General features: G+C 68.8%; 97 protein-coding genes and 1 pseudogene (1 of these 98 running past the window's edge). 39 read left to right on the plus strand and 59 right to left on the minus strand.

Annotated features, from left to right (window positions below; genetic code table 11):
* The first annotated feature begins 180 nt into the window (after positions 1-180).
* Positions 181-756, plus strand: a complete 576-nt coding sequence (locus B7R21_RS01805; protein ID WP_116281551.1) for a hypothetical protein — start codon at positions 181-183, stop codon at positions 754-756.
* Between the two features lie 214 nt (positions 757-970).
* Here the strand turns inward: B7R21_RS01805 and B7R21_RS01810 are convergent, their stop codons facing one another.
* Both B7R21_RS01810 and B7R21_RS01815 read right to left on the minus strand, forming a co-directional pair.
* Entirely contained in the window at positions 971-3571 is a 2601-nt protein-coding gene (locus B7R21_RS01810) for an ATP-dependent Clp protease ATP-binding subunit (protein WP_116281552.1), read from the minus strand.
* Positions 3572-3668: 97 nt separating this feature from the next.
* On the minus strand, positions 3669-4292 hold the full coding sequence (locus B7R21_RS01815; protein ID WP_116281553.1) for a hypothetical protein: 624 nt from the start codon (positions 4290-4292) through the stop codon (positions 3669-3671).
* 107 nt (positions 4293-4399) lie between these two features.
* Between B7R21_RS01815 and B7R21_RS01820 the strand changes: the two genes are divergently transcribed.
* Positions 4400-4987 carry a GNAT family N-acetyltransferase gene (locus B7R21_RS01820; RefSeq protein ID WP_116281554.1) on the plus strand — a complete coding sequence of 196 codons (588 nt, stop codon included), beginning with the start codon at positions 4400-4402 and terminating at the stop codon, positions 4985-4987.
* A 159-nt stretch (positions 4988-5146) separates the two neighbouring features.
* On the opposite strand, the gene B7R21_RS01825 is transcribed toward B7R21_RS01820, so the two are convergent.
* Positions 5147-5932 (minus strand): putative protein N(5)-glutamine methyltransferase, encoded by a 786-nt coding sequence (locus B7R21_RS01825; RefSeq protein WP_116281555.1) that lies wholly within the window; start codon positions 5930-5932, stop codon positions 5147-5149.
* Between the two features lie 278 nt (positions 5933-6210).
* Here B7R21_RS01825 and B7R21_RS01830 point away from each other — a divergent pair, with 278 nt between their 5' ends.
* Positions 6211-6807 carry a histidine phosphatase family protein gene (locus tag B7R21_RS01830; RefSeq protein ID WP_116281556.1) on the plus strand — a complete coding sequence of 199 codons (597 nt, stop codon included), beginning with the start codon at positions 6211-6213 and terminating at the stop codon, positions 6805-6807.
* 15 nt (positions 6808-6822) lie between these two features.
* Here the strand turns inward: B7R21_RS01830 and B7R21_RS01835 are convergent, their stop codons facing one another.
* Entirely contained in the window at positions 6823-7545 is a 723-nt protein-coding gene (locus B7R21_RS01835) for an anti-sigma factor (protein WP_116281557.1), read from the minus strand.
* Positions 7542-8042, minus strand: coding sequence for a sigma-70 family RNA polymerase sigma factor (locus B7R21_RS01840; RefSeq protein ID WP_116281558.1), 501 nt, complete (start codon positions 8040-8042; stop codon positions 7542-7544). Before B7R21_RS01840 ends, B7R21_RS01835 begins: the two co-directional genes overlap by 4 nt.
* Positions 8043-8202: 160 nt before the next feature.
* Between B7R21_RS01840 and B7R21_RS01845 the strand changes: the two genes are divergently transcribed.
* On the plus strand, positions 8203-8700 hold the full coding sequence (locus B7R21_RS01845) for a Rieske (2Fe-2S) protein (protein ID WP_216364078.1): 498 nt from the start codon (positions 8203-8205) through the stop codon (positions 8698-8700).
* A gap of 52 nt (positions 8701-8752) precedes the next feature.
* Positions 8753-9415 (plus strand): DUF2231 domain-containing protein, encoded by a 663-nt coding sequence (locus B7R21_RS01850; protein ID WP_116281559.1) that lies wholly within the window; start codon positions 8753-8755, stop codon positions 9413-9415.
* A gap of 53 nt (positions 9416-9468) precedes the next feature.
* On the opposite strand, the gene B7R21_RS01855 is transcribed toward B7R21_RS01850, so the two are convergent.
* The 5 genes from B7R21_RS01855 to galT form a co-directional block, all read right to left on the minus strand.
* Complete coding sequence (locus B7R21_RS01855) at positions 9469-9939, minus strand: hypothetical protein (protein ID WP_116281560.1); 471 nt, start codon at positions 9937-9939, stop codon at positions 9469-9471.
* A gap of 61 nt (positions 9940-10000) precedes the next feature.
* Entirely contained in the window at positions 10001-10978 is a 978-nt protein-coding gene (galE, locus tag B7R21_RS01860; protein WP_116281561.1) for a UDP-glucose 4-epimerase GalE, read from the minus strand.
* Positions 10975-11973 (minus strand): aldose 1-epimerase family protein, encoded by a 999-nt coding sequence (locus tag B7R21_RS01865; RefSeq protein ID WP_116281562.1) that lies wholly within the window; start codon positions 11971-11973, stop codon positions 10975-10977. The genes galE and B7R21_RS01865 overlap by 4 nt, the downstream gene beginning before the upstream one ends.
* Positions 11966-13174, minus strand: coding sequence for a galactokinase (galK, locus tag B7R21_RS01870; protein WP_116281563.1), 1209 nt, complete (start codon positions 13172-13174; stop codon positions 11966-11968). Before galK ends, B7R21_RS01865 begins: the two co-directional genes overlap by 8 nt.
* Positions 13167-14318: a galactose-1-phosphate uridylyltransferase gene (gene galT / locus B7R21_RS01875; RefSeq protein ID WP_116281564.1), complete on the minus strand. Its 1152-nt coding sequence runs from the start codon at positions 14316-14318 to the stop codon at positions 13167-13169. The genes galK and galT overlap by 8 nt, the downstream gene beginning before the upstream one ends.
* Before the next feature lie 134 nt (positions 14319-14452).
* On the opposite strand from galT, the gene B7R21_RS01880 reads away from it, so the two are divergent.
* A complete protein-coding gene (locus B7R21_RS01880; RefSeq protein ID WP_253259588.1) occupies positions 14453-15325 on the plus strand; it encodes a DeoR/GlpR family DNA-binding transcription regulator in 873 nt (290 codons plus the stop codon).
* Between the two features lie 190 nt (positions 15326-15515).
* Here the strand turns inward: B7R21_RS01880 and B7R21_RS01885 are convergent, their stop codons facing one another.
* Genes B7R21_RS01885 through B7R21_RS01900 form a run of 4 tightly spaced genes read right to left on the minus strand, consistent with a single transcriptional unit; the run spans position 15516 to position 19856 of the window.
* A complete protein-coding gene (locus B7R21_RS01885; protein WP_116281565.1) occupies positions 15516-16859 on the minus strand; it encodes an aminotransferase class III-fold pyridoxal phosphate-dependent enzyme in 1344 nt (447 codons plus the stop codon).
* A gap of 19 nt (positions 16860-16878) precedes the next feature.
* Positions 16879-17577, minus strand: coding sequence for a DedA family protein (locus B7R21_RS01890; RefSeq protein ID WP_253259589.1), 699 nt, complete (start codon positions 17575-17577; stop codon positions 16879-16881).
* On the minus strand, positions 17574-19169 hold the full coding sequence (locus B7R21_RS01895; protein ID WP_116281566.1) for a sensor histidine kinase: 1596 nt from the start codon (positions 19167-19169) through the stop codon (positions 17574-17576). The genes B7R21_RS01890 and B7R21_RS01895 overlap by 4 nt, the downstream gene beginning before the upstream one ends.
* Before the next feature lie 9 nt (positions 19170-19178).
* Positions 19179-19856: a response regulator transcription factor gene (locus B7R21_RS01900; protein ID WP_116281567.1), complete on the minus strand. Its 678-nt coding sequence runs from the start codon at positions 19854-19856 to the stop codon at positions 19179-19181.
* Between the two features lie 148 nt (positions 19857-20004).
* Here B7R21_RS01900 and B7R21_RS01905 point away from each other — a divergent pair, with 148 nt between their 5' ends.
* Positions 20005-22356 (plus strand): heavy metal translocating P-type ATPase, encoded by a 2352-nt coding sequence (locus B7R21_RS01905; protein ID WP_116281568.1) that lies wholly within the window; start codon positions 20005-20007, stop codon positions 22354-22356.
* Positions 22357-22501: 145 nt separating this feature from the next.
* On the opposite strand, the gene B7R21_RS01910 is transcribed toward B7R21_RS01905, so the two are convergent.
* Positions 22502-23062 (minus strand): hypothetical protein, encoded by a 561-nt coding sequence (locus tag B7R21_RS01910; protein ID WP_147305772.1) that lies wholly within the window; start codon positions 23060-23062, stop codon positions 22502-22504.
* 78 nt (positions 23063-23140) lie between these two features.
* Positions 23141-23362, minus strand: coding sequence for a hypothetical protein (locus tag B7R21_RS01915; RefSeq protein WP_116281570.1), 222 nt, complete (start codon positions 23360-23362; stop codon positions 23141-23143).
* A 77-nt stretch (positions 23363-23439) separates the two neighbouring features.
* Between B7R21_RS01915 and B7R21_RS01920 the strand changes: the two genes are divergently transcribed.
* The 4 genes from B7R21_RS01920 (at position 23440) to B7R21_RS01935 (ending at position 28407) form a co-directional block, all read left to right on the plus strand.
* Complete coding sequence (locus B7R21_RS01920; protein ID WP_116281571.1) at positions 23440-24285, plus strand: tryptophan-rich sensory protein; 846 nt, start codon at positions 23440-23442, stop codon at positions 24283-24285.
* 80 nt (positions 24286-24365) lie between these two features.
* Positions 24366-25397 carry a DMT family transporter gene (locus B7R21_RS01925; protein WP_253259590.1) on the plus strand — a complete coding sequence of 344 codons (1032 nt, stop codon included), beginning with the start codon at positions 24366-24368 and terminating at the stop codon, positions 25395-25397.
* Between the two features lie 82 nt (positions 25398-25479).
* The gene (locus B7R21_RS01930; protein ID WP_147305773.1) at positions 25480-26934 is read left to right on the plus strand and encodes a choice-of-anchor G family protein; all 1455 of its coding nucleotides are present in this window, start codon (positions 25480-25482) and stop codon (positions 26932-26934) included.
* Positions 26935-27546: 612 nt separating this feature from the next.
* The gene (locus B7R21_RS01935; protein WP_116281573.1) at positions 27547-28407 is read left to right on the plus strand and encodes a hypothetical protein; all 861 of its coding nucleotides are present in this window, start codon (positions 27547-27549) and stop codon (positions 28405-28407) included.
* A gap of 212 nt (positions 28408-28619) precedes the next feature.
* Here B7R21_RS01935 and pip read toward each other — a convergent pair whose 3' ends face one another.
* The 10 genes from pip to B7R21_RS01985 form a co-directional block, all read right to left on the minus strand.
* Complete coding sequence (gene pip / locus B7R21_RS01940; RefSeq protein WP_116281574.1) at positions 28620-29600, minus strand: prolyl aminopeptidase; 981 nt, start codon at positions 29598-29600, stop codon at positions 28620-28622.
* A 49-nt stretch (positions 29601-29649) separates the two neighbouring features.
* A complete protein-coding gene (locus B7R21_RS01945; RefSeq protein WP_116281575.1) occupies positions 29650-30642 on the minus strand; it encodes a bacteriorhodopsin in 993 nt (330 codons plus the stop codon).
* A 2-nt stretch (positions 30643-30644) separates the two neighbouring features.
* Positions 30645-30956 carry a DUF7882 family protein gene (locus B7R21_RS01950; RefSeq protein ID WP_116281751.1) on the minus strand — a complete coding sequence of 104 codons (312 nt, stop codon included), beginning with the start codon at positions 30954-30956 and terminating at the stop codon, positions 30645-30647.
* Between the two features lie 77 nt (positions 30957-31033).
* Positions 31034-31762, minus strand: a complete 729-nt coding sequence (locus B7R21_RS01955; RefSeq protein ID WP_116281576.1) for a response regulator — start codon at positions 31760-31762, stop codon at positions 31034-31036.
* Positions 31759-33264: a sensor histidine kinase gene (locus B7R21_RS01960; protein ID WP_116281577.1), complete on the minus strand. Its 1506-nt coding sequence runs from the start codon at positions 33262-33264 to the stop codon at positions 31759-31761. The genes B7R21_RS01955 and B7R21_RS01960 overlap by 4 nt, the downstream gene beginning before the upstream one ends.
* A gap of 2 nt (positions 33265-33266) precedes the next feature.
* Positions 33267-34091 carry an ABC transporter permease gene (locus tag B7R21_RS01965; RefSeq protein WP_116281578.1) on the minus strand — a complete coding sequence of 275 codons (825 nt, stop codon included), beginning with the start codon at positions 34089-34091 and terminating at the stop codon, positions 33267-33269.
* Entirely contained in the window at positions 34088-35128 is a 1041-nt protein-coding gene (locus B7R21_RS01970) for an ABC transporter ATP-binding protein (protein ID WP_116281579.1), read from the minus strand. Before B7R21_RS01970 ends, B7R21_RS01965 begins: the two co-directional genes overlap by 4 nt.
* Positions 35129-35271: 143 nt before the next feature.
* Positions 35272-37431: an acyl-CoA dehydrogenase family protein gene (locus tag B7R21_RS01975; protein WP_116281580.1), complete on the minus strand. Its 2160-nt coding sequence runs from the start codon at positions 37429-37431 to the stop codon at positions 35272-35274.
* Between the two features lie 153 nt (positions 37432-37584).
* Positions 37585-39657: a DNA helicase RecQ gene (gene recQ, locus B7R21_RS01980; protein WP_253259591.1), complete on the minus strand. Its 2073-nt coding sequence runs from the start codon at positions 39655-39657 to the stop codon at positions 37585-37587.
* A 100-nt stretch (positions 39658-39757) separates the two neighbouring features.
* Complete coding sequence (locus tag B7R21_RS01985) at positions 39758-41923, minus strand: bifunctional metallophosphatase/5'-nucleotidase (protein ID WP_253259592.1); 2166 nt, start codon at positions 41921-41923, stop codon at positions 39758-39760.
* 181 nt (positions 41924-42104) lie between these two features.
* On the opposite strand from B7R21_RS01985, the gene B7R21_RS01990 reads away from it, so the two are divergent.
* From B7R21_RS01990 to B7R21_RS19640, 3 genes are all read left to right on the plus strand, one after another.
* On the plus strand, positions 42105-43379 hold the full coding sequence (locus B7R21_RS01990; protein ID WP_116281582.1) for an MFS transporter: 1275 nt from the start codon (positions 42105-42107) through the stop codon (positions 43377-43379).
* Positions 43380-43414: 35 nt separating this feature from the next.
* Complete coding sequence (locus B7R21_RS01995) at positions 43415-44038, plus strand: TMEM175 family protein (protein WP_116281583.1); 624 nt, start codon at positions 43415-43417, stop codon at positions 44036-44038.
* 119 nt (positions 44039-44157) lie between these two features.
* A complete protein-coding gene (locus B7R21_RS19640) occupies positions 44158-44382 on the plus strand; it encodes a hypothetical protein (RefSeq protein ID WP_147305774.1) in 225 nt (74 codons plus the stop codon).
* A 17-nt stretch (positions 44383-44399) separates the two neighbouring features.
* Here B7R21_RS19640 and B7R21_RS02000 read toward each other — a convergent pair whose 3' ends face one another.
* The 7 genes from B7R21_RS02000 to B7R21_RS02030 form a co-directional block, all read right to left on the minus strand.
* Complete coding sequence (locus B7R21_RS02000; RefSeq protein WP_172592008.1) at positions 44400-44723, minus strand: hypothetical protein; 324 nt, start codon at positions 44721-44723, stop codon at positions 44400-44402.
* Between the two features lie 461 nt (positions 44724-45184).
* A complete protein-coding gene (locus tag B7R21_RS02005) occupies positions 45185-47677 on the minus strand; it encodes a DEAD/DEAH box helicase (RefSeq protein WP_116281585.1) in 2493 nt (830 codons plus the stop codon).
* A gap of 356 nt (positions 47678-48033) precedes the next feature.
* Entirely contained in the window at positions 48034-50049 is a 2016-nt protein-coding gene (locus B7R21_RS02010; RefSeq protein ID WP_116281586.1) for a YhgE/Pip family protein, read from the minus strand.
* Positions 50046-53120, minus strand: a complete 3075-nt coding sequence (locus tag B7R21_RS02015) for an MMPL family transporter (RefSeq protein ID WP_116281587.1) — start codon at positions 53118-53120, stop codon at positions 50046-50048. The genes B7R21_RS02010 and B7R21_RS02015 overlap by 4 nt, the downstream gene beginning before the upstream one ends.
* An 11-nt stretch (positions 53121-53131) precedes the next feature.
* Positions 53132-53725, minus strand: a complete 594-nt coding sequence (locus B7R21_RS02020) for a TetR/AcrR family transcriptional regulator (protein WP_172592009.1) — start codon at positions 53723-53725, stop codon at positions 53132-53134.
* 45 nt (positions 53726-53770) lie between these two features.
* Complete coding sequence (locus tag B7R21_RS02025; RefSeq protein ID WP_116281589.1) at positions 53771-57064, minus strand: efflux RND transporter permease subunit; 3294 nt, start codon at positions 57062-57064, stop codon at positions 53771-53773.
* A gap of 18 nt (positions 57065-57082) precedes the next feature.
* A complete protein-coding gene (locus B7R21_RS02030; protein WP_116281590.1) occupies positions 57083-59161 on the minus strand; it encodes an MMPL family transporter in 2079 nt (692 codons plus the stop codon).
* Positions 59162-59233: 72 nt separating this feature from the next.
* Between B7R21_RS02030 and B7R21_RS02035 the strand changes: the two genes are divergently transcribed.
* Positions 59234-59854 (plus strand): MarR family winged helix-turn-helix transcriptional regulator, encoded by a 621-nt coding sequence (locus B7R21_RS02035; protein WP_253259593.1) that lies wholly within the window; start codon positions 59234-59236, stop codon positions 59852-59854.
* Positions 59855-59999: 145 nt separating this feature from the next.
* On the opposite strand, the gene B7R21_RS02040 is transcribed toward B7R21_RS02035, so the two are convergent.
* Entirely contained in the window at positions 60000-62279 is a 2280-nt protein-coding gene (locus tag B7R21_RS02040) for a transglycosylase domain-containing protein (RefSeq protein ID WP_116281591.1), read from the minus strand.
* Between the two features lie 217 nt (positions 62280-62496).
* On the opposite strand from B7R21_RS02040, the gene B7R21_RS02045 reads away from it, so the two are divergent.
* Entirely contained in the window at positions 62497-63441 is a 945-nt protein-coding gene (locus tag B7R21_RS02045) for an aldo/keto reductase (protein WP_116281754.1), read from the plus strand.
* A gap of 41 nt (positions 63442-63482) precedes the next feature.
* Here the strand turns inward: B7R21_RS02045 and B7R21_RS02050 are convergent, their stop codons facing one another.
* Positions 63483-64460: a sugar-binding transcriptional regulator gene (locus B7R21_RS02050; protein WP_116281592.1), complete on the minus strand. Its 978-nt coding sequence runs from the start codon at positions 64458-64460 to the stop codon at positions 63483-63485.
* Between the two features lie 128 nt (positions 64461-64588).
* Here B7R21_RS02050 and B7R21_RS02055 point away from each other — a divergent pair, with 128 nt between their 5' ends.
* From B7R21_RS02055 to glpK, 3 genes are all read left to right on the plus strand, one after another.
* Entirely contained in the window at positions 64589-66364 is a 1776-nt protein-coding gene (locus tag B7R21_RS02055; RefSeq protein ID WP_116281593.1) for a glycerol-3-phosphate dehydrogenase/oxidase, read from the plus strand.
* A gap of 175 nt (positions 66365-66539) precedes the next feature.
* A complete protein-coding gene (locus B7R21_RS02060; RefSeq protein WP_116281594.1) occupies positions 66540-67307 on the plus strand; it encodes an MIP/aquaporin family protein in 768 nt (255 codons plus the stop codon).
* Positions 67308-67344: 37 nt separating this feature from the next.
* The gene (gene glpK / locus B7R21_RS02065; protein ID WP_116281595.1) at positions 67345-68865 is read left to right on the plus strand and encodes a glycerol kinase GlpK; all 1521 of its coding nucleotides are present in this window, start codon (positions 67345-67347) and stop codon (positions 68863-68865) included.
* A gap of 150 nt (positions 68866-69015) precedes the next feature.
* On the opposite strand, the gene B7R21_RS02070 is transcribed toward glpK, so the two are convergent.
* The gene (locus B7R21_RS02070; protein WP_172592010.1) at positions 69016-70539 is read right to left on the minus strand and encodes a putative Ig domain-containing protein; all 1524 of its coding nucleotides are present in this window, start codon (positions 70537-70539) and stop codon (positions 69016-69018) included.
* 286 nt (positions 70540-70825) lie between these two features.
* Between B7R21_RS02070 and B7R21_RS02075 the strand changes: the two genes are divergently transcribed.
* From B7R21_RS02075 to B7R21_RS02085, 3 genes are all read left to right on the plus strand, one after another.
* A complete protein-coding gene (locus B7R21_RS02075) occupies positions 70826-71971 on the plus strand; it encodes a hypothetical protein (protein WP_147305775.1) in 1146 nt (381 codons plus the stop codon).
* A gap of 54 nt (positions 71972-72025) precedes the next feature.
* The gene (locus B7R21_RS02080) at positions 72026-74209 is read left to right on the plus strand and encodes an APC family permease (RefSeq protein ID WP_116281755.1); all 2184 of its coding nucleotides are present in this window, start codon (positions 72026-72028) and stop codon (positions 74207-74209) included.
* Positions 74210-74322: 113 nt separating this feature from the next.
* Entirely contained in the window at positions 74323-74565 is a 243-nt protein-coding gene (locus tag B7R21_RS02085) for a DUF3073 domain-containing protein (protein WP_116281598.1), read from the plus strand.
* 76 nt (positions 74566-74641) lie between these two features.
* On the opposite strand, the gene B7R21_RS02090 is transcribed toward B7R21_RS02085, so the two are convergent.
* Positions 74642-75040: a hypothetical protein gene (locus B7R21_RS02090; protein ID WP_116281599.1), complete on the minus strand. Its 399-nt coding sequence runs from the start codon at positions 75038-75040 to the stop codon at positions 74642-74644.
* A gap of 65 nt (positions 75041-75105) precedes the next feature.
* The gene (locus tag B7R21_RS02095; protein ID WP_116281600.1) at positions 75106-75501 is read right to left on the minus strand and encodes a sterol carrier family protein; all 396 of its coding nucleotides are present in this window, start codon (positions 75499-75501) and stop codon (positions 75106-75108) included.
* 435 nt (positions 75502-75936) lie between these two features.
* Between B7R21_RS02095 and purD the strand changes: the two genes are divergently transcribed.
* Entirely contained in the window at positions 75937-78192 is a 2256-nt protein-coding gene (gene purD / locus B7R21_RS02100; RefSeq protein WP_116281601.1) for a phosphoribosylamine--glycine ligase, read from the plus strand.
* Positions 78193-78358: 166 nt separating this feature from the next.
* Here the strand turns inward: purD and purM are convergent, their stop codons facing one another.
* From purM to B7R21_RS02125, 5 genes are all read right to left on the minus strand, one after another.
* Entirely contained in the window at positions 78359-79465 is a 1107-nt protein-coding gene (gene purM / locus B7R21_RS02105; protein WP_116281602.1) for a phosphoribosylformylglycinamidine cyclo-ligase, read from the minus strand.
* A 58-nt stretch (positions 79466-79523) separates the two neighbouring features.
* Complete coding sequence (locus B7R21_RS02110; protein ID WP_116281603.1) at positions 79524-80336, minus strand: anti-sigma factor; 813 nt, start codon at positions 80334-80336, stop codon at positions 79524-79526.
* The gene (locus tag B7R21_RS02115; protein WP_253259594.1) at positions 80326-80961 is read right to left on the minus strand and encodes an RNA polymerase sigma factor; all 636 of its coding nucleotides are present in this window, start codon (positions 80959-80961) and stop codon (positions 80326-80328) included. Before B7R21_RS02115 ends, B7R21_RS02110 begins: the two co-directional genes overlap by 11 nt.
* Positions 80958-81668 (minus strand): class F sortase, encoded by a 711-nt coding sequence (locus B7R21_RS02120; RefSeq protein WP_116281604.1) that lies wholly within the window; start codon positions 81666-81668, stop codon positions 80958-80960. Before B7R21_RS02120 ends, B7R21_RS02115 begins: the two co-directional genes overlap by 4 nt.
* Before the next feature lie 62 nt (positions 81669-81730).
* A complete protein-coding gene (locus B7R21_RS02125) occupies positions 81731-82555 on the minus strand; it encodes a DUF4397 domain-containing protein (RefSeq protein ID WP_172592026.1) in 825 nt (274 codons plus the stop codon).
* A gap of 241 nt (positions 82556-82796) precedes the next feature.
* On the opposite strand from B7R21_RS02125, the gene purF reads away from it, so the two are divergent.
* Together purF and B7R21_RS02135 are read left to right on the plus strand one after the other, a co-directional pair.
* On the plus strand, positions 82797-84254 hold the full coding sequence (gene purF, locus B7R21_RS02130) for an amidophosphoribosyltransferase (protein WP_116281605.1): 1458 nt from the start codon (positions 82797-82799) through the stop codon (positions 84252-84254).
* A gap of 103 nt (positions 84255-84357) precedes the next feature.
* Entirely contained in the window at positions 84358-84894 is a 537-nt protein-coding gene (locus B7R21_RS02135; protein WP_116281606.1) for a YdcF family protein, read from the plus strand.
* Between the two features lie 139 nt (positions 84895-85033).
* Here B7R21_RS02135 and B7R21_RS02140 read toward each other — a convergent pair whose 3' ends face one another.
* Positions 85034-86080, minus strand: coding sequence for an LLM class flavin-dependent oxidoreductase (locus B7R21_RS02140; RefSeq protein ID WP_116281607.1), 1047 nt, complete (start codon positions 86078-86080; stop codon positions 85034-85036).
* Positions 86081-86368: 288 nt separating this feature from the next.
* Between B7R21_RS02140 and B7R21_RS02150 the strand changes: the two genes are divergently transcribed.
* Positions 86369-87259: a VOC family protein gene (locus tag B7R21_RS02150; protein ID WP_116281609.1), complete on the plus strand. Its 891-nt coding sequence runs from the start codon at positions 86369-86371 to the stop codon at positions 87257-87259.
* Between the two features lie 47 nt (positions 87260-87306).
* On the opposite strand, the gene B7R21_RS02155 is transcribed toward B7R21_RS02150, so the two are convergent.
* A complete protein-coding gene (locus B7R21_RS02155; protein ID WP_116281610.1) occupies positions 87307-88065 on the minus strand; it encodes an alpha/beta hydrolase in 759 nt (252 codons plus the stop codon).
* 149 nt (positions 88066-88214) lie between these two features.
* Positions 88215-89468 carry a mechanosensitive ion channel family protein gene (locus tag B7R21_RS02160; RefSeq protein WP_116281611.1) on the minus strand — a complete coding sequence of 418 codons (1254 nt, stop codon included), beginning with the start codon at positions 89466-89468 and terminating at the stop codon, positions 88215-88217.
* Between the two features lie 129 nt (positions 89469-89597).
* On the opposite strand from B7R21_RS02160, the gene B7R21_RS02165 reads away from it, so the two are divergent.
* Positions 89598-89804, plus strand: a complete 207-nt coding sequence (locus tag B7R21_RS02165) for a hypothetical protein (protein ID WP_116281612.1) — start codon at positions 89598-89600, stop codon at positions 89802-89804.
* Between the two features lie 30 nt (positions 89805-89834).
* Here the strand turns inward: B7R21_RS02165 and B7R21_RS02170 are convergent, their stop codons facing one another.
* The 3 genes from B7R21_RS02170 to B7R21_RS02180 all read right to left on the minus strand — a co-directional run bounded on the left by B7R21_RS02170 (position 89835) and on the right by B7R21_RS02180 (position 93270).
* Positions 89835-91055 (minus strand): MFS transporter, encoded by a 1221-nt coding sequence (locus B7R21_RS02170; protein ID WP_116281613.1) that lies wholly within the window; start codon positions 91053-91055, stop codon positions 89835-89837.
* A 153-nt stretch (positions 91056-91208) separates the two neighbouring features.
* Positions 91209-92753 carry a catalase gene (locus B7R21_RS02175; RefSeq protein WP_116281614.1) on the minus strand — a complete coding sequence of 515 codons (1545 nt, stop codon included), beginning with the start codon at positions 92751-92753 and terminating at the stop codon, positions 91209-91211.
* A 10-nt stretch (positions 92754-92763) separates the two neighbouring features.
* Positions 92764-93270 carry a Fur family transcriptional regulator gene (locus tag B7R21_RS02180; protein WP_253259595.1) on the minus strand — a complete coding sequence of 169 codons (507 nt, stop codon included), beginning with the start codon at positions 93268-93270 and terminating at the stop codon, positions 92764-92766.
* A 189-nt stretch (positions 93271-93459) separates the two neighbouring features.
* Here B7R21_RS02180 and purS point away from each other — a divergent pair.
* From purS to B7R21_RS02200, 3 genes and pseudogenes are all read left to right on the plus strand, one after another.
* Positions 93460-93699: pseudogene (purS, locus tag B7R21_RS20545) on the plus strand (phosphoribosylformylglycinamidine synthase subunit PurS); the annotation flags it as partial.
* Positions 93700-93827: 128 nt separating this feature from the next.
* The gene (locus tag B7R21_RS20550; protein ID WP_253259596.1) at positions 93828-94691 is read left to right on the plus strand and encodes a phosphoribosylformylglycinamidine synthase subunit PurQ; all 864 of its coding nucleotides are present in this window, start codon (positions 93828-93830) and stop codon (positions 94689-94691) included.
* A gap of 162 nt (positions 94692-94853) precedes the next feature.
* Positions 94854-95798, plus strand: a complete 945-nt coding sequence (locus B7R21_RS02200) for a DUF559 domain-containing protein (RefSeq protein WP_116281617.1) — start codon at positions 94854-94856, stop codon at positions 95796-95798.
* 146 nt (positions 95799-95944) lie between these two features.
* On the opposite strand, the gene B7R21_RS02205 is transcribed toward B7R21_RS02200, so the two are convergent.
* Positions 95945-96562 carry a hypothetical protein gene (locus B7R21_RS02205; RefSeq protein ID WP_253259597.1) on the minus strand — a complete coding sequence of 206 codons (618 nt, stop codon included), beginning with the start codon at positions 96560-96562 and terminating at the stop codon, positions 95945-95947.
* A 225-nt stretch (positions 96563-96787) separates the two neighbouring features.
* Here B7R21_RS02205 and purL point away from each other — a divergent pair, with 225 nt between their 5' ends.
* Positions 96788-99058, plus strand: coding sequence for a phosphoribosylformylglycinamidine synthase subunit PurL (purL, locus tag B7R21_RS02210; RefSeq protein WP_116281759.1), 2271 nt, complete (start codon positions 96788-96790; stop codon positions 99056-99058).
* A 144-nt stretch (positions 99059-99202) separates the two neighbouring features.
* Here the strand turns inward: purL and B7R21_RS02215 are convergent, their stop codons facing one another.
* The 3 genes from B7R21_RS02215 to B7R21_RS02225 form a co-directional block, all read right to left on the minus strand.
* Positions 99203-99571 (minus strand): chorismate mutase, encoded by a 369-nt coding sequence (locus B7R21_RS02215; protein WP_116281618.1) that lies wholly within the window; start codon positions 99569-99571, stop codon positions 99203-99205.
* A gap of 10 nt (positions 99572-99581) precedes the next feature.
* Positions 99582-100517, minus strand: coding sequence for a DMT family transporter (locus tag B7R21_RS02220; RefSeq protein ID WP_116281619.1), 936 nt, complete (start codon positions 100515-100517; stop codon positions 99582-99584).
* Positions 100518-100656: 139 nt separating this feature from the next.
* On the minus strand, positions 100657-101076 hold the full coding sequence (locus B7R21_RS02225) for an organic hydroperoxide resistance protein (protein WP_116281620.1): 420 nt from the start codon (positions 101074-101076) through the stop codon (positions 100657-100659).
* A 58-nt stretch (positions 101077-101134) separates the two neighbouring features.
* Between B7R21_RS02225 and B7R21_RS02230 the strand changes: the two genes are divergently transcribed.
* The 3 genes from B7R21_RS02230 (at position 101135) to B7R21_RS02240 (ending at position 103509) form a co-directional block, all read left to right on the plus strand.
* Positions 101135-101743 carry a maleylpyruvate isomerase family mycothiol-dependent enzyme gene (locus B7R21_RS02230; protein ID WP_172592011.1) on the plus strand — a complete coding sequence of 203 codons (609 nt, stop codon included), beginning with the start codon at positions 101135-101137 and terminating at the stop codon, positions 101741-101743.
* A 60-nt stretch (positions 101744-101803) separates the two neighbouring features.
* Positions 101804-102268: a GNAT family N-acetyltransferase gene (locus B7R21_RS02235; RefSeq protein WP_116281622.1), complete on the plus strand. Its 465-nt coding sequence runs from the start codon at positions 101804-101806 to the stop codon at positions 102266-102268.
* A 65-nt stretch (positions 102269-102333) separates the two neighbouring features.
* The gene (locus B7R21_RS02240; RefSeq protein WP_116281623.1) at positions 102334-103509 is read left to right on the plus strand and encodes an alcohol dehydrogenase catalytic domain-containing protein; all 1176 of its coding nucleotides are present in this window, start codon (positions 102334-102336) and stop codon (positions 103507-103509) included.
* Positions 103510-103516: 7 nt separating this feature from the next.
* Here B7R21_RS02240 and B7R21_RS02245 read toward each other — a convergent pair whose 3' ends face one another.
* The 4 genes from B7R21_RS02245 to B7R21_RS02260 form a co-directional block, all read right to left on the minus strand.
* The gene (locus tag B7R21_RS02245; RefSeq protein ID WP_116281624.1) at positions 103517-104455 is read right to left on the minus strand and encodes a linear amide C-N hydrolase; all 939 of its coding nucleotides are present in this window, start codon (positions 104453-104455) and stop codon (positions 103517-103519) included.
* 51 nt (positions 104456-104506) lie between these two features.
* Positions 104507-104713: a DUF2945 domain-containing protein gene (locus B7R21_RS02250; protein WP_116281625.1), complete on the minus strand. Its 207-nt coding sequence runs from the start codon at positions 104711-104713 to the stop codon at positions 104507-104509.
* Between the two features lie 107 nt (positions 104714-104820).
* Positions 104821-106110, minus strand: coding sequence for an adenylosuccinate synthase (locus tag B7R21_RS02255; RefSeq protein WP_116281626.1), 1290 nt, complete (start codon positions 106108-106110; stop codon positions 104821-104823).
* 3 nt (positions 106111-106113) lie between these two features.
* Positions 106114-106575 carry a DUF3151 domain-containing protein gene (locus B7R21_RS02260; RefSeq protein WP_116281627.1) on the minus strand — a complete coding sequence of 154 codons (462 nt, stop codon included), beginning with the start codon at positions 106573-106575 and terminating at the stop codon, positions 106114-106116.
* A 162-nt stretch (positions 106576-106737) separates the two neighbouring features.
* On the opposite strand from B7R21_RS02260, the gene B7R21_RS20365 reads away from it, so the two are divergent.
* The 5 genes from B7R21_RS20365 to B7R21_RS02285 all read left to right on the plus strand — a co-directional run bounded on the left by B7R21_RS20365 (position 106738) and on the right by B7R21_RS02285 (position 112688).
* A complete protein-coding gene (locus B7R21_RS20365) occupies positions 106738-108120 on the plus strand; it encodes a hypothetical protein (RefSeq protein WP_216364080.1) in 1383 nt (460 codons plus the stop codon).
* A gap of 82 nt (positions 108121-108202) precedes the next feature.
* Positions 108203-108910 carry an AfsR/SARP family transcriptional regulator gene (locus tag B7R21_RS02270; RefSeq protein ID WP_116281628.1) on the plus strand — a complete coding sequence of 236 codons (708 nt, stop codon included), beginning with the start codon at positions 108203-108205 and terminating at the stop codon, positions 108908-108910.
* A gap of 36 nt (positions 108911-108946) precedes the next feature.
* Positions 108947-109642 carry a TetR/AcrR family transcriptional regulator gene (locus B7R21_RS02275; RefSeq protein ID WP_116281629.1) on the plus strand — a complete coding sequence of 232 codons (696 nt, stop codon included), beginning with the start codon at positions 108947-108949 and terminating at the stop codon, positions 109640-109642.
* Positions 109639-110376, plus strand: a complete 738-nt coding sequence (locus B7R21_RS02280; RefSeq protein WP_116281630.1) for a hypothetical protein — start codon at positions 109639-109641, stop codon at positions 110374-110376. Before B7R21_RS02275 ends, B7R21_RS02280 begins: the two co-directional genes overlap by 4 nt.
* Positions 110373-112688 carry a YhgE/Pip domain-containing protein gene (locus B7R21_RS02285; RefSeq protein WP_116281631.1) on the plus strand — a complete coding sequence of 772 codons (2316 nt, stop codon included), beginning with the start codon at positions 110373-110375 and terminating at the stop codon, positions 112686-112688. Before B7R21_RS02280 ends, B7R21_RS02285 begins: the two co-directional genes overlap by 4 nt.
* 133 nt (positions 112689-112821) lie before the next feature.
* Here the strand turns inward: B7R21_RS02285 and B7R21_RS02290 are convergent, their stop codons facing one another.
* Positions 112822-114402 carry a molybdopterin-dependent oxidoreductase gene (locus B7R21_RS02290; protein WP_116281632.1) on the minus strand — a complete coding sequence of 527 codons (1581 nt, stop codon included), beginning with the start codon at positions 114400-114402 and terminating at the stop codon, positions 112822-112824.
* Positions 114403-114432: 30 nt separating this feature from the next.
* A protein-coding gene (locus B7R21_RS02295; RefSeq protein WP_116281633.1) for an MFS transporter crosses the window boundary here: on the minus strand, positions 114433-115343 show its 3' portion. It continues 367 nt past the right edge of the window; 911 of the gene's 1278 nt are visible here — the last part of the coding sequence; its start codon lies off the right edge, out of view; the stop codon is at positions 114433-114435.

A 115343-nucleotide genomic window follows, 5' to 3' on the forward strand; every position in this document is an offset into this window, starting at 1 on the left:
CACCCCGCGCCGCCGCCGCCACCCCGCGCCGCCGCGCCCCTGCCGCCGCCACCGCGCCGCCCGGCTCCGCGCGCGCCCGGTTCCGCGCGCGTTCGTCGCTTCCGCGCCTGCGCGCGCACACGCCGAAGCGACAATCGGTGGCAGAACCGATGCGGGCGACGCGCCGCTAGACTCTGGCGCATGAAGGCACCGACACCCCGCGACGTCAGGCGGCGCACCGTGCTGGCCACCGCGGCGTGGGGCGTGCCCGTGCTGGCGCTGGCCGTCGCCGCCCCGGCGGCCGTCGCGAGCGGCGGGCCTGCCGACCTCACGCTCGTGGAATCCGGCCCGATCCAAGGCGCAGACCCAGCGGTGCTGTCCTTCGTGCTGACGTTGACCGGCCTTCCGGCGCTGCCCGCGAGCTCGCCGGGCGATTACATCGGCATACTGCTCGACTTCTGTCTGCCCGACGGACTCGCCGTGGAGTCGGTGTCGTCGACGAGCAACGGATGGTCGTTCGAGCCCACCACGGATCCGTATGAGGCCGGGGAGACCTTCGTCTACAACTCGGTTGCCTTCGACGCCGACTCCGCGGACACCCTGCTGGTCCAGGTACGCCAGTCCCCTGACGCGAGCGGGCTCCACGGCACTCTCGGGGCGGATGCCACCATCGCGACGACCGGGTACGCCCAGGATCTCGAGTGGGCTTACAGCTTCGGCACGCCCTCCGGCTCGGCGCTGCCCAACTGCGCCCGGGCAGACCCCGCCCCCGCCTGACGCCGCTCCCCGCACCCCCGCACCCCCGCACCCCCGCTTCCGCGCACCTTTGTCGCTTCCGCGCCGGGGCGCGCACCCGCGGAAGCGACATACCGTGGCGTAGCCGTTCTCCCGGGCGGCGGGAGTGGCGGCGCGGAGAAGCCCGGGCTCCCGTCAGGGGGCCCGGGCTTCGGAGAGCGCAGGTACGGGCCGGGGCGGGCGGCGCCGGGCGCGGCTACGCCGCCAGCGGCACCGCAGGGGCGACGAACCCGGCCGTCACGACGAGCGACCCGGCCACGCCATCCACCGTCACCGTGCCGCCATCGGCGAGCGAACCCGTCACCAGCAGGTCAGCGATCTGGTCGTCGACCTCGCGCTGGATGACCCGGCGGAGCGGCCGCGCGCCGTATTCGGGCTCGTAGCCGTGTTCCGCAATGACATCGACTGCCGTCTCCGTCACCGTCACGCTGATCGACCGTGACGCCAGACGCGCACGCGTCGCACCCAGCAGCACCTGCACGATGGAGCGCAACTGTGGCTGCTCGAGCTTTCTGAACAGCACGATCTCGTCGATCCGGTTCAGGAACTCGGGCCGCATCGCCTCACGGAGCTTGCCCATGACACGGTCCCGCAGCGCCTTGTCACTGCCGAACCCGCCGCCGGCCGTCGGGTCGGCCACAAAGCCGATCGCGCCACCCCGGCTCGCCAGGAACTCCGAACCGAGGTTCGACGTCATGATGATCACGGTGTTGCGGAAGTCGACAGTGCGACCCTGGCCGTCGGTCAGACGCCCGTCGTCGAGAACCTGCAGCAGCAGGTTGAACACGTCGGGGTGGGCCTTCTCGATCTCGTCGAACAGGATGACCGAGTAGGGGTTCCGGCGAACACGCTCGGTGAGCTGGCCCGCCTCGTCGTACCCGATGTATCCGGGAGGGGCACCGACGAGCCGCGACACCGTGTGCCGCTCGCCGAACTCGCTCATATCGAAACGCAGCATGGACTTCTCGTCACCGAACAGCGACCCCGCGAGGGTCTTCGCCAGCTCGGTCTTGCCGACACCGGTCGGCCCGAGGAACAGGAAACTGCCGACCGGGCGGTTGCGGTCGCCCATTCCCGTGCGGTTGCGCCGAACAGCCTGGGCGACGACGGTCACTGCATCGTCTTGGCCGATCACGCGCTCATGCAGCTCCGACTCGAGAGCAGCGAGCCGCACGCGGTCGACCTCGGTGAGCCGGGAGGCAGGGATGCCCGTGGCCCGCGAGATCACGTCAGCAATCTCCTGCTCGTCGACGATGGCCGCACCATCCGAAGCCGAACTGTCGGCTGCGGCCCGGGAGCCGAGCGCACGCAGCGTCTCGTGCACGCCCTCGATCTCGTCGCGGAAGCGAGACGCCTCCTCGTAGTGTTCAGCCGCGACCGCCGCATTCTTCGACGCTTCGAGCTCAGCCAGCTGCGACAGGAGGGCCGACGCATCCACCTTCTTGCCGAGGCGCAGCCGCAGCCGCGCACCGGCCTGGTCGATCAGGTCGATCGCCTTGTCGGGCAGGAACCGGTCGGTCACATAGCGGGCCGACAGCTCGACGGATGCCCGGATCGCCTCATCCGTGTAGGTGACGCCATGGTGCTCCTCGTACGCACCGCGGAGACCGGAGAGGATCAGCACGGCGTCCTCGACGGAGGGCTCGGGCACCTGCACCGGCTGGAACCGGCGCTCGAGCGCGGCGTCCTTCTCGATGCCGCGGTACTCCTTGAGGGTGGTCGCACCCACCAGATGCAGGTCGCCTCGCGCGAGCCGCGGCTTCAGGATGTTCCCGGCATCCATTCCGCCTTCGCCCGCGCCACCGGCGCCCACCACGGTGTGCAGCTCGTCGATGAACACGATGACCGAGTCGCGGTGTGCGGCGATCTCGTCCATCGTCTTCGTCAGGCGCTCCTCGAAGTCTCCGCGGTAGCGCGTTCCGGCGAGCATCGCGGGAAGGTCGAGCGAGACGACGCGCTTCTCCCGGAGGGCGTCGGGCACGCCACCGTCCACGATGGCCTGGGCGAGGCCCTCGACGATCGCGGTCTTGCCGACGCCGGCCTCGCCGATCAGAACGGGGTTGTTCTTGGTGCGCCGCGACAGGATCTCGATGGTCTGCTCGATCTCGTCGGCGCGCCCGATCACGGGGTCGAGACGACCATCGCGGGCGAGCGCGGTGAGGTCGGTGCCGTACTGGTCGAGCATCGGGGTCTCGGATGTCGCGGCGGCACCGTCTGCGGAAGGAGATGCGGCCGCGCCGCCGGCTGAACCGGCCTGCCCGACACCGTCCCGCATCCCGGCCTGCAGCGCGTCGGGCGTGACGCCCGCGGCCGCGAGAACCTGCCCGGCGGGCGAGTCCTGGCTGATCATGAGGGCGAAGAACACGTGCTCGGGATCGATGTAGGTGCTGCCGGATGCCCGGGCCACCTGGTAGGCGTGAAAGAGTGCCCGCTGCGCCGACTGGGTCAGCACGGGTGCGGTCTCGATGCGTCCGGCCGACTGCGGCAGGCGCTGCTCGGCGGCGTCCGCGATAGCCGACGGCGACGCACCGACGCGCGTGATGGCGTCGGCCGCGGGATCCTGGTACGCGATGACGCGGAGGATGTGCAGGGCATCCAACTCGCTGTGGCCGTGTTCGAGCGCAAAACGGCCCGCCTCGGCAAGCACCTCGTGCGTGCGCCGGCTCATCAGCCGGCTGATGTCGATGGAGCGCCCGGCCTCGGCCCGGCGTTCGCCCTGAAGGTAGCGGGCAAGGAACTCGTCGAACGAGTTGCCCTCGTTCTGGTTCTCTGCGGTGAAGTCTGGGGTGTTAGGCATGTGTCCTCCTGAAGAAACGTGAGTGCCCTCGACTCATGTCAACGCCGGACCCCCCAGCCGCATTCCCCGGGTTGTAAAAAAGTTGAGTCGGGTCGACTCAACGCAGTTTCGGGGCCGCCCTGCCCGGAGTGTTGCGCCCCAGCGCCTGCAGGTCGATGTGCCGGAGGGCCATCATCCGCCCCGCCCGCTTCTGGGCGTAGTCGGACTCGGTCGCCGAGCCGGCCACCCGGTCGAGACGGTTCTCCACGTTGGCACGCACCTCGCTCCAAGCACTCTTCCGCGCCGTCTCGACGACCTCGTCGACGACGCTCGGCACGCCGCGCAGCCGGGTCAGCTCGCTCGCGAGGGCAGAGTACGTGACGCGGCGCTGGGTGAACAGCCTCAGCTCCTCCCCCGCCTCCTCTGTCTGCGTGCCCGACTTGCGCTTCTTCGCGACGAGCGCCGCCGATTCCGCGCGCATGCGGCCGGCGTAGCTCACCTGCTCGAGGGCGAGGTCGATGAGCTCGGAGCGCACGAAGACCCGGGCGCTCTCGATGTCGAACGGCCGGTCCTCCCGGATCGAGCCCACGATGATGAAGTTCTTGGTGGCCATCGTGAGCGCCAGCCGCGTGATGAGAACACCCTCGTCGACCGCGCGCGCCACGACGGTCGAGTCGATCGGCAGAAGCGGGAGCCTGCTTCGCCGAAAGAGCCCGCCGAGACGTGAACGCTTCGCTGCCACTTTTCGACCTCCTCGCTCGACGCTGTGCGGCGCACACGCGCGCGCCCCTCAAATGTACGGCGTTCCGCCACCTCGCCGCCGCTCTAGAGTTGCTGTCGGGAGGCAGCATGCAGATTCGAGACGCGATTCCGGATGATCTTCCGGCCATCCTCGCGATCCACAACGATGCCATTGCGAACTCGTTGGCGATCTGGACCGACGAGCCCGTCGACCTGGCCGAGCGGGCAGCGTGGCTCGAGTCGCACCGGCGGCAGGGCTTCGCCGTGCTGGTGGCTGTGGACGATGACGACGATGACGCGGACGCGGACGACGCAGATGACGCGGGCGACGCGGATTGCGGCGCGCGCGAAAGCGCGACCGGCGAGGTGGCGGCGGATGCGCGCGGGCACGTGCTCGGCTACGCCAGCCTCGGCGCGTGGCACGCGAAGAGCGGCTTCCGCCACACCGTCGAGGACTCCATCTACCTCCGCCCCGAGGCCACCGGCCGCGGCATCGGCCGCGCCCTCCTCGGAGCCCTGCTCGAGCGCGCCCGCGCCGGCGGCTACCACGTGGTCGTCGCCGACATCGAGGCCGGCAACGCCGCATCGATCCGCCTGCATGCCTCCTTCGGATTCGAACTCACCGGAACCGTGCGCGAGGTCGGCACCAAGTTCGGCCGCTGGCTCGACCTCACCACCATGCGCCTCCCCCTCTGACCCGCGCCCCCGCCCCGCCCCGCGCCCCCGCCCCGCGCCCCAGACGCGATCGAGTGGGCAGTTCGGGCCCTCGAATCGGAGATTCGGGGCCGAAACTGCCCACTCGATTGCGGCGGGCGGGCGGCGACGACGGGGCGGGGGGGGGGCCGCGGCGGACCGCTAGACGTTGGCCGGACGTTGGCCGATGACGACGGTGACCTCGTATTCGTCGGAACTCTCCGCGTGCGCTTCGAGCCCGGCCGCTCGGAAGATGCGGATGACCGCCGGCGCCTGCGCCTCGTTCACCTCGACCAGCAGTCGGCCATCCGGCGCCAGCCAGTCTGCGGCGGACGCCGCAACACGCCGCTGCACGTCGAGCCCGTCGTCGCCGCCATCGAGGGCGACCCGCGCCTCGTGCAGCCGCGCCTCCGGAGGCATCAGCGCGAGCGCCTCAGTGGGCACGTAGGGGGTGTTCGCCACGATGACGTCGAACGAGCCGTGAAGATCGGTGGGCAGGGGCGCGAAGAGGTCGCCCTCGAAGACACGGTCGCGGCGCGCGAGGTTCCGGCCGGCGGTCCGCACCGCGGCGGGGTCGATGTCGGCCGCGAAGACCCGGGCCCCCGGAATGCCCGTCTCGACGACGAGCGCGATGGCGCCGGATCCGCAGCAGAGGTCGAGCACCGTCGGCTCTGCGCCGCGGGCCGTCCGAGCGAACGCCAGGGCCAAGCTGGCCAGGAACTCGGTGCGCCGGCGCGGCACGAACACCGCGGCATCCAGCCCCACCCGGATCCCCGCGAACCCGGCCCAGCCGAGGATGTACTCGAGCGGAATGCCCTCGATCCGCCGCAGAACCATGGCCTCGAGCTCGGCGTCACCTCCCGCCTGCGCCACGAGAAGAGCGGCCTCCTCCTCAGCGAACACGCAGCCCGCGGCCCGCAGGCGCAGGACGGTTGCCGGCTCGCTCAGTGTCGGTACGGCGACTTGAACATCGCGATGCCGGCCGCGATACCGGTGATGGCTGTTCCCACGGTGATGAAGGCGAGCAGTCCGATCAGCAGTTCCGGCATGTCTTCTCCTGTAGCAGTTGGTGGATCGCGCCAGCGCACCTGCGTCCGGAGCCGAGCCCAGCCTAGCCTCGGAGTACTCGTGCGGGAAAGCGGGCCCACGTCGTCCATCACGGCGTCACGCTCTGATCCACCACGGGGGCCCGGTGCGAGCCGCCCGGGAAGTGGGACAATGAAGACGTGAATGCCACCACCCTTGCGCTCGTCCGTCACGGTGAGACCGACTGGAACGCCGAACGCCGCATCCAGGGCCGGTCGGATGTTCCCCTGAACGACACCGGCCGCGCCCAGGTCCGGGCGACCGCACGGCTGCTCCAGGACGAGGAGTGGGACTTCGTGGTCTGCTCACCGCTCTCCCGCGCCCGGGAGAGCGCCGAGATCATCGCCGGCGAACTCGGGCTCACGGTCACCAGCCAGATTCCCGAGTTGGTCGAACGGCACTACGGGCGGGCCGAGGGCATGCAGGACGGCGACGAACTGCGGGCGCTCCGCATCCCGGGCGGCTTCCTCGAGGCTGAGACCGAGGAGGAGGTCGCCGCCCGGGCATCCCTCGCCCTCCGCGGGGTCGTGAACGCCAACCCCGGATCCCGCATCATCGTCGTCGCGCACGGAACGCTCATCCGGCTCACCCTCTCCGCCCTCAGCGGCGGCCCGGTCGGCAGCATCTCCAATGCCGGGCACTGCGTCATCCACCACGTGCTGGGCGACGACGACGGGGTGGAGTGGTCGCTCTCCGTCGTGAACGGTGCGGCCTGGCCGGTACCCGAGCCCGCCTGAGCGACCTCCCGCGGATCAGCCCGCGTCGTGCAGCACGGAACGAAGCAGCACCACACCGGTCTCGCCGGACACGATCGACACAGCCGTGATGTCGGACCGCTGGATGCTCGTGGTGGCGGTCGGCGTCGCCGTCGTACCGGGCCCCGACGTCCAGGAGGCGACCTGCGTCGCCTCACCCCTCCGGTCGGTGACCAGCATCGCGTAGCTCATCGCCGCGCCGCTGCCGGCCTGCCCCTCGTAGGTGCAGGTCCAGTCGATACGGGTGCCCCAGGGCTCCTCGCCGAGCACCGCGACGGCGCTCAGCGGGCTCTGCACCTCGGCCGTGAAGGTGATCCGGTCGTCTGTCGAGGCCGTGACGGGTGCGACCATCACCGGCGAGAGCGAGACCACGAGCGTGACGGTCACAGCCGCAGCCACGGCGAGGATGCCCGCAGAGGCAAACACGCGACGACGAAGCCTGGCCCGCCGCGCACGCGCCAGCAGCCGCGGGAGCATCTCGGCAGACACGGTGACCTCGACCGGACCCTGAACCAGCCCGAACGCTTCGACAGGCGCGACGGATGCGAGCAGGCCCGGCATCCCGGCGAGGTCGGCGAGCGCCGCACGACAGTCCGGGCATCCGGAGACGTGCTGCTCGTACTCGTGTCGCTCGGCCGGGGCCAGCGAGCCGAGCACGTAGGCGGCATCCCAGTCACGGAAGCGGTCGTTCGGCTCGCTGGCCTCTTCGCGCACGTTCATCTCGTCACCCCCTTCTCCTGCAGGGAGAGCCTGACCGCCCGGAGGGCATAGTGCAACCGGGACTTGACCGTGCCCTCGGGGATGTCGAGCAGTTCGCTGAGTTCGGCGATCGACTTCTGGCCGTAGAACGAGTGCACCAGAACCTCCCGGTGCGGCTGGGAGAGTCCGCTGATCGCCTCCGAGACGAGCCAAACCTCCAGGACGGCGTCTGTGTGGTCGGCGGATGCCCGTTCCGGCAGGGTGTCGGTGCCGATCTCGTTGCGCGACCGCGCACTCCGCCAGTCGTCGATCACCAGGTTGCGCGCCACCGTGAACAGCCACGACTGCGGGGACTTCTCGTTCTGCAGCACCCGGGGGTTCCGCCAGGCCCGGAACAGCGTCTCCTGCACAACATCTTCGGCGAGCTGGCGGTCGTTCGTCAGGCGCACGACGAAGCGCAGCAGAGCGGGGGCGTGCTGGTCGTGGAGTTCGCGGAGGAGCAGAGCCTGATCATCCATGGCCGCACCTCCCCTCTCACTCTGGCACTGTTGTATACGAGACGCCGGAGCGAAAAGTTCATTCTGGGGTGAACTTCCTGCGGGGCGTTCTCGTAGGTACGGGTAGCAGTATCTCAAGTCAGCCTTGTCGGGCAGATCCGGCAGTACCAGAAGGAGCATCATGACCGAGAACCAGACCGTCACCCGCCGCGTCATCCTCACCGCCGGAACCACCGGGCTGGTCGGCGCCAGCACCCTTCTGCTCGCCGCCTGCAGCACCGGCGGGGCAGACACTGCCGCGCCCGCGGCCAGCAGCGCTGCGACAGGATCGGCGACCGGTTCTGCGACGGCACCGAGTGGTGCGTCATCCGGTGCCGCTGCGGCGAGCGGAGCGGAGATCGCGAAACTCGCCGACGTGCCCGTGGGCCAGGCGACCAGCGTCACGTTCGATGGGCAGGAACTCCTGGTGGCCCAGCCGACCGCAGGCACTGTGGTCGCCTTCAGCTCGGTCTGTCCGCACCAGGGCTGCGCCGTGGCGTTCGCGAAGACCGACTTCGCATGCCCCTGCCACGGCTCCACCTTCGAGCTCGCCACCGGCGATGTCACGCACGGGCCTGCCCAGAAGGGCCTCACCGCGGTGAAGGTCGCCGTGTCGGGAGACACCATCGTGGCGGCCTGACGCCTCTCGCTCCCCCCTTTAGCCCCCTCGCACGTCGACAGAAAGCTGCCGCATGTTCAACGGACTCCCCCTCCACATCCTGCTGGTGCACGTGGTTGTCATCGTGCTGCCCGCCGCCGCCCTCCTGACCGTGCTCGGAGCACTCTGGCCGGCGTTCCGCCGGAAACTCGGCGTGCTCACGCCGATCGTCGCCCTCGTCGGACTCATCAGCGTGCCACTGGCGACCAACGCCGGCGAGTGGCTCGAGGAGCGGCTGAACTCGACGCCGCTCATCCAGGCCCACGTCGCGCTCGGTGACACCCTGCTGCCGTGGGCGGTCGGCCAGTTCGTGCTGGCCACCGCCATCTGGGTCTGGTACCGCTGGTTCGCGTCGGCAGGTGCCGCGGGCAACCTTGTTCCGGCGGGCTTCGGCGCGCCGGGTCCGGTGGCTGGCGGCGCCAGCGATCAACGCGCCACCGACGGCTCCGTGCTGCTGCACGGCGATGATCCTTTCGACCCTGCGACCGGCGCCGGACGCGCCACCCCGGGCATCCGCCCCACCGCACCCCCGCGCGCACGGGCAGGCCGCAGGGCATCGATCGTCGTCTCGATCGTCTTCATCGTGCTCGCCCTCGGCGTCTCGACGGGCACCGTGTTCAAGGTCGTGCAGATCGGTGAGTCCGGCTCGAACGCTGTCTGGCAGGGTTCGTTCAGCCCCGACCCCGTCGAGGGCTGACCCCGTTCCGCCTCCCCTCGTTCGCACCCGACTGCGCCGAGTTGCAGGCGCGCCTAGGGGATGCGCCAGAAGTCGCGCGCGCCCGTGAGGCGGTTGCGTTCGTTGATCGTCGGGGCGGACGGCGTGCCGAGAAGCACCAGGTCCCAGGTGCCTGACGGAATCGAGCGATTCACGCCCGCCGACCACAGGGGCGTGTTATCGGCGCGGTAGATCACCACATTGCCATCGCTCTGCAGGCTGATCTTCGAGGCACCGCGACCGTAGGTGCGTGACTGCCAGATCGCCCTGCCTGCGTCTGTGTAGAGCACGAGATTGCCGTCCGCCTGGAAGACGAGCTTCGAGTTGTCGGTGCGGGACTCGATCCAGAAAGCGCCGACAGGGAACTCGACGAAGCCGCTGTCGGAGCTCCACTTGTATTCGGCAAGCGTGCCGTCAGCGTGGGCAGCCTGGGGCACGAGTATGCCGGTGAGCAGTACAAGGCAGGCAAGGGACGGCGCCAGAGCGGCGCGCAGTTGTGATCTCATGCCAATAGACTACTGAGAATTCCTCAGACGACAAGAGCACGAATGCGTGGAAGAGGAGGCGTCAGGCGGAGTGCTGGGCCGCCGCCCAGCCGGAGGCGATCATGTCGGTGAGGGTGTGGGCGGGCATCCACCCGACATCGCGGGCGGCGCGCTCGCCCGAGGCGACGATGCGCGCGGGGTCGCCGGGGCGGGCCGGCAGCACTTCGGGCGTGAACGGGATGCCCGTGACCGCGGCCATCGACGTCATGATCTCGCGCACCGAGACGCCCGATCCGCTGCCGAGGTTGTACGCAGCGTCGAGCGGCACGTCGGCGTCGAGCTTGCGGGCTGCCTCCACGTGCGCCGCCGCGACATCCGCCACGTGCACGTAGTCGCGCACACAGGTTCCGTCGGGGGTCGGGTACCGGTCGCCGAAGATCTTGGGCGTCTTGCCTGCCTGTAACGCCCGGAACACCAGCGGGAACAGGTTGTGCGGGCTGGTGTCGCTCACCTCGGGCGTGGCCGAGCCGACGACGTTGAAGTAGCGCAGGGCAGTGTGACGGAGCCCGGTGGCGACCGCCTGGTCGGCGATCAGCCACTCACCGATGAGCTTCGTCTCGCCGTAGGGCGACTCGGGCGACGTGGCGGTCTCCTCGGTGACGAACTCGGCCGGAGTGTTGCCATAGACGGCCGCACTCGACGAGAACACGATCGAGGGCACGCCGGTCGCGTGCATCGCCTCGAGCAGGTTGACCGTCGCGGTGACGTTCTGCGTGTAGGTGTGCAGTGGGCGCTCCACCGAGACGCCTGCGTACTTGTAGCCCGCGAGGTGCACGACCCCGGTCAGGGGATGCTCGGACGCGGCCCAGCGCGCGAACACACCATCGACGAAGGCTCTGTCGACGAGCGAACCCTGCTCGAGAACCGCCCCGTCGGGCACGAATACGGCCTGGCCGCTGGAGAGGTCGTCGATCACGACCACGTCGATTCCCGCCGCCAGGAAGGCTCGGGCGACGTGCGATCCGATGTAGCCGGCGCCGCCGGTCACGAGCCAGGTCATGCGATCTCCTCAGGGGTGCGGGTCGAGCGGGGTGCGGTTGCCGATTCCGGGGCGGGTGCGGGCACGAACGTGATGCCCCACGAGGCGGTCCAGCTCGCGCCGGGCTCGATCACGTGCAGGTCGATGCCGCTGTTGAACGCGTCGGGCGGTGCCGTGGTCGGTTCGACCGTGACGGCCCAGCCGGGTCCGGAGCCGAGTGGGAAGATCTGCGTCGTGAAGACCTGGGCGTGGCTGTAGTTCTCGTCGCCCCAGAGCTCGATGCGGCGAGCATCCGGAGCCTCGATCGTGTGCACGTACCGTCCGTCAGCCTCCGCTCTGAGGTCGAAGTAGGCGGTGTCGAGGTCGAGGTCGCCCACGACCGCACCCTGCGAGAGGTCGAACCGTGTGCCGGCGACCGGCTCGGCGCCGAGGGGGTTGAGCCGGTCATCCACCAGCACGCGTGTCGCGGCGCGCACCGTCACGGTGAGTTCCGGGATCGGCACGTCTCCGATGCGGAAGTACGGGTGCGCCCCGAGCGCGGCCGGCGCGGGGCGGTCGCCCGTGTTGACCAGCGTGTGCGTGATGCTGAGCGCGTTCTCGCCGAGCACGAACGTCGTGTCGACGGTCAGGGCGAACGGGTAGCCGTCGGTCGGGTGGATGTTCGCCCGGAGGGTGATCGACGATTCCGTTCGGCGCACCACCGTGTGATGCTGCTCGAAGAGGAAGCCGTGCAGCGCGTTGCCGCGGCCGGGCTCGGTGAGGGGCAACTGTCGAAGCGTCCCCGCATCGTTCCACCGACCGTCGCGCACGCGGTTCGGCCAGGGTGCGAGCATCCAGCCGGCGCAGAAGAGCGGCACCGCCGTCTCGTCGAAGCCCTGGATGACCGGGACCCCGCCGAACTCGAGCACCCGCAGCATCGCTCCGACCGACGTCACGACAGCGTGCGCGCTCTGCACTCCGTGCTCGGGCCAGACCAACTCGAACTGCTCACCGGTCGGGTATTCGTTCTCAGTCATCGAGGTCACCTTTCATCGTGGCTCCGGCCGACGGTTGTACGACGAAGAGGTCGGGCCGCCGGTAACCCCGGGCGACGAACGCCTCCAGAACAGCCGCCTCGAGGGCTGGCCTCTGCGGACGACGAATGAGCGCCAGCGCCGACCCGCCGAAACCACCGCCGGTCATCCGGGCACCGACAGCACCGCCCTCCTGGGCGACCTCGACGGCGAGGTCGAGTTCGGGCACCGAGATCTCGAAGTCGTCGCGCATCGACACGTGGGAGGCGTCGAGCAGGGCACCGATCGCGAGAGGGCCCTCCGTCTCGAGCAGCCGCACGGCCTGTTCGACCCGGTCGTTCTCGGTGATGACGTGCCGGGCCCGGCGGAAGGTCTCGTCGTCGAGCCTCTGCTGCAGCCGCGGCAGGTCGGCGACGCTGAGCTCGCGAAGCGACCCCACGCCCATCTCGGCCGCGGCCCGCTCGCAGGATGCCCGCCGTTCGGCGTACCCGCCCGTGGCGTGATCGTGGCTGACCCGGGTGTCGATCACCAGGATCTCGAGGTCTTCGGCGTCGAGCCCCAGCGGGACACTCTCGGCGTTCATGCTGCGGCAGTCCAGGAAGACAGCCGCGTCGATGCGGCCGAGCATGCTGGCGGACTGGTCCATGATGCCGGTGGGAGCCCCGACCGCCTGGTTCTCGGCGATCTGGCCGACGCGCGCGAGCTCAGCCGGGGTGAGTCCGAGCTGCCAGAACTCGTTCAGGGCGACGGCGGCCGCGCACTCGATCGCCGCCGACGACGAGAGCCCTGCGCCGATCGGCACGTCGGAGTGGATGTGCAGGGCGAAGCCGGGGAGCGCACGCCGCGCTTCGGTTCCGGATGTCGCGGAGACATGCTCGGCCAGCGCCCACGCCACGCCGAGGGGATAGGCCGACCAGTCGGCGAGGGCGTCCGGCGCGAGGTCGGCGAGGGCGAGCTCGACGATCTGGTCGCTGAAGGTCGACGAGACGCGGGCGAAGGCCGGAGCATCCGGAGCCGCGCCGGCGAGCGCGACCACCGCGCGCCGGTCGATCGCGAACGGCAGCACGAAGCCCTCGTTGTAGTCGGTGTGCTCGCCGATGAGGTTCACGCGCCCCGGTGCCGACCAGAAACCGGCCGGCCGTGAGCCGTGGCGCGCCTCGAACTCGGCGGCGAGGGTCTCGAAGAGGGGGTTCAGTTCAGTCATGGGTCTCGAAGCTCTCTCGCAGGTTGCGGGCCGTGGTCTCGGGCGGAACGTCGCCGATGAACGCCCCCATCGCCGATTCCGAGCCGGCCAGGAACTTCAGCCGGTCGACCGCCCGGCGGGGCGACGTGATCTGCATCATCAGGCGGATGTCGCCCCGGTGCGAGTTCACCGGCGCCTGGTGCCAGCCCGCGATGTACGGGGTCGGCGTCTCGTACAGCCCGTCGATCGCCCGGAGCACCCGCGGGTAGAGCACCGCGAGTTCGTCCCTCTCCGCGGAGGTCGTCGCGGCGAGGTCGGGCAGCTGCCGGTGCGGCAGGATGTGCACTTCGACGGGCCAGCGGGCGGCGAACGGAACGAAGGCACTCCAGTGTTCGCCCTGCACGATCATCCGCTCGCCCGCCTGCTCGCTGGCGAGGATGTCGGCGAACAGCGTTGGCCCGTAACTCTCGAGCGAGGCGACGAGGCGCTGGGTGCGGGGGCTGACGAACGGATAGGAGTAGATCTGCCCGTGCGGGTGGTGGAGCGTCACGCCGACCTGCTCGCCGCGGTTCTCGAACGGGAAGACCTGCTCGATACCCGGCATCGCGCTCAGAACCGCAGTGCGGTCGGCCCAGGCCTCGATCACGGTGCGGGCGCGGGAGGTCGGCAGCGACCCGAACGACCCCTCGCGCTCGGGGCTGAAGCAGACCACTTCGCAGCGGCCGATGGATGCGCGGGAGCGCCCGAGGGCGATTCCGGAATCCTCGGGCACCGGCACAGCGCCGGCCTCGAGCAGCTCGGGCCCGAAGGAAGGGGAACGGTTCTCGAAGACCGCGACGTCGTAGAGGCTCGGCACCTCGGAGGGGTTGTCGGGCGCCTGCGGGGCAAGCGGATCGAGGTTCGCCGGCGGCAGGAACACGCGGTTGTTGCGGGCGGCGGCGATTGAGATCCACTCGCCGGTGAGCACATCCTGGCGCATCCGGGCGGTGGGCGGGCGAGGGTCGAGGGGCCGCTCATCGGGCAGGCGTTCCGGCGCCAGCGTGGTGTCGGCGTCGTCGTAGTAGATCAGCTCGCGGCCGTCGGCGAGCACGTGCGAGCGCTTGACGATGGGCCGCCCAGCGACGAGGGAGAGGTCTTCGACGGTTCCGGTCGGGGAGGGGGGCATGTCGCCTCTTTCGAATACGCAAGCTGATTCGGCAGTTTCGCCAAGCACAATGGTAGGGCATGAGGCTATGAGTTGTCTTTGGTTCTGTTTGGTTTCTTATTGACAAATTCGCGGGCGCTCAGCACGATGGAGGCGTGGCCGAACCTGAGAACGACCAGCAATTGCCCGCGGCGCTCCGGCGGGAACGGATGCTCGCGGTCATCGATGAGCGGGGATTCGCCCGCGTGGGCGAACTGGGCGAGACCTTCGGGGTCTCCGACGTCACCGTTCGGGCCGACCTCGACGAGCTCGACCGCCTGAAGGCGATCCGCCGCGTGCACGGCGGGGCGGTCATCCGCAGCCGTCACCTGCAGGCGGAGCCCACGTTCGAGCAGGCTATGGGGGCGTCGGCGGCCGAGAAGAGAAGGATCGGCGAGTTGTGCGCGTCGCTCGTCGAACCCGGCCAGAGCGTTCTGCTCGACGTGGGTTCCACGGCTCTCGCCGTGGCCGAGGCGCTTGTCGCCCGCGAGGATCTCAGCGACGTCGTGGTGATCACGAACGGACTCAGCATTGCCCTCGCCCTCGAGCCGGGCGTGGTGGTCGGTCGGCTGACGGTGATCGTGACAGGCGGAACCCTCCGCCCGCAGCAGCATTCGCTCGTCGAACCGCTGGCGTCGCCGCTCCTGCGGGGCCTGCACGCCGACCTCGCCTTCATCGGCTGCAACGGCGTCGACGGCGCCCTCGGAGTGACGAACGTGAACCTGCCGGAAGCCCAGGTCAAACGCCTGATGCTCGAGTCGGCGAGCCGCGCCGTGGTCATCGCCGACCGCAGCAAGCTCGGGCAGGTGCACCTCGGCACGGTCGGGGCGCTCGGCGAGTTCGATGCGCTGGTGACCGGGGCGGCGGGCGGCGGGCCCGCTGGAGCGGCGGGCGCGGTGGGCGGCGGGGCTCCGGATGCCCTGGCCGAGGCCTTCGAGCAGGCGGGCCTGCTCGTGATCACCGACCCGGCCACCGCCGCCCGCTTCTAGCAGGCGCCACGGGCGTCCCCTGCCACGCCTGCCCGCCCTCCCTCCGCACGGGCTGTCGTTCCGCGGTCGTCTGTCGCTTCCGCGCCTGCGCGCGCACCCGCTCAAGCGACAGACCGCGGCGGAACCCGCCTGCGGCTGGCGGGGCGGGGCGGCGGCGGTGCGGGGCGGGCGGGGCGGCGGGCCGGCCGGGTCAGGGCTCGAGCGCCTGCAGGGCCTGCTCGATGACCGTCGCGGCGTCGTCGATGAGGGCCTCGCTGATGACGACGCTCGGCAGGAAGCGCAGCACGCTGTCCCAGCTGCCCGCATCCAGAACGATCACGCCGTTCGAGGTCGCGTGCTTGATGACCGCGGAGAGCGCCTCGGGGTTGGACTTCCGGGTACCCGGATGCACGAGCTCGACGCCGAACATGGCGCCCTTCCCGCGCACCTCGCCGACGACCGAGAACTTCTCGGCCCAGTCGCCGATGCGGGAGAAGAAGGCCCGCTCGACGCGCTTCGCCTCCTCGATGAGGTTCTCACTCTCGATGAGATCGAACACCGCGAGGGCGGCTGCGGTCGAGACCGGGTTGCCGCCGAAGGTGCCGCCGATGCCGCCGGGCTGCACGGCATCCATGATCTCGGCCCGGCCGGTGACCGCGGCGAGCGGGAAGCCGCCGGCGATCCCCTTCGCGCTCGTCACCAGGTCGGGCACGACGTTGTGGTGCTCGATCGCATACCAGGCTCCCGATCGCGCGATGCCGGCCTGGATCTCGTCGGACACGAAGACGATGCCGTTCTCGGTGCAGAAGGCGCTGAGCGTCTCGAAGAAACCCTCCGCCGGGATCACGATGCCGCCGTCACCCTGGATGGGTTCGACGAAGAGCGCTGCCAGTTCGGTCGCGCCGATGTGGGTCGTGATGTAGTCGATCGTGCGCTCGGCCGCCTCGACTCCCGTCATGCCATCGGGGTCGCGGAACGGGTAGCTCGTCGGAACACTGTAGATCTCGCCCGGGAACGGCCCCATTCCCGCGCGCTCCGGCCACGGCCGGTAGGTCATCGCCATGGTGAGGTTCGTGCGACCGTGGAAGGCGTGGTCGAGTGCGGCGATGGCGCGGCGTCCGGTGTACTTGCGAGCGATCTTGACCGCGTTCTCGACGGCCTCCGCGCCTGAGTTCACGAGGATGGAGCGCTTCTCGAAGTCACCCGGTGTGATCTCGGCGAGCTTCTCGGCCACGAGCAGGTAGTTCTCGTAGGGCGTCACCGTGAACAGCGTGTGGGTGAGCTTGCTCGCCTGCGCGGCCGCAGCGGCCGCGATGGCCGGGTGCGCGTGGCCGATGGTGGTGACGCCGATCCCGCAACCCAGGTCGATGATCTGGTTGCCGTCGACGTCGACCAGGATCGCGCCCGACCCGTGGTCCATGTAGATGTCGGCGAGCGTTCCGGCGCCGCGCGACACCGTCTTCAGGCGGCGGGCGTGGAGCTCTTTCGATTTCGGACCGGGGAGCTCGGTGACGATCTTGCGTTCCTGGGACACAGTGAAGGGAGAGGAGACCATGCTTCGAGCTTAGATCGTGTCAGGCCTCCGACCGGTTCGCCCTGCGGGCGCGGAGGACCGACACCAGCACCGAGAGGAGGGTGATCACGAGGATGCCGCCGATGACCACGTCGATGTACCGGGTGACGACATCGGCGACGCCGGGGATGTGCCCGAGGAAGAAGCCCAGCAGCACGATCAGCAGAGTCCAGCCCACCCCGCCGATCGCGTTGAAGAGGAGGAACGTGCGGTAGTGCATCCGGCCGACCCCCGCGGCGACCGGCGCGAAGGTGCGCACGACCGCGATGAACCGGGCGAGGATGACGGCGGCACCGCCGTACTTCGTGAAGAACGCCTGGGTGCGTTCGACGCTCTTCGTGCTGAAGATCCCCGAGCTCTTGCGCTCGAAGATGCGCGGCCCCGTCCGATACCCGATGAGGTAGCCGAGCTGGTCGCCCAGCACGGCCGCGATCGAGATGACGATCACCACGAGCCAGATCGGGACCGGGATCACGCCCGTGAACGTCAGCAGCCCCGTGAAGAAGAGCAGCGTGTCGCCGGGCAGCACGAACCCGATCAGCAGACCGGTCTCGGCGAAGATGATCGCACAGACCACCACGAGCGCCCAGGGGCCGGTGCTCTGGATGACGGTGTTGGGGTCGATCGGGTTCACCCCGGTGAACGGGGTGGAGCCGGCGAGAGCATGGAGAGCGCCGGTCACGAAGGAGGTGGAGGTCACGCGGTGTCTTCCTGACTGGACGCTGCTGCTGCGGGGGATGGGTTGGGGAAGGCCGGGTTGGTGGAGGCCGGGTTGCTGGAGGCCGGGTTGGGGGAGGCCACGTTGCTGGAGGCCGTCTTGCTGGAGACGGTGACGGAGGACACCGCGCTCGAGGACGCAGGAATCGTGGCGACGACGCTGAGCCCCCGCGGCTGACGGTTCGTTATGGTGACAGCTCCGCCCGCGGAGGTGACCAGTGCCTGCACGATCGACAGCCCGAGCCCGGCGCCGACGGAGCCCGGGCGCGTGCCGCCACGCGATTCGTCCTCGCGCGCGAAGCGGTCGAAGGCGAGCGGCAGGAAATCCGGTGCCATCCCCGGCCCGGTGTCCGTGATCTCGAGGGTCAGCGCCCGGGCGGAGCACGAGAGGCTCGCCCGGACGGTTCCCGGCCGCCCGGTCTCCGACGGGCCCTGCGGCTGCCCGCCTGCCGCCTGCTTCACCGCCGCCTCGCTCACTGTCGCCTCATTCATGGCCACGATCGCGTTGCCGAGCAGGTTGTCGACGATGCGTCCGAAGTTGCGCCGGGAGAGTTCGAACGGGGCCACCTCTTCGTGGTCGCCGACGTCGTAGTCCACGAGGATGCCCGATCCGATGCTCACCAGCCTCGCCCGGTCGATCGCGTCAGCGAGTTCATCGGCAAGATCGTCGAACGTGGTGGTCTCCCGGGCTGTCATCCCCTCGATGCGCGTGAGCTCCAGCAGGCTCGCAGCGAGCGCGGAGAGTCTCTGCACCGTTCGCTCCGCCGACTCGATCTCTCCCAGCAGCGCCGTCGCATCCCCCGTGCTGAGGTGGGCCAGCTCGAGCTGCGTCTGCAGGATGGCGATCGGGGTGCGGAGCTCGTGGCTCGCATCGGAGACCAGTTGCTTCTCACGGTCGGCCGAGGCACGGAGCTGGGTGATGAGGTCGTTGAGCGTGTTCGCGAGGTAGAAGAGTTCATCGTGCGCAGGCCCCACGGGAAGAAGCTCGACGGACGAGGTTCCCCTCAGCCTCTCGGCGGTGCGGCGCATCAGAGCGACGGGCCGGAGCGCCGCGCTGGCCAGCAACCACGAGCCGACTCCGAACAGGAGGGTGAGGATGACGAGCCCCCACGCGAGAGCGCGCGTGAGGTTGTCGAGCGACAGTGCCGATGCGGCCTCGTTCCGCGCCGTCACGACACTCCATGTGCCGTTGGGCGCCGGGATCTGCCGGGCGAGCACCAGGTAGCGCGCGGCGGGGGTACGGACATCCTGCACCGCGGACCCGGCAGCGGCGAGGCTGAGGAGGCTCGGCCCGAGCTCGGCCGGGAGGGATGACTGCATCACTCGTCCGCTCGGATCGATCACCGCGACCAGCTGCCCCTGGGCAGGGGTATCGAGGTTGGAGGTTCTGCCGTCGGCGATCTCCTGCTGGTACTGCGCGATGTCGCCCTGCAACAGCATCACCGACGAGCTTCGGAGGATCGAGTCGACCTGACGGTGCACCACGACGGCAGTTCCCGCAAAGAAGACCCCCGCGATGATGAGCGTGCCGACGGTCAGCCGCACCCTGATCGAGAGTCGACGGATCAGCCTCACACCCCCACGTCACTCACTGGCCACCTCGAGCCCGTACCCGACCCCTCGGCGGGTGGCGATCGAGACATCGGAGCCGAGCGGATCGAGCTTTCGGCGCAGATAGCTCACGTACTGGTCGACCACATTCGCATCGATGTGCTCGGTGCGACCCCATACCTCATCGAGGATCTCCGTGCGACTCATCGTGACTCCCGGCCGCCCGGCGAGCAGTCGCAGCAGATCGAACTCCTTCGGACTGAGGGTGAGGGTCGCGTCGCCGACGATCGCCTTGCGGTTGTGACTGTCGACCACGAGCGAACCCACCGTGAGGGAGAGCTGGGGGCCGACGTTCTCGCGTCGCAGCAGGGCACGGATGCGCGCCGTCAGTTCGACGAACGCGAACGGTTTCGTGAGGTAGTCGTCGGCACCGGCATCGAGACCCTTCACCCGGTCGTCGACATCGTCACGGGCGGTGAGCAGCAGGATCGGCACGGTCGAGTTCTGCTCGCGCATATGCCTGCAGAACTCGAAACCGGACATCCCGGGGAGCATGACATCGACGATGGCCGCCGAATATGTGCCCGCGCTCACAGAAATCATGCCGTCGACACCGTTCGCCACCCGGTCGACGTCGTACCCTTCAGCAGCCAGCCCCTTGGCGAGCAGGCGCCCCATCTCGTCTTCGTCTTCGACAATCAGCAGTCTCACGAATCACCTCTCCGTTCTGATTATGCTGGCACGCTCTCAGGCACGCAGGGTTCAGGGCCCGGAAAGATGTGGAAACTCACACTGCCTTCCAGCTTGTGGAGGAATTGCATACCCCCTAGGGGTATGCTGAAAAGGTCGAAGGGCGAACATGACGACTCCAGCAACGCACGACCACTCGGGCCACGCGCCGCATGCCGCGCACGACCACTCCGGGCACGACCACCCGGCGCACGACGCCGTCACCCCAGGAGGGCACGACCACATGGATCACGGCGGCCACGGCGGCCACGGCGGCCACGGCGGCCACGGCGGCCACGGCGATCATGCCGCGCAGTTCCGCACGAAGTTCTGGATCACCCTCGTTCTCGCCATTCCCACCGTGCTCTTCAGCTCGATGTTCAGCCAGCTGCTCGGCTACTCTGTGCCCGACTTCCCAGGCGCGACCCTCGTCTCCCCCGTGTTCGGCACCGTGATCTTCGTCTATGGCGGAGCCCCCTTCCTCACCGGCGGACTCTCCGAGCTCCGCTCAAGGCGACCCGGGATGATGCTCCTCATCGCCATGGCGATCACTGTCGCCTTCGTCGCCTCCTGGATCACCACCCTGAAGGTCAGTTCGTTCGATCTCGACTTCTGGTGGGAGCTCGCCCTGCTCGTCGTCATCATGCTGCTGGGCCACTGGGTCGAGATGAGAGCATTGGGCGCAGCATCCGGAGCCCTCGACGCCCTGGCCGCCCTGCTCCCCGACACCGCCGAGCGCGTGCTGGGCGATGACGAGACCACAGGCGCCAGGCGCGCTGAGCACGGCACCGGCACCGAAGAGGTCCCGGTCGCCGACCTGGTGACCGGCGACGTCGTGCTCGTTCGCTCCGGCGCGCGCGTTCCCGCCGACGGGATCGTCGTCGACGGCAAGGCATCGGTCGACGAATCCATGATCACCGGTGAATCGAAAGCCGTGAGCCGGTCGATCGGCGACCGCGTCGTCGCGGGAACGGTCGCCACCGACAGCGCTCTGCGCGTCGTCGTCACCGCTATCGGCGACGACACCGCGCTGGCGGGCATCCGCAGGCTGGTGGCGGATGCCCAGAACTCCTCCTCGCGCGCCCAGGCCCTCGCCGACCGGGCTGCAGCGCTCCTCTTCTACTATGCGGCGGGCGCGGGAATCATCACCTTCGTGGTCTGGTCGCTCGTCGGCAACCTCGACGACGCCGTCACCCGCACCGTCACCGTGCTCGTGATCGCCTGCCCACACGCGTTGGGTCTCGCGATCCCGCTGGTGATCGCGATCTCCACCGAACGTGCCGCGCGCGCCGGCGTGCTCGTGAAGAACCGGCTCGCGCTCGAACGCATGCGCACCATCGATGTGGTGCTCTTCGACAAGACCGGCACGCTGACGCTCGGCGAGCCCACGGTGACGGATGTCGCGGTGGCAGCTCCTGCGCAGAGCCTCGCGGCGACTCCGGATGCCTCCACCTCCGCCACTCCCGCCGACGGCCTGACGCGCGAGGCGCTGCTCGCCCTGGCGGCCGCCGTCGAAGCCGACAGCGAGCATCCGTTCGCCCGTGCCATCGTCCGCGCCGCCGCAACCGACGCGGGAGTTTCGGTCTCGACGGTCTCCCCGGAACGACAGGAACTCCCGAGTCGATCCCGCGACGCGGACGGGGACGGGGGCACGGACGGGGGCGACCGCACGAGCGCGCCGCGGTACCGGGCGAGCGACTTCCGCTCCCCCACCGGGCGCGGCGTGCAGGCGAGCGTCGACGGCGCGACAGTGAGCGTCGGCGGGCCGGCACTGCTCCGCGCCGAAGAGGTCGAGCCGCCGGAGAACCTCACACGCCACATCTCCTCCTGGGCCGAGCGCGGCGCCAGCGTGCTCTACGTGCTCCGGAACGGCACTGTGCTCGGGGCGTTCGCGCTGGAGGACGGCATCCGCCCCGAGTCCCGCCAGGCAGTGGATGCCCTGCACGCCCGCGGTATCACCGTCGCCATGGTCACCGGCGACTCCCACACGGTCGCGAATGCGGTCGCCGCCGAGCTCGGCATCGACGAGGTGTTCTCCGAGGTGCTCCCCGAGGACAAGGACAGCAAGGTCACCGAACTGCAGGCACGCGGCCTGAAGGTCGCCATGGTCGGCGACGGCGTCAACGATGCACCCGCCCTCGCCCGGGCGGATGTCGGCATCGCGATCGGCGGCGGAACCGATGTGGCCATCGAATCGGCCGGCGTGGTGCTGGTCGGGAACGACCCGCGCGCGGTGCTCTCGGTGGTCGCCCTGTCGACGGCGAGCTACCGGAAGATGATCCAGAACCTGGTCTGGGGCGCGGGATACAACCTGCTGTCGGTCCCCCTGGCCGCCGGGGTTCTCGCCCCGATCGGGTTCATCCTGTCGCCCGCAGTGGGCGCGATCCTGATGTCGGCTTCGACGATCATCGTGGCGGCGAATGCGCAGCTGCTCCGCCGGATCGACCTCGACCCGGCACGGCTGGCTGCCCGGCGCAACTGAGGGAGTGGGCATCCGGATGCGCGGGGCTGCCCACTCCGGCACCGAGAGGGCGCGCATCCGGAGCCGCGGCGCCCCGCGCTGCACCGGCGCAGCTCGGCGTCGCACTGCCCCGCCCCGCCTCGCCGCAGCTCACCGGCGCAGCCGCTCAGCCGAGCCGCACCCGCCACGGATCGTTCCGAGACCCCGCACCGAGAATGGTCGCCGGCACGATCACCTGCTCAGAAGCGAGGATGCGCGGCCGGAGCTGCGCGGCCCACTCCCGGCTGAGTCCGGGAGGCAGGTAGCCGACCTTCTGCGACCCGTAGTAGAACAGCAGCTCCACGCGCACCGCATTCGTGTCGAACGGGTTGTTGGGCTCGAGTTCGAGCGAAGCGAACAGGGGCTCGCCCGGCTCGGCGAGGGCGGTACGGGCCTCGACCACGGCGAGGATGCCCTCCTGGTGGAAGTCGGTGGCGTACACCTCGAACGGATGCTCGACCTCGACCTCGACCGTCGAAACCGGATCCCCCACCGGAACATCCCGCAACTCACGGCGGAGGAGATCGTCGTCGTGGCGGAGTGCGGCAGACGCACGGAACGAGATCAGCGCGGTGATGATGAGCGCGAGCGTGGCTAGCCAGCCGACGTGCGGGAGGAAGAGCGCGGAGAACGCTGCGACGAGGAGCAGACCTCGGACCCAGCCGGGCCAGGTCGAAGGACTGAGCATGGAACCGGTCACCTCGAAGGGATCACGTGCGGCGGAATCCGGGGCGAGCGGCAGCAGACCGGCTGGCCCCGGTTCGTGTCAGCTGTCGGAGATGTCGTGGGCGAGTCTGGCGAGAGTGATGTCGTCGACCTCGACGGCGGCCTGCTCGAACCGTTCGCGCAGGTTGTTCTGCACAATCACCAGGCTCTGGCCTGCGTGGTCCTGACGCGTCTGAGCGAGGATGCCGTCGATCTTCTGCTCGTTGGTCGCGTCGTTGCTCCCCGCCATGATGGGCTCGCTCTGTTCACCGTTCTCAGCCATACCTCCCATCCTCCCACAGCCGCACATCGACGGGCGCAACCTTGCGTTCGGCGGGCGTGCGGCTTTCAAATAGGTACATGACACACGACACCGTCCTTGATTCCGGTCGGCACGCACCCCACTCCGACCGGATGCGGCAGCTGTTGGTCGCCCTCGGAGCGGTCGTCGCCGTGGTGGGTTCCTTCATCGGATCGGGCGCCGCGGGCGGCACCCCCATCGCTCAGGCGGCGGGCGGAGCACTCAGCGCAGACGCCACCCTGATCGCCCCGGCCGGCGGCGCCTTCTCGATCTGGAGTGTGATCTACCTCGGCCTCGTGGGTTATGCCGTCTGGCAGTTCCTTCCCGCCCAGCGAGCGGATGACCGCCAGCGCCGTCTCGGATACCCGGTGTTGCTCACGCTGGTGCTGAACGCCGCCTGGATCCTCAGCGTGCAGGCCGGCCTCCTGGCGCTCAGCGCCGTGGTGATCCTGCTGCTGCTGGTCGCCCTCTGCTGGGCGTACGGTCGTGCGATCGCAACGCGTGGCCTGGGTCGGCGCTCGGTGCTCGGCACCCTCCTCGTCGACGGCGCGCTCGGGCTCTACCTCGGCTGGGTCAGCATCGCGACGGCGGCGAACATCACGTCGTTCCTGCAGTTCTCCGGGTTCGAGGGCTTCGGATGGTCGCCCGAAGCCTGGGCGATCGCCATCCTCGGCGTGGCGGGGCTCGTCGGCGTGCTGGTCGCTGTCTGGAGCAGCGGGAGCGTCGCGCCGATGCTCTCGCTCGCCTGGGGGCTCGTCTGGATCGACGTGTCGCGCGTCTCGGGTGCCCTGTCCTCCCGGCCCGTGGCCATGGCAGCGCTGGTCGCGGCGGCGGTCGTCGTCGTGGCGACGATCGCGGTGCGAATCGCGGCGGTTCGCCGCGAGCGAGCCGACGCACCCCGGTAGCGCTGCGCGAGGGCCAGCAATGGCCCCGCTTGCAGGCGCACAGACGTCGGCGACTCACACCCGTGTGCCAGAATCGGGAGGTGACCCGCCCGGAGACGTCGATGAGCCGGAACGCACGGGTGGCCACCCTCCTGGTCGTCGCGGCAGCCGTCTGTTTCGGCACCACGGGCACCGCCCAGGCGCTCGGCGCAGCCGACGCGAGCGCTCTCTCGCTCGGCGCGGCGCGAATCGTCTTCGGCGGCGCACTGCTCGCGCTCGTGGCTGTCGCGGTCGCCCTACGCTCCCGTCGCGCCGGACAGGTCGACCCATTCGACCCAGGCGCCCCGTTCGACCTAGGCGACCCATTAGACCCAGGCGACCCGGCCCGAACCCGCACCACCCCGGCTCACCGCATCCCCTCCCTGGCCCTGGTCGCCGTGGGAGCCATCGGCGTCGCCGCCTACCAGCCGACCTTCTTCACCGGCACGCGGGAGAACGGAGTCGCCGTCGGCACTCTCGTCGCGCTGGGCTCAGCCCCGGTGCTCACCGGCCTGCTCGAATGGGGCGTGCGACGCCGTGCCCCGGGGCTCCGCTGGGCTCTTGCAACGGTTGTGGCGGCGGCAGGCGTGGCCGTGCTGTCGGGCATCCTCAGCCCCGGCCAACCGCAGAGCGGCAGTTCCGGGAGCGTGACGGCCCTCGGACTGCTCGGCTCGCTCGGCGCCGGCGCCTCCTACGCCGTCTACGCGCTGAGCAGCAAACTGTTGCTCGACCGCGGCTGGGTTCCGACAGCCGTGATGGGCGCGACGTTCGGTGCCGCGGCGCTGATCATGACCCCCGTGCTCCTCACGACGAACCTGACCTGGCTCGGCGAGCGAGGCGGTCTCGCCAGCACCGCCTGGCTCGCGGTGATCACGGTCGCACTCGCCTACACACTCTTCGCGCGCGGGCTCCGCACGCTGCCCGCCTCACGCACCGCGACCCTCACTCTGGTGGAACCCCTGACCGCCACCGTGCTCGGAGTGCTGCTCCTCGGCGAACAGTTCACCGTCGCGATCGTCGCCGGACTCCTGCTCCTCGCTGCCGGCATCCTCATCCTCACCATCGACCGGCAGCCTCCTTCGATTCTTAAATGATGATTATTCATTAAATGACTGGATCTGCGCTACTCTTCCTGAGATCCCTCCGAAAAAGGCGGGTCACGATGGAGGAACCGCAGTGAAGAACACATCGACCGACGATCGACCCCGACCCGGAACATCCGGCTCCCGCAGAGCCACAGGGCAACGGATGCTCGTCGCCTCACTCGCGCTGGGAACAGCTTTCGCGCTGGTGACACCTGCCACCGCAGGTGCGCAGACCGTCGTCTCCCAGGGCGCGGGCCGCTTCGTCACCACCCCACTGCTGACCAGCGCTGTTCTCAATTCCCTGGCACCCCTGAAGGGTGCGAGCGCTGTCGATTCGGGGCCAGGTGCCGACGTGATCGTCGACCGCCCACTCGACGCGCTGGCCCTCGTCGGCCTGTCGAACCTCAAAGTCGGCTTGACCAACCTGCCCGTGTTCGGCACCGGCGGAGTGATCCAGGTCGGCCAGATCGGGCAGTACGGCCGCGCAAACAGCGACGGATCGTCGACGGCGTTCTCGGGAACCACCGGATCGGCCTCCGGCCTGCTCGGACTGCCGGCGGGGGCCGTCTCCCCCAGCGGATCGATCGGCGCGCCGACCGCCGGCAGCGGTGCGACCATCACCGTCGGCAGCCCTGTGATCGATCCTGTCGCTCTCAGAGCCGACTTCGTCGAGCTTGCGGCATCCGCGGAGCAGAATGTCGCGGGAACGCAGACATCGAAGTACCGACTGGGCAGCTTTGCCGTCATCGTCGGTGGTTCGCTGGTCGCGACTCCCGTCTCGACCATCCGGCCCGCGATCGACTCACTGATCGCGGCGATGACCACAGCGGGTGTCACCGCACCGGCGAACCCGTTCCCCGCAGACTTCACGGTTCACCTGACCACGGCCGACCTGCAGGCCGCAGGCCTCGGCAGCGACCTCAACAATCTGCCGGCCGACACCGATCTCACCCAGTACATCCCCCTCGCCGTCGCGAACCGGATCATCCAGGAGACGAACGACTTCGTCGCAACTGCCACCGCTTCCGTCGCAGGCGTGCCCGTCGGGCTCCAGCCGGCCCTCCGTCTCGTGATCAAGGCCGAGCAGGCAATAGTCGGCCCGGTGCTCGCAAACCTCGGCAGCTCCTTCCTGGGGCCACTCGGCCTGGCTCTCCGCAGCCAGGCGCAGCTCATCGTCAACCATCGCGAGATGGTAAACGGGGCACTGGCCCAGACTGCACTCCGCGTGGGCCTCGGGGGCAACGGCTCGCTTGCCCTGGTCGATCTCGCGAGCGCCACCGTCGGCCCGAATGCCGGGGCGACCGTTCAGCCGACCACTCCGACCACCACAGGCAGCACGGCGGGCGCAGGCGGTACCGGTGGCGCAGGTACCTCGGGCGGCTCGGGTATCTCAGGCACGGGAGCGACCCTCGCCCACACCGGAGCCCCCCTCGAAATGCAGCTGGTCCCCTGGGGCGCACTCGCTCTCGGGTTTCTGCTTGCGGGCTTCGTCTCCTTCGCCCTCGCTGCTCGCCGACCCCGACGAGGAGCACCCTCGGGGAACTGACCTGACGGGGTGACGCTTCCGCCGAGGGAGCGCGACCCCGCCGAAGACTCGCGCCGAACAGGAACGGCGTGAGGATGGCCCCGCGCGGCTCGCACCAGCGAACGCGCGGGGCCTCTGCCTGCGCCCACGAAGGATGCCGGCGAAGAAGAACGGCTCGATCATCGAGGCGTGGCGTCGACCTCAGATGAGCCAGTGGGCCATCCCGTAGATCGCCACGATCACCACGCCCCAGGCCGGCAGAGCGATCAGCGTGCCGTAGACGGCGCCGCGAATGGCCACGCCGTCGTGAGGCTGGAACGGAAGATACTCGCCACGCCAATCTGCTGGCGCACAGTCGTCAGGACGCAAAAGGTTCCTCGTGTTCGAAGCGGGCGGAGCGGAACCGGTTGAGCTGCGTCCTGGCCGGTTCCCCCATCATCTCCTACCCGACGTGACTTCTGTGTGACCCCCACGTGACCTCTCTGTGATCTTCAGGTGACAACCGGGTCGGGCTCGCTGAGCGGGGGGGCGGGGGGGGTACTACGACCATGGTCCGATTGCCGCCTCGCGCCTCACCGGCGACAGTCGAAGTACCGTATGTTCCGTTTCGATTCCTGACCGAGAGGCCCGCTCATGGCTCCCACCCCCACAAGGCGCACCATCGGGAGGGCTGCGATCGTCGCGGCCGCCGTGCTCGCCTCCTCCCTCGCCTTCGCCTCCCCCGCCCAGGCCAAGACCAGCTCCAACGGCGGCGACTTCGCCGTCACGGTCGCCGGCACCACGTACAACCCGGCTCCCGGCAGAGACGTCAGACTGAAAGACCTGAAGCCCGGTGCGACGGTCGCGGTTCGCGGCATCAACGTCGGGTTCGACATCCGTGTCGCCGACCTCGGCGTCTACAACTACACGCTGACCGGCGCTCCGGATGCCCAGCGGATGGTCACGAAGCCCACAACGATCTTCGCCTCGAAGGTACCGACACTGACCCCCGCGCAGCTCGCCGGAGCAACCATCAAGGAACTCCAGGTGCAGGACGACACCCTCGTCGTGACCTTCACGACGGCGGCGGGCAAGTACAAGATCCAGGCGAAGGATGGCGCCCAGGGGGGCATCTTCCAGATGGAGACCGAGTTCGCCGCCCCCGTCGAGTTCGTGCACACTCTCGCCCCCGGGATCTTCTACTTCACCAACACGTTCACGGGCAAAGTGAACTTCGGTGACGGCATCGACGCCGTGGCCTCCGGCCCGAACGCGCACCAGATGCTGCTCGGCAAGGACAGCCCCCAGGTCGCCACGAAGACCCTGCAGACCGGCACCGTGACCAAGTGGCTCGTGCAGCCCGGCGGTCGCCTGGGCGGCGTTCTCGGCGAGGACGCGATCGAGCTCTCGGCCGGCGCCACCAACTGCACGAGCCAGTGCCAGGCCCAGAACCAGATCCACGGCTCCCTGCCGGTGCCCTCGAACCCGACCAACCCCACCCCCATCGGCGGCTGAGCACACCCAACCCATCGCTACCCCGGCGCGGGGCGGTCCCTCCCTCGGGCCGCCCCGCACTTTCGCGCGCGCACGTCGTTCCGCGCACGCACGTCGCTTCCGCCCCCGTCTGTCGCTTCCGCGCCTGCGCGCGCGGTGGCGAAAGCGACAATGAGTAGCAGGCGACGGGCGAGGGCGGGCGCGGCGCGCGACGGGCGGGGCGGGAGCGGACGTCAGGCCGCGAAGCGGTCGGTCGCCTCGAGGAGGGCGTCGAGGATGCCCGGCTCGTCGAAGGCGTGCCCGGCGTCGGGCACGAGGGTGAACGACGCTTCCGGCCACGCCTCGTGCAGGTCCCACGCCGTCACTGCGGGCGTACACAGGTCGTAACGGCCCTGGATGATCGCCCCGGGGATACCGCGGAGCACCCCGGCATTCGCGATGAGCTGCCCCTCGTCGAGCCAGCCGCCGTTCAGGAAGTAGTGGTTCTCAATGCGCGCGAACGCCAGCGCGTATGACGGCTCGGCGAACCGCGCGACGAGTTCCGCGCGCGGCAGCAGCGTGATCGTCGAGGCCTCCCACGTGGACCACGCCACCGCCGCGGGCCCGTGCACCCGCGGATCAGGGTCGTTCAGCAGTCGGTGGTAGGCCCGGATGAGGTGGCCCCGATCATCCGGAACCAACGGTGACGCCGTCACGGGAGCCACGAACCGCTCCCAGAGGTCGGGCACGATCATCCGCGCGCCGCCTTCGTAGAACCAGTCGAGTTCGAGCTTTCGGAGCGTGAAGATACCGCGGAGCACCAACTCGGTGACGCGCGCGGGGTGCGTCTGGGCGTAGGCCAGAGCCAGGGTGCTGCCCCACGATCCGCCGAAGACCATCCAGCGCTCGATGCCGAGGCGCACCCGGAGCTTCTCGATGTCGTCGACGAGGTGCCACGTCGTGTTGGAGGCGAGGTGATCGGGCGAAGAGGAGGCGTGCGGGATGCTCTGGCCGCAGCCGCGCTGGTCGAAGAGCACGATGCGGTACTTCGCCGGGTCGAAGAGACGGCGGTGCGCGGGGCTCGTGCCGCCGCCCGGCCCGCCGTGCAGGAAGACGACCGGCTTGCCGTCGGGGTTGCCGGAGGTCTCCCAGTAGAGCTCCTGGTCGTCTCCGACCGGCAGGAAGCCGATCTCGTCGGGCTCGATCTCGGGATACAGGGTTCGAAGGTCTGCCATGTTCCGAGCCTACGGGCTGAGCGCTCGGCGCGGCTCGGCCGGGCGGCGCCTACGGGCCGGGTGGCAGCAGGTCCGCCATCCCGGTGACCTCCTGCGGCGGTTCGCCGGCGACCGCGGAGGCCATCGGCGGCTTCGAGCGCCGTTCGTGCACCGCGGAACCGTCGGCCAGGTAGACCTCGCGCGGCACGCCCGCGTCGGACTGTTTCACCGACGAGATCCAGATGGACTCCGGATGCATGTCATCCCCTGCCCGCACATCCTCAGCCGTGCGGAGCTTCGCCACCCGGTGGATGAGCGTGCCGAACCCGATCTTGACGACAGCGTCCGCGAAGCAGAGGGTCACCTGCATCGTCGTCGCCCAGGCGCCGCCGTCACCGAGGATCTGGATCAGGTAGACCAGCGGGTACACAGCCCACCCGGAGAGGAGCAGGATCGTCGCGTTCCGGAGCAGAGCGGAAGACGCGGGTGTCAGGGTGCTGAACGAGGCCCGCACGGCGCGGATGAGCACCACGGTGGTGACGATCCAGAACACACAGCTGATCGCGCCCCAGAGAAGCAGCGACGACGCACCGCCATCCGCTGACCCGCCGGGCATGATGATGGCACCGAGGAATCCCGTGAAGATCATGAGGAAGGCCGAAGCCGCTGCGATGAGCCTGCCCCGGCGGGCCACCGAGCCGGTGAACGCCACCACGGCCATCAGCTCGATCGTCAGCAGGGGCACCGTGACAGACCAGTCCATGTAGCGTGCGGCGTAGGCGACGATCGCCGTGCCGTTCGGAAGGTAGCTGGCGCCTACACGGTCGTAACCGCCCACGAACCCCATCAGCACGATGACGTACGACAGAGTGGCCACGCCGGTCACCGCAAGGCGCGCAACGGTCGCCGGACGGAAGCGCGCACCCACCTCCCGCTGCGTGAAGACGGCCCGAAGGAAACCCGCGAACAGCACGAGCGCCGCGACGACCAGGAAGTAGAGCGTGAGCAGGTACTCGGGCCCGCTGAGCACGGCCGTCCACGGCTCGAATGCAGTGTGCACCATCCCTACAACCGCCCCGCCGCGGGCTCTGCGCTGAAGAAGAGGCCGCCGCCGCTGTTCGCCGAAGCCATCAGTTCCTCGATCCAGAGACGGTTGATCGAGGGGATCCGGCTGCCGTGGAACCGGTAGTAGAGCGTGCTGCTGGCATCGACCCAGATGGAGCTCCGACCGCTGCCCGCATCCGGTGAATCGGTCCAGCTGAACACGAAACTCTCCCGCCGCCGCAGCTTCGCCGTGATGACGATCTGCAGGTGGGTGAGGGCGCGGTCGTCGAAAGCAATTTCGATGCTGGGATTGCCATAGAGCAAAATGCCCATGTTGGGCTCCTCGGTTGTGCCCACCATAGCGGTGCACCGACGTTTTGCACGATTCTCCACCGACACCGGCCGGGCGGTCAGCGTTCCGTCGGCGAGACCAGCCCCGCCTCGTAGGCGAGAATCACGGCCTGCACACGGTCCCTGGCCTGAAGTTTCGTCAGCACGCGCCCGACGTGAGACTTGACCGTCGACTCCGAGACCACGAGGCGCGAGGCGATCTCCGTGTTCGTGAGCCCCTCGGCGATGGCCACCAGAACTTCGTGCTCCCGGTCGGTGAGGGCAGCGAGCCGGGTGGCGTGCGGGGGACCCCGGCGGGCTGCAGGATGCCCGGAGCCTCCGCTCGGAAGCGGATCGCCGATCTCGCGCCCCGCAACAGGCAGGTCGGAACCGAACAGCTCGAGCAGCTGCCGGGTCACGCGGGGCGACACGGCGGCGTCACCGGACGCCACGGCACCGATCGCCGCCACGAGTTCGGCCGGGCGGGCATCCTTCAGCAGGAATCCGCTCGCGCCGGCGCGCAGCGCCTCGAAGGCGTATTCGTCGAGATCGAAGGTGGTGAGAATGAGCACACGGCTCTCGGGCACCTCACGCACGATCGCCCTGGTCGCCTCGATGCCGTTCATTCCGGGCATCCGCACGTCCATCAGAATCACGTCGGGCCGGAGCGCCGCAGCCTGGTGCACACCGGATACCCCGTCGGAGGCCTCGCCCACCACGACGAACCCGGGCTCGGCCTCGAGCACCATGCGGAACCCCATCCGGAGCAGCGCCTGGTCGTCGACGAGCAGGATCCTGATGTCTGTCATGCGCCCTCCCGGGCAGTGTCTGGGGTCGGTGATGTCGCCGCCGGGGACCGCTCTGCGGCCAGCGAGCGCTCTGCCGGTTGCGACCGCTCTGCGGCCAGCGAGCGCTCTGTCGGTTGCGACCGCTCTGCCGCTGGACCCGCCGGTCGTGTCACGGGGATCTTCGCCCGCACCTGCCAGCCGCCGGCGGTGGTCGGGCCCGCTTCGAGGGTGCCGCCGTAGCCGAGCGCCCGCTCGCGCATCCCCACGATGCCGTGGCCGGTACCGATCGAGGGCGCGGACACCTGGGACTGCCCCTGGTCGGAGACCGTCACCGAGATGTCTGTGCGGGAGAAGACCACGGTGACCGTGACATGCTTCGGATCCGGTGCATAGCGCAGGCTGTTCGTGAGCGCCTCCTGCACGATGCGGTACATGGCGAGTTGGATGCCCGGATCGGGGTTGATCTCGCCCATCACCGTGTACACGACCACCATGCCCGCGCTGCGGTACGACGCGATGAGCGCGTCGAGATCGTCGTGGCCCGGCTGCGGCGACAGCGACGTCGCTGGGACGCTCGCGGCGGCGGGGGCGGCGGCGGGGGCGTCGGTTGCGAGCTGCGGCGCACCGGCGGCGAGGGGCTCTGCGAGCACCCCGAGCACCACACGCATGTCCGCGAGTGCCGTGCGGCCCGTCTCTGCGACCTGGCGGATCGCCTCCTGCGCGCGCGCCGGATCCTGGCCGACAGTGCGGTCCGCCCCGTCGGCGAGCGCCACCATCACGGTGAGGCTGTGCGCCACGATGTCGTGCATCTCGCGGGCGATCCGCGCCCGCTCGGAGGCCGCGGAGAGCAGCGCCTGCTGGTCCCGCTCGCGCCCGAGCTGGGCAGCCCGGTCGAGCAATGCCTCGACGTAGCGTTTGCGGTTGCCCACGTTGATACCCACCAGCGTGCCGACCAGCATCAGGAAGATCGACGCGCTCGCCATCGCGGCGCCGCCCCAGAAGTCGCCTCCCAGAGCGATCAGGTCCGCGATGATGCGAACGACCGACAGCAGCGCGAAGGCCACCAGCGCCGACCGCGACGAGACGTAGACAGCGACGCCGTAGAGCGCGACGAGAGACGGAACCTGGGCCAGCCCCTCGAAGAACGGAGTGACGAGCAGGATCCCCACACCGGTGGCCCCGACCAGCACGAGCGGATGCCGCCGGCGGAGGTACAGGGCCACGAGCATGACCGCCGAACCGGCCACGACGGCGACCGTCTTCACGGGATCGCCGACCCAGTCCGCGCGGCCCATGACGAGGGAGATCCCGACGATCAGGATCGTCGGGACCCCGTAGAGCACGACGATCGACCCATCGACGATCCAGGCGTGCCGTGCGAAGAAGAGCCGGAAGACGCCGGGCGGCTTCGGCAGGGCGAAGTCGTCCAGCCGGGCATCCGGTGCCGGCGCCTGCCGAACTGACGAACGCCCGGCCACCGTCGCCGTGTCGGGCGGAGTGGCCGGGCGTTCGTCAGGCGTCATGCTCAGGCATCCCTCCGGCGGATCAGGGTGGCGGCCGCGGCGAAGACGACGGCGATCCATCCGATCATAATCAGCAGCGCCTGCCACCACTCGAAGGTGCCGCTCATCTGGTAGATGGCAGGGCCGACGGAACCGGGCAGCCAGTCGGAGATGCTGTGCGCCCAGTCGACCGGGATCAGCGCGAAGATCACCGGAACGACGAGCAGCAGCCCGAGCGAGGCGGCGATACCCCCGGCGGTGCTGCGGAGGATCGCGCCGAGGCCGAGGGCGAGCATCCCGATCAGCGCCAGGTACCCGGCGGCCCCGATGATCGGCAGGAAGACAGCCGAGTCGAAGAGGTTCGACGAGTGGCCCGCGTTCGCGAGGATCGGGTAGGTCACGGCGTAGGCGAGCAGGATGCCGACCAGCGACACGATGAATGTGACGACGCCGAACACGGCGAGCTTCGCCCAGAGCACGGGCAGTCGCTTCGGTACGGCGGCGAAGCTCGAGCGGATCTGGCCGGTGGAGTACTCGCCGCTGATCACCAGCACGCCGAGCACCGAGACGACGAGCTGGGCGAAGACGACGCCGGCTGTCGCACCCGCGGTGGCGAGCTCCGGCGACTGCAGGATGGCCTGGCCTCGGCTGGAATCCAGATTGCTGACTGTGAACGAGATCACGAGCAGCCCGATGGCGATCTGCAGCACGAGGATGACCGCGTACGCCCAGATCGTCGAGCGGAGGGAGCGGAGCTTGATCCACTCGGAGCGGATGATGCCACCCGCCGTGAGGCGGATCGGGGACGAGGGCAGCGTGGTGCTGCGCCGGGCTGTTGCGGTGCTCATCGGAGTGCCTCCGGGCCGCTCGGTGCGGCGTGGGTCGGTGCGGCATGGCTGGCCGCGTGGGTGTGTTCGTGGGGGGCGTCGATCTTCGCCGGGTCGGCGTGGGCCGCCGGCTGGAGGGCGTTCGCGGGGTCGAAGACCCCTGTGCGGTACTCCACGGCGTCGGCCGTGAGGTTCATGTAGGCGTCTTCGAGCGAACCGCGAAGCGGTGTGAGCTCGTGCAGCACGATGCCGTTGGTCGCTGCGACCTCGCCCACGGCGGCCGACGTGAGACCGACGATCTCGAGGGTCTCACCGTCGATACTCGTGATGGTCACGTCGGGCGAGTTGAGCAGGCGCGCCATCTCTGCGGCACGGGGGCTGACCGCCCGCACGGATGCGGTGGTCGCGCCACTGACGATGTCCGCCACCGGTGCATCCGCGATGATGCGGCCTTTGCCGATGACGATGATGTGATCGGCCGTCTGGGCCATCTCGCTCATCAGGTGGCTCGAGAGCAGCACGGTGCGGCCCTCCGAGGCGAGGAAGCGCACCAGCTCGCGCACCCACATCACGCCCTCGGGGTCGAGCCCGTTGACGGGTTCGTCGAGGATCAGCGTCGAGGGGTCTCCGAGCATCGCCGCGGCGATACCGAGCCGCTGGCCCATGCCGAGTGAGAACCCGCCGACACGCTTCTTCGCGACCGTGTCGAGGCCGGTCATCTCGATGACCTCGCGGACTCTGGATGCTCCGATGCCGTGTGTCGCACCGAGCGCCAGAAGGTGGCTGTACGCCGACCGGCCCTGGTGGATGGCCTTCGCGTCGAGCAGCACCCCCACCTCGTGAAGCGGAGCCGCGTGGTCGCGGTAGACCTTGCCGTTGACGGTGACACTGCCGCCGCTCGGGCGGTCGAGCCCCACGATCATCCGCATCGTCGTCGACTTGCCGGCGCCGTTCGGGCCGAGGAAGCCGGTGACGAGGCCGGGCCGAACGGTGAAGGTCACGTCGTCGACGGCGGTCTTCGGGCCGTACTTCTTACTGAGTGAGTGTGCTTCGATCATGCTTCGACACTACGAGGGGGCGCCCTCCCCGGGCATCCACCCGCAGGCGGGTCTTTGCGCCGGGCCCCTCCACCCTGTGTGGTACCTGGGTACTAGACGCGCCCGGCGGCCGGGTGGCGCAATGGCACTGGGCCGCCGGGCGGCTACTTCTTCTGCGCCCTCTCGTCGACCGGGGCGTTGCCGCTCGCGCGGAGATCCCGGTAGTACTCCCGCGCCTCGTTCTGGCGGGCCGCCTCGGCGCCCGAGGCGATGGGTGCGCGCACATGCTCGGGGCCGTAGCCGAACGCCGCGACGAGGTCGAGAGCGTGCGGGCGGAGCCGGGAGGTCAGGCGTTCGACATAGGCCTCGACGGCCCGGGCCCGGCTCGGCGACAGGCGACCGTTGATGAGGTACCAGGCAGCGTGCTTCTGGATCAGGCCCAGCCCGAACAGGTCGCGCACCCAGGTCATCACCGTCTTGGTGCCGGGGTCGTCGATCTTCGCGAGCGCGTCGGTGAACGCCTCCCACTGCAGCAGCTCGCCGTGCGCCCGGGCGGCCTCGATCATCGCGTTCTGGTTCTGGTTGAAGAGGTCGGCCGCCTTCTTCTTGGCGCCGGGCTTCTTCGACCCCGTTGCGGCGGGCCGGAGGTTCGCGGCTATCTCGGCGACCATCGTCTCGACACGGTCTGTCAGCAGGGCGCGCTGTGACCGCGCCGAGCGGAGCTGGCCCACCGAGCGGGCGACGGATCCGCGGTCGGAGACGTTCTGCGCGAGACGGCGGAGGCCCGCCCCGTTCACCGCCCGATCGGCAGCCTGCTCGACGGCGTAGCGGGCGAGAACGCCCACATCGGCCTTCGCGAACCTGCGGCTGTAGTCGGTGAGCAGTCTCTTGGCTACCAGTTGGAGCAGAACGTGGTTGTCGCCCTCGAAGGTGGCGTACACGTCGAGGTCGGCGCGGAGACTCGTGAGCCGGTTCTCGGCGAGGAAACCCGCGCCGCCGCAGGCTTCGCGCGCCTCCTGCAGCGTGTCGAGCCCGTGCCAGGTGGAGAGCGGCTTGAGGGCGGCGGCCAGGGTCTCGAGATCCTGGCGGTCGGCGTCGGTGTCGTGGGCCCCCGAGAAGACGCTGTCGAACTTCGTCAGCAGCACCTCGTGGGCGAAGCTCGCGGCATACGTCGTGGCGAGCAGCGGGAACAGGCGGCTCTGGTGCTTCTGGTAGTCGAGCAGCACCTCTTCGTCGGTGTCGCTGCCCGCCGTGAACTGCCGGCGCTGGCTGCCGTAGGTGATCGCGATGATGAGCGCGATCTTCGCCGCAGCAGTGGATGCCCCGTCGAGCGAGACCCGGCCCTGCACGAGGGTGCCGAGCATGGTGAAGAACCGGCGCCCGGGGCTCGAGATCGACGAGGTGTAGGTGCCGTCGGCCGCGACGTCGCCATAGCGGTTCAGCAGGTTCAGACGCGGCACGCGCACGTGGTCGAAGTGCAGGCGACCGTTGTCGATGCCGTTCAGCCCGCCCTTGATCCCGTCGTCCTCTCCGCCGACTCCCTCGAGGAAGGTGCCCTCGACCGAGCGGATGGGAACGTAGAACGCGTGCACGCCGTGGTTCACCCCGGCGGTGATGAGCTGGGCGAAAACGACGGCTGCGGTGCCGTCGACGGCCGCATTGCCGAGGTAGTCCTTCCACGCGCCCCGGAACGGCGTGTTCAGCACGAACTCCTCCGTTGCCGCGTCGTAGGTGGCGGTGGTGCCGATGCTGGCGACGTCGGATCCGTGCCCGGTCTCCGTCATGGCGAAGGCGCCGGGCACCTCGAGGCTCATGATGGCCGGCAGGAAGGTCTCGTGGTGGTACTCGGTACCGAGGTGCAGCACGGCGGCGCCGAAGAGCCCCCACTGCACGCCCGACTTGATCTGCAGCGACGGGTCTGCCGTGACGAGCTCCTCGAACCCGGCGATGTTTCCGCCGTGGTCGTCTTCGCCGCCGAGGTGCTTCGGGAACGCCTTGTTCACAGCGCCCTCCTTCACCAGCAGGTGGAGCTGGCCGAAGACGGTCCTGCGGTGTTCCGCGACGCTCTGGCCCTCGATGCGCTGGAGTTCGGGGCGGCCGGCGACCCGGCGCGATTCGAGCCGCGCCTCGGACCAGGTGCCGAGGAGGTAGTGGCTCAGCCAGTCGATGTCGACCGCCGGGGGCGTGGATGCCTCGGGGGCGATGCTCGTCGCCGACCGAGGGTTCCTGGCGCCCGGTCTGCCCGCGTTCTTCGCCGGCGTGATGACCTTCTTCAGCCCCGCTGTCTCAACGGAGGTGGTATCGGTTACAGCTGTGGTGACCATCGGTGGCCCTCATCTCTCGGCGTCGGTTCGTAGTGCTCGCATTTTCACGATACGAGCCCACCTGCCGCCTGCCAAACATGCAGTGCCAGCCCTACAAGCACCGCGCCGCACGCCTCGCAGACCGTTGTCGATAGCTACAACATGAAGGGCCTTCTATGAGAGACCTGCCACAACCTCCAACAGTGCCTCACCGTAGGTGTCGAGCTTCTTCTGCCCGATGCCGGGGATTCCGTCGATGTCGCCGAGCGCAGCGGGGCGTCGGGTCGCCAGCTCGCGGAGCGTCGCATCGTGGAAGATCACGTAGGCGGGCACGCCCAGCTCCTTCGCCGTCGTCGACCGCCAGGCCCGGAGCGCCTCGAACAGCGGCACGGCATCGGCGCCGAGGTCTGCCGTGGCCGCAGCGCGGGCCCCGGAGCCGGAACCGGAACGCCCGGACCGGGCCGCAATGCGCTCGGGCTCGGTTCGGAACGACACCCGGGTCGCCCCGCTCAGCACGTCGGCGCTGGCCGGTGCGAGCACCAGGGTTCCGAACCCGTCGTCGTTCACCGCCAGGAGCCCCTTGGCGAGAAGCTGCCGCACCACACCCCTCCACTGCTGCTCGGAGAGGTCTCCGCCGATGCCCCACACCGCCAGGTCGTCATGGCCGTACTGCGAGACCCGCGGGGTCTTCTTCGCCCGCAGGATGTCGATGAGGTGGCCCGCCCCGAACTTCTGGTTGCGTTCCCGCTGGAGCCGAACGACGGTCGAGAGGAGCTTCTGCGCGGGAACCGTGCCGTCCCACGCCTCCGGCGGAACCAGGCAGGTGTCGCAGTTGCCGCACGGCGTGCTCGTCTGCCCGAAGTAGCCGAGCAGGTTGACCCTCCGGCAGTCGACCGTCTCGCAGAGGGCGAGCATCGCATCGAGGTGGGCGGAGAGCTTCCGGCGGTGCGAGACGTCGCCCGGCGACTGGTCGATCATGCGGCGCTGCTGCACCACGTCTTGCAGCCCGTAGGCCAGCCAGGCGGTCGACGGTTGCCCGTCGCGCCCGGCACGGCCGGTCTCCTGGTAGTACCCCTCGACGGATTTCGGCAGGTCGATGTGGGCCACGAACCGCACATCGGGCTTGTCGATGCCCATACCGAAGGCGATGGTCGCAACGATCACCACCCCGTCTTCGCGGAGGAACCTCGACTGGGTACGGGCGCGCGTACCCGCGTCGAGCCCCGCGTGGTACGGCAGCGCGTTCACCCCGTTCGTCGCCAGGAACTGCGCCGTCTGTTCCACCGTCTTTCGTGACAGTCCGTAGACGATGCCGGCGTCGCCCGCGTGCTCGGTGCGGATGAGCGACAGCAGCTGCTGCCTCACCTCGGCCTTGTTCTCGATGCGGTACCGGATGTTCGGGCGGTCGAAGCTCGCAACGAAGTGCCGCGCATCGCCCATGCTGAGCCGCTCGGTGATCTCCTTGTGCGTGGCCTCCGTGGCGGTCGCGGTGAGAGCCAGGCGGGGGATCGCGGGCCAGCGCTCCGCCAGCTCGGACAAGCCGAGGTAGTCGGGACGGAAGTCGTGGCCCCACTGCGACACACAGTGCGCCTCGTCGATGGCGAAGAGGGAGATGGTTCCGCGGTCGAGGAAACGCTTCGTGGCCTCGGACGAGAGCCGCTCCGGCGCAACGTAGAGCAGATCCAGCTCACCCGCGAGATAGGCGGTCTCGACGCGTTCGCGTTCCCGGGCATCCTGCGTCGAGTTCAGGTAGGCGGCATTCAGCCCGACCGCCAGGAGCGCGTCGACCTGGTCCTGCATCAGGGCGATCAGGGGCGACACCACGACACCCGTGCCCTCGCGGAGCAGCGCCGGTATCTGGTAGCAGAGGGACTTGCCGCCACCGGTCGGAATGAGCACCACGGCGTCGCCGCCGCCCGCGACATGGTCGATGACGGCCGCCTGGTCGCCCCGGAAGTCGTCGTAGCCGAAGACCCGCTTCAGCACCGCCCGCGCGTCTTCGCCGAGAGCGGGCCTGGCCCGGAGAACGGCCGGAGCCCGGCGCGGGGAAGCCCCCGCGGAGCCGGACAGCGCCGACCCGGCGGGCGCGTCGAACGAGAACGAGTCGTAGGCGGGGTACTCGGGCTCGGGATAGTCGGGCACCGGCGGCTCGGCACCCGGGTATTCGGCACCCGCGAACTCCGCCTCCGGGTAGTCCAGGGGCGGTGGTTCGGCCTCGGGGTAACCGGCGGGCGGGCGCATCGTCATGCCCCCAGTTTAGGTTCGACCCCCGACACCGAAGCCGAAAGGGGTGAACCTGTGGAGAGATCTTTCTCCACAGGCCCACCCCTCGAGAGGATGCGAACCGCTACCGCACGGCCCGTCGACGACGCACAGCCACAGCTGCACCCCCGGTGATCAGGGCGAGCAGCGCGAGCACCCCGAACCCGATGGTCTCTGCACCGTTCACCCCGGTGTTCGCGAGCGAGCCCGAAGCGGCCCCGCTGGTCGGCGTCGGCGTCGGCGTGGCCGAGGGAACCGGCACGACAGGCGGCACGACGGCAGCCGAGGTGACGGTGAGCAGCACCGTCGACGTTCCGGTGCCGGGCACCGACGCCGAGATCACGTCGCCGACAGCGGCGCCCGTGGGAACGGTGAAGGTGACGGATGCCCGCCCCACCTCATCCGTCGTGTCGATGACAGCCGGGTCGATCGTTCCTCCGGCGATCACCTCGCCACCTGCCACGATGTCGACCGTCGGCGCAGCCGGCTCGCCACCGCTGAACAGCAGCGACGACAGATTCACGGTGACGGACTGGCCCGCAGCGACACCCGCGGCGACATCCGACCCGCCCGGGTACGACACACCGATGGACCGCTGGGCCTCATCGGGTGCGGCCGTCTTGTACTGGCCGAAGTAGTCGACCATCGACTGCAGGTCGATCTTGCCGGAGTCGGCGACATCCGTGCCCTCTGCCAGGGTCGTGAAGTTGTCACCGCCCGAAGCGAGGAACGAGTTCACGACGACCTTGACGCTCTGGTCGGCCGCCAGGGGCGCGCCGTTCAGCAGGAGGGAGGTGATGTGCGATCCGGCAGCGGCAAGCGGGTCGTAGGTGTACGACAGCGACTTCGACACACCCAGCTTCAGGAACGGGCGGGCCGCGGCGGCGGGCTGCCACTGCTCCTCGAGCACCTGTTTGATCTGCGCCGTGGTCAGGTTCAGCGTGACGAGGGTGTTCGCGAAGGGCTGCACGCCGGCGACCTCCTTGTAGCTCACTGAGCCCGCAGCGTCTCCTGACCCTGCATACGTGAGGTCTGCGCGGAGGCCACCGGGGTTCATGAAGGCGACCTCTGCCCCGGCCTGCTGGGTCGACCAGAGCTGTACGTCAGCGACGAAGTTGCCGAGGGATGACTCGCCGCCGCGGTTCTCGCTGGCATCGCTCTGCCGGGCACGGTTGAAGTCGGCCGTGATGGATCCGACCTCGACGCTGCCGAGCACATCGGCTTTCGCCACCGCTTTGTCGACGATCGCCTGCACGGTCGGGTCTGCGGGATAGAGCGGCGCGTTGCCGGCCGCGGCGTCGGTCAGCGGCAGCACCTCGGACCTGATGCTCAGCAGCTTCTTCGTGTCGGGGTCGACCGACAGCGCGAGGTGGCCGAGATCCATGCTGTACGAACCGGTCTGCAGCACCGGGCGCGTCGCCCCGGGAACGCCGGGAACGGGAGCGTCATAGTCGTAGAGCTGGTGTGTGTGGGCGCTGATGATCGCGCTGACGTTCGCGTTCACGCCGCTCACGATCGTGCCGAACACCGAGTCGGGCGCGGCCGCTTCGGGCGTCGCCGCGCCTTCGTGCACGAGCAGCACGATCACGTCGGCCTCACCGTTCGAGGCGTCGCCGTCTTTCAGTTCGTCGGCGACCGTGTTCACACTCGAGACGATCGGGCCCACGGTGATGCCGGCGATGCCGGCCGGGCTGACAAGGGAGGGGAGCTCCTCGGTGACGGCTCCGATGAAGCCGACCCGGATGCCCGCGACATCCTTCACGAAGTACTGATCGTAGGCCGGCTTGCCGGTCGCCGTGTCGAACACGTTCGCTGCGAGATACGGGAAGTCGGACGCCGGGATGACGCGGTTCGTCAGGTCTGAGGCACCCTTGTCGAACTCGTGGTTGCCGACCGACGAGACATCGAGCTTCATCGCATTCAGCGCGTCGATGGTGGGCTGGTCATCCTGGATGAACGAGGTGAATGTCGACGCCCCGATGTTGTCTCCGGCCGAGGCGAAGATCGTGTTCGGGTTCGCCGCCCGAAAGCTGTCGACGGCACCGGCGAGCACGGCCGCGCCCGCGGTGCTGCCATTCGCCTCGAGCCGGCCGTGGAAGTCGTTGATGTTCACGATGTCGATGGCGACAGGGGTCGAAGCCGCCGATGCGGAACCGGCAGAGGCGGCGCCGAAGCCGACCGCCAGGGTGACCGACGCCGCCAGCGCGACGATACGCGGCACTCGCCGGCCAGAGGTGTTGCTCGGGGACACAGAGTCTCCTTCATGCTCGTTCTTCAGGTGCAGGATGGCCAGCCCCCTGTAAGGGGGCTGCATAACACCCTACGGTTTGTGTGCCGATTCTCAGAGAACTGATCCCTGCCGTAACGAAATGTTCATATTCGGCAAGCAGTTGTGCGGAATGAATCCGGCACCCCCCGTCTTGTAGCTCCCCATGAGCACCCACACCGCGGCCGTTCCGCTGCCCCTCTCCGAACGCACCGACCGCCGCAGTTGGCTGGCCGTGCTGTCGGTGGCTCTCGGCTCCTTCGCCCTCGTGCTCTCCGAATTCCTCCCGATCGGACTTCTGCCGGCCATCGCCGGCGACCTGGGCGTCGGCATCGGGTCGGCGGGACTCGTCGTCGTCGCAACAGGCATTGCCGCCGCGGTGGCCGCCCCTGTCGTGACCGTTGCCACATCGAGGGTCGACCGCCGCGTCGTGCTCTGGGCGCTGACCGGTGCCCTGGTCGTGGCCGACGTCATCGGTGCGATCGCCCCCGACTTCACCGTTCTCCTGCTGGCCCGCCTGCTGCTCGGCGCCGCGCTCGGGGGCTTCTGGGCCATTGGGGCCGCCGTCGCCACTCGCCTGGTCCGACCCGGCTCGGTCATCCGCGCGACATCCCTGGTGACAGCCGGGATCTCGGTGGCCACCGTCGTGAGCCTCCCGCTCGGTGCCCTCATCTCGTCTGTGTCGAGTTGGCGTCTCGCGTTCGTGATCGGGGCTGCACTCGGTGTGCTGGCCCTGATCGGGCAGCTCGCCCTGCTGCCGAGGATCCCGTCGGTCGCCCGCGTGACCCCGACGACGATCGTCGGTCTCCTCCGCATCCCCCGCGCCCGCATCGGGCTGATCGGCACGCTCCTGGTGTTCTTCGGCCAGTTCGCTGCCTACACCTTCGTCTCGCCGTATCTCCTCGAACTGGCTCGCTTCGACCCGTCGCTGATCACCCTGGCGCTCCTGGTCTTCGGTCTCGCCGGCGTCGCGGGCAACTTCCTCGTCGGCACGCTCCTCGCGCGGAACCTCACCGCCACGGTGGTCGGCACCATCGTGATCGTTGCCGTGAGCGTGGCGTTGCTGCCGTTCGCCGCAGGCTCCGCCGCCCTGGTCTTCGTTCTCGTCACCGTCTGGGGAGCAGTGTGGGGCGGCCTGCCGCTGGCCATGCAGACCTGGGTCGTCTCTGCGGCTCCCGACGCCGCGGAGGGATCGCTGGCGCTGTTCGTCACGACCATCCAGGTCGCGATCGCCACCGGCTCCACCCTGGGGGCCGTCGCGGTCAGCACGGGTGGGCTCGCCTTCGATTTCTGGATCTCGGCGGGGGTCGCCGCGACCGGGGCCATCGTCATGCTGATACTCGTGCTGGCAGTCCGCCGAGCGACTCCCACCCCGTTCCTCTCCGCGGTGCGGAACCCCTGCGAGGCGGAGACCGATGAATCCGCCCTGCAGCCCTGCTGACAGGCAACACCCCGCCGGAGCGCGATAATTGCCCCATGATCATCACGCGGGGCTACGACCGACTCGTCAACCTGAGCGACGCCGTCATCGCCATTGCGGTCACCCTGCTGATCCTGCCTCTGGTCGACGATGCCCGGCAGATAGGAACGGGCACGGTCGCGGACTTTCTCTCCGAGAATGCGTCGCAGCTCTTCCTCTTCGTGCTGAGTTTTGTCGTGATCGCCCGGTTCTGGCTACTGCACCACCAGATCTACCGCAACATCGATGGCTACACGATCCCCCTCGTGTGGGTTAACTTCGCCTGGTTGCTGTCGATCGTCTTCCTGCCGTTCCCCACCGAGCTGCTCGGACATGGCAGCAGTGTCGACGGGGCGGCAGCATCTCTCTACATCGGCACGATGTTGCTCACGTCGCTGACCAGCCTCGTGCAGATCTGGATCATCATCCGAAAGCCCGAGCTGCAGCTCGAATCCCTCCGGGGCACGCTCCGGATGACGCCCGTGGTGGTCTCGACGACCACCATGGCCGTGGCGTTCCTCCTCGCGGTGCTCGTGCCGGGCATCGGCGTCTTCCCCCTGTTGCTCCTGCTGCTTTCAGGCCGGGCCGAGGCCCTCATCCAGCGCCACCAACGGCGCCGCGCTGCAGCCCGCGGGGCCTGACCCGCCGCCCCGGCCCCCCACCCCGACCCCCTCCGACGGGAACGCAGAACGGGCCCCGGACGCCCACCCGCAGGGGGAGCATCCGGAGCCCGTCCGGGTGGTGCAGGTGAGACCTACGCGTGCGCGCTCTGCAGGTCGTCGATCAGGCGGTCGCCGGGGGCGGCCGGAACCATGGTCGCCTCGATGTCGGCGCGCTCAGCACGGTGACGGGGGCGCTCTGCCTTCTCGCCTCGGGTCTCGTAGAGGGCCAACTCGGCCGCCGCCAGAAGGCACGCGCGGACGCCGCCCCGGCGTTGGCGTCAGCATCGGCCGGTTCCTCCGCGTCTGCTGACGAAGACCGGTGAGAACGGAACCCCTACTCCTACTGGTGCGCCAACTGCTGGACACGCTGGGATGACAGTCCCAACAGTTGGGCCGTGTCCTTCTGGCTGAGGCCAGACGAGGTCAGAAGCTCCCTGACGACCTGTCGACGCAACGCCGACGAACGTCTCTCATCGGCGAGCGCACGCTCATGAAGAGCCGAAGCCTCCTGCCAGACTTCAGCTACAAGCTCAGGCAACTCGAGAACCACCTCGACGCTGACGGACTCTTCAGCTACATCGAGGAGAGCCGAGATGAGACCGATGGCCATGTCCTCGATATCACGGGCGTGGCGCGCCTGCGTGACCGCGTCGAGTTCGGGCACGGTGATGACCCACCATCGTCCCTCCCGGGCGGCAACAACCCTGAACGGCCGAACCTCTGGGTACCCCATCGCTACCTCCAACTTTCAGGCGCTCCCGGCACCTTCTTGAGCACTTGCCTCACAACACCGGGCGACACGGTTCCGTGCGTGGGTATGGCCAGCGACTCTCCGTCGCGGGAACTCTCTCCACCTCACGTTGCTTCACCTCTTTCACCATTATTGGCCGACCAGGCCCGCTAGTCCAATGCCACTAGGTGGGATAGCGAAATAAGGGTTCTCATTCAACGAGGATACCTCATGTAATTGCTTCTTTGTTCCGACGAAACGGCCCGCCATCGATTCATCAGGCACGGTGGCCCAACCGACCTGAATACACGCACGCCCCAACGCAGAAACGGGCTCTGGATGCCCCCACCGAGGTGGGGGACATCCGGAGCCCGTCCGGGTGGTGCAGGTGAGAGCTACGCGTGAGCGCTCTGCAGGTCGTCGATCAGGCGGTCGCCGGGGACGGCCGGAACCATGGTCGCCTCGATGTCGGCGCGCTCGAGCAGCTCGTCCATGCGGCGGCGACGCGACTTCGAGATGAGCGTCACGACGGTGCCCTGCTTGCCCGCGCGGCCCGTGCGGCCCGAACGGTGCAGGTAGGTCTTGTACTCGTCGGGAGCATCGGCCTGGATGACCAGGTTGATGTCGTCGACGTGGATGCCGCGGGCTGCGACATCCGTCGCCACGAGCACGTTGACCCGGCCGCTGGTGAGCAGCTGGAGGTTCCGCGTGCGGCGCGACTGGTTGAGGTCGCCGTGCAGCGACGTGGACGGGATGCCCGCGTCGTCCAGCTGGTCGGCCAGCTCTTCGGCGAACGCACGGGTGCGGGCGAAGATCAGCGTCTTGCCCTCGCCCGACGCGAGCTGCTCGATGATCGCCCGCTTGTCGCGCTGTTCGATGAGCAGAACGCGGTGATCGATCGTGGAGGAGGCCTGGTCTTCACCGGCGACCTCGTGCACGGCCGGCTCGACGAGGAACTCGTTCACCAGCTGCGCGACACCCTTGTCGAGGGTGGCCGAGAAGAGCAGTTTCTGGCTCTTGGGCGCGGTCTGGCGGAGGATCCGCTGCACGGGCTCGAGGAATCCGAGGTCGCACATGTGGTCGGCCTCGTCGAGAACGACGATCTTCACCTGCGAGATGTCGAGGCGGCCCTGTTCGATGAGGTCCTCGAGGCGACCGGGGGTCGCGATGATGATGTCGGTGCCGCGCTGCAGCGCCGAGACCTGCTTGAACTGGGGCACGCCACCGAAGATCGGGGTGGTGAACAGACCGACCGAGCGGGCAATGGGCTGCACGGTGCGGTCGATCTGCATCGCGAGCTCACGCGTCGGGGCCAGGATGAGGGCGCGCGGGAGACGACCGGGCTTCCGGCCCTTGGCTCCGTCGTTCTCCATCAGGCGCTCGACCAGGGGTGCGCCGAAGGCGATCGTCTTACCCGAGCCGGTCTTGCCGCGGCCGAGAACATCCTTGCCGGCGAGAACGTCGGGGATGGTCGCTGCCTGGATTGGGAACGGGCTCGGAGCACCCATCGACGCGAGCTGGCGCTGGATGTTGTCACCGAGGCCGAGGTCGCCGAACGTCTTGTCGACGACGTCGCTGGCGGTGGTGACTTCGGCTTCGAGGCGCTCGAGCACGACGTCGTCGCCGGCACCGAAGCGGCCCGCTGCTGCGGTTCCCGCTCCGTCGCTGTAACCGGTGTTCTCGCGCTTCGGGTAGAAGTCGCTGCCGCGGGCGGCGCGGTCGGTGTTGGAGTCGCGGCGGTCCTCGAACGAACGCGCAGGACGGTCGCTGTAGGCCGGACGCTCGGTGCGGGCCGGACGGTCGCCGTAACTCCGTCGCTCCGTGCGGGCCGGGCGCTCGGAGCGCTCGGGACGGTCGCCGTAGGTGGGGCGCTCGGGGCGGCCGGCACGCTCGGTGTAGCTCGGGCGCTCGCTCCGCTCCGGGCGGTCGCCGTACGACGGACGGCCGGTGGATGCGCCGCGGTCGCCGTAGCTCGGACGCTCGGTGCGCGCACCACGGTCGGGACGGTCGCCGTACGCGGGGCGCTCGGTGCGTGCCGGGCGGTCGCCATACGCGGGGCGCTCGGTGCGTGCCGGGCGGTCGCCATACGCGGGGCGCTCGGTGCGTGCCGGGCGGTCGCCATACGCGGGGCGCTCGGTGCGTGCCGGGCGGTCGCCATACGAGGGACGGCCCGAGGATGCACCGCGGTCACCGTAGCTCGGACGCTCCGTGCGGCCGGCACCGGAGGCGTTGCGGTCACCGTATGACGGGCGCTCGCTGCGCTCCGGACGGTCACCATACGACGGACGGCCCGTGGATGCACCGCGGTCGCCGTAGCTCGGACGCTCGGTGCGGGCACCACGGTCGGGACGGTCGCCGTAGGAGGGGCGGTCGTTGCTCCGCGCGGGGCGGTCACCGTACGAGGGGCGGTCGCTCCGGCCGGCACCGGATGAGTTGCGGTCACCGTAGCTCGGACGCTCGGTGCGCGCACCGCGGTCGGGACGGTCTCCGTACGACGGGCGGTCGCTGCGGCCGGCGCCGGACGGATTGCGGTCGCCGTAGGAGGGGCGACCGGTCGAGGCGCCACGGTCGGGGCGGTCGCCGTAGGAGGGGCGACCGGTCGAGGCGCCACGGTCGGGGCGGTCGCCGTACGACGGGCGGGATCCGCGGTCGCTGTAGTTCGACTCACGGCTCGGGGCTGCGGCGCGGGGCTCCCAGTTGGGGCGCTCGGCGCGGTTCGTCGGGGCGGCGCCGCGGGCGGCACGCTCATCGGGGCTCCAGCGGGCCTTCTTTGACGCTCCCGCGTCAACGCTCTGGTGGCCGCGGTGGCCGGCACTCCGCGCTCCGGGAGCGCTCTTCGGGCCGAACTTGTTGCCGCCGGTGGAGGATTTCTTCGAGTAATCGGGCATGATGCTTTCCGGGTTTTTTAATTTGCATGGCAAAGCGGTCAATACATTTGCGATTGACTTTTGCTGAACCCGGGCAGTCTTTGGCCGGGGCCGTTTCACATACGTGATTGTTCCCGCCCCGCGCCTTCACACCCGTGCACACGTTCGTGCGGTGTTGTTGCGCTTGTGCACTCCTGCACGACGCATCCATATTGCGCCCTGCCAAACCAGCGGGAAACGCTGGTGCACGAAACGAGAAACCGGCCCACCTGACTTACAAACCCATCCGCGCACGACGCGCGGTGTCAAGAGCCGACCTTTATACGCTACACGGTCGGCCCCCGATTGTCACGAACCACAGGTTTCGTGCGTGCGTGTCAGGTAGCGAGCCCGGGCCGCGAAGTGCCGGATGCTCCGGCGGCAGCCGGCCCTGCGTGCTCGGTCTGCCGCGCCGCGCGCCGCGAGCCGGTCTCCCGCGCCGGCGACCCCACAAGCAGCCAGCCGGTGCGTTCGGGCCGCCGCCGCCTTGCGAGGGCCGCTCCTGCGAACAGCAGGCTGAGCAGGAGCAGGATGGCAAGCACGGCGACGCTCCCCCACACCGTTCCAGCAGAACCGCCTGCCAGGATGCCCTGCATGCCCGAGACGGCATACGCCAGCGGCGAGACGCTGCTGATGAACTGGAACGGCCCCGACAGGATCTCGACCGGATAGATGCCGGCCGTCGTCGCGATCTGCAGAGCGAACAGAATGAGCGAGATGACCGAGCCGACCCGGCCGAAAGCCGCCCTCAGGAACTGGTGGAACGCCGTGAAGGCGAGTGCGACCAGCAACGCGAAGCCGAGCGTCGCGGGCAACGAGGACCATGGCGCAGCCAGGCTGAACTGCAGGTAGGCCACAACGACCACCGCCTGGAGCGCCGCGAACAGCGACGCCCGGCCGAAGATGCGCAGCACGAGCCGGCCCGTCGAGGCCGAGCTCGCGAGCAGCGACATCCGCAGTGGGCGGAGCAGCAGGAAGATTGCGAGGGCCCCGATCCAGAGCCCGGCGGGAAGGATCAGGATGGCGATGACGCTGCCGATCCCGCCTTCGCTGTTCAGCGTCGTCACGTTCACCGCGATCGGGTCGGCCGCGACCTTGGCGGAGGCCGCCGGATCCGTCGCGGCGCTCTTGGTGAGCGCATCCGCCCCCGTTTGGAGACCCGAGGCGAGCGTGGTGGCGCCGGTGGCGAGCTGGCCGGCACCCGCGGCGGACTGCTGGGCTCCCGTGGCGAGCTGCGCGACACCGTCGGAGAGCTGGGAAGCGCCGTCCCTCAGCTGGCCGGAGCCGGAGGAGAGCTGGGAGGCGCCGGAGTCGAGCTGCGAGATGCCGCCCTGCAGGGCATCCAGACCCGACGACGTCTCTGCCGCAAGCGTCGAGCCACCCGACGCGGCCTGACTGAGCCCGCCGGAGAGCTTCGCGTAGGTTCCGAGAAGCTGCGCCTTCGAACCGGCATCGAGGGTCGGGTTCGAACTGATCGCGAAGTCGAGCCCGGCCTTCAGCGAACTGAAGCCCCCGGCAAGCGTCGAGACACCGTCGGTGTAGGTGCTGACACCGTCGGAGAGTTGCGAGAGCTGGCCGGCCTGGTCGTCGAGCGTCGAGACACCGCTGGCGAGCGAGTCGACTCCTCCGGTGTACTGGCCGATACCCGAGCTGAGCGTCGAGGCGCCGGATGCCGCACCCGACGCTCCCGTGGCGAGCTGGTTCAGCCCGTCGGTGAGACTCGAGGCTCCTGTGCCGAGCTGCGTGGCGCCGTTCGCGGCGGTCGACAGCTGGGTGCCGACCGTTCCGAGCCCGGAGTACACCCCGGTCAGCACCTGCGTGGTGATCGTCTGGCCGAAGCCGGCCTTCAGGGCGGAACCGACGGTGCTCGCGACCACGCCCGCGAGGTAGCCGTGCGAGTCATCGGTCTGGATGTCGATCGATCCCTGTGCGGGAGCGGGCGTGCCGAGCGTGTTGATCTGGGCGGAGAAGTTCTCGGGGATGGTCAGCACCGCGTAGAACGTGCCGTCGGCCAGGCCCTTGGCGGCGTCTGCGCTGTTGGTCACGTTCCAGTCGAAACCGGTCTGGTCGGGCCCGGTGAGAGCGGTGACCAGGCCTCGGCCCGCATAGACCGTGGACTGGGTGCCGTCGGCAGCGGTCGTCGTGAGCAGCTTGTCGTTGTTGACCACCGCGGCCGGCACCTTGTTCAGGTTGTCGGAGACGTTCGAGAACGCACCGGAGAAGAGCGCATTCGCCGCGAGCGGGATCACGATGACGGCGATGGCGGCCACGGCGAACCACCACCTGCCGCGGCGTCGGTGGGAATGCACGGGTGCTGCCTCTGCGGCAGGAGCGGCAGTGTTCTGGATGCTCATCGGAGGACCCCTTCAGGACGGGCGGGAGTGGAGAGTTCGAGGGTGACCAGCGGCCGGGCGGAGGCTGAGGCCGTGATCGAGCCGGCGGCAGCCTGCCGCGCCGCGCCGAACTCCGGCACTGCGGGAAGACCGAGCACGAGCGTCATGCCGGCGGGCACAAGGTCGGCCAGGGCATCCACGAAGCCCCCGGTGTCAGCCAGCGGCGACCCCGCATCGCCCGTGTCGAGCACCAGCACCGCGCCACCGTCGGCGAGACCCAGCGCGGTGAGCACCAGCGCCGTCGCGAGCGGCGTGAGCGAACCGAGGGCGGTGTCAGCCGAGAGCGGCGGCTCGCCGGGGAACCGCGAGAGCACCCTGTCGATGTCGGCGACACGGCGTTCGATCTCGGATGTCGACGCTCCGCGCCGGAACAGCGGCCGGGCGTAACGGATGCGATCACCGAGCGCCGAGCCGACGGAGGTCGAGGCATCCGTCCGCCCCGAGGCGAGATCGACAAGGGTCACGCACCGGCTGAGGGCGCCGGCCTCGGATGGCACGGTGAACCCGAGCACCTGCAGCTCGCCGGACTCGGGAACGAGGCGCCCCGCCAGCGTTGCGCCGACCAGGCGGCGTGACGTGGTGTCGCCGGCGAGAACCAGGATCGAGCCCTCGGTGAGCGAGAGCTCGATCGTGTTCTCGACCCCTCCGATGCGGAGGTCTTCGGCAGAGACGATGTCGTCGGTGTGACGGGACGCCCAGGCCGCACTCGAGATGTGTTCGCGAAGACCCTCGCCCTCGACATCCACATTCGGCAGGATGCGGGACAGCGCCCGCGGCAGCTTCCACGCCGTGGCGCCGAGCAGTGTCATCACGGCCGGAACGAGCGTCATCCGCACCAGGAACGCATCGACGAAGACACCGACGGCCAGCGCGAGCGCGATCTGTTTGATGGCGCCGGTGCCCTCGGGCACGAAGGCGAAGAACACGAAGAACATGATGAGCGCGGCAGCCGTGACCACCCGGGCTCCCTGCACGAAGCCGACCCGGATGGCGCGGCGGGCGTCCTTCGTCTTCACGAACTCCTCCCGCATGCCCGAGACGAGGAACACCTCGTAGTCCATGGCGAGCCCGAAGAGGATCGCCATCAGCAGAATGGGCAGGAAGCTGATGAGCGGGCCCGTTGTCGCGATGTTCAGCAGATCGGCACCCCAGCCCCACTGGAAGACGGCGACGGTCACCCCGAAGCTCGCACCCACAGAGAAGAGGAAGCCGACGGCCGCCTTGATCGGCACCGCGATCGAGCGGAACACCATGGCCAGCAGCACGATCGAGAGACCGACCACGAGGATGCCGAACGGCAGCAGGGCGGCGGTGAGCAGGTCGGAGATGTCCACGGCGACGGCCGTCTGCCCCGTGACGGCAATGGGTGTGCCGAGATCGGCCGTGATCTTGTCGTTCACCGCCCGGAGATCGTGCACGAGTGTCTTGGTCTCGGGCGAGTCGGGAGCGGTCGTCGGGATGACCTGGAAGATCGCGGTGTCGACGGTGGGATCCGGGATGCCCTGCCCGACGACAGCAACCCCGGGAACGGTGCGCAGCTCGTCGCCGATCTTGGTGAGCACACCCTGGATGTCGGTGGACTGCGTGATGTCGGCCACCACGATGAGCGGGCCGTTGAAACCGGGGCCGAAGCCCTCGGCGAGCAGATCGTAGGCCTGGCGGTTCGTCGTGTCGGCGGGCTGCTGGCCGGAGGTCGGCAGGTTCAGGTCGAGGCTGAAGGCAGGGATGGCGGCGACGCCGACCAGCCCGCACACGACAATGATGAACACGATCGGCGCTTTCATGACGAGGCCCACCCAGCGGGCACCCATCGAGCGCGAGACCGGTTTGGTGCCGGATTTCGCGCGGGCGGCATGGGCTCCGGCGTGCACCGGCGCAGCCGGGTCTGCCGCGTCGACGACCGGGGCGGCGTGGTGGGCGGGGTGGGCATCCGGAGCACCCGCACCCAGGCCTGCGATCGTGACCGGCTCGTCGTGTTCCAGCGCCGCGAGCGCACGGCGTTCGACCCGGGAGCCGCTCTTGGGCCTCAGCCGGTTCTTCGCGAGGCCCATGATGGCCGGCAGGAGGGTTGCCGCGATGCAGACCGAGATGAAGACGGCGAAGGCGGCGGCGACCCCCATGACACTGAGGAACGGGATGCCGACGACGAGCAGACCGAGCAGGGCGATGATCACGGTCGTGCCCGCGAAGACCACCGCACTGCCCGCGGTCGCGACCGCCTGCGCAGCCGATTCCTCGGGCTCCTGGCCCTGGGCGAGCTGCGTTCGATGCCGCGAGAGGATGAACAGGGCGTAGTCGATCCCGACCGCGAGTCCGATCATCACGGCCAGGAGCGGCGCCGTGCTCGAGATGGAGGCGAACGCCGTCGAGGCGGTGACGGCGCCGATCGAGATGCCGACACCGATGATCGCCGAGAGCAGCGGCAGCCCGGCGGCGAGCAGGGAGCCGAAGGTGATGAAGAGCACCACGGCGGCGAACAGCACACCGAGACCCTCCGATGGCGAGATGCCGACAGTGTTGTCCTGGAAGACCTGGCCGCCGAATTCGACCCGGATGCCCGCATCGGACGCCAGCGCGCGGGTGGCCTGCACGGCATCCGTCGTCGAGGCCGGAATGTCGACGGTCGGCCCGTCGAACGACACCGAGGCGTAGGCGATCGTCTTGTCGGCGGAGATCGCGTTGGTGGCGTACTGGGAGTAGGGCGTGACGACCGAACTGACGTGCGGGATCTTCGCGAGCGCATCCGTCACGGCCGTGATGGCCGCCTGGTCGGCAGGGTCGGTGACCGTCTGGCCCGCCGGCACCTGGAACACCACCTGCGCGCTCGATCCGGCGACGGCTGGGAACACCGCGTCGAGCTTGTCGAGAGTCTGCTGGGACTCGGTTCCCGGGATGCTGAACCCCTCGTCGTAGCTGCCGCCGAGAGCGACTCCGCCGCCGAGGATCCCGGCGAGCAGCAGGAACCACACCACGATCACCTGCCAGGGATGACGGAACGAGAAGCGTCCGATGCGGTACAGAAGAGTTGCCATGGTGCGGACTCCTAGAGCGTGACGGCCGGGGCGGCGAGGGGGACGAGAAGTTCGGCGACGACGGCGACCAGGGCCGCGCGGGCCTCTTCGATGGGGGCCAGGTCGGTCGACGGCATCGCGACTCCGGTCGCGACCACGTAGGCGGCACCGGCCAGAGCGACGCCGAGCCGGATACGCTGCTCGGGTGTCGCCAACTCGTTGACGAACGAGTCGCTCAGCCTGCGCAGAAAGTCGTTGGCACGATCGACGATCGGGATACCCGCCAGCGACTGGCCCTGGTTGATGATGATGTGGGCCTCGAGGCCGTGCACCAGCAGGAAATCGATGAAGTCCTCGACGAAAGTGCCCCGCAGTTCGGCGTCGGCGATGCGGCCGATCGAGCCCTGGAAGAGACCGTCGAGTTTGACGACGGCAGGGGTGAGCGCCTCTTCGAGCAGCGCCTCCTTCGATGCGAAGTGGTACAGCACGCTCGACTTCGAGTAGCCGGCGGCGTCGGCGATCTGCTGGAGAGACGCCCCCGCATAGCTCGTCTCGACGAACAGTCGGAGCGCGACGGCCTTCAGTTCTTCCGAAGGATCGGGCCGGGGGGAGGAGGGAGATGCCACGGGCACGAGCTTACCTGACCGCTCGGTCAGCTCCTGCACGATCGGTCAGGTCTCCGGGGTGTTCACAGGCTGGGCGGCCGCGGCTGTGAGTTCACGCACCGGGCCGAGCTCGGTGCGTCGTTCGGCGAACCGCTGCTCCCGGCGCTGCTGCCGTCGCTCGAGGCGCCCCATCACCACGTTGTAGAGCACGGGCAGCACGATGAGCGTCAGGATCGTCGACGAGACGAGCCCGCCGATCACCACGATAGCGAGCGGCTGCGAGATGAAGCCGCCGTGCCCGGTCAACCCGATCGCCATCGGCAGCAGCGCGAAGATGGTCGCGAGCGCCGTCATCAGAATCGGCCGGAGCCTCCGCACGGCGCCCTGCACCAACGCCTCGCGAACAGGCAGACCCCTCCCCCGGTACTGGTTCACCAGGTCGACGAGCACGATGGCGTTCGTCACCACGATGCCGATCAGCATCAGCACGCCGATGATCGAGGGAACCCCCAGCGGGATACCCGAGATCACCTGCAGCGCGATCGCCCCGGTTGCCGCGAACGGCACCGACACCAGCAGCAGGAGCGGCTGCAGAAGGCTCTTGAACGTCGCCACCATGACGACGTAGACGATCAGGATCGCCACGAGGAGCGCAATGCCGAGCTGCCCGAAGGCGTCGCTCTGGTTGGAGGTCGCCCCGCCGAGCTTCGCGGTCGCCCCGGCGGGCAGCTCGACGGCATCCACGGCCTTCTGCACTTCGGCGCTGGCCGAGCCGAGGTTGTCACTGGATGGCGTCGCCGTGATGCTCGCCGTCCGGAGGCCCCGCGACGTGGTGATGGTGTCGGGGCCGTTCACCTGGGAGACGGTCGCGAGCGAGTCGAGCCGCACGGGCCCGGTCGCGGTCGGCACCTCGAGCGCCGCGAGGTCGGCCTGGGTGGCCGGGGTGCTGTCGCTGGCGATGTAGATCGTGTACTGGGTGCTGTCGATCACGATCGATCCGACGGTCTGCGGCTGCATGGCATTCGCGACGAGAGATCCGACGGCGACCTCGCTGAGGCCGGCCTCGACTGCCTTCGTGCGGTCCACGGCCACGGCGATGTAGGGCCGGGTGGCTGCCAGGTTCGATGAGCTCTGCGTGATGCCGTCGAGATCCTTGACCGAGGCGAGCACCGCGTCGGCCGCGGCCTGCAGGTCGGTCTGGTTCGTGGCCGAGACGTCGACCGTGATGTCCGAGGAGCCTCCGAATCCGGCCGACGCGGCGACCGAGATGGCGCCGGCGTCGGGAATGGCGGCGAGGTCCGTCCGCACGGTGTTCTGCAGGTCATCCTGGTTCACGGAGTCGTCGGTGGTGATCGAATACGTGATGGCATTGCCGCCGCCGCCCACGAAGGCATCGCGAAGGCTCGAGCCGCTCGAACCGATCGAGGCCTGCACGGTCTGGATGCCCGCGATGCCGCGAAGGGCCGCCTCGACCTTCTGCGCCGACGCGTCCTGCACGTCGAGGCTCGCACCGACCGGCACGGTCTGGGTGACGGTGAGCGTGTTCTGGCCGCTCGAACCGAGGAAGTTGGTCTTCATGAACGGCACCAGCGCGATCGTGCCGCCGAGCACGAGCACCGCGATGATGAGGGTGACGAACGAGTGCTTCAGCGTCCACGTGATGATCGGCAGGTAGCGCCGCTGCAGGGCGCCGGGCGCTTCGTCCTCGATGACGTTCTGCGCACGGCGGGCGCGGCGGCCGGGCAGCGCGGCCCCGGCGACGGCGAGCGTGTCCCGCACGGGGCGGCCGGCCACCGTGTCGCGGGTGCCCTGTACATCCGGAGCCTGCTTGCGCTGCCGCCGGCTCACCCGGTGCGAGCTGCCGAGGAACCAGTACGCGAGCACCGGCACGATCGTGAGCGCGACGAACAGCGAGGCGAGCAGCGCGATCGTCACCGTGAGCGCGAACGGCCGGAACAGCTCGCCCGTCGTGCCCTGCACGAACGAGATCGGCAGGAAGACAGCGACCGTCGTGATCGTCGAGGCGGTGATGGCCGTCGCGACCTCGCGCACCGCCTCGATGATGACCTCCGACCGGGTCGCACCGTCGATCGGCCCCGAGCCTTCCGCCTGGCCCAGGTGCCGCTTGATGTTCTCGATCACGACGATCGAGTCGTCGACGACCCGGCCGATCGCGATCGTCAGCGCACCGAGGGTCAGGATGTTCAGCGAGTAGTTCGCCGTCTGCAGCCCGATGAACGTGATGAGCACCGAGGTCGGGATCGAGATCGCGGTCACGATCGTCGACCGCACCGACATCAGGAAGATCAGGATGATCACCACGGCGAAGAACAGGCCGAGCAGGCCCTCCGTGGCGAGCGATTCGATCGACTGCTGGATGAACGGGGCCTGGTCGAACACGACAGTGAAGGTTGCGCCGGGCAGTGCCGCCTGCAGCTGAGGGATGATGTCCTGCACGCCCTTCGACACGTCGACCGTGTTCGCGGCGGGCAGCTTCGTCACGGCGATGGTGAGGGCGGGCTCACTGTTCACCCGGGAGATGGATGTCACGGGGTTGTCGACCAGCGCCACCGTCGCCACATCGCCGATCGAGTACACGCCCCCGCCCGGCTTGGCCGCCGGGAGCGGGAGGGCCGCGATGTCGGCGGTCGACGCCAGCTTCGAGCCGGCCTGCACCGAGAGCGTGGATCCGTTCTCCGTCAGCGACCCGGCGGGCAGGAGCGTGCCGTTCGATGCCACCGCCGTCTTGAGGGCCGCCTGGGTGAGTCCCGCCTCGGCCAGCTTGGCACTGTCGGGCGTGATCGTGACGCGCTGCCCGGGGTCGCCGACGAGCTGCGCCGCGCGCACCCCCGCCACCTGCTCGATGTCGGTGAGGGTGGAGGCCCGGAGGGACGCCGCGAGCGCCTTCGTGTCGCCGCCGGTGCCGCCGGTGACCGCGATCTGGATGACCGGCAGGTCTCCGATGCTGCCACTCAGCACCTGCGGGTCGACGGTGTCGGGCAGTGTCGACTTCACCCGGTTGATCGCCTGCGAGATCTTCTGCTCGGCGTTCGCGAGGTTCGTGCCGTAGACGAAGGTCGCATTGACGATCGAGAGGTTGGTACTGGATGTCGCGGAGGTCGTGTCGATGCCCTCGACGCCCTGCACGGCCTGCTCGATCGGCGTCGAAACGTCATCGTTGACCACCTCGGGCGACGCGCCGGGATAGTTGGTGAGGATCACCAGCTGCGGGAAGTCGATCGACGGGATCAGTTCCTGCTTCAGGCTGGTGAGGGCCAGCCCGCCGAAGACCGCCGCCACGATCGTCACGAGGGCGATCAGGGCCCGGTTCTTCATGCTCAACACTGCGAGGAGATGCATGCTCTCAGTGTCGCACTTCTACGGTGTGTCGAAGACGCGGGTGGCCGCCTTGATGCCAGCCGGCCGCGACGGCAGCCAGAACCGGTCGCCGGTCACGAACACCAGTGCCGGCACCAGCACCGTGCGCACGAGCAGGGTGTCGAGCAGCACACCGATGCCCACGATGACGCCGATCTGGGTGAGGGCGATGATCGGCAGCACGCTCAGCACCGCGAAAACCGCCGCCAGCAGGATGCCGGCGCTGGTGATCACGCCACCTGTCGCCGAGAGGGCGTGGATCATCCCGGGCCTCGTACCCAGCAGCCCGGCCTCCTCCCGCGCCCTCGTCACAAGGAAGATGTTGTAGTCCACCCCGAGCGCGACGAGGAACAGGAAGCTGAACAGCACCACATTCGTGTCGAAGGCGGGAATGTGGAAGACCGTCTTGAACACCAGGTTCGCCGCGCCCAGGCTCGCGAAGTAGCTCGCGACCACGGTGACGATCAGCAGCACCGGCGCCACAAGGGCCCGCAGCAGAACGAGCAGCACCACGAACACGATCGCCAGGATGATCGGGATGATCAGGGCCTCGTCGTGGGCCGAAGCGGTCTTCTCATCCAGCGCCGTGGCGTCCGTGCCGCCGACCAGTGCCGCACGGGCGCCGTCGTCCGCATCCGCATAGGCGGCCCGCAGATCGGTGATCGTCTGGAACGCGGCATCCGACTGCGGCTCCGCAGCCAGCGTCACGCTGAGCTGCGTGATGGTTCCGGCGGCCGCGCCCACGGTGACGGCATCGACCCCGGGCGTCTGGGTGGCGATGCGCTGGGCGCTCTTCAGGGCATCCGTCGGCGTGATGACGACCGTCTGGGCGCTCTGGCCCGCGGGGAACGCCTGGTCGATGACCGCCTGGCCCTGGGCCGATTCGGGGTTGCCCCGGAACTGCTGCACCTGCGAGAGCCCGACGCTGAGGTTCAGGGCGCCGAGCGCGAGCGCGCCGAGCACCACCACGCTGCCGATCACCACGATCACCGGCCGCCGTGAGACCCCGCGGCCGAGCTTCGACCAGAAGCCGTGCTCGGTGGGCGACTCGGAGCCGAACGTCGGCACGAACGGCCAGAACAGCCCGCGTCCGAAGATGACGAGCGCGGCGGGCAACACCAGCAGCGCGAAGATCATCGCCGTGACGATACCGATCGCGCAGGCGAAACCGAGCGCCCGGTTGCCGGAGAGCTCCGCGAACAGGAGCGTCAGGAGGCTCAGCGTGACCGTGCTGCCGCTCGCGAGCACGGCGGGCCCCGCCCCGCGGAGCGCCTGGGACATCGCCACCCTCCGGCTCTCGTGCCGCCGCAGTTCCTCCCGGTAGCGAGCGATGAGCAGCAGGGCGTAGTTCGTGCCCGCTCCGAAGACGAGAACAGAGAGGATGCCCGAGATCGACGCGTCGATGGTGAACCCGAACACGTTCGCGAGCTGCTTCACGAGGATGCCTGCCAGGCCGTCGGCGAGCCCGATCACGGCCAGGGGCACCAGCCAGAGCCACGGGCTCCGGTAGGTGATCAGCAGCAGCACGGCCACCACGATCACGGTCACGAGCAGCAGCCGGAAGTCGGCACCCTGGAATGCGGCGGCGACATCGGCCTGGAATCCTTCGGGCCCGGTGACGAAGGCGTTCAGCCCCTCGGGGAGGTCGGTCTTCGCGGTGGCCCGGAGGTCGGCGACCCGGGTTCCCTGGGCTTCACTGTCGGTCGCGGCAGGCAACGGAAGGGGCAGCAGGGCGGCGGTTCCGTCGTCTGAGTACTGCGCCGGCGGCAGCTGGCCGCTGAGCGACTCAGGCGCGAGAGCCGCACCACGTGCCGCGATCGCGGTCCGGTCGGCATCGGTGAGGGCCGCGCCGCCGCGGTCGAACACGACCAGCGCGAACCCGGCGTCGGAGTTCGGCAGCTGCTTCGCCAGCTCGGCGACCTGGGCTGACTGGGTACTGGCGGGGAGTCCGGCGGTCGGGGCGACACTGCCGGTGCTCGCCGGTGCGGTGGCGAACAGAATGCCCGCTGCGACGATCGCCAGCGCGAGAACGATCCACGCGGTGAACTTTCCGCTGACGAAATCGGTGAGGTGGCGCATCCGGGGGTCCCGTCTCTCTTACTTGCCTGATAGTAAAGCTACTTGACAATAACAGAGGATAGAATGATCCGCATGACGGCTTCGCGCGCACCCCGCCCCCCGGTGTCCGCCGCGGTCCCGGACCACGCCGATCCGTCCGCCGCGGCCCCGGACCACGCCGATCCGTCCGCCGCGGTCGCCGAGTCGCTGCTCGGCGACCGACAGTCCCAGATGAGCCAGGCGAGCCTCAGCTTTCGCGAACTCCTGACCCTGACCGCCGACTTCGAGCGGGTGCTCGCCGCCCACCTCTCGATCAACGCCACCGACCTCGAGGCCATGGAGCACCTCATCGAGGCGGGGCCACTCAGCCCCACCGAGCTCGCCCACCGCCTCGGCATCACCACTGCCGCGACCACCCTCGTGATCGACCGCCTCGAGAAGGCCGGCCACGCCGCGCGCGCGGCTCACCCGAGCGACCGCCGCAAGGTGCGCGTCGTGCCGGCCGAGGCATCCGTCGCTCGCACCTTCACGGCGCTCCGTCCGCTCATCTTCGGGGTGGATGCCGTGCTCGACGACTTCGCACCCCCGGAGCGCAACGCCATCGAGCTGTACCTCGCCCGCGTGGCCGAGGTCTACCGCGCCGTCATCGCGGCCACGCCGCCGCCCCCCGCCGACGCGCCCGCGCCTCCCGCCGCCCCGCCGTCCCCCGCCTGACCCCGCCTGACCCCGCCTGACCCCGCCTCCTGACCTCCGCTCCGGGAGGAGCTGAGCACATCCGTGCCGTATAGCGCCTCGGTTCGGCTCAGCTCCTCCCGGAGCGGAGGCGCGGCAGCCTGGACAGTCGGAGAGCGGGCGCTGGTCAGCCGGCGGGCGTGGATGTCGGCGCGGGAACCGCCGCGGGCGTCCCGGCAGGGTCAGCCGCGGGGGCAGTGCCGTTGCCGGAGGGGCCGCCGGGCGCGGCCGTCGGCGAGGGCGTGGGCGTCGCCGTCGCCGTGCCGCGCCCCGTGCCCGCGGTGCCCGAGGACCCCGATCCGGAGCCGCGTGAGGCAGACGCCGGCAGCGGGAAGCTGCTGCCCCCGCGGGCATCAGCGGTGTTCTTGTAGAACTCCTTCCACACGTAGAGCCGCGAGAGCCCGCTCCGCACCGTCACATCGTTGCCGCCCGTCACCGCCGTCTGCCGGATCGACACGTTTCCCGTCACGTTGCCGACCCAGGAGGCCGAGACGAGCTGGGTGGTTCCGCCGACCAGCCAGACGTCCTTCTCGGCGTCTGTCGTACCGGTCTTGCCGAAGTGCGGCGTGCTGTCGGCGGGGTTCGCCGTCGTGGCCGTTCCCGACTGGATGACGCCCTGCATCGCATAGAGCGCGGTCTGGGCGATGGTGGGGTCGATCGCCTGCGTGCACGTGCTCTGCGGCACCGCGACATCCGCACCGGTGGAGTCGGTGATGCTCGAGATAGCGACCGGCGTGCAGAACATGCCGTTGTTGGCAACGCCCGCGTACGCGGCCGCCATCGTCAGCGGAGAGACCTCGTTGCCGCCGAGCACAGTGGCGTAGAGCCCGGTGTCCATCGCCGCGCCGTCGGCCCGGTGCATCCCGAACGCCGAAGCGATCGCGTTGATGTCGCAGAGGTCGAGCTTCGTGGCCATGTTCAGGAACGCGTTGTTCACCGAGTCCTCGAACTGCGACAGCACCGTGGCGTTGCCGCCCGACTCCCCCGCGTCGTTGCCCGCCGTGTAGGTGCCGTTCACCGTCGCGCCACAGCTGTTGGTGATGTTCGAGGCGGTGAACTTCTGGTTGTTCGAGCCATTCACGAAGTCGTTCAGCGAGCGCCCGCTCTTCAGCCAGTCCATCAGCACGAACAGCTTGCTCGTCGACCCGTTCTGAAAGCCGTTCGAACCGCCATAGGCGGCATCCGTGCTGTAGTTGATGGCCGTGTTCGTGGCCGGATCCGCCGACGGATCCTGACTGTACGTCTTGTTCTGGGCCATCGCGACGATCTTGCCGGTGCCCGGCTGCACCGTGACGAACGCGCCGCCGATGTCGACGCTCGACATGGAGGAGGGCACGTAGTCGGTCACCGCCTGGTTGGCGGCAGCCTGCAGGGCCGGGTCGAGGGTCGTCACGATCGTGTAGCCGCCCCGGTTGAGCGCATTCGCCCGGTCATCCGCCGTCTCACCGAACGTCTTGTCGTTCAGGATGATGTTCTTCACGTAGTCGCAGAAGAAACCCGCACCGGCCGCTGCCGTCTGGCAGCCCGTCGACGACTCGGTGATGTTCGGGGTGACGGGGGTCGCGATCGCGGCGTCGTACTGCGCCTGGGTGATCGCACTCTCCTTGAGCATCGACGCGAGCACGTCTTCGTTCCGCCGGGCGGTGTTGGCGGCGATGTTGTCGGGCACGTCGATGCGGAGCGCCTCCGGCGCGTTCACCATGGCCGCGAGACTCGCTGCCTGCGCGAGCGTGAGAGCATTCGCGTCGACCCCGAAGTAGTACTGCGACGCGGCCTGGATCCCATACACCCGACCGCCGAAGAGGGCGATGTTCATGTACCCGAGCAGGATGTCGTCTTTGCTGTACTCCTTCTCGAGACCGATCGAGAGCTTCAGTTCCTTGAGCTTGCGGTCGGCGGTCGTGGCCGTCGCATCCGCGTAGGCCGCGGCCTCGGCCGTCGGGTCGCTGATCGCCTCCGCTCGCTGCACGAGGATGTTCTTGACGTACTGCTGCGAGATCGTCGACGCCCCCGACTCGACACCGCCCGACACGGTGTTCGAAACGAACGCGCGAACGGTGGACTGCACATCCATGCCGCCGTGCACATAGAATCGTGGATCCTCGGTCGAGACGATCGCATCCTTGAAGTACTGCGAGATGTCGCTCCAGCCCACCTCCTGGCGGTTCTGGTCGTAGAACGAGGCCAGGAGGGTGCGGTTGCCGGCGGCGTCCTGAGCGTAGATGCTCGACGTCTGCGAGAGGGTGTCGGGCTTGATGTAGTCGGGGAGATCGTCGAACGCCTCGAGCGAGGAGCCCACAGCGATACCGCCCAGGGCCACCGCCGGAGTGAACATCGCCGTCACCAATACGCCGGCCAGCGCACTCGCGACCACCAACCCCAGCACCGCTCGAACCCTGCCGACCACGTGACCTCCCTCTGCCCCGCCGCGTCGGCCGGGCCACGACAGCGTAGGTCGGCCACCTGTCGAATCATGATGAGGAGGCTGCGATTTCGCCGCGAACGTCAGGCGCAGGCCGACCTCTCACCTTCGTGCGTTCTCAGACGAGCGCTCAGGGGGAACGCCGCCTGAGGATGGTGACAGACGCTTCGGCGTAGCCTTGGAGCATCTCGAAAGGATGACCATGACCCGCATCGGTTCCAGTGACCTCGACGTCTTTCCCCTCTCCCTCGGCGGCAATGTGTTCGGCTGGACGGCCGACCGGGACGCCTCCTTCGACATCCTCGATGCCTACACCGCGGCGGGCGGCGACTTCATCGACACGGCCGACTCCTACTCGGCATTCGCGGCCGGCAACCACGGCGGGGAATCCGAGACGATCATCGGCGAGTGGATGACCTCCCGCGGCAACCGTTCCGAGGTCGTCGTGGCAACGAAGGTCAGCCGCCACCCCGACTTCCTGGGCCTGGCGGGAGCGAACATCCTCGCCGCCGCCGACGCCTCGCTCGGCCGACTGCAGACCGACGTCATCGACCTGTACTTCGCGCACTTCGACGACGAGGAGACCCCCCTCGAAGAGACCGCGGGGGCCTTCGACGAACTGGTGAAAGCCGGCAAGGTGCGCTTCATCGCGCTCTCGAACTACTCGCCCGAGCGCATCGAGGAGTACTTCGCCGTCGCCCGCGCGAACGGTTTCGTGCTGCCCGTGGCTCTGCAGCCGCACTACAACCTGGTGCACCGCAACGACTTCGAGGACACCCTGGCGCCGATCGCCGAGCGGGAGAACCTCGGCGTCGTCCCGTATTACGCGCTCGCCAGCGGCTTCCTCACCGGAAAGTACCGCTCCACGGACGACCTCGGCGACTCCCCTCGTGCGTCGGGCGCCGCGAAGTTCGTGACGCCCCAGGGCCTCGCCATCATCGATGCCCTCGACGAGATCGGCCGGGCCCACGGCGTGAGTATCACGACCACCGCTCTCGCCTGGCTGCTCGCCAAGCCCACCGTCGTCGCGCCCATCGCCAGCGCTTCGAAGCTGTCCCAGGTCGCGGATCTCGTCGCTGTCGCGAACGTCACCCTCGCCCCCGACGAGGTGGCGAAGCTCGACGCGGTCAGCGCCTGGAACGGCTAACCCGACTGGCGCGACTGATCCGGCTGATCCGGCTGGCGTGGCTAATCGTCGAGCAGGCCGTGCACCGTGGCCTCGTCGACGATCAGGTCGGTGATCAGGTGCGCGGCCAGCGCGCCGCGGAGGGCGGGCATCCGGGACTTGCCGGAGACCACGCAGACGCGCCTCGACACCCGGGCCAGTTGGTCAAGCGGCGGTCCGCTCGACCGGAGGTTCATCGGAACGTCGGCGCTCGATCCGTCGGAGCGGTAGAACACCGTCGCCACATCGCCGACGACATGCGACGCATTCAGGCTCTGGAAGTCCTGCTCATCGAGGTAACCACTCGTGTACACGTGCCCCGGCACGTCTGACAGCGGGGTTCCGAGGCCGAAGAGCGCGACATCCATCCGCTTCTGGATGTCGAGCACCCGCCGGATGCTGCGTTCCCGCCAGAGCACCTGCTTCGTCGCCGGGTCATCGAAGAACGCCGGCACCGGGAACTGCTGGACGTACGCGCCGTAGGCCGCACCGAACCTCGACATGATCTCGCTGGCGTACACGATGCCCGTCGTCCGCGTGTTCGCGGCACCGTTCAGCTGCACGATCTGGGAATTGTGGGTGACCTTCGGCTGCAGGTGGCGGCTGACCGCGCTCATCGTGCTGCCCCAGGCGATGCCCATCGTCATGTTGGAGTCGAAGTACTGGTTCAGGATGCGCGCCGCCGACATCCCCACCCGCTCGAGGCGGTCCACTTCATTGGCCGAATCGGGTACCGGCACGACGTGCACCGTGACGTGGTGCTTGTCCTGGATGCGCTGCAGCGCCGTCGAGATGCGTTCCGCCGGCGTCTTCACCTGGATCTCCACCAGCCCCGCCTCGCGGGCGTAGCTGATGAGGCGCGACACCGACGAACGGGAGGTGTGGAGCTCGGCGGCGATGGCCTCCATCGTCAGATCCTGCATGTAGTAGAGGTGAGCGGCGCGGAGAGCGTCACGCACCCTCTCGCTGGGTGCCGGATGCTCGGTCACTGGTGCTCTCATCGTGAGCCCTCCCTCGGTTTGCACAGATGTGCAACTACCTTGACCATTCGTGTCACAGTTCTCAGTATGTATTGAGTCACACGGATTGCGCGGGTGCAACCTGGGACTTACACGAAGGCGAGTGAACAGTGACTGACAACACCTCTGAAACCGCAGCGACCACCGGGCTCCGCAGCGACGTTCAGGCAATCCTCGACCGCCCCTCTGCGGAGGTCCTGGTCATCGGCGGCGGCATCAACGGCGTCGGCACGTTCCGCGACCTGGCGCTCCAGGGCGTCGACGTGATGCTCATCGAGCGCGCCGACTACGTCTCCGGCGCATCGGCAGCCTCCAGCCACATGATCCACGGTGGCGTGCGCTACCTCGAGAACGGCGAGTTCCGGCTCGTGCGTGAGTCGGTGCAAGAGCGCAACCGGCTGCTGCGCCTCGCGCCCCACTACGTGAAGCCGCTTCCGACGACCATCCCGATCTTCTCCACCTTCTCGGGCATCCTCTCCGCTCCCCTCCGGCTGCTGACCCACAAGCCGGGCGGCAAGACGAAGGAGCGCGGCGCGCTGCTCATCAAGCTGGGCCTCACCGGCTACGACTCCTTCTCGCGCGACGGCGGCACTGTGCCCCGCCACGAGTTCAAGGGCCACAAGAAGACCATGCAGAAGTTCCCGAAGCTGCGGGACACGGTCAAATACACCGCGCGCTACTACGACGCGGCAGTCGAAAACCCCGAGCGTCTCGCCCTCGACATCGTCGGCGACGGCATCGTGGCCGGTAAGGACAGGGCCCGCCAGGCCAACTACGTCGAGGCGATCGGATCTTCAGCCGGCGGCGTGGTTCTCCGCGACAACGTCAGCGGTACCGAGTTCACCGTCAAGGCGGATGTCGTGGTCAACACCTCCGGCCCCTGGACCGACCTCACCAACGCCTCCCTCGGCAAGACCACCAGCTTCATGGGTGGCACCAAGGGCTCGCACATCGTGCTGGACAACCCCGAGCTCTACGACGCCTGCGCCGGGGGCGAGATGTTCTTCGAGAACAACGACGGCCGCATCGTGCTGATCTACCCGCTGAACGGTCGCGTTCTCGTCGGTACCACCGACATCGAGGCCGACCCGTCGAAGCCCGCGGTCTGCACAGAGGAGGAGGTCGACTACTTCTTCGAGCTGGTCTCGCACGTTTTCCCAACCATCGAGATCGATCGCTCGCAGATCGTCTTCCGGTACTCGGGCATCCGCCCCCTGCCGAGGCACGACGACACCGCCCCCGGCTTCGTCTCCCGCGACTACCGCATCGAGCAGACCGTCTTCGCCGGCGACAAGAAGACGCCGATGCTGAGCCTGGTCGGCGGCAAGTGGACCACCTGGAGAGCCCTCGCCGAGCACCTCACCAACGAGACGCTCGCGCTGCTGAAGAAGACCCGGTCAGTGAGCACCGAGAACCTGCAGATCGGCGGCGGAGTCGACTTCCCGACCACCGATTCGGCTGTCCGCTCCTGGGTCACGGCTCACGCCGACGGCCTGGCGCCGGCCCGCGCCACCCAGTTGCTGAAGCGCTACGGCACCAAGGCGACCGAGCTGATCGCGGCCATCGCGTCGTCGAGCGACGACAAGCCGCTCGTCTCGCTGCCCGAGTACAGCACGGCGGAACTCGACTACCTCATCGGTTCCGAGTACGTCGTGCACCTGACCGATGTGGTTCTCCGACGCACCATCGTCGCGTTCGTCGGCGGGCTGACCCAGCCCGTGTTCGACGAGCTCAGCGAGATCGTCGGCGCGAAGCTCGGTTGGTCGGCCCAGCAGCTGGCCGACGAGCGGAAGCTCGCCGCAGAGAACCTCTCGTTCTTCCACGGCCTGACGCTCGACGCGGCGGTTCCCGCCAGCGTCGCCGAAACGGTCGCGGCAGCGAAGTAGCGTCGTTGGCCGCCTCCCCGGCGGCCGACGACACAGCACGGAATTATGCACGGATGTGCATACACAACGTCTTGTTCGCGAGACGCGGTCGGCGCTAGGTTTCAATCGGCTCCGATACGCGCCTCGCGCTCGAGGCACACCCAACGTGGCGAAGTCGCCCAAAAGAAAGGTCAACGTGGATCATCTCGGTACAGATTTCCTCTCGGAGCTGGTGGGTACTGCCCTCCTCGTGCTCCTCGGCACTGGCGTCGTCGCCAACGTCGCCCTCACGAAGTCGAAGGGCTTCAACGGGGGCACCCTGATGGTCAACATCGGCTGGGGCCTCGCGGTCTTCGCCGGTGTCATCGTCTCCTACGCCTCCGGGGCGCACCTCAACCCGGCTGTGACCCTCGGTCTCTGGGCGAACGGCGCCACCCACTTCGGTGGCGCGACCACCCAGGTCGACGTGAACGCGCTGTCGATCCTCGCCTACATCGCCGCACAGCTCATCGGTGCGATCATCGGTGCCGTCTTCACGTGGCTCGCCTACAAGCAGCACTTCGACGAAGAGCCTGAGCCTGCCAACAAGCTGGGCGTGTTCTCGACGGGTCCGTCCATCCGTTCCTACGGCTGGAACCTCGTCACCGAGATCATCGGCACCTTCGTGCTGGTCTTCGTCGTCATCGGCTTCTCCCGCAACACCGGCGGCGGCGGACTCGACGCTCTCGGTGCCCTTCCCGTGGCCCTGCTCGTGATCGGCATCGGCGCCTCCCTCGGTGGCCCGACCGGCTACGCCATCAACCCGGCTCGTGACCTCGGCCCCCGCATCGCGCACTTCCTTCTGCCGATCAAGGGCAAGGGCAGTTCCGACTGGTCGTACTCCTGGGTTCCCGTTGTGGGCCCGATCATCGGTGGCATCCTGGCCGGCCTCCTGGCCATCCCGCTGCTGCCGATCCTGACCTGACGCTTTCCAGAACTACGAAACTACAAAGGAGTAACGAATGAGCGAGCAGTATGTCATCGCCATCGACCAGGGAACCACCTCGTCGCGTGCCATCATCTTCAACCATGAGGGTGGAATCGTCTCGACGGGCCAGAAGGAGCACGAGCAGATCTTCCCGAAGGCGGGCTGGGTCGAGCACAACCCCAAGGAGATCTGGGACAACGTCCGCGAGGTCATCGGCCAGGCCCTCTCGAAGGCCAACCTGACCCGCCACGACATCGTGTCGATCGGTATCACCAACCAGCGCGAGACCGCTGTGGTCTGGGACAAGAACACCGGCGAGCCCGTGTACAACGCCATCGTCTGGCAGGACACCCGCACGCAGTCGATCGTCGACCGCCTCGCAGGCTCCGACGGTGTCGAGAAGTACAAGGACATCGTCGGCCTCCCCCTTTCGACCTACTTCGCCGGAACCAAGATCGTCTGGATCCTCGAGAACGTCGACGGGGCCCGCGAGCGTGCCGAGGCCGGAGACCTCATCTTCGGCACCACCGACACCTGGGTTCTCTGGAACCTGACCGGCGGCACCAACGGCGGCATCCACGTCACCGACGTCACGAACGCGTCCCGCACGATGTTCCTCGACCTCAAGACGCTCGAGTGGCGGGATGACATCCTCGCCGACTTCGGTGTGCCGAAGTCGATGCTCCCCACCGTCAAGAGCTCTTCCGAGGTCTACGGCACCGCGAGCGACAACTCGCTGCTGCGTGAGGTGCCCATCGCGGGCATCCTCGGCGACCAGCAGGCCGCAACGTTCGGCCAGGCCGCCTACGACAAGGGTGAGGCGAAGAACACCTACGGCACCGGTAACTTCATCATCTTTAACACCGACACCGAGATCGTGAAGAGCGAGAACGGCCTGCTGACGACGATCGGCTACAAGCTGGGCGACGGCGAGACGCACTACGCGCTCGAAGGCTCGATCGCTGTCACGGGTTCGCTCGTGCAGTGGCTGCGCGACAACCTCGGCATCATCAGCTCGGCCCCCGAGGTCGAGACGCTGGCGAAGACGGTCGAGGACAACGGTGGAGCGTACTTCGTGCCCGCGTTCTCCGGTCTGTTCGCCCCGCACTGGCGCTCGGATGCCCGTGGCGCCCTCGTGGGCCTCACGCGGTACGTCAACAAGGGTCACATCGCCCGGGCTGCGCTCGAAGCGATCGCCTTCCAGACCAAAGAGGTCATCGACGCGGTCAACGCCGACTCCGGCGTGCCGCTGACGGAGCTCAAGGTGGACGGTGGCGCCACCGCCAACGACACCCTCCTGCAGTTCCAGGCAGACATCCTGGGCGTGCCCGTGGTGCGCCCGGTCGTCGCCGAGACGACCGCCTTGGGTGCCGCCTACGCCGCAGGGCTCGCGACCGGCTTCTGGGCCAACCTCGACGACCTCCGCGCCAACTGGCTCGAAGACAAGCGCTGGGAGCCCAACATGGACGAGGACGAGCGCGCGCGCCTCTACCGCAACTGGAAGAAGGCCGTCACAAAGACCCTCGACTGGGTCGACGAAGACGTCCGCGAGTAGTCTCGCTTCCGTCTTCTGACGGGCACAGGAAAGAGGCGGGTACCCCTTCGGGTACCCGCCACTTTCCTGTGCTGCCTGCTGAGTGCGTCGCTTTGACTGCACATCAGGCCGTCACGACATCGAGCCGCGGTGGGCGGTTTCGGTCTTCCGTCAGCGAACCGAACGGCGCCGGCGCCTCTGCAACGACAGCATCATGGCCGCTCCACCGAGGAGCGCTGCCACGGCGAGTGCGACAGCCGAAGCGGGTTCGAATCCAGTACTCGCCAAGGTGCCCGCGGAACCACCAGAACGTCCCGTCGCCCCGGGTGGTGTTGTCGCAGTTCCGGGAGGCGTTGTTGCGGGCCCGGTGGGCGGAGGGGTGGCCGCCCCGCCCGCCGCGACAACAATGACGTAGTCGGCCCCGGCGACCGGATTCACACCGTTCCTCACGGTGATTGTGAATGAGAATGTGCCCACGGTGGCCGGCTTGCCGGAGATGAGGCCTGTGGCCGGTTCGATACTCAACCCGTCTGGGAGCGAGCCTGCGGTGACTCTGAAGCTCGCGGGGGCCGGCTGGCCGGTCGCTGTCACCCGGTGTGAGTAAGGCACGCCGACTGTCGCACCGGATGGAGCTCCCGAACTGATCACCGGGCTGACAGACTCACGCACCACGGTGGTCGGGCTGCCCGCGTCGAAGTCCGTTGCGTACACGGTTCCATCGACGCCCGACACAGCGAGATCCCTGGCGATGCTCGAACCCGCCAGATCGACCGACTGGAGAATCTTCGCGGTCGCGCCGTCGAGAGAGAGAAGTGCTTCCCCCGAATCGGTGCAGATGAACGCCCGCCCGGTGCGCGGGTCGACAGCCAGGTTGCTGCCCACATCGCCCGTCGAGATGAAGCTCACCGTAGGCGGGGCCGAACTGGCCTTGATGACTGCCACGACGCTCGCCGCGGCGGCATCGTTCGAGACATACACGAGTTGCGTCTTCGGATCGACGGCGATCGACTGTGGTTTCGCAGCCACCTTCACGGCGACACCAACCTGCTTGCGTGTATCGAGGTCGACCGTGAGAACGCTGGCATCGGTGAAGTCGGTGATGTAGGCCCGCCTGTGCGTCGAGTCGATGGCAATGTCGAGCATCGCCTTGGTCGGTACCACAACCGGTGTGACCTCGACAGTCTTCGAGTCGCCGTCGATCACGGTGAGAGTGTTCGCCTTCGTTGTGATGTAGAGCTCGTTCTGCAGCGTGTCGATGGCGATGTTCTGGGCACCGGCACCGACGGAGAGGGACTTCACCCCGCGAGTCCTTCCGTCGATGATCGACAGGGTGGCGTCGGAATTGAGAACGAACGCGTCGTGTGTCTGCGGATTCACGACGATCTCGGTCGGAGACGCGCCCACCGCCAGCGGCGCCCCGACGGGCTTGCCTGTCGAGGCATCGACCAGCGTGACGGCTCCCGCCGCCTGATCGACCAGGTAGAGCAACCCGGTCGAATCGTCGACGGCGATCAGGCGCCCACCGGTGGCGATGGTGCCGGCAACCACATACGGCCCCGTCGCAGCAGACACGGCGCCAGCGCCTGTCAGGACCAGGCAGGCTGCAAGACCGGCAGAACCGGCGGCGACGAGAAGTGCGGGCACACCGCGGTGGGCGCGCTGGGAGAGACGTCGTGAAGGGCGGAATTGTGACATGGCCACTACCGTAGATGACGAATCGTCACTTGTACAGCCAGAGGCTTTCATGCGCCTCTTTCGGGGCGGTGGATGCTCGACTATGCCTCCGTCGAGATCGATGGCGCGAATCCCCGCGCGGTCTCGCCTTTGTGATCGTCACGGGGCACAGCTGCCCGGATGCGTACGTGACCGTCGGCTGACGGTTTCGGGAGGGCGGGCATCCATTCGGGTGTCCGCCCTCTTGCGTACCCGGGTGGGCACCGTGGCAGGATCGTGGGGCGGGGGGCAGACCACAGGAGAACGGATGCCGCCTGCAGAGCCCATGTTCGGGGACGACGAGCGATGGTTGCGCGCGCACGGTCTCCCGGCCTTCGTGGTACGGCACAGACGGGCGTCACAGCTGGTTGCACGAACCGCCCCGTTCATCCTGCTGCTGAGCTCCGCCGACCTCGGGGCGTGGATGATCGACCACGCGACGGTCAGCCTCAACTCTTCCTCGCCGCTCGCGGGCCTCGGCGCCCTCCTGCTGACCGGCCTCGGCCTCATCGTGCTGCTGCTCACGCCGATCGCCGCGTTCCTCCGCTCCGGCGCCTGGCTCCGTTCTGCGCCGCGCGGGATGACCGTGGCGGGCTGGATGCTCCTCACCTACTACGTTGCGGTTGCCCCGTGGCTCGCCGGGCATCCACCAGCCGCCGGCAGCAGCCCACCGGAGGGCACGGGAGCACTGCTCGGCACCGCACGCGCCGCGATCACGGCAGGGCTCTCCCTGGCGGCCACCGGGCTCGGTCTCGGGTCTCTCGCGAGCTGGTCGCTGCGGTCGGCGATCCGGCAGTTCAAGGCCCTGGGTGAATTGACGACACGCGCCCTGCCCCTGCTGATGCTCGTCGTCGTGGTGTCGTTCTTCTCCCGCACGCTCTGGGAGGTGACCAATGCCATGTCCCCGGAGCGACTGGCGGGCGTCGTCGCCTTCTTCGTCGCGCTCGGGCTCATCTTCATCGTTCCCGTCACCCGCCGGGAGACGGTCGGGCTCGAGAACGCCGGCCCGCCGCTCAGCCGCCTCGAACAGCTCAACGTGACCACCGTGCTCGTGCTCGCGCAGGGCTTCCAGGTGGCCGTCTTCTCGGGCCTCGTCTGCCTCTTTCTCACCGCGCTCGGCCAGATCGCCTTCAGCGGCGCTGTGCTCGACGCCTGGCTCGGGCCGGGGCGGGAGCAGCTCGAGGTGGCCGGGATCCGGTTTCCCGTGGATGCCGCACTCGTCAAGACGGCCGTCTTCCTGAGCTGCGTGTCGTCGCTGAACTTCCTCATCTCAGCGACCACGACGGCCTCCTACCGTTCGGCGTTCTACGACCCGCTCTTCGAGGATGCTCGGCAGGCGTTGGAGGTGCGTGCAGCCCACCTCGCGCCGGCGGGCCGGAAAACCGGGCCAGAGATCGTTGTGGAGTGGGAATAAAAGCGATTCCCGTGCAGTTTGAGACGCCTAATCTGAGGTGTAGTGTCGTCACTCGTGACCAACGAACCCAAGTCGGCGAAGCGCTGGATAATCGGGGATCCGCTACCCAGCCACAAGCTCGAGGGCCAGCTCCTGCCGAAGCGTCTGGCACTGCCGATCTTCGCGAGCGACCCGCTGTCGAGCGTCGCCTACGCCCCGCAGGAACTCTTGATGATCCTGCTGATCGGCGGGCTCGCGTTCTTCTCCTTCGCCCCCTGGGTCGCCGCGGCCGTGGTGCTGCTGCTGGTCGTCGTGGTTGCGTCGTACCGGCAGCTCGTGAAGGCCTACCCCTCGGGCGGCGGCGACTACGAGGTCGCACACAAGAATCTCGGCGAGAAGGCCGGCCTGGTGGTCGCCTCCGCCCTGCTAGTCGACTACGTGCTGACGGTGGCCGTCTCCGTCGCCAGTGGCGTCGACAACATCATCTCGGCCATCCCCGAGCTCAACGGCTTCCGGGTCGAACTGGCCATCTTCTTCGTGATCCTGCTCGCCGCTGTGAACCTCCGCGGGGTTCGCGAGTCGAGCAAGGCCTTTGCCATCCCCACCTATGTCTTCGTCGGCAGCGTGCTCGTCATGATCGTGGTCGGGCTCAGCCGCACGGCCCTCGGCGGAGCTCCGGTCGCCGAATCGGCTGACTACGCGGTGAAGGCCGAAGGCCTGGGGCAGGTGGCGGTCATCCTGCTGCTGCTGCGGGCGTTCTCCAGTGGATGCTCGGCCCTCACCGGCGTCGAGGCGATCGCGAACGGCGTGCCCGCCTTCCGCCGCCCCAAGATCCAGAACGCCCAGCGCACGCTGGTGCTGATGGGCAGCATCGCGATCGTGCTGTTCGCCGGCCTGATCACCCTCGCGCTGATCTCGGGTGTGCACTACGCCGAGAACAGCTGTGACCTGATCGGGTTCGCGAACTGCGAGTCCACGCCGCAACGGAGTCTCATGGCGCAGGTCGCCGCCTCCGTGTTCGGCAACAACTCCGTTCCCTTCTTCATCATCCAGGCCGCCACCGCCGCGGTGCTGCTGTTGGCCGCGAACACCGCCTTCAACGGGTTCCCTCTGCTCGGATCCGTGCTCGCGAAGGACTCCTACGCACCGAAGGCCATGCTCACGCGCGGCGACCGGCTCGTGTTCTCGAACGGCATGATCCTGCTGGCGCTGGCTGCGGCCGCGATCCTGCTCGTCTACCAGGCGTCCCTGACCCAGCTCATCCAGCTGTACATCATCGGCGTCTTCGTCTCGTTCACCCTCGGGCAGACCGGGATGATCGTGCACTGGATCAAGCTTCTCCGAAGTGGAGCACCCGACCGGGGCGCGACCATCCGGAGCCTCACCATCAACTCGTTCGGTGCCCTCCTCACGGGCGTGGTGCTGATCGTCGTGACGATCACCAAGTTCACCCACGGCGCGTGGCTGGTGTTCGTCATCATGCCGATCCTGTACATGTTCATGCTCGGCATCAACCGGTACTACCGCGACGTGAACAAGGAGATCGAGGTCGACCCGGTCACCACCTTCGGTGCGAAGGGCGACCATGCGATCGTACTGGTCGGCCGCATGCAGAAGCCGGTGCTGAAGGCGCTCGACTACGCGATCGCGGCCCGCCACGCCTCGCTCGAGGCGGTGCACATCTCGATCGACGAGGAGCAGACCGCCCAGCTCGAACGGGACTGGTCCGGCCAGAACATCGCCGTGCCGCTTCACATCATCGAGTCTCCGTACCGCGATGTCGCCGAACCGCTCTGCGCCTACATCAAGAAGCACCGCCTGGCCCATGGCGCCGAGGTCGTGACCGTGTACACGCCGATCTACATCGTGGGCCACTGGTGGGAGAGCCTCCTCCACAACCACAAGGCCCGGCGTCTCAACAAGCGCCTCATGCTCGTGCACGGAGTGACGATCTCGCTGGTGCCGTGGCTCCTCGACTCGAGCGAGCTCATCTACGGTCGCCGCTCGCGCCCCGTGCCCGGCCAGGAGCGGCGTGGAGACCCGATGCGGCCCATCGTGCGCGCCCACACACCGACCGTGCATGACGGTGCCCCGTCGCATCCGGCAGCGACCCACTCGGGTTTTCCGGGCGACGGATCCCCTTCGGCAGCCGGCTTCATCGCCGACGCCGGTTCAGCGGAACAGCCTCTGGCGGTGCCCGCCGGACGGTCGGGTCGTGACGCCAGGCGCCAGGCCGCCCGCGACGCCGCAGACGAGTAGCCGCACACAGAAGAACCCCCGGCGCTACATGCTAAACTCACGTGTAGTTTTTCTTGTATTCAACTCATCCGGGTGGCGTTCATCCCCCGGCCCGAAAGGTGAGGGGGTCACGCATGGGGCGCGGCCGTCAAAAAGCTAAGCACACCAAGGTTGCGCGCGAGCTGAAGTATTTCAGCCCCGACACCAATTACAGTGCACTCGAGCGCGAGTTGGGCACACACTCCGAACCCGATTTCGCTGCGCTCGCGGCGAAGTACGACGTGGCAGACAGCGACGACGAGGCCGACGACGACCTCGAGGACGATGACGACCTCGCGATCTCCTGGAACCCGGGCGACGAGCAGAGGCGCGCCTGATTCAGGCCATTCGGGGCGCCGTGGAGCATCCGGGCCTCGCACCGCGCCTGAGCTGAATTGCGCGCGGGCGGTGCCGTCAGGTGTCGAGTGACTCGTCGGCCGACGAACCGACCCGTTCCATCTGGATCGTCGTGGCGCGGCGGCGCGACGCCCGGTCGATGATGAGCGCCACGGCCGAGCCCAGCACGATCCCGGCGACGACACACAGGAGCCCGAGGAATCCGAAGATCTGAGCCGGGTTGAATCCGGCCGGCTGGGGGAACGCGAAGGTCAGGACAAGTGCCGCGATCACACCGGCGACGACACCTGCGATCATGAAGCGGAAGTACCGGGGCGAACGGTGGATGGTCACGGTGTCGGATCCGAGATCCTGCTCGCCCGTCTCCTGCTCCTGCTCCTGCTCCTGCTCCTGCTCCGAACGGTCGGGCGCTCCGGATGGCGTCGGTTCGGCTTCGGGATGATCGGTGTCACTCACTCCTCTATTGTCGCCCACTGTCGCGGCGGCGACTCCCACCGGCCGCAGACACACCACCCGGCCGACTACGGCAGCGCGACGGGCACGTATCCGCGCAGATCGGCCCGCTGGCCGGAGGCGTGGATGTCGCCCCTCTCCACCCCGGTCTCCCAGGCCAGGTCGCCGGTGGCGAGTGCCACCCAGGTCGAGGCATCCATCTCGACGACATTCGGCGGGGTTCCGCGGGTGTGCCCGGGGCCCTCGATGCACTGGATGGCGCCGAACGGCGGAACCCGCACCTCGACGGTGTTGCCCCTGGCGCGTTCCGACAGCACCTGGAGCGAGTAGCGCACCGCCATGGCGAGCACGGGTCGAGGCAGCAGCGAGGTGAGAGCCGCCTGGTCTGGCGCCGATCGAACAGCCGACCGGGCGTCGCGGAGGGCGGCGGCCCCCTCAGCGTCGAGGATTCGTGCGCGGGCCATTCACCAAGGCTACCCGCGGGCGGGGTTCGCGGGGCAGCCGATGGGGGGAGACCTGCTGCCCCGCGAAGTGGCTTCGTGCGACCGACCGCAGGGGGGATGCGATCGGCCGCACGAAGAGGGTTCGCGCGCCGGGCGGGCCAGCCGGGGGGAGGTGGGACCCGACGCGCGAAGTCTGTGGTGTTGAGTTGTGCTGGTGTTGAGGTGTGCTGGTGTTGAGGTGTGCTGGTGTTGAGTTGTGGCGGGTGCCGAGTTGTAGCTGGTGCTGCGTTTTCGTGTGACGGGCAGCTAGGGGGGATACCACCCGCCACACGAGTGTGCGATACCTCAAACAGCACCTCACATAGAGAAGAGAGTGCCCACCGGTCATTCCATTACGCGGACTTCGCAAAATTCTTCAAAACTTTTCGGATACCCCCGCCGCCCTAGAATCGTCGAGTGAAGATTCTCGTTCTCGGTTCCGGTGCTCGCGAGCACGCCATCGTCACCTCCCTGCTCAGAGAGACCACCTCCGCCGGCTCTCCCGCGCACGAGATCGTCGTGGCGCCGGGCAACGCCGGCATCGCAGCCGTCGTCCAGACGGCAGACCTCGACCCGAACGATCCCGAGGCTGTCGCGAACTTCGCGATCGAGCGCGACATCCAACTCGTGGTGATCGGACCGGAGGCACCCCTCGTGGCCGGGGTCGCCGACGCGCTCCGCACCCGCGGCATCCCTGTTTTCGGCCCGTCGAGCGCTGCAGCGGCCCTCGAAGGCAGCAAGACCTTCGCCAAGCGCATCATGGATGAAGCGGGGGTGCCCACCGGCCGCGCCCGCCGCGCCGCGACCACCGCGGAGATCGAGACCGCCCTCGACGAATTCGGTGCCCCCTGGGTGGTCAAGGCCGACGGCCTCGCTGCCGGCAAGGGAGTGCTCGTCACGAGCGATCGCGACGCCGCGCTCGCCCACGCCACCGGCTGGCTCGCCCACGGCGACATCCTCTTCGAGGAGTTCCTCGACGGCCCCGAGGTGTCGCTCTTCTTCGTGAGCGACGGGCACACCGTGCTGCCCCTCTCCCCCGCGCAGGACTACAAGCGCCTGGCCGACGGCGACGAAGGCCCGAACACCGGCGGAATGGGTGCCTACTCCCCCCTGCCCTGGCTCGACGACGAGTTCGAGAGCGAAGAGGCGTTCGTCGACGAGGTGCTCGTCTCCATCGCGCTTCCGACGGTGCGCCGACTCGCCCACGAGGGAACACCGTTCATCGGCCTGTTGTACTGCGGACTCATCCTCACCGCCTCCGGCATCCGCGTGATCGAGTTCAACGCGCGATTCGGCGACCCCGAGACGCAGGTGGTGCTGCCGCGCCTCACCAGCCCCCTCAGCGACCTGCTCTTCGCGAGTGCGACGGGAACGCTCGCCGACCAGCCGCAGCCCACGTTCTCGACCGCGAGCGCCGTCACGGTGGTGCTGGCGAGCGAGAACTACCCCGAGCATCCGGTGACCGGCCGAGTGCTGACCGGAGTCGACGACGCCGACCGGATCGAGGGCGTGCACGTCACGCACGCCGCCACGGCACTGTCGGGCGGCCGGCTGGTCGCGACCGGAGGCCGGGTGCTGAGCGTCGTCGCGACGGGCAACGGTTTCGGCGAGGCGCGGGAGCGCGCCTACCGCGCGCTGTCGCTGATCCAGCTCGACGGTGGCCAGTTCCGCAGCGACATCGCGCTCCGCGTCGACGAGACGGCCGCAGGGGCCGGCGACAGGGCCGGAGCGGGTAACGGGGCCGGCACGGGCGACGAAGCCGACGTGCCCGGGGCCGAGCAGCAGCTCGCTCCCCTGGCCGGCTGGCGCCACGTGTACTCGGGCAAGGTACGGGACCTCTACGTTCCGGCTTCGGCCGCGTCTGTGGATGACGCCGCCGCCCTCCTGGTGGTGGCAAGCGACCGGGTGAGCGCCTTCGACGTGGTGCTCGAGCCGGGCATCCCCGCCAAGGGCGAGCTTCTGACGTCGCTCAGCCGCTGGTGGTTCGACAGGCTCGGCGGGTTTCCGAACCACCTCGTCGACGAGGCAGCGGCCGAGGCGCGCGGCGTACCGGCCGTGCCCGAATCTGTGCGCGACCGCGCCATGCTGGTGAAGCCGCTCGACATGTTCCCGATCGAATGCGTCGTGCGGGGATACCTCTCAGGCAGTGGCTGGATCGAGTACCAGGCCTCGCAGAGCGTCTGCGGGGTACCGCTGCCGGCCGGGCTGGTCGACGGCGACCGTCTCCCGCTGCCGATCTACACGCCCGCGTTCAAGGCCGAGCTCGGCGACCACGACGAGAACATCACGTACGAGCGCACCGCTGAGCTGGTCGGCCCCGAGATCGCGGAGGCGCTCCGCGGGCTCTCGCTCGCGATCTACGCCCGCGCCGCTGAGATCGCCGAAGATCGGGGGATCATCCTCGCGGACACGAAGTTCGAGTTCGGGGCCGACCGCGAGACGGGCGAGATCACCCTCGCCGACGAGGTTCTCACCAGCGACTCCAGCCGCTACTGGGATGCCGCAGCCTACGATTCGGGCGAGCGCACGGCGAGCTTCGACAAGCAGATCGTGCGCAACTGGCTCTCCGCGAACTGGAACCGCGTGGGTACGCCCCCCGCCCTCCCCGCCGAGGTCGTCGAACGCACGTCCGCCCGCTACCGCGAGCTCATCGAACGCCTCACGGCTGCCTGACCCTCCGGGCGGAGAAGAACGCCGGAACGAACGGGCACTTCGGGCCCTGTCTCGCGGGATTTTGGGGCCGGAACTGCCCACTCGATTCGGAAACGATGGCGCGCGGGGCGGGGCGCGGGGGCGAGGCCGGGGGGCGCGGGGACGAGGGGGTCAGGCGGCGCGGGGGTCAGGCGGCGTAGGCGCCCACGAGGCGCACCGCTCCGCCGTCGACACCCTTCGCGCCCTGCTCGAAGCCCGACCCGGCGAAGTCGCGGGCGGACGTCGAGACGACACCGACCGGCCACGTGCGGATGCCGTCGGCCGCGAGCGCCGCCGCGACCGCAGAGGCCGACGACGCCGCGACCACCGCGAACATTCCGATCCCGAGGTTCCAGGTGCCCTCTGCGCTCTCCAGCGTGGTTCCGGCCCAGGCGCCGAGCACGCGGAACACGGGCAGCGGCGACCACGTCGAACGGTCCACCTCGACCCACGAACCGCGCGGCAGCACGCGCGCGAGGTTCGCCGCGATACCGCCACCGGTCACGTGCGACAGGGAGTGCACCGCCCCGGCGAGGGTGGGATCATCCAGAACCCGCAGCAGCGGCGAGGTGTAGAGGCGGGTCGGTTCGAGCAGGATCTCCCCCACTACTCCGCCGAGCTCGGCGGAGGTCGACGTGTACGAGATCGACGCCCCGGCGAGGATGTGCCGAACCAGGGAGAACCCGTTCGAGTGGAGCCCCGACGATTCGAGTGCCAGTACCACGTCGCCGTCGACCACGCGTTCGGGGCCGAGCAGGGCATCCGCTTCGACCGCACCGGTCGCGGCCCCCGCCACGTCGTAGTCGTCAGGCCCGAGGAGCCCCGGATGCTCGGCCGTCTCTCCCCCGACGAGCGCCGTTCCCGTGGCGGAGCAGGCGCGGGCGATGCCGGCCACGATGTCGGCGATCCGCGACGGCACCACCTTGCCGCAGGCGATGTAGTCGGTCATGAAGAGGGGGCGCGCGCCGACCACCACGATGTCGTCGACGACCATGCCGACGAGGTCCTGCCCGATGGTGTCGTGCTTGTCGAGGGCCTGCGCGATGGCGACCTTCGTGCCGACGCCGTCGGTGGAGGTCGCGAGCAGCGGCCGACGGAACTCCCGGAGCGCCGAGACGTCGAACAGCCCCGCGAAACCGCCGAACCCACCGACCACGTTCGGCCCGTGCGTCGCCGAGACGGCGGACTTCATCAGTTCGACCGCGAGGTCTCCGGCCCGGGTGTCGACACCGGCGGCGGCATAGCTGTTCGTCATGCGTCCTATTCTCGCCGATCCGGCGCACTTGACGGGAACGGCGGCCCGACACGGCCGCTCAGGACGAAAAGCTGCCGCGCACGATCGAATCCGATGAGTGGGCAGGGTTGCCGTCGAGCGGTTCCGAGGAGACGTCGACGATGGAGTACTGCGACATGTCGATGTCGGCGGGAATGGCAAAGGTCCCCGAGTCTCCCGCCAGCAGGCCGAGACTGACCAGCTTCGTGAGGTCGGCGCTCAACAGCCAGACCTCGCGGTAGGCGTCGGGGCGGTCTGTGGCCGCGTTGACGGAGATGACCATGGAGGTCGTGGATCCGTTCGATTCGACGACAGCGTCACCACTGGCACCCGGCCAGTCGGGCAACGCGGTGAGAGCCACACGCGCCAGCACCGAGACGCCCGGGCCCGGGGTGGAGCCATCCCGCGGCTGAAGCGCGAGGGTGGTCGCGACCCCGCCGACGGTAGCGGCCAGCACGACAGCCGCAGCGAGTGCCAGCCACCGGACCGGCAGACGGCTCCGCCGAGGTCTCGGCCGCACGGAGCCTGCCAGCTGCTCGACGGACTCCGCAGGGCTCGCCAGGGCGGCCTGCGACGCGGATGCACCGGGGCGCACCGGCGCCACGGATGCAACCGGGCGCACCGGCGCCGCAGCTTCCGCGGCCACAGCCCGGGCGACCTGCTCCCACACCCTTTCGTGCGGCGAGACGAGGGTGGGCACCGATGAGCTCGAGCGACCCGCAGCAGCCGCCCCGGTGAAGGCCTCGAGCGTTGCAGCGCACTCCAGGCAGCCCTCTGTGTGGGCCCGGTCGGCGTCGGTGCCCGCGGGCTCGCCCAGGGCGAGCAGTGCGAGGATCTCGGGATCAGTGTGCATCGGTGTTCACCTCCAACCGGACTTTCAGTTTCTCCAGGCTCCGCCTGATGTGGCTCTTCACCGTACCGAGTGGCAGGGCGAGCCTCTCTGCGATCTGCACGTGCGTCAGGTCGTCGTAGAACGCCAGGTACATCACCTGCCGCGCAACCGGGTCGAGCCTTTTGAGTTCGTCGGCCACCAACAACCTGTCCGCTACGTCTTCAGGGTCTTTGGAGACCTCGGGACCAGCGGTTGCTTCGAGTTGCTGGGAGAGCGCCCGCGCTCGCGAACGGGCGGTGTGGGCATCCGCGATCTTGTTGCGCGTGATTCCGACGAGCCACGACGGCAGACGCGACCGGCTGCGGTCGAAGGTCGCCCGCGATCTCCACGCCGACACAAAGACGCCCTGCGTCACGTCTTCGGCCTCGCCCACGTCGCCCAGGGATCGGAGGGCGAGGGTGTAGACCAGGGCAGACCACCGCGCGTAGACCTCGGCGAGCGCGCGATCGTCCCCGTCGATGAACCCCTGAATGAGGGCTTCGTCGTCGTCGGGGGCCTGGTCTGTCACGATCTCGCGGACTTTCTGGTGGATGCTCGTCAACCGAATGGATGCTGCGTGCACAATGATCGCGCTTTCGCCGGTCACGCGACAGGGGTGGCGGTGACGATCACGTTGTCGAGGTAGTGACCGGTGTCCCTGTTGAAGACTCCGCCGCAGGTCACCAGAACCAACCGGGGCGCACCCGACCGATCGAAGATCTCATCGATTGCCACGTCGGTCTTCGGTGTGCGGGTGATCTGGGAGACCGTGTAGGTGCGCTGGGCTCCGTCGGCGGATGCGACGACCACGGTCTCCCCGGCCACAATGTCACGGAGCCGAACGAACTGCCCGAGACCGAACTCGAGCGAGTCGACATGCGCCGCGATGACGGTGGTACCCGAGGTGTCGGCCGGCGCGGGCCCGAACCTGTACCACCCGGCCTGTGCGGAATCCTCCGGCAGCTGCATCTGGCCTGCCGAATCGACTCCCATCGGCAGCACGGCCATGTCGATGCCGACCGCGTCGATGGTGAGGTGTGTCGGTGGAACGACGATGGGCGCCACCTGCGATCCGGGATCGGAGCGCTTGATCGGCACGGGTGGAACGGACGCCCCCGCCGAAGATCCGCCCGCCGAAGCTCCCGGCGCAGAAGTCGAGGTCGGCGCGGGGGTGGGCGACGTAAGGGCGACCGGGGGCATGGGCGTGCCGAGTGGCACAGGGTCGGAGCCGGCGCAGCCCGCCAGTGCGAGCGTCGAGAACCCGAACGCCGCCACGAGAAGGAGAAGGCGCTGCCGAACATGCTGTGATTTCACAGTACCTCTCCTCCTCGTTCGCGGTGTCTCGGTCAGTGCACGCTGGGTCGTCGAGTGCGGTGTTATGCGTTCGCGCGGCTGCGTCGACGCATCAGCAGAACAACGCCGGCGGCGAGCAACAGGGCCACAGCGGTCCCTCCGGCGATGAGCGATCCCGAGTCGTCGCGGTCACCGGCAAGGCCGGCCGTACCGCTCGGGATTCCCGACGGGTTGCCGTGCAGGCCGTCAATGGTCTGAACCGCCAGCTTGAGGTTGTTCGCCGAGAGGCTGCCCCAGGCATAGACGATCGTGTTCGTGCCCTCGGCCACGGTGACGTCGGTCGGGCCGACCACAGGCGTGGTGGTTCCGGCTGCGGCGACCGCGGCGGAGATGGTGCCGGCGGGGAGGTTCAGCACCTTCTCGCCGGGATTGGTGAGTCCGCTGATCACCGGGGTGCCGCCGGCGAGCACGTCGACGGCGGGCGCCGCTGCGGTGTGCCGCACCGTCAGTCGACCCTCACCGGCCGCAGTCGTCTGCACATCGTTGGTGTAGAGGGTCGCGGTGGGGGTACCGTCCTCCTTGAGATGTGCGACGGCGGTGTAGTTGCCGCCGTCCGCCAGCGGCAGGTCGATCGGGCCGATGACAGGCTTCGACGCGTCTGCAGCGTCGGCGGCAGTGATCGCGACCGAGTAGGTTCCGGCGGCGAGATCGAGCGGGCCGGCGAGGTCGCCCGGCATGAAGTTGTCGAGCGTCAGGGCGCCGTTGACGTAGACGTCGACAGGCGTGTCGGGTACGGCGTGCAGCACCGACAGCTTTGCTCCTGTGGCCGCGTGGGCGCTCATCGGCACCGCCAGTCCGATGACAGCGACGGAACCCGCCACCAACCCGGCCAGCACTCTGGTTTTCACAATCTTTCTCACGGTCGTCCTCCTTGACAGCGCCCGATACCGGGCCGGGCGGATTTCGCCTTCACCAAGTAGTTCTGCCGAAAGGGCTGATCCGGATGCACCGATGTGCAGATTGGTGGAGAAAGTCGGCCTCGGGCATCCACCGGCCGACGGGCATCCACCGATCAGGGGAACCACCCCCCGCCCCGCCGATAGACTGGAGCACGGCCTATTTCTCTACCCGTCTGGAGCCCGCCAAAGCATGTGCGGCATCGTTGGCATCGTTTCGTCTGAGCCCGTCAATCAACTCGTCTACGACTCGCTCCTGCTGCTGCAGCACCGCGGCCAGGACTCGACCGGGATCGCCACGGCCGAACGGGACACCTTTCACGTCATCAAGGCGAAAGGGCAGGTGAGAGAGGCATTCCGCACCCGCGACATGCGGTCGCTGCTCGGCACGATGGGCCTCGGCCATGTGCGCTACGCCACCCGCGGCAACGCCGGGAGCGAGCAGGAAGCGCAGCCGTTCTACGTGAACGCGCCCTACGGCATCATCCTCGTGCACAACGGCAACCTGACGAACACGCGGGAGTTGACGCAGGAGCTGTTCCACATCGACCGCCGGCACCTCAACACCGACAGCGACACCGAACTGCTGCTGAACATCCTCGCCCACGAACTGCAGGAGCAGGTCTCGGGCCTCGACCTCGACCCGGAGCAGGTCTTCAACGCCGTGTCACGCGTGCACGAGCGCGTCGAGGGCTCGTATGCCACGATCGCCATGATCGCCGGGCACGGGCTGCTGGCATTCCGCGACCCGTTCGGCATCCGCCCGTTGACGCTCGGCAAGCGCGTGCTCGAGTCGGGCCGCGACGAGTGGGTCGTGGCATCCGAATCGCTCGTGATGGAGAGCCTCGGCTACGAAGTCGTGCGCGACGTGGCGCCCGGTGAGGCCGTCTTCATCACGATGGGCGGCGAGCTGATCTCCAAGCAGTGCGCTCCGGATGCCCGGCTCATCCCCTGCTCGTTCGAGTTCGTCTACCTGGCCCGCCCCGACTCGGTGCTCTCGGGCATCTCGGTGTACGAGGCGCGCCTGCGTCTCGGAAACCGCCTCGCCGACACCGTCGCCCAATGGGCCCCGTCGGGCGACATCGACGTGGTCATGCCGATCCCCGACTCATCCAGACCCGCCGCCATGCAGGTGGCGCAGAAGCTCGGCATCGAGTACCGCGAGGGGTTCTACAAGAACCGGTACGTCGGCCGAACGTTCATCATGCCCGGCCAGGCCGTTCGCAAGAAGTCGGTCAGGCAGAAGCTGAACGCGATGTCGACGGAGTTCAAGGGCAAGAACGTGCTGATCGTCGACGACTCGATCGTGCGCGGAACCACCTCGAAGGAGATCGTCGACATGGCCCGCCAGGCCGGTGCGAACAAGGTCACTTTCGCATCCGCGGCACCACCTGTGCGGTTCCCCCACGTCTATGGCATCAACATGCCCTCGCGCGACGAGCTCGTGGCTCACAATCGCAAGATCCCCGAGATCGCGGCCTACATGGGCGCCGACCACCTCATCTACCAGGAGGTGGCCGACATGCAGGCTGCCATCATCGAGGGTTCCGCGGTGGAGTCACTCGAGATGAGCTGCTTCACCGGTGACTACGTGACCGGCACGGTCAGCCCCGAGTACCTGTCCTGGGTGGAGCGCACGCAGAACTCGTAGCGGCTGGCGCCGTGCGCCGTGTCCGTGACGCGGATCCACGGCCCGGAGGAGACCCCCGGAGGGAGACCTATTGGCCCTGTCTCGTCTCCGCCGCGCTCAGGTTATGGCGATCATCCTCGCCGTCGTGGTGCAGGTCAGTGTGGTGCTGGTCGGGCTGCGGCTCTACGCCTACCCCGACACGGATGCCCCAGCCCCGACCGACGCCGTCTTCGTGATCGGTCCGCCGACTCCGACCCGCATCGCGATCGCCCAGCAGATGGTGGATGCCGGACTCGCGTCGAACGTCGTCATCTCGGTGCCGCCGCCGGGCTCCGACTCCCCCGGGTTCGAGGCGTCGGCCCTGCCGATCTGCTCGCAGCCGCAGTCGTTCGCGGTGTACTGCGTCACGCCGTCACCGTTCACCACGCAGGGTGAAGGTCGCGTGCTGCAGTCGCTCGCGGCATCCCACGGCTGGACGTCTGCGACCGTGATCACGTTCACCCCGCACATTCTGCGCGCCCGCATCATCATGCAGCGGTGCTTCACGGGCGACCTGCGGATGGTGGCGGACCGGGCTCCGATCGGCGCTCTGCGCTGGATCTACGAGGCGGTCTACCAGACGTCGGCGTTCGTGAAGGTGCTGGCCGAGCCCGCCTGCTGAGCGCCGCGCGGAACACGGCCGCCGGAGTCCCGACCCCAGAAGAGGATCAGGCGCGCGCTGCGTCGACCTGGGGGCCAGCGGCGCTCCCATCCTCTTTTACGCGCGGCGCGGGGCGGGACTGGGGGCGCGCGCGGCCCGGTCAGAGCACGGGGACGGCGTTCGCGGGGGCCCAGCCGAAGGCGGGAGCGACGTAGCGGGCGATCGACTCCAGGAGGTGCGCGTTGTACTCCACCCCGAGTTGGTTCGGCACGGTGAGCAGCACGGTGTCGGCCGCCTGCACCGCCGCGTCGGCCGCGAGCTGCGCCGCGATCACGTCGGGCTCACCGGTGTAGCTCTTGCCGAAACGGGCGATACCGCCGTCGAGGTAGCCGACCTGGTCTTCGGCGTCGCCCCGTGCGCCCGCGCCGAAGTATCGACGGTCGAGGTCGGTCGTGATCGGAATCACGCTGCGGGAAACAGAGACGCGCGGCTCACGCAGGTGCCCGGCAGCCTTCCACGCATCGCGGTAGAGCTGGATCTGCTCGGCCTGCAGCTCGTCGAAGGGCACGCCGGTGTCCTCGGTGAGCAGCGTCGACGACTGCAGGTTCATGCCCTGCTCTGCGGCCCAGACCGCGGTCGCGCGCGTGCCGGACCCCCACCAGATGCGCTCGCCGAGCGACGGCGACTGCGGCTCGATGGCGAGCGGGGTGGTGGACCGCGACATCTGCGGGTTGGGGTGCACGACGCCGGCACCGGCAATGGCGGCGCGGAAGATCGCCGTGTGTGTGCGGGCGAGGTCCGCATCCGTCTCTCCCTCCGCGGGAACATAGCCGAACGCCTCGGAGCCGCGGAGGGCCGTCTCGGGCGATCCCCGGCTCATGCCGAGCTGCAACCGCTCTGCGGCGATCAGGTCGGCGGCGGCCGCATTCTCGGCCATCGCGAGCGGGTTCTCGTACCGCATGTCGATCACGGCCGTGCCGAGCTCGATCGTCTTCGTGCGCGCGCCCATCGCGGCGAGCAGCGGGAACGGCGACGCGAGCTGGCGGGCGAAGTGGTGCACGCGAACGTACGCGCCGTCAATGCCGAGTTCTTCGGCGGCCTCCGCGAGTTCGATCGACTGCAGGAGGGCATCCTGGGCCGTGCGAGCACGCGAGCCCACCACGGGCTGGTAGTGGCCGAACGACAGGAACCCGATCTTCTTCTTCATGCCCGGTACAGCGCTCGGCGGACGCGCCGTATTCCCGACTCGATACATTCGCATGAAAATGCAGGGGCGAGGCCCCGGCGGCCCGGATGCCCGGGATCCGGCTGATCGGGCTGATCGGGCCAATCGGGATGATCGGGATGATCGGGATGATCGCCAGCAGAATGGCGATAAGGAGGCGGTCCGAGACGACTCTGGGCGGTGCGGCATCCATTGTTCCCCCTCGTTCCGCTGGCGCCAGCCCAGGGGAATGTCTGGCGCCGCAGTTTAGTTGTAGCTACAATGAATGACATGACTTCCCCGAACGGCGTCGCAGCGTCGAACACCGACATCCTCGCCGCCGCAACCGGCATGGGCCCGGTCACCCTGCGGGTGGGCGACCTCGACGCCATGATCCGCTACTACCGTGACGGCGTGACGCTCGACGTGCTGAGCACCGACGGCGACTTCGCGGTGCTCGGACGGGGAACCACCCCCGTGCTGATCCTCCAGCACGCACCCGAACTGAAGTCGCCGGAACCTCGGGCGGCGGGGCTGTACCACACGGCCATCCTGTTCGATTCGCGGGAGGCTCTCGCCGCCGCGATCTACTCGGTCGCCACGCTTTCACCCGGAAGCTTCACCGGCAGCGCCGACCACAAGGTCAGCATCGCCTTCTACTTCACCGATCCCGAGGGCAACGGGGTCGAGCTCTACTGGGATCGCGACCGCACCGAATGGAGCTGGGTGCACGGCAGCATCGAGATGGCGACGCTCTACGTCGACCCGAACGCGTTCCTCCAGCAGTACCTCACGCCCGAGACCGTGGAGAACCCACGCGTCGGCGGGGCATCCGTGGGGCACGTGCACCTCTCGGTGGGGGATGTCGCGCAGGCCGCGGAGTTCTACGTGGGGCGGCTCGGCTTCGAGTCGACCTTCGAGGTGCCGGGCAGCGCGCTGTTCGTGTCGGCGGGCAAGTACCACCACCACATGGCGATGAACACCTGGGAGAGCGCGGGCGCCGGGCGCCGACGGCTGGCCCTCGGGCTGGCGCAGGTGGACATCGTGGTGCCGACACGCGACGACCTGGGTGCGCTCGAGGAGCGGCTCGGGCACTACGGCACGGCGTTCCGGAACGATGGACTCGGCCTGGCGATCGACGACCCGTGGGGCAGCCTCGTGAGGGTGTCGGCCGCCGACTAGGGATGCCGCCGGTGCAGGGCGGCCGCCTGCGGTGAGAGTGAGCGCGGCTACGAGACCAGGTCGGCGACGCGGGCGATGGTCGCGTGCCAGATCGGGGCGGCAGGGTCGATGACGGCGAAGTGGTCGCCCGACCGTTCGAGCAGCTCCGGATGCCCGACCCGGCCGTTCGCGGCCAGAGCACGGTTCGGCAGGGCGAAGTCGTCGACGTCGTCCGTGCCCTGTACGAGCAGCCACGGTGCACGGCGCCCCTCGAACAGGCTCGGCGAAGCCGCGGCGTAACGCGCAGGCTGCTCGGTGGGCGAACCGCCGAGAGCCAGTGCTACGGCACCGTCGCTCGAGTTGCGCTCGTATGCGCCCGGCAGGTCGACGACTCCGGCGAGCGATACGGCCAGCGCGATGGGCGGGACGGTGGCGGCAGGACTCCCGGCGGCGGACGTGGCAGCCGCCCAGTCTTCGGCGAGCTGCAGCGCCAGCTGACCCCCGGCGGAATGGCCGATCACGATGAGCGGCACGTCGGGGGCGAACGACGGGATGCGAGCGAGAGCCGCGAGGGCGGCCCGCACATCGGACACCGTGGCGGCCCAGTCGTGGGCATCCGGACGCCGGTACTCGACGTTCCACACGGCCCAGCCGCGCTCCGCGAGGTCGGCGGCCATCGGATCCATCAGGTCGAGGTTCCGCCCGGAACGGTAGTAGCCCCCGTGAAGCAGCACGGCGGTGCCGATGGCACGCGAGCTGCCGTCGGGCATCCACCACTCGCCGAACTGGTCGGAGTCGTCTCCGTACGCGATACGCCCGCCACCCATGTGCTTCCCTTCGCCGCTCGAAGCCTACCCGCAGCATCCCGGTCGGGAAGCGCGCACCTGTGTCGCTTCTGCTGGTGCGCGCGCAGGTGCGGAAACGACAAACCGCGGCGCATCCGGCGTGGCCGGGGACTGGCGGGCGGGCGGGTGCGTCAGCGGAGCGGGGCGGTCCCGTCGTCGGCCCCCGAATCGGCGGCCTCAGCCGCACGGGCGGCGGCGCGCGCCTCGCGCGGCACTTCGAGCGGCCCGGTGAACTGCGAACCGCGGAGGGCCGCCGACGCGTCGCCGCTGAACAGCGCGTCGGGCAGCGTGTCGGTCGGCACGGCGCGCTTTCGCGGCACGTCCGACTCGAGCGGGGTCTCCGAGTGCTCGACCCGCGTGCGAGGCACGGACAGCGGCGAGACCTGCTGGATCCACCGCACGAGCTGCTCGCGCACATAACAGCGGAGGTCGAAGAGGGTGGGCGCATCCACCGCCGTCACCAGGATGCGGATGTGCACGAAGCCGCCCACGGCATCCGTGACCTGCAGGATGGCGACGCGGTGATCCCAGAGGTCGGTGAGTTCCACGACGCGGTGCAGTTCGTCGCGCATACCGTCCGGATCGACCCGCCAGTCGAGGTCGAAGTCGACGGAACCCATCAGCTCGGAGTTCTTGCGGGTCCAGTTCTGGAACGGTGTCGTCGTGAAATAGGTCGACGGCAGCACCATCCGCCGGTCATCCCAGAGGTGCACCACGACGTAGGTGAGCGTGATCTCCTCGATGCGGCCCCACTCGGTCTCGACGATGACCACGTCGTCGACCCGGATCGCGTCGCTGAAGGCCAGCTGCATTCCGGCGAACACGTTGGCGAGCGTCGACTGCGCGGCGAGACCGGCCACGATCGAGATGAGCCCGGCCGACGCCAGAAGTGACGCGCCGGCGGCCGAGACACCGGGGAACGTCAAGAGGATCGCCCCGAGCCCGATGAGCACCGCCGCCACAACCGTGACGCGCCGGATGATCAGCACCTGTGTGCGGAGGCGCCGGGCATGCCGATTGTCGGGCACATCGGTGCGGTACCGTGCGAGACCGAGATCCTCGAGGAAGATGGCGAGCGCGCAGAACAGCCAGGCACCGGAGGCGATGGTGGCGATCAGCGCGCTGTGGCTGAGGAACTCGCGCCACCACGGATCGACGTTGGTGGCCTGCAGCGCGATCCAGAGCGCAATCACCAGCAGGAACAGCCGGAAGGGCACCCGGGCACGCCGGATCAGGTGTTTCGCCCAGTCCTTCCGGCGACTGATGCGACGGATGACAAAGGCGGTGGCAGCCGTCACGACGACCGCGGCCACGACCGCCAGCACGACGAAGAACAGGGCCTGCAGCAAGGGCGTCGACGTAAGACCTGCGAAGAATTCAGTCATTCGCTCCAGCGTAGGCCGCGAGGCTGGATCCTGAATCTGAGCGCCCGAATCCGAACGCTTGAATCTGGTCCGACGAAGGTTTAGCGTTCGACAGGTACGACAACCTCGGATCTAACAATGGAGATAGTCATGGCGGGAATCGCAACGAAGTTCGACAAGGCCTACGAGACGCTGCCGGTCGAGGAGCTGGCTGGCGCCCCCGTCGCAGCCCTGGAGGGTGTCAGCGACAGTGATGCCGAACACCTGAAGGCAGCCTTCGGCATCAAGACGGTCAAGGATCTCGGCACCAACAAGTACTTCCTCTGGGCCCAGGCCGTGGCGAAGCTCGCCGAGTAGCGCAGGGCTCGCCGCGCGCGGGCAGACGCGTCAGGCGGGGCCGGGCATCGCACGAGTGGATGCCCGGCCCCGCTCTCGCCGAACCGCGAGCGCCCACACCACCAGGGCCAGCCCCACCAGCACGATCGCCTGGACGGCGACGAGCGTCATCCCACCCAGGCCGAACGCAATCGGCCCGAGGAGCGCACCCAGCGACCCGCCCAGGAACACCGCCACCATGAACATCGTGTTCGCCTGCGCCGGCGACTGCGGGTTCGCCTGCAGCGCCCGGTTCTGGTTCGCAGACTGAGCGGCCTGGTTGCCGAGGGTCAGCACGAACATCGAGAGGCCGAACAGGATGCCCTGGCTCGAGTCGATCACGACCGTGATCACGCCCACCAGCGCGATGCCGAGTGTCACCCCCGCCACCTTCAGGGCCCCGAACCGGTCGACGAAACGGCCGGCGAAAGGGGTGGCGGCCCCCGCCGCGAGCCCGACGAGACCGAACAGGCCGGCCTGGGCGACCGTCCACCCGTAGAGCGGGCCGGTCAGGTGCAGCACCATCACCGTCCAGAACGAGTTGAACATGGCGAACGAGAAGAAGTTCGTGAGCGCCGAGTACACCAGCGGGGGGCTCTTCGTCACCAGCCGCAGGGTCGAGGCGAGCAGTGCGCCGTAGGAGGTTCCGACGCCGCTCAACTCCACGTCGGTTCGAAGCGCCCGCCTCAGAAGCGGGATGAGGAGCAGCATCAGCCCGGCGAAGATCACGGTCACCAGGCGCCAGCCGAGGGCATCCACCAGCAGGCTCGCCACGATGCGACCGCCGAAGATTCCCACCAGCAGGGCCCCGACCAACGCTGTCGTCGTCGCGCCCGAGCGCCCCGCGGGCGCCAGCCGGTTCGCCGCCGGGATGGTCAGCTGGGCGATGTTCGCGACAACGCCCACGATCAGGAACCCGATGATGACACCGGCGATGTCGGGAAGCACGCTGGTCGCCACGAGGGCCACGGCGAGCAGCACGAGTTGGATGGTGATCTGCCGACGCGGCTGGATGCGGTCGCTGAGCGGCACCAGCAGGAAGATGCCGACGGCGTAACCCACCTGCACGGCGGTCGCGGTGAAGCTCGCCACGCCGGGTGTCACTCCGAGGTCGCGCGCGATGTTCGTGAGCATCGACTGCGGCAGGTAGATCGCACTGACCGCGACGGCTGCGACGGTCGCGAGCACGAAGAGCTGCACGCTCCAACGGCGGTGTGCGGGCAGGCTCGGCATCGGTCAGGTTCCGTTCAAGTGGATCACGCGGGTTCTGGATGCCCGGGGCCGGGGGGTCCCGGCGTTCCGGGCAGAACGAAGGGGCCGGCGCCTCGAGGCACCGACCCCTTCGTCACGTCGTACGACTGACGTTACCCCTCACGGGGCGCGCCGTCAGACCTTCAGCGCGACATCCGCCTCGGCTTCGCGGTTGATCCCCGCGGCGTTCGGCGGAGCCACATCGGGGTCGATTCCGCTGTCGGCTGCCGCGGCATCCAGGGCAGCCTCGACGCGGTCGCCGAGCGTCTGGTCGACGTTTCGCCAGTACTGCAGGGCGCGAGCCTTGATCTCCGGGATCGTGACCTGCCCCACGTGGCCGGCGATGTTGTCCACGAGGCGGTCCCGCGCAGCGTCGTCGAGCACCTCGCGCACGAGGGTTCCGGCCTGGCCGAAGTCGTCGTCCTCCGGGTGCAGGGTGGCCGCGGTCCGCTGCAGCTCACCGTCGTTCTGCCACCCGGCACTGTCGGCCGCAGCATCCGCAGACGCAGCAGGGCCGCCCATCGAGTTCGGGGCGTAGACCGGCGTCGACGGCGCATTGAAGGAGTAGCGCGCTGCGCCGTCCTTCGAGTACGAGTTGACGGGGGCCGCGTGCGGGGAATTGACCGGCAGCTGGGCGTGGTTCGTGCCGACACGGTAGCGGTGGGCATCCGCGTAGCTGAAGATGCGGGCGAGCAGCATCTTGTCGGGGCTGGCCGCGATTCCGGGAACGAAGTTCGAGGGGGCGAAGGTGGCCTGCTCGATCTCGGCGAAGTAGTTCTCCGGGTTGCGGTTCAGCGTGAGGGTTCCGACGCGGTGCAGCGGATAGTCGCTGTGCGGCCAGACCTTCGTGAGGTCGAACGGGTTGAACCGGTAGGTCGCCGCCTCGGCGTACGGCATGATCTGCACCGAGAGGGTCCAGCTCGGGAACTCCTCGCGGTCGATGGCCTCACCGAGGTCGCGGATGTGGAAGTCGGCGTCCTCACCGGCGATCTGGTTGGCATCTGCCTGGCTCAGGATCTCGATGCCCTGGTTGGTCTTGAAGTGGTACTTCACCCAGAAGCGCTCCCCCGCGGCGTTGATCCACTGGTAGGTGTGCGAACCGAAACCGTCCATGTGGCGCCAGGACTTGGGCAGCCCACGGTCACCCATCAGCCAGGTGACCTGGTGGGCGCTCTCGGGGCTCAGCGACCAGAAGTCCCACTGCATGTCGTTGTTGCGGAGGTGGCTGCCCGGCAGGCGCTTCTGCGAGTGGATGAAGTCGGGGAACTTGATGCCATCACGGATGAAGAACACCGGGGTGTTGTTGCCCACGAGGTCGTAGTTGCCCTCGGTGGTGTAGAACTTCAGCGCGAAGCCGCGGGGGTCGCGCCACGTGTCGGGGCTGCCCTGCTCGCCGGCGACGGTGGAGAAGCGGGCGAGCGCCTCGGTGGTGGTGTCGGGCTGGAAGAGCGCGGCACGGGTGTAGGCCGACACGTCGTCGGTGATCTCGAGCGTGCCGAACGCGCCGCCGCCCTTCGCGTGCACAATGCGCTCGGGGACCTTCTCGCGGTTGAACTGGGCGAGCTTCTCTACGAGGTAGTGATCGTGCAGGGGGATGACGCCGTCGGCGCCGACACTCTGCGAGTGGTCGTCGCTCGCGACGGGTGCGCCGGATTCTGTGGTGGTCACGTAGTCGGTCATGGGTGCTCCTTCAGTTTCGTGGGGAGGGGATGGTGTGGTGGATGGCGGTCTCATGGATGGCGGGGTGGTGTTCGGCGGGCTGGTGCTCGGCGGCCTGGCGCTCGGCGGCCTGGCACGCTGCGCAGAGCCCCCAGTAGGTGACCTCGGCGGTGGCGATTGCGAATCCGCCGGCGTCGGACGGCTCGAGGCACGGTGCCTGGCCGACGGCGCAGTCGATGTCCTCTACTGCGCCGCAGCCGGTGCAGATCGCGTGGTGGTGGTTGTCGCCGATGCGGCGTTCGTAGAGCGCAGGCGAACCGGCAGGCTCGATGCGGCGGAGGAGTCCAGCCTCCGTGAGCGCAGCGAGCACGACGTAGACCGACTGCACGGTGATGCCCGGCTGGCTGACCTGCACACGGCGATGGATGGCATCCGTGTCGGCGTGCGGCATGTCTTCAAGCGCCTGCAGCACGGCCACGCGCTGGGTCGTGACACGCAGGCCGGAGCGGCGGATGCTGTCAACGGGTTCGGGGGTCACGTCATCCAGTGTGGCACTTGTTGTGAGTAATTCATAAGAGGGATCGCCTGTGAGTCGGCCGCGGTGGAGGAAGATCGTTCGCGGCCGGGCACCCCGGTCATCCATCCGGCAGCGCCCTCGCCGGGCGATCGGGCCTCTGCCCGCGTAGAATGGATGGCGATCCGCCCGCCCCGTTCGTAGGAGTCCCTGGTGCCCACAATCGTCGTAGAGGTCATGCCCAAAGCCGAGCTGCTCGACCCGCAGGGCAAGGCCGTCGCCGGCGCGCTGTCCCGCCAGGGTCGTTCAGAGATCACCGGCGTGCGCGTCGGCAAACGTTTCGAGATCGAGGTCGCCGGCCCCGCCGACGATGCGATCCTCGCCGAAGTGGCCGCGCTGGCGGATGAACTGCTCGCCAACCTCGTGATCGAAGACGTGATCAGCGTGCACTTCGCCGGCGCCGACGGGTTCGGGCTCGATGCGGCGGCCGACTTCGCCTCGGGCAACGTCACGACCGATACGTCGTTCGACGAGGCGTCGACGCCTGAGGCGCAGGCCGAGATCCGCGAGGGCCTGTCCTGATGGGCGTTGCCTCGGGCGCCCCGCGCGTCGGTGTCGTCACCTTCCCCGGTTCGCTGGATGACCGCGACGCCGCCCGCGCCGTGCGCCTGGTCGGAGCGACCGCTGTGCCGCTCTGGCACGGAACGCACGACCTCGAGGGCGTCGACGCGATCATCCTGCCGGGCGGTTTCAGCTACGGCGACTATCTGCGGGCCGGCGCGATCGCGTCCCTGTCGCCCATCATGGCCGAGGTCGTGACGGCCGCGGAGGCCGGGATGCCCGTGCTCGGCATCTGCAACGGATTCCAGATGCTGACCGAGGCGCACCTGCTACCCGGCGGGCTGATCCGCAACGACCACGGGAACTTCATCTGCCGCGACCAGCGGTTGCGCGTCGAGAACACGTCGACGGCGTGGACGTCGGGGTATGCGGCCGCGGCGCGCGACCGCGCGGCCCTGGCCGGCACGGGTGATGGGCCTGGCGGGTCTGGCGCAGCTGGCGGGCCTGGCGCATCCGGCACGGCTGGCCGGTCTGGTACAGCATCGGCGACCGGCGATTTCGCGTCGTCCGCTGCATCCGGGGCGCCCGAGATCACCATTCCGCTGAAGAACGGTGAAGGCGGCTACATCGCCTCGGCCGAGACCATCGCGCGGCTGGAGGGCGAAGGCCTCGTGGCCTTCCGTTACCTCGACGTGAACCCGAACGGATCGATGAACGACATCGCGGGCGTCACGAACGCCCGCGGCAACGTGGTCGGCCTGATGCCGCACCCCGAGCACGCCGTCGAGCCCGGCTTCGGCCCCGACACCGCCCTCGCCATGCGTTCCGGCATCGATGGCCTCCCCCTCTTCGCCTCCCTCCTAGCGTCCCTCCTCCCCGCCTGACCCCCGTCCCCCTCCCCCTCCCCTCCCCCACCACCTAATCGAGTGGGCAGTTCGGGCCCTGAAAATCAGTTCTGGGGGCCGAAACTGCCCACTCGATCGAAGGGCTTTCGGGCCTGTGGATAACTCGGGACGCAGTTCGGCGGATTTTGCCATCATTGCCGGATGTCACGTCCACATCAGCTGCCCGCCGAATTCGCTCTCCGACCGTTCTCCGTGCGCGCAGCCGAAGCGAGCGGGGTCGGAAAGCGTCGGCTCGACGGCGGCGACCTGGCCGCCCCGTACCGCGGCGTGCGGATGCGATCGGCGAAGATCGAGTCGGCGGTGGAGCAGGCCGCCGCATACGCGCCCCGACTCGCAGCCGACCAGTTCTTCAGCCACACCACCGCCGCACGCCTGTGGCAGCTGCCTCTGCCGCGCAGGTTCTCGGCAGACGACACCATCCACGTCGCCACAGCGAACCGCGTCAACCGGGTGCGGGCGACGGGGGTGACCGCGCACCGGCTCTGCCCTCCGACCCATCGGGTGGTGCTACTGGGGCGAGCCAGGGCGAGCGACGCCGTGAGCACGTGGCTGCAGCTGGCGAGCATCCTGAGCATCGACGATCTCGTGGCCGTCGGTGACGCACTTGTACTCGTACCGGTCTATCCAGACACGCACGCGCCAGCTCTCCGACCGTATGCCTTGCCGGAAGAATTGCGAAGTCGCGTGGGCGCATTCCGCGGGCCCGGCAAACAGAAGCTCGTGGCAGCGCTCGAGCTCGTGCGGCTGGGGTGCGAATCACCCAAGGAGACGCTGCTGCGCCTGTTGATCATCCGGAGCGGGATGCCCGAGCCAGCCATCAACGTTCTGATCCACGGCACTCGGTCGTCGTTTGTACCGCGCGTCGATCTCGTCTATCTCACGTGGAAGGTGATCGTCGAGTACGACGGGCAGCAACATCGTGAGGATTCGGAGCTGTACGAACGGGATCAACAGCGCGCGGCTGACCTGCGCGCAGCCGGCTTCACGCTGGTCACCGTGCGAAAGGCGGGACTGACCCGCGCCGGTCGGCATCGCACGGTGACGGAGATCCGTGACGCCCTCATCGCGGCTGGCTGGAGAGCCTGAGCACCGCACCAGGATCGATGGGGCAGTTCGGGCCCTCGATTCTGCGCCTGAGGGCCCGAACTGCCCCTTCGATTGAGCGCGACGGGCGGGGCGGGGCGGGACGGGGCGGGAGAGCGGGCGGGGGGCGGAGGCGGCGGGCGCGCGGGTCAGGGGGACTCGTGCACGCAGCCGGGCGGCTCGGAGTTGCCGCTGATGGTGAAGTCCTCGCAGGTGAGGAAGCGGGATTCGTTGGCGCCGAGCGCGAACGAGGCGATCGCCACGACCGCGACGGTCGCCAGCACGAGCATCTTGCCCCTCTGCGGAACCGTCTCGCTGATCTCCGGCCAGGCGAGGCGAGCGAGCGCCCAGACCATGAACGGAACTCCGAGCAGCACCACGAGAACCCCGACTACGGCGACGATCGCGACCCCGAGGTTCTCGGACTCGTTCGGCACCGCAAGCGAGAGCACCAACCAGAGGCTGGGGAGCAGGAGTGTGAGCGAGGTCCAGCCGAGGCGGCGGCGCGCAGCGGGCACGAGCATCGCCAGCACGAAACCCGCCGAGGCTGCAGCCCAGACGGAGAGCAGGGTGTCGAAGAAGATCTCCCCCCACGCTCCGAGCGTGAACGCGGGCCACCAGACGGCGACGCTCATGCCGACGACGATCACCCCCAACTGCTGGAACGGGAGCGCCGCACGACGGGAGGGCAAGGGGGCGGCGGATGGTTCCGGCCCAGGCGCGAGCGGATCCGATCCTGCTGCCGGAAGAGCCTCGTCGTCGCCCACGCCGCCACGGTACCACCGCGGAGCGAACCGGGGTCGCGCTGCGGAGAGTCCTGGGGCGGGCAACGCACGTCCGGTCCGCCCCACCCCCGCCCGCGCCTCGCGTCGCACCGGTAGAATTGGCGCGCCTGCCCACGCCCCCCGAAGGAGCCCCTCCGCGTGTCTGACACCGCCGAAACTGCCGCCGAAACCGCTGCCCGCCCCGTTGTCGACAGCGTCGAGGTCGCCATGGCGACACCCGACAAGGAGCAGCCCTACGCGGCGCTCGGCCTGAAGCCCGACGAGTACGCGCGCATCCGCGAGATCCTCGGGCGCCGCCCGACGAGCGGCGAACTCGCCATGTATTCGGTGATGTGGAGCGAGCACTGCTCCTACAAGTCGAGCAAGATCTACCTCCGGCAGTTCGGTTCGAAGACGACCGAGAAGATGCGCAAGAACCTGATGGTCGGCATCGGCGAGAACGCGGGCGTCGTGGATGTCGGCGAGGGCTGGGCTGTCACGTTCAAGGTCGAGTCGCACAACCACCCGAGCTACATCGAGCCGTTCCAGGGCGCAGCCACCGGCGTCGGCGGCATCGTGCGAGACATCATCTCGATGGGGGCCCGCCCCGTCGCGGTCATGGACCAGCTGCGCTTCGGAGACATCGACAACCCGGACACGGCACGCGTCGTGCACGGCGTGGTCGGCGGCATCAGCTTCTACGCGAACTGCCTGGGACTTCCGAACATCGGTGGCGAGACCTACTTCGACTCCGTGTACCAGGGCAACCCTCTCGTGAACGCTCTGGCGGTCGGCGTGCTCCGCCACGAGGACATCCACCTGGCCAACGCATCGGGCGCGGGCAACAAGGTCGTGCTGTTCGGGGCTCGCACCGGCGGAGACGGGATCGGCGGGGCATCCATTCTGGCGAGTGACACGTTCGACGCCAAGGGTCCGACCAAACGCCCGGCCGTCCAGGTCGGCGACCCGTTCGCCGAGAAGGTGCTCATCGAGTGCTGCCTCGAACTGTTCCGCGAGAAGCTGGTGGAGGGCATCCAGGACCTGGGCGCTGCCGGCATCTCGTGCGCGACCAGCGAGCTGGCCAGCAACGGCGACGGCGGCATGTACATCGAACTCGACAAGGTGCTGCTGCGCGATCCGTCGCTGAACGCCGAAGAGATTCTGATGAGCGAGAGCCAGGAGCGCATGATGGCTGTCGTTCAGCCGTCGAAGCTCGACGCTTTCCTCGCGGTCGTGGCGAAATGGGATGTCGAGACCAGCGTTCTGGGCGAGGTCACCGACACCGGGCGCCTCATCATCGACTGGCGCGGGGAGCAGATCGTGAACGTCGAGCCGCGCACGGTCGCGGTCGACGGGCCGGTCTACGATCGTCCGGTCGAGTACCCCACGTGGATCGACAAGCTGCAGGCCGACAACGCGCTGTCGCTGCCCCGGGCATCCGATGCCGGCGAACTGAAGGCGCAGGTGCTCACCCTTCTCGGCAGCGCGAACCTGGCGTCGAAGAGCTGGATCACCGACCAGTACGACCGCTACGTCATGGGCAACACGGCCCTGTCGTTCCCGGATGACGGGGGCATGATCCGCGTCGACGAGGAGTCCGGGCTGGGCTTTGCCATCGCGACCGATGCGAACGGGCGCTACTGCCAGCTCGACCCGTACTTCGGTGCGCAGCTCGCACTGGCCGAGGCGTACCGCAACGTCGCTGTGACGGGCGCGGTGCCTGTCGCTGTGACCGACTGCCTGAACTTCGGCAGTCCGGAGAATCCCGAGGTCATGTGGCAGTTCTCGCAGGCCGTTGCGGGGCTCAGCGATGGATGCCTCGAGCTCGAGATCCCGGTGACCGGCGGCAACGTGTCGTTCTACAACCAGACCGGCGGGGCGCCGATCCACCCGACGCCGGTCGTCGGCGTGCTCGGCGTGATCGACGACGTCGCGCGGCGGGTGCCGAGCGGCTGGCAGGACGAAGGCAACAACATCTACCTGCTCGGCATCACCCGCGAGGAGTTGGACGGGTCGGCCTGGGCCGGCACGATCCACGACCACCTCGGCGGGCGTCCGCCGATTGTCGACCTTGCGCGCGAAGCCGCGCTGGCCGGGCTGCTGCACGCGGGTGCGATGCAGGGCCTGCTCGCCTCGGCACACGACCTCTCAGACGGCGGGCTGGCCGAAGCGCTGGCCGAGGCGGTTCTGCGGTTCGGTGTGGGTGCGCGGGTCTGGCTCGACGAGCTGATGCTGCGGGATGGCATCGACCTCACGACCGCCCTGTTCAGCGAGTCGACCGGGCGCGTGATCGTGTCGGTTCCGCGCGAGGACGACGTGAAGTTCATGGGGCTCTGCGAGGGCCGCGACTACCCGGTGCTGCGGATCGGGGTGACCGACAGCGGTTCGGACGGCGCTGCCGCGCTCGACATCCAGGGCCAGTTCGTGATCGGTCTCGACGAGCTGCACGCGACGCACCGCGGCACGCTCCCCGCGCGCTTCGGCGCCGCGGCAGTCTGACGCTCGCCTGCCCGGTGCGCTCCCTCCCCCCTGCCGGTAATCGAGTGGGCAGTTCCGGCCCCCAGCGCTGACATTTGGGGCCGAAACTGCCCACTCGATTAATGTGAAGCGGGACGGCCGCGGGGCCGGGGGCGGGCGAGCGGGTCAGGCCGCGGGCGGGCGGGGGGACGCGGGAGCCGCGGCGGCGCCCGCGATCTTCTCGTGATGATGGATGACCTCGGCGACGATGAAGCCGAGGAACTTCTCGGCGAACTCGGGGTCGAGGTGCGCCTCTGAGGCGAGGCCGCGCAGGCGCCTGATCTGCCGCGCCTCACGGTCGAGGTCGGCGGCCGGCAGCCCGTGCCGGGCTTTGAGCCGGCCGACCTGCTGGGTGAACTTGAACCGCTCGGCGAGCAGGTGGATCAGTGCCGCATCGACATTGTCGATGCTCTCCCGGATGCTCTCGAGCTGTCTCAGCGCCCACGCCGTCTCTTCGGAGTCCGGCGTCGTGGCTGAGGCTTCGTTCGCATCCATACCTGAAACTTTATGGGGTCGCGGCTGGATCGGCGCCCACCGGCTGGGCGGGGTGCACGGACTCGACACGCGTGCGCAGCAGTCGCAGCCGCCGCTGGGTGAGCAGGATGCCCAGCAGAACGAGGGCTGCACCCACCGGCGCGTTCCAGCCGAACCGGTCGCCCAGCACGAGGACGCCGAGCAGTACCCCGATCACAGGCGTGATGTAGGTGACCGTCGATGTGGAGGTGGGGCCCCACGAGCGCAGCACAGTGATGTTCCAGACGTACACGATGCCCGTTCCCAGCGCGCCGAGGGCGACGAGCGAGGCGACGACGGGCACATCCAGAGCCACAGGCGCGAGTGCGAGAACGGGAGTCAGCACCAGCATCACTGCCGCACCCATGCCGATCTGCAGAAAGGCGAACGGCACGCCCTGGATCGATGACCGCGAGCTGAGGAAACGCCGGGTGTACCCGAACGTGAACCCGTAGCAGAGCGATGCAAGCAGGCAGGCGAACTGGCCCAGCAGGTCACCGGTGAGGGCCGCATAGGCCCACGGACCGATGATGACGACCGTACCGAGGATGCCGAGGGCGATTCCGAGCACCTGATTGCGGTTCAGCCGCTCCACCCGAAAGGCGAGCGTCGCCATCAACGCTGTCATGATCGGGGTCGTGGCGTTGTAGATGCTGGCGAGGCTCGACGAGACGTACTGCTCGGCCCAGGCGAAACACAGGAACGGCACGACGCAACCCACTGCACCGAGGACGAGGAAGTGCAGGTAGACGATCGGTTCGCGCGGCAGTGGATAGCGCCCGATCAGCACGATGAGCCCGAGCGTCAGGGCACCGAGCACGAGACGCGCCCAGGCCACCTGACCGAACGAGACCCCGGTGAGCGCCACTTTCATGAACAGAAAGCTCGAGCCCCAGACAAGCCCCATCGCAATGAACAGCAGCAGCATGCGCGGCGAGCCAGCGGCTGCGGGAGGCGGGGTTGTGGTCACCCGGAGACACTATCGCCAACCGGCGACGGTATCCCCGGGCATCCGGAACCTGTGGAGAATCGGCACGAATGTGCCGCATGTTGACGAGAAGGGCGCGCTAGGAGACGACCGCGATCGTGACCTCGACGTTGCCGCGGGTCGCATTCGAGTAGGGGCACACCGTGTGGGCCGCGTCGGCTGCCTTCTGGGCGTCTTCGGCTGTGGCGTTCGGGATGTACACGTCGAGCTCGACGGCCAGGGCGAAGCCGCCTTCGCCGTTGCTGCCGATACTGACGCTGGCCGAGACCTCCGCGCCCTTCGTGTCGACGCCGAGGTTCTTGCCGACCACGTGCAGCGCACTCAGGAAGCACGCCGAGTAACCGGCAGCGAAGAGCTGTTCGGGGTTCGTTCCCTCGCCCGTGCCGCCCATCTCCTTGGGCGGGCGCGTGTCGAGGTCGAGTCGGTCGTCTTCGCTTCGGACGTGACCGTCGCGGCCACCACCGGACGCGTGGGCAATTGCAGTGTAGAGAGCTTCCATGCCTCCAGTCCATCACAGATTTGCAGGTGCAGGCCGCGCCTTGTGCCACGATGGTGCCATGGGCAACGTAGCCAACTTCCACCAGGCGGCAGACGCCTTCGTCGCACTGGTCGGCCGGATCACCGACGACCAGTGGGATCTGCCGGGCCTCGGCGAATGGTCGGTGCGCTCGCTGGCGGGTCACACCACCCGGGCGATCCTCACAGTCGAGACGTATCTCGGCCACGATGATGCCGAACGGATCGGGTTGCCCACCGCAGAGGACTACTACGCGTTGATCTATCGCGACTTCTCCGATCCCGAGGCCGTGGCCGCGCGCGGCGTCGAGGCCGGGCGCTGGCTGGGCGAGCATCCGGTGCAGCAGATCCGGGATGCGCTGGCGAGGGCGAGCGCGGCGATCGACGCTGCCCCCTCTGGCCGGGTCGTCTCCGTGGGCGGCCACGGCATCGAGCTCACCCAGTACCTCCGCACCCGGAGCTTCGAGCTCGTGGTGCACTCGATGGACATCGGCCGCGCCATCGGCCAGCCGCACGGGCAGCCTGTCGGCTGCGTGACGGATGCCACCTCCCTCGCCGCGCGCATCGGAGCCCGGGCGGGCCAGGGTGAGGACATCCTGCTCGCCCTCACCGGCCGCCAGAGCCTCCCGGGCGGTTTCACCGTCGTCTGAGCCAAGCGACCGCCTGAGATACTCGACAGTTGTTCATGTTCGAAAGGGTAGGGTCGGCAGATGACAGTCACCCTCCGCCCCCTGGCTGATTCGCGGTTCGATGGGTGGCTCGCCACCGAAAGCTCCCTCTATGAGGCGGAGCGGCGTGCGAACGGCGAATCCGCTGAGCTGGCCGCTCAGAAGTCGGACGAGTCCAACCGCAGGAACTTTCCCGACGGCAGGCCTCTGCCCACGCACCGCCTGCTCGAAGTGCTGGCCGAGGGGGTGCCTGTCGGCACGATCTGGATCGGGCCGCTCGACGAGAGCCGCCCCGCGGAATGGTGGGTGTACAGCATCGACATCGACGAGGTCTCGCGCGGGCACGGCTACGGTCGCGCGGCGATGTCGCTCGCCGAACTGGTCGCACGTGACAACGGCGCCACGAAGATCGGGCTGAACGTTTTCGGCGACAACGCCCGCGCGCAGAACCTCTACCGCTCCCTCGAGTACAGGGTGACGGCGATCCAGATGTCGAAGGAGCTATGAGCAGAGCAGGCTTCCGGAGCCGTCAAGCCCTGTTCCCGTTCTCATCCGGCGCGTAGACCGGAACCATGAGAGCACTCACCTTCCAAGGCACCCAGAACGTCACCGTCGAGACGGTCCCCGACCCCACCATCGAACAGCCGACCGATGTGATCGTCAAGATCACCTCCACCGCCATCTGCGGCTCCGACCTTCACCTCTACGACGTGATGGGCGCCTTCATCAACAAGGGCGACATCCTCGGCCACGAACCGATGGGCGTGGTCGTTGAGGTCGGCAGCGCCGTCACGAAGCTCGCCGTGGGCGATCGGGTGGTCATCCCGTTCGTGATCGCCTGCGGTCACTGCTACATGTGCAGCCGCGGCCTCACCAGCCAGTGCGAGACCACCCAGAACCGGCAGTCGGGCAGCGGGGCCTCGCTCTACGGCTACACCGAGCTCTACGGCGACGTGCCCGGGGGCCAGGCCGAATACCTGCGCGTCCAGCTGGCCGACTTCAACGCGACGAAGGTCGGCAGCGACCTGCCCGATGAGCGCTACCTGTTCCTCAGCGACATCCTGCCGACCGCCTGGCAGGGCGTGAAGTACGCGAACGTTCCCGACGGCGGCACGCTGGGAGTGCTCGGCCTCGGCCCGGTCGGCCAGTTCGCGAGCCGCATCGGCAAGCACTTCGGCTACCGTGTGCTCGCGATCGATCCCGTGCCCGAGCGCCGGGCGATGGCCGAACGGCACGGCGTCGAGACTCTCGACCTCACGGATGATGCGCTCGACCGCCTGCGCGACCTCACAGACGGTCGCGGGCCCGACTCGATCGTGGACGCGGTCGGCATGGAGGCGCACGGAAACCCCGGCGCCGAGTTCGCTCAGAAGGCTGCGGGACTGCTGCCGGATGCGATCGCGAAGAAGGTCATCACGAAGGCCGGAGTCGACCGCCTGGCGGCTCTCCATCTCGCACTCGACGCCGTCCGCCGCGGCGGAACCGTCTCTCTCAGCGGTGTCTATGCCGGCGTCGCCGACCCGATGCCGTTGAAGGACATGTTCGACAAGGGCATGACGCTCCGCATGGGCCAGTGCAACGTGCAGAACTGGCGCGACGAACTCATGCCCCTCGTCGAGGATCCGGCCGACCCGCTCGGCACCGAAGACCTCACGACGCACGCGGTGCCACTCGAGAAGGCACCCGAGATGTACGAGCTGTTCAAGAACAAGGAGGACGGCTGCATCAAGGTGGTGCTGAAGCCGTAGGCCAGCCTCAGTACGCCAGCACCGCCGGCTCGAACCGCGCCTCGGACGCCCCCACCAGCGTCTCGTCGCGCGGGTCGAGCCGCAGCACCTCTGTACCGTCGGCGAGGTCGGCCAGGCTCACCCAGAACATGCTGGGGCTCCGGGTCGACACGAAGTAGTAGATGCCGTTCGTGAGGTCGGCCCCGGCCTCCCACCAGGTCGGGTAGACGCCGCCGTCCTGGTACGGCGCACCGTACGGCACGGCCACGTTCTGGATCAGCTGGAACACCCCCGCGACCGCCTGCTGCAGGTTCTCGGGCTCGGGCAGGTAGTGGCGGAAGTAGCTGGCTCGCACGAACCGGTCGAGCGACGTGATGTCGCCGGGTGGCGTGAGCGTCCCGCCGAACGGGGCGTAGCGGGCGAGGTTCGCGAGCTGGGCATCCATCACCGGGGAGTTCGCCATCACGCTGAATTCGCGGCCGTGGTGCACGACGATCCGGTCCCCCTGCGGCTCGAAGATCGCGGAGTCGCCCGAGGCGTCTTCGATGGCGAGGTGCACGCCGAGGCGCTGGCCGCGGAGTTCGGGCGCGGTGATGCGGATGTCGCCCACCGCCAGAACCGCTTCGGCCACGGTCGCGAAGGTGTCGAGCACGTACTGCACCCAGAGCGAGTTCGGCACGGCCGGCCGGTCGTCGACCGGCCACTCGCCGACGTCGACGGGGTCGAGGTAGAGGCCGTGGACGGCGAGGCCCTTCTCATTCAGACCGTCGGACGTACCGAGCCGCCACATGCTGAGCACGACGCTTGAGTACTTCGACGTCCAGCCCAGGGCATCAGCGCCCTGCCCACCCCGGGAGAGGCCGCGGGGCACGAACCAGAGGTCGGGCTCGTCGCTGACCTCCCAGTCCATGCAGCGGGCCACGGTGGTGGCGATGGGGTTGTCGTTCCAGAGGATCCGGGTGCACATGTGGCCAGAGTAGCGCGCCACGGTTCCGGATGCCCGCGGCCTGCCGCCGCGCTACTTCTTCTTCAGCGCATCAGGCTTGTGCACGGCCTCGCCACCCGACTTGTCGCTCTTGACGAGGTACTGAGGGTCATCCTTCGAGGCCTTCACATCACGCTTGGCCGCGTGGGTGTCGGAGGTGATCTTCTTCTCGACCTTGCCCTCGGCCGTCGACCCGTGGGACTGCCAGGTGACCTCGTCACCCTTCTTCAGTTCGCTCATGCTTCGACGCTACGCTCCGGGCTCCGGATGCTCGCGGGCTTGTTTCAGCGCCCCGCGCGCCGTACCCTGCCGCCGCCAGAGCCCGAGCAGGTCAGAGCCCGAGCAGGTCAGAGCCCGAGCAGGTCGTGCCGCACGACGATCTCCTCGCGGCCGGGGCCCACGCCGATCGCCGAGATGCGCGACCCGCTCATCGCCTCGATGGCCAGCACGTAGCGCTGGGCAGCGGGAGGCAGGTCGTCGAAGGTTCGGGCGCCGGTGATGTCCTCGTCCCAGCCCTCGAACTCCTCGTAGATCGGCACCGCGTGGTGGAAGTCGCTCTGCGACACCGGAACCTCGTCGACACGCACACCGTCGACGTCGTAGGCGACGCAGACCGGGATCGTCTTCAGGCCGGTGAGCACATCGAGCTTCGTGAGCACGAAGTCGGTGACACCGTTGATGCGCGCCGAATAGCGCGCGATGGGGGCGTCGTACCAGCCGCAGCGACGCGGGCGGCCGGTGGTGGTGCCGAACTCGAAGCCGTTTGCGCGGAGGAACTCGCCCGACTCGTCGAAGAGCTCCGTCGGGAAGGGGCCGGCGCCGACGCGGGTCGTGTACGCCTTGACGATGCCGATCACGCGTTCGATGCGGTTGGGGGCGACACCCGATCCGGTCGAGGCGCCACCGGATGTCGCGTTCGACGACGTGACGAACGGATAGGTGCCGTGGTCGACGTCGAGCATGGTGGCCTGGCCGCCCTCGAAGAGCACGGTCTTGCCGGCGTCGAGGGCCTGGTTCAGCACGAGCGACGTGTCGACGACCATCGGGCGGAGGCGGTCTGCATACGAGAGGAGATTCTCCACGATGTCGTTCACCTCGATGGCGCGGCGGTTGTAGACCTTCACGAGCAGGTGGTTCTTCTGATCGAGCGCGCCCTCGACCTTCTGGCGCAGGATGTTCTCGTCGAAGATGTCCTGCATGCGGATGCCGAGGCGATTGATCTTGTCGGCGTAGGCCGGGCCGATGCCGCGACCGGTCGTTCCGATCTGGCGTTTGCCGAGGAACCGCTCCGTGACCTTGTCGAGCGTGCGGTGGTAGGCGGTGATCACGTGGGCGTTGGCGCTGATCAGCAGGCGGGAAACATCCACACCCCGGGAGGCGAGAGCCTCGAGCTCGTGGAACAGCACCTCGATGTCGACGACGACGCCGTTCGTGATGACCGGAGTGACGTTGGGGGTGAGGATGCCCGACGGCAGCAGGTGCAGGGCGTACTTCTGGTTGCCCACCACGACGGTGTGGCCGGCATTGTTGCCTCCGTTGAACTTGACCACGTAGTCGACACGGGTGCCGAGGAGGTCGGTGGCCTTACCTTTGCCTTCGTCGCCCCATTGGGCGCCGATCAGAACGATTGCGGGCACGTCTCAGAGCCTTTCGGATGCTGCGGAAGAGGGTTTTTCGATCGCCGCGGCGGCCGTCGGGTCGGCGCCGTTCAGGAACTCGGTGAGCCGCACGACCTCGTCGGTCTCACCGATCGCCTCGGCACCCCGGCGGAGGGCGTAGAGCGAGCGGAGAACCCCGCGGTTCGGTTCGTGCGACCACGGCACAGGGCCGTGCCCGCGCCAGCCGCCCTTCCGGAGCGCATCGAGGCCGCGGTGGTATCCGACCCGGGCGTAGGCATACGACGGAAGGATCTCGCCGGCCTCGAAGGCCCGGTCGGAGAGCAACGCCCAGGCGAGCGACGACGTGGGGAACTGGCGTGCGAGCGCCTCGAGTTCGGGGCCACCCGGCGAAACACCGGGGTTCGCGGATGCGGCCAGAGCCTCCTCCACACCATCGGGGTTCAGCAGGGTCGGGGGCACTCCCAAGAGATTTTCACCAGTCACACTCGATTCTATCGCAGACCCTCCCCCGGCCCCCTGGCAGGCGTCACAGCCGAGTCACGCAACAGTCACGCACGGGTCACGCGCGAGTCACGAAGAGGTCACGAACCGTGGGGAAGAATACCCCCGTTGAGGGGTACTTAACGTATGACGAGGGGCACAGCCGTGAACACGACCACAGCGCAACCGAAGGCCGCACACCACCATCGAAGGCGTGCCAAGCGCGGGGCCCACGGCCTCAGCCGACTGGCATCCGTCCGAACGATCGGACTGTTCGCAACCGTCACGATGTTCGTGGCCTTCATCGCCCTGACCCTCGGCACCATCGGTGCCTACCCGACGGCAGCCGTAGCCGCGGAGCCGGTCTCGCTCGGCCTGTGCAACGGCTCCGACAACGTCGGCGGCCAGGAGGTCAGCTGCGACACCATCGTCGAGAACACCCTGAACCTCCAGACCGGTGCCACCACCTCGGTGACCGTCGTCACCGAGTGCCACGGTGCTGCAGGCGCCACCACCTGCAACACCGTGACCACGCCCTCCGATGGCCTGGTGAACTCGGTCGCCCAGTGCAACGGATCGGGTAACGGCGGCGGCGGAGTCGTCGCCTGCACCGTCTCTGTGCAGAACACCATCATCGGCAACTCCACGTCGAGCCCCGCCACCATCAACCAGTGCAACGAGTCCGGCCAGGGCGGCGGCGCCCTGACCGTCGCCTGCTCCCCGATCGGGAACACCACCAACGCGACCATCACGCAGTGCAATGGATCGGGCAACGGCGGCGGAGCCACCATGCGCGTGCAGTGCGACGTGACCACGTCGACCCAGACGACGGCCATCCCCGTGCTCGTCGACCAGTGCAACGGATCGGGCAACGGCGGCGGAGCAACCGTCACGTGCACGACGTCGATCACCACGATCATCCAGCCCGGCGAGGTCATCCCGCCCACCGGGACGCCCGTGCCCACCGACACCCCGGCCCCCACACCCGTGCCCACCGACACCCCGGCACCCACACCCGTCCCGACGGACACCCCGGCGCCCACACCCGTCCCCACGGACACCCCGGCACCCACACCCGTCCCCACGGACACCCCCGCACCGACACCCGTCCCGACCGACACCCCTGCGCCCACACCCGTCCCCACAGACACCCCCGCACCGACACCCGTCCCGACCGACACCCCGGCCCCGACCCCCGTCCCCACGGACACCCCCGCACCGACGCCCACGCCGACCATGACGCCGACCCCCACAGCGACGCCCACACCCGGCCCGACAGCCACCCCCACCCCGACGGCGACCTCCCCGGCGTCACCCGCACCCACCACCACCCCGACGCCCACGCCCACAGCGAGCACCCCGTCGACGGCCACACCCGTGACACCGGGTGGGTCCTCGGGCGGCGGCAGTGAACTGGCCGAGACGGGCGCCCAGCTCGCACCCGTCTTCGGTGCCGGATCCATCGCCTTGCTCGCCGGAATCATCGCCCTCCTCGCGGTCACTATCACACGTCGCCGCAAATCAGGAGACCTGCGCCGAAAGATGTAGTCGCAGTTAGGATTCCGAGTACCCCCAGACCCCGGGTGCTCGGTTTTCTTCTGCTCCCTATCCTTCCGGAAGGTCGCTACAGATGGTGCGTATCTCCCTGTTGGGTGGATTCTCCATCTCGGGCACCGGAAGCCGTGAGACCTCCTCCGGTGCCCGGCGTCTTCTGGCCTTCCTGGCGCTCAGGATGAACAGTGTCAACCGCGCCAGCATCGCCGGCAGCCTCTGGCCCGAAGCGACCGAACACAAGGCCAGCCTCAGCCTCCGTTCGACCCTGACCCGAATGGATCCGGAGCACCGCGACCTTCTCGAGGTCGGCTCCACCACCCTGGCGCTCTCCGAAAAGGTCGAGGTCGACCTGCACTACTCGCACCGCCTCGCACTCCGGCTGCTGCCGATGAACACGGTGCCCCTGCTGGCCGACATCTCCACCTCTGCCGTGGCCGCCCTCTCCGACGAACTGCTGCCAGACTGGTATGACGAATGGGTGATAGCCGCCGCGGAGGACTGGCGCGGGCTCCGGATGAACGGGCTCGAAGCCCAGACGAGGGAGCTCGTCAGGCTCCACCGCCTACCCGAGGCCGGAGTGGCCGCCCGGGCCGCAATCGCAGTGGAACCGCTCCGTGAGAGCGCCCAGGCCGCCCTCATCCGCGTCCATTTCGCTGAGGGCAACCAGTCCGAAGCATTCCGCGTCTACGACCGCTACGCCCTCCTGCTGGATGACGCCCTCGGGCTCGCTCCGACCGCGCTGCTGACCGCCCTCGTTCGAGCTCAGCGGGGCGCTCTACAATAACTTGCACACCGCTGTGCAAGTTATTACGATGGAGGAGTGACCACACCTCTTCGAACGCCCGGTAGCCGGGTTCCGCGCCGGGATGCGACAGAGAACCGCCTGGCGATCCTGGATTCCGCCCGGGTGCTGCTGAACCGCGATCCAGAAGCGTCGCTCGACGCGATCGCGACGGGCGCCGGACTTTCTCGCCGGGCCATCTACGGCCACTTCGCCACCCGCGACGACCTCGTCACCGAGCTCCTCTCGTCGGGGAGCGAACGGGTCATCGCCGCACTGGATCACGTCGATCATCCGGATTCCCGCGTGGCGATCGCACGGATCGGCGCCCGGCTCTGGTCGGAGGTCGAGAATGTTCGCGTCATGGCTCAGCTCGCCATCCGTGGGCCCCAGCGGTACGCCGTCGCCCGCACCCTCTCGCCCGTTCGGCATCGGCTCCTCAGCATCGTCGTGGCGGGCATCGACGCGCACGAGCTCCGCCAGGACATGGCACCGGGCACGCTGGCCGCCCTCATCGAGGGTTCGGCGCTCTCCGTGCTCGATGAGGCGATCCGGTCGAACCTGTCGAACCGCGACGGACACCGGCTCGTGATGGTGGCGGCTCTCGCCGTCGCCGGGCTCTCCTGGCGCGAGGCAGCGGAGGTCATCGACGGCCACGACGAGCTGCGGTTCGGCTCGCAGCCACAACCAGAGCCAGAGCCACACACGACCGACCCCGAAGGGAAGACAGCGTGAGGATCACACTGCAGGGCGTCGCCAAGGGCGACCAGGGCGAGAACCTGCCCCCGACCAGCCTCGAGTACCAGTCGGGCGGCGTCACCGTGGTCGCCGTCGAGACGGCGCAGCGCCCGACCGTGCTCGCGCTCCTCGCGTCCGGGCGGATGGCTCCCGACCACGGCACGGTGACGATCGACGACGCGGACGATGCGCCGCGACTGCGCTCGGTGACGGCGATCGTCGACGCACCGGATGTGAGCGAACCCGTGGGCGATCTGAAACTGAAGGCGGTCGTTCAGGAGGAACTGATGTTCGCCGGGCGGCCGTCGAGCCGCGCTGCGACCGCGCAGACGCTGGCAGAACTCGATGCCACGGAGTTCTCGGGCTGGGAGATCCAGAACATCCCGACGGCGGTGCGGCTGCGGATCCTCACCGAGCTGGCCTCGGTGCGCCCCGGCGTCGAAGCCCTCGTGCTCGCCGCACCGGATCGGCGCGGCAGCGATCCGTTCGACTGGTGGGCGGTCGCCGCCGACTTCGCGCTCCGCGGGTTCGCAGTGCTCGTCATCGCAAGCCCCGCCTCAGCCGACCTGCTCTCAGAGGTCGCCGCCCGGTTCGAAACCGAACGCCTGGCCGAGCTGGAGCGCCGCGCGGCCGCCGCCCGCGCCGAGGAGGCTGCCCGCCTGGCCGACCTGCTCGAACCCCCCACCCCCGCCGACACCACGGAAATCACGGAAATCACGGACCCCTCATGAAGATCGTCACGCTTGTCACCACCGAGTTCCGCCGTCTCACGGCGACCGGGTTGGCGCGGTTGGCGCTCGTCGCCCTCATGCTCGTTCCGGTGCTGTACGCGGGCCTCTACCTCTGGGCGAACAGCGACCCGTACGGGAGCATCAAGAACATTCCGGTGGCCCTGGTCGTCGAAGACACCGGATCCACTCTCGACGGCACGGCCGTGAACTACGGCGCGCAGGTGCACGATCAGCTGATCGCCGACAACAGCGTCAAATGGGAGGACGCGACCGCCGAACAGGCGGCATCCGGAGTGAAGAACGGTGAGTACGACTTCGTGCTGACCCTCGGCCCCGACTTCTCGAAACTGCTCACCTCGGCGGGAACCGCAACGCCCCAGCAGGCCGTCGTGCAGCTCACCACGAACGACACGAACAGCTTTCTCGCCTCCTCCATCGCCGCCACCGTCGCCGAGAAGGTGCGGCTGAGCATCAGCGAGCAGGTCGGTGAGGCTGCGGCGCTGCAGTTCCTGAACGGGTTCGCCACCATCCACGACAACCTGTCGACCGCGGTGGATGGCGCGAACCAGCTCGTCGACGGCACGGGTCAGGCCGAGTCGGGGTCGGCGAGGCTCGCCGACGGTGCCGCCACGGCGAACACCGGAGCAGAGGCGCTCGCCTCAGGTGCGGCGACGGCTGCAACCGGCGCGTCGACGCTCGCGACAGGTGCTGCGTCGGCGGCTACCGGCTCGGCCACGCTGGCCGATGGCGCCTCGCAACTGGCTGCGGGAGCATCCACTCTGTCGACCGGTGCGCGAGCGAGCGCCGACGGCGCGTCGACCCTGGCATCGGGGGCAGCGCAGACGAACGCCGGTGCCCAGAGTCTCAGCTCGGGGCTGTCGACCCTCAGCAACGGGGTCGCAGGCCTGCCGGCTGACACCACCCGCCTGGCTGCCGGGGCAGAGCAGGTCGCCGACGGGAATGCGGCCCTCGCCTCGGCGGCTGACTCGGTGACGACCGCGACCAAGGATGCTGCAGACCAGGTACCCGTCGTACGGAGCGAGATCGTTGCCGGGCTGAAGGCCCAGGGGCTGACCGACGCGCAGATCGAGAAGGCGATCGCCCCGCTCGACACGGTCGGTACGGCGATCACGGACGGCAGCAAGCAGGCCGAGCAACTCGACGCCCAGGTGTCGGAGCTCTCGGGCGCCGCCGCCCAGGTCGCGGCCGGAACGAAGAAGCTCGCCGACGCGGCACCCGGTCTCGCCGACGGAGCAGCGAACGCCGCTGCCGGTGCCGCAACACTGGCGGGAGGCACGGCCCAGGTCGAGGCGGGAGCGTCGGCTCTGGCTGGCGGAACGCAGAAGGTCGCCGACGGCGCCTCCACGCTCTCGTCGTCGGCCGCACAGCTCTCGGCCGGGGCATCCACGCTGGCCTCCGGTACCGCGCAGGTCTCCGATGGGGCGGCCACGCTGGCGGAGGGTAACGGCCAACTGGCAGAGGGGGCATCCACCCTCGCCGGCGGAACCCAGCAGCTCGCCGACGGTTCCGCGACGCTCGCGTCGGGCGCCGCACAGCTCGACACCGGTGCGGTGAAGCTGCGGGACGGGCTCGTCTCCGGGGTCGACCAGATCCCGTACTACACGCCCGACCAGCGGCAGACGGCGGCGGCGACCATCGCCACCCCGGCCGTCGTCGACACCGACACGGTCACCAAGGCGACGACGTACGGCGCCGGCATGGCTCCGTTCTTCATCAGCCTGGCGGCCTGGATCGGGATCTACGCGCTGTTCCTCATCATCAAGCCGCTGTCACGGCGCGCACTGACCGCCATCAAGGCTCCGCTTCGCGTGACGGCGGCGGGCTGGCTCGCCCCTGCACTCCTCGGTGCGTTGCAGATGGCTGCGGTGTACTTCGTGGTGACCGTGCCGCTCGGCTTCACCGTGGCGAACCCCGCTCTCATGCTGTCGTTCATGGTGTTCACGTCGATCACGTTCGTGGCGATCATCGGGGCGCTGAACATCTGGCTGGGCAGCGTCGGGCAGTTCCTCGGGCTCGTGCTGATGGTACTGCAGCTGGTCACAGCGGGCGGTACCTTCCCCTGGCAGACGCTGCCCGGGCCGTTGGCGGCGCTGCACCACGTGCTGCCGATGAGCTACGCGGTGGACGGCATCCGGCAGCTGATGTACGGCGGTGACCTGTCGCTCGCGCTGAACGACGTGGGAGTGCTTGCCATCTGGTTGCTCGGGGCACTGGCGTTCTCGATGTTCCTGGCGCGCAAGAAGACTGCGGCGCGGACTCTCCGCGACCTGCGCCCCTCGCTGATCGGCTGACCGACTGAGCTGTCGCCGCGTGGGTGCGTGACTGAAAGAGGATGACAGCAGCGGTACGGCCCCCAGGGGCTTACCGGGCGCGTCATCCTCTTTTACGTGCAGGCGGGGGGCGGGGACGGGCGCGGACGCCGCCTCAGTTCACGTGCACCTTGATGGTGTGCCAACCCGTGGAGCCGTCGGGCGCGGGGGGAGCCTCGTCGGAGGTCTGCGTGTAGCCGCCGTCGTCTGTTGCGCGCACGGAGATGGCGTGATCGCCCGAGGGCGCATCCCACTGCAGCACCCACTGCCGCCAGGTGTCCGCGGAGATGGCATCGGCGAGGGTGGCCTTCTGCCAGTCGCCGCCATCGACCTGCACCTCGACGCCCTGCACACCGGTGTGCTGGGCCCACGCGACGCCGGCGATCGGGATCGTTCCGGCGCTGAGGCTGCTGCCCTGCCGGGGAGTGTCGATGCGTGAGGAGGTCTTGATCGGGCCGAGGGCGGTCCAGCCGCGCGGGGTCCAGTAGCCCATGTCGGCGGCGAACGTGGTCACCTTCATCTCCACGACCCACTTCGTGGCCGAGACGTACCCGTAGAGCCCGGGGACCACCATGCGCACGGGGAAACCATGCTCGACGGGCAGCGGCGATCCGTTCATCCCGACCGCCAGAAGGGAGTCACGCTGGGTGTCCTGCAACACCTCGAGCGGAGTGCCGGCCGTGAAACCGTCGGAGCTCCGGGAGAGCACCATGTCGGCCCCCGCCGTGGGCTTGGCGCGCGCAAGGAGGTCGCGGATCGGGTAGCCCAGCCAGAGGGCGTTGCCGATGAGGTCGCCGCCGACCTCGTTCGAGACGCAGGTGAGCGTGGTGTAGTTCTCGACCAGCGGCAGGGCGAGGAGGTCAGCGAAGGAGATCTCCACCTCGTTCTCGACCATGCCGACGATCTTGAGGCTCCAGGTGTCGGGGTTCAGCTGCGGCACCTGCAACGCTGTGTCGATGCGGTAGAAGTCGGCTGCCGGCGTGACGACGGGGCTGAGGTTCGTGATTCCGAGTTCGGTTCCGGCGGGCAGTGCGGCTGCGGGAGTGGATGCCGCGGGCAAAACGAGAGCGTTCCGGGCGGCCGTGACGACTGCTGCCCCGGCGTTCATCACGCGGGCACCGGCTCCGACGATGGCCGAGGCGGCTGCCGCGACGACCACCCAGGTCAGGAACTGGCGGCGTTCGAGCGCTGCGGGGGCGGTGCGGATGGCGCGGGTGCCGCCCGCTCGGGCTGCCGGGCGGCTCGCAGCCGAGTCGGCGCGCACGACCCAGCGTCGCAGGCGCGTCTGGAGCGCGTTCAGCACGACGACTCCCACGAGCATCCCGACCACTGTGGGCACGGCGGAGATGCCGGAGGCGCCCTGCCGCGTGGTCACGGCGAACACCGCGATCGCCGAGAAGACCACGAGGATCACGGTGCCGATGGGGCGGCGACGGTACTCCAGCCAGCCCGCGAGGGCGGCGCCCACCGCCACCACGATGGCGAGGATGGTGAGCAGCGCGGCCTTGTCTCCGGTACCGAAGAGCGAGATCGTCAGCTCTTTGACGCCGGGCGGTGCGAGGTCGATGACCAGGGAGCCCACGGCGAAGAGCGGACTGGACTCAGCACCGACAAAAAGCGCGACCAGCTCGGCTGAGGCGAGAACGCTCGCCGCAGCGACAATGCCCGTGAGGGCGGCCCACATTCCGCGTCGCATGCTCAAACCCTACGCCGCCTCTGCTTGGTGTCACCTGCGAGGCCGCTGGACAGCGGGGCGGGCGGAGCGCGCGAGGCCGAGGTACACCGCCAGCGCGACCACGCTCACCGCCGCGAGGAGCGCCACCGCCCACGTCACCCCGAGAGCATCGAACACCGAGCCGAGCGCGAGGGGGCCCACCACAGCACCCGCATCGCCGACCGTGCGGAAGAGGCCGACCGCCCCGCCCACCCGCGACCGCGGCGTGACATCGGCGAGGATCACGCCCGGCACGAGACTTCCGACGCCCGAGAGCACCCCGGTCGCCACGATGAGCGCGCCGAAGAACCAGGGCGACTGCGCCAGCGGATAGAGGCAGATCGCGCCCGCCGCCAACAGGGTGGGAACGATGAGCAACCCGAGGCGCGCGCCCGCGTTCAGACGGCGGCCGACCCACGGGAGCAGGGCGAGCGACACCACGGTCGTCAGACCGTAGGCGATCCCGAGCGTGAGCGGCGTGAGCCCGCCCCGGTCATATGCCAGAAGAGGAATGAGCGACTGGTCGCCGCCGAACCGCACGAAGAAGATGCCGAAGGCGAGCACGCAGATGCCGACCAGCACGCGCCGGCGAGCCCGGGCATCCATGCTGCCCGCGGGTGCGGATGCCGCACCGACCTCCGAGGCACCTCCCCCGGTGTCGGGGGTCTCTGCAGCGGCATCGCGCACGAACTCCGACGACCAGAAAGCCGGGCTGGGGCGCACCAGCGCCCAGACGATCACCCCGATCAGCGGGATCGCCGCCACCACGAAGACGAGCGGAAGCGTGCCGAACGTCAGTACGACGCCGCCGAGCACCGGACCCACCGCCGCTCCCGCCAGTTGCACGGCCTGTACGGTCGACAGGATCGAGCCCCGGTTCGCGGGCGTGGTGCGCTGGGTGAGCACCGCGAGCCCCACCGTGA

The organism is Subtercola boreus, from assembly GCF_003399625.1.
Classification (GTDB): Bacteria; Actinomycetota; Actinomycetes; order Actinomycetales; family Microbacteriaceae; genus Subtercola; species Subtercola boreus_C.

What these genes read in the sequence shown, in the direction of transcription:
- B7R21_RS01805 (WP_116281551.1), top strand. Translation starts at nt 181, where the DNA reads ATGAAGGCACCGACACCCCGCGACGTCAGGCGGCGCACCGTGCTGGCC.
- B7R21_RS01810 (WP_116281552.1), bottom strand. Translation starts at nt 3,571, where the DNA reads ATGCCTAACACCCCAGACTTCACCGCAGAGAACCAGAACGAGGGCAAC.
- B7R21_RS01820 (WP_116281554.1), top strand. Translation starts at nt 4,400, where the DNA reads ATGCAGATTCGAGACGCGATTCCGGATGATCTTCCGGCCATCCTCGCG.
- B7R21_RS01835 (WP_116281557.1), bottom strand. Translation starts at nt 7,545, where the DNA reads ATGAACGTGCGCGAAGAGGCCAGCGAGCCGAACGACCGCTTCCGTGAC.
- B7R21_RS01840 (WP_116281558.1), bottom strand. Translation starts at nt 8,042, where the DNA reads ATGGATGATCAGGCTCTGCTCCTCCGCGAACTCCACGACCAGCACGCC.
- B7R21_RS01845 (WP_216364078.1), top strand. Translation starts at nt 8,203, where the DNA reads ATGACCGAGAACCAGACCGTCACCCGCCGCGTCATCCTCACCGCCGGA.
- B7R21_RS01850 (WP_116281559.1), top strand. Translation starts at nt 8,753, where the DNA reads ATGTTCAACGGACTCCCCCTCCACATCCTGCTGGTGCACGTGGTTGTC.
- B7R21_RS01855 (WP_116281560.1), bottom strand. Translation starts at nt 9,939, where the DNA reads ATGAGATCACAACTGCGCGCCGCTCTGGCGCCGTCCCTTGCCTGCCTT.
- galE (WP_116281561.1), bottom strand. Translation starts at nt 10,978, where the DNA reads ATGACCTGGCTCGTGACCGGCGGCGCCGGCTACATCGGATCGCACGTC.
- B7R21_RS01865 (WP_116281562.1), bottom strand. Translation starts at nt 11,973, where the DNA reads ATGACTGAGAACGAATACCCGACCGGTGAGCAGTTCGAGTTGGTCTGG.
- galK (WP_116281563.1), bottom strand. Translation starts at nt 13,174, where the DNA reads ATGACTGAACTGAACCCCCTCTTCGAGACCCTCGCCGCCGAGTTCGAG.
- galT (WP_116281564.1), bottom strand. Translation starts at nt 14,318, where the DNA reads ATGCCCCCCTCCCCGACCGGAACCGTCGAAGACCTCTCCCTCGTCGCT.
- B7R21_RS01885 (WP_116281565.1), bottom strand. Translation starts at nt 16,859, where the DNA reads ATGGTCTCCTCTCCCTTCACTGTGTCCCAGGAACGCAAGATCGTCACC.
- B7R21_RS01905 (WP_116281568.1), top strand. Translation starts at nt 20,005, where the DNA reads ATGACGACTCCAGCAACGCACGACCACTCGGGCCACGCGCCGCATGCC.
- B7R21_RS01910 (WP_147305772.1), bottom strand. Translation starts at nt 23,062, where the DNA reads ATGCTCAGTCCTTCGACCTGGCCCGGCTGGGTCCGAGGTCTGCTCCTC.
- B7R21_RS01915 (WP_116281570.1), bottom strand. Translation starts at nt 23,362, where the DNA reads ATGGCTGAGAACGGTGAACAGAGCGAGCCCATCATGGCGGGGAGCAAC.
- B7R21_RS01920 (WP_116281571.1), top strand. Translation starts at nt 23,440, where the DNA reads ATGACACACGACACCGTCCTTGATTCCGGTCGGCACGCACCCCACTCC.
- B7R21_RS01935 (WP_116281573.1), top strand. Translation starts at nt 27,547, where the DNA reads ATGGCTCCCACCCCCACAAGGCGCACCATCGGGAGGGCTGCGATCGTC.
- pip (WP_116281574.1), bottom strand. Translation starts at nt 29,600, where the DNA reads ATGGCAGACCTTCGAACCCTGTATCCCGAGATCGAGCCCGACGAGATC.
- B7R21_RS01945 (WP_116281575.1), bottom strand. Translation starts at nt 30,642, where the DNA reads ATGGTGCACACTGCATTCGAGCCGTGGACGGCCGTGCTCAGCGGGCCC.
- B7R21_RS01950 (WP_116281751.1), bottom strand. Translation starts at nt 30,956, where the DNA reads ATGGGCATTTTGCTCTATGGCAATCCCAGCATCGAAATTGCTTTCGAC.
- B7R21_RS01955 (WP_116281576.1), bottom strand. Translation starts at nt 31,762, where the DNA reads ATGACAGACATCAGGATCCTGCTCGTCGACGACCAGGCGCTGCTCCGG.
- B7R21_RS01960 (WP_116281577.1), bottom strand. Translation starts at nt 33,264, where the DNA reads ATGACGCCTGACGAACGCCCGGCCACTCCGCCCGACACGGCGACGGTG.
- B7R21_RS01965 (WP_116281578.1), bottom strand. Translation starts at nt 34,091, where the DNA reads ATGAGCACCGCAACAGCCCGGCGCAGCACCACGCTGCCCTCGTCCCCG.
- B7R21_RS01970 (WP_116281579.1), bottom strand. Translation starts at nt 35,128, where the DNA reads ATGATCGAAGCACACTCACTCAGTAAGAAGTACGGCCCGAAGACCGCC.
- B7R21_RS01975 (WP_116281580.1), bottom strand. Translation starts at nt 37,431, where the DNA reads ATGGTCACCACAGCTGTAACCGATACCACCTCCGTTGAGACAGCGGGG.
- recQ (WP_253259591.1), bottom strand. Translation starts at nt 39,657, where the DNA reads ATGACGATGCGCCCGCCCGCCGGTTACCCCGAGGCCGAACCACCGCCC.
- B7R21_RS01990 (WP_116281582.1), top strand. Translation starts at nt 42,105, where the DNA reads ATGAGCACCCACACCGCGGCCGTTCCGCTGCCCCTCTCCGAACGCACC.
- B7R21_RS01995 (WP_116281583.1), top strand. Translation starts at nt 43,415, where the DNA reads ATGATCATCACGCGGGGCTACGACCGACTCGTCAACCTGAGCGACGCC.
- B7R21_RS02005 (WP_116281585.1), bottom strand. Translation starts at nt 47,677, where the DNA reads ATGCCCGATTACTCGAAGAAATCCTCCACCGGCGGCAACAAGTTCGGC.
- B7R21_RS02010 (WP_116281586.1), bottom strand. Translation starts at nt 50,049, where the DNA reads ATGAGCATCCAGAACACTGCCGCTCCTGCCGCAGAGGCAGCACCCGTG.
- B7R21_RS02015 (WP_116281587.1), bottom strand. Translation starts at nt 53,120, where the DNA reads ATGGCAACTCTTCTGTACCGCATCGGACGCTTCTCGTTCCGTCATCCC.
- B7R21_RS02025 (WP_116281589.1), bottom strand. Translation starts at nt 57,064, where the DNA reads ATGCATCTCCTCGCAGTGTTGAGCATGAAGAACCGGGCCCTGATCGCC.
- B7R21_RS02030 (WP_116281590.1), bottom strand. Translation starts at nt 59,161, where the DNA reads ATGCGCCACCTCACCGATTTCGTCAGCGGAAAGTTCACCGCGTGGATC.
- B7R21_RS02035 (WP_253259593.1), top strand. Translation starts at nt 59,234, where the DNA reads ATGACGGCTTCGCGCGCACCCCGCCCCCCGGTGTCCGCCGCGGTCCCG.
- B7R21_RS02045 (WP_116281754.1), top strand. Translation starts at nt 62,497, where the DNA reads ATGACCCGCATCGGTTCCAGTGACCTCGACGTCTTTCCCCTCTCCCTC.
- B7R21_RS02050 (WP_116281592.1), bottom strand. Translation starts at nt 64,460, where the DNA reads ATGAGAGCACCAGTGACCGAGCATCCGGCACCCAGCGAGAGGGTGCGT.
- glpK (WP_116281595.1), top strand. Translation starts at nt 67,345, where the DNA reads ATGAGCGAGCAGTATGTCATCGCCATCGACCAGGGAACCACCTCGTCG.
- B7R21_RS02070 (WP_172592010.1), bottom strand. Translation starts at nt 70,539, where the DNA reads ATGTCACAATTCCGCCCTTCACGACGTCTCTCCCAGCGCGCCCACCGC.
- B7R21_RS02075 (WP_147305775.1), top strand. Translation starts at nt 70,826, where the DNA reads ATGCCGCCTGCAGAGCCCATGTTCGGGGACGACGAGCGATGGTTGCGC.
- B7R21_RS02085 (WP_116281598.1), top strand. Translation starts at nt 74,323, where the DNA reads ATGGGGCGCGGCCGTCAAAAAGCTAAGCACACCAAGGTTGCGCGCGAG.
- B7R21_RS02095 (WP_116281600.1), bottom strand. Translation starts at nt 75,501, where the DNA reads ATGGCCCGCGCACGAATCCTCGACGCTGAGGGGGCCGCCGCCCTCCGC.
- purM (WP_116281602.1), bottom strand. Translation starts at nt 79,465, where the DNA reads ATGACGAACAGCTATGCCGCCGCCGGTGTCGACACCCGGGCCGGAGAC.
- B7R21_RS02110 (WP_116281603.1), bottom strand. Translation starts at nt 80,336, where the DNA reads ATGCACACTGATCCCGAGATCCTCGCACTGCTCGCCCTGGGCGAGCCC.
- purF (WP_116281605.1), top strand. Translation starts at nt 82,797, where the DNA reads ATGTGCGGCATCGTTGGCATCGTTTCGTCTGAGCCCGTCAATCAACTC.
- B7R21_RS02135 (WP_116281606.1), top strand. Translation starts at nt 84,358, where the DNA reads ATGGCGATCATCCTCGCCGTCGTGGTGCAGGTCAGTGTGGTGCTGGTC.
- B7R21_RS02140 (WP_116281607.1), bottom strand. Translation starts at nt 86,080, where the DNA reads ATGAAGAAGAAGATCGGGTTCCTGTCGTTCGGCCACTACCAGCCCGTG.
- B7R21_RS02150 (WP_116281609.1), top strand. Translation starts at nt 86,369, where the DNA reads ATGACTTCCCCGAACGGCGTCGCAGCGTCGAACACCGACATCCTCGCC.
- B7R21_RS02155 (WP_116281610.1), bottom strand. Translation starts at nt 88,065, where the DNA reads ATGGGTGGCGGGCGTATCGCGTACGGAGACGACTCCGACCAGTTCGGC.
- B7R21_RS02160 (WP_116281611.1), bottom strand. Translation starts at nt 89,468, where the DNA reads ATGACTGAATTCTTCGCAGGTCTTACGTCGACGCCCTTGCTGCAGGCC.
- B7R21_RS02165 (WP_116281612.1), top strand. Translation starts at nt 89,598, where the DNA reads ATGGCGGGAATCGCAACGAAGTTCGACAAGGCCTACGAGACGCTGCCG.
- B7R21_RS02170 (WP_116281613.1), bottom strand. Translation starts at nt 91,055, where the DNA reads ATGCCGAGCCTGCCCGCACACCGCCGTTGGAGCGTGCAGCTCTTCGTG.
- B7R21_RS02175 (WP_116281614.1), bottom strand. Translation starts at nt 92,753, where the DNA reads ATGACCGACTACGTGACCACCACAGAATCCGGCGCACCCGTCGCGAGC.
- B7R21_RS20550 (WP_253259596.1), top strand. Translation starts at nt 93,828, where the DNA reads ATGGGCGTTGCCTCGGGCGCCCCGCGCGTCGGTGTCGTCACCTTCCCC.
- B7R21_RS02200 (WP_116281617.1), top strand. Translation starts at nt 94,854, where the DNA reads ATGTCACGTCCACATCAGCTGCCCGCCGAATTCGCTCTCCGACCGTTC.
- purL (WP_116281759.1), top strand. Translation starts at nt 96,788, where the DNA reads ATGGCGACACCCGACAAGGAGCAGCCCTACGCGGCGCTCGGCCTGAAG.
- B7R21_RS02215 (WP_116281618.1), bottom strand. Translation starts at nt 99,571, where the DNA reads ATGGATGCGAACGAAGCCTCAGCCACGACGCCGGACTCCGAAGAGACG.
- B7R21_RS02220 (WP_116281619.1), bottom strand. Translation starts at nt 100,517, where the DNA reads ATGCTGCTGCTGTTCATTGCGATGGGGCTTGTCTGGGGCTCGAGCTTT.
- B7R21_RS02225 (WP_116281620.1), bottom strand. Translation starts at nt 101,076, where the DNA reads ATGGAAGCTCTCTACACTGCAATTGCCCACGCGTCCGGTGGTGGCCGC.
- B7R21_RS02230 (WP_172592011.1), top strand. Translation starts at nt 101,135, where the DNA reads ATGGGCAACGTAGCCAACTTCCACCAGGCGGCAGACGCCTTCGTCGCA.
- B7R21_RS02235 (WP_116281622.1), top strand. Translation starts at nt 101,804, where the DNA reads ATGACAGTCACCCTCCGCCCCCTGGCTGATTCGCGGTTCGATGGGTGG.
- B7R21_RS02240 (WP_116281623.1), top strand. Translation starts at nt 102,334, where the DNA reads ATGAGAGCACTCACCTTCCAAGGCACCCAGAACGTCACCGTCGAGACG.
- B7R21_RS02245 (WP_116281624.1), bottom strand. Translation starts at nt 104,455, where the DNA reads ATGTGCACCCGGATCCTCTGGAACGACAACCCCATCGCCACCACCGTG.
- B7R21_RS02250 (WP_116281625.1), bottom strand. Translation starts at nt 104,713, where the DNA reads ATGAGCGAACTGAAGAAGGGTGACGAGGTCACCTGGCAGTCCCACGGG.
- B7R21_RS02270 (WP_116281628.1), top strand. Translation starts at nt 108,203, where the DNA reads ATGGTGCGTATCTCCCTGTTGGGTGGATTCTCCATCTCGGGCACCGGA.
- B7R21_RS02285 (WP_116281631.1), top strand. Translation starts at nt 110,373, where the DNA reads ATGAAGATCGTCACGCTTGTCACCACCGAGTTCCGCCGTCTCACGGCG.
- B7R21_RS02290 (WP_116281632.1), bottom strand. Translation starts at nt 114,402, where the DNA reads ATGCGACGCGGAATGTGGGCCGCCCTCACGGGCATTGTCGCTGCGGCG.